The organism is Klebsiella sp. RHBSTW-00215 (genome assembly GCF_014103785.1).
Classification (GTDB): Bacteria; Pseudomonadota; Gammaproteobacteria; order Enterobacterales; family Enterobacteriaceae; genus Klebsiella.
In genome coordinates, this window is the sequence record NZ_JABXQS010000001.1 from 515,925 (window position 1) to 630,387 (window position 114,463).

The window sequence follows — 114,463 nt, forward strand, 5'->3', positions numbered from 1 at the left end:
GTAAAGTGCGCGAGCTGGCCTCGCTGCTGGCTGATTTCGGCCTCGATATTGTCGCGCAAACCGAACTGGGTGTGGATTCAGCCGAGGAAACCGGTCTGACGTTTATTGAAAACGCCATTCTAAAAGCGCGTCATGCCGCGCAGGTCACCGGGTTACCGGCCATTGCCGATGACTCCGGCCTGGCAGTCGATGCGTTAGGCGGCGCACCGGGTATCTATTCCGCCCGCTATTCCGGCGAAGGCGCTACCGACCAGCGCAATCTGGAAAAGCTGCTCGAAACCCTGAAGGACGTTCCAGACGATAAACGTCAGGCACAATTCCACTGCGTACTGGTTTATCTGCGCCATGCAGAAGATCCGACACCGTTGGTCTGCCACGGCAGTTGGCCAGGCCTGATCGCCCGCGAATCCGCAGGTAACGGCGGTTTTGGCTACGACCCGATTTTCTTTGTTCCGACAGAGGGAAAAACAGCAGCAGAGCTGACTCGCGAAGAAAAAAGCGCTATCTCCCACCGTGGACGCGCGCTGAAACTGTTACTGGAAGCCTTACGTAATGGCTAATTTGCCACCCCTGAGCCTCTATATTCATATTCCATGGTGCGTGCAAAAATGCCCGTACTGCGATTTTAACTCGCATGCGCTGAAGGGGGAGGTACCGCACGACGACTACGTTCAACATCTGCTGAACGATTTGCGGGCCGACGCCCCCTATGCACAGGGACGTGAGATTGGGACTATTTTCATCGGTGGCGGTACGCCGAGTCTGCTTTCAGGCCCGGCGATGCAAACTCTGCTCGATGGCGTGCGCGAGTGTCTGCCACTGGCGGCAGATGCAGAGATTACCATGGAAGCCAACCCTGGCACCGTGGAAGCGGATCGTTTCGTCGAGTATCAGCGTGCGGGTATCAACCGCATCTCCATCGGCGTGCAGAGCTTTAGCGAACAGAAGCTCCAGCGCCTTGGACGCATTCATGGCCCACAAGAGGCGAAGCGCGCGGCTAACCTGGCAAGCGGACTGGGGCTGCGCAGTTTTAATCTCGATTTAATGCACGGCCTGCCGGATCAATCTCTGGAAGAGGCGCTGGACGACCTGCGTCAGGCGATTGCTCTCAACCCGCCGCATCTCTCGTGGTATCAGTTGACCATCGAACCTAACACCCTGTTCGGTTCACGTCCTCCTGTGCTGCCGGATGATGACGCGCTGTGGGATATTTACGAGCAGGGACACCGTTTGCTCAGCGCTGCGGGCTATCAGCAATACGAAACCTCCGCCTACGCTAAACCTGGCTATCAGTGTCAGCACAACCTGAACTACTGGCGCTTTGGCGACTACCTTGGCGTTGGCTGCGGTGCGCACGGCAAAGTGACGTTCCCGAACGGGCGCATTCTACGAACGGCGAAAACCCGCCATCCGCGCGGCTATATGGAAGGCCGCTACCTCGAACGTCAGCATGATGTGGAAACCGCCGATAAACCGTTCGAGTTCTTTATGAACCGTTTCCGCCTGCTGGAAGCGGCGCCACGTGATGAATTCAGCCGCTACACAGGCCTTGAGGAACGCTCGATCCGCCCGCAAATCGAGGCGGCGATTGCCCAGGGTTATCTGACGGAGGATGAGCATGACTGGCAAATTACCGAGCACGGTAAGCTGTTTTTAAATTCCCTTCTCGAGTTATTCCTTAGCGAATAAACATCTCAATTCATATCCCGTTATTAAAAGATAACGGGATAATTCATAATTCGCCTTTCCCGAAGTGTTTGCAAGGTTATTTCCGAGCAATCCATTTACCACATTCAAAATAAAAATAAACTCATCTTCATTTATTAAAAATAAACATAACCCAGCGCACAAAATCCCTCATTTCATTATGTCATTGAGAAAAAATGTGAGTCAGACGGCTTAAAGGTGTCGGACAACCAGGATAATATGTCATACAGAAATACGGAATCATTCTCTAGATATTGACCAATTAACCCAAATGCATGGAGCCGACTCATGAAAAAATTCTCTTTTTCTCGTTCTCTGGTGTGTGTATCACTGCTTGCCCTGCTCTCTTCAGGCGCTAGCGCAGCTGAAAAAGTTACGTTAAAACTGGCACATAACCTCGAACGCAGCCACGTTGTTCATCAGGCATTTGAGGAGATGTCGAAAGAGGTTAACCAACTTTCTGGCGGTAATATGAAGATTCGTATTTACCCCAGCAGCCAGATGGGCAGCGCACGTGAAACCATGGAGTTATTACAAAACGGTGCCCTCGATATGACTAAAGGCTCCGCCAGCGATTTGGAGTCATTCGATAACATCTACGCGATATATAATTTGCCGTTCTTATTTAACGATCAGAATCACTTCAATAAAGTCGTCTTTGGTGAAGTGGGTAAAGAAATAATGGAATCCACTAAAGATAAAGGATTCTTTGCGCTTTCTGCTTATGTTGCCGGTACCCGCAGCTTTTATGCCAAGAAACCCATCACTAAGCCGGAAGATTTAAAAGGGCTAAAGATCCGCGTCCAGGCCAGCCCGACCACGCTTAAAATGATTGAATTAATGGGTGGTTCGCCAACGCCGATTTCCTTTGGCGAAGTTTATACCGCCATGCAGCAGGGCGTCGTGGACGGCGCGGAGAATAACGTTCCTTCCTGGGTACAGACCCGTCATATCGAAATCGCTAAGGTTTTCTCTGAAGATGAACATGCTTCAATCCCGGACTTCCTCGTTATCTCCAGCAAAACCTGGGACAAGCTCACGCCGGAACAGCAGCAAATCCTGATCAAGGCCGCTAAAGCGTCCGAAGTTTATCAGCAGAAGCTGTGGGAGAAGATCGACGCCGACACCCGCGCCCAGGCCAAAGCCATGGGTGGCGAAATCGTTAAAGTCGATAAAGCACCGTTCCGCGCCGCCGTACAGCCGCTGTTTGATGACTTCAAAAAAGATCCTAAACAGGCCGCTCTGCTGGCCAAATTCGAAGCCGCTGCTGAATAAATCTCTAGCGGGCCAGCTTCTGGCCCGTTTTTACCAGGAAATTAATGATGATACTTAACCGCATAAAACTGGCGGTGGACCGCGTGATCGCCGCATTCTCCGTCGCCGTGATGGTGGCGCTGGTTGTCTGCGTCGTCTGGCAGGTGTTCAGCCGCTACGTGTTAAACCAGCCAAGTACTCTGACCGACGAACTGGCGCGCTTTTTGATGATCTGGGTTGGCCTGTTGGGTGCGGCTTACACGGTCGGCGCTCAACGTCATCTGGCTATCGATTTACTCGCAATGACGCTGAAACCAAACAAACAGGCGCTTCTCAGCGTCATCATTAACCTGCTGATCTTTATTTTTGCTGGCTCAGTCATTGTTACCGGCGGCGTGAAGCTGATTGAAAAAACGCTGTCGACCGCTCAGGTCTCCGCAGCGATGCAGATCCCAATGGGCTATGTGTACCTCATCCTGCCGCTTACCGGCGTCATTATGATGTTTTACGCGCTGTGCTTTATCAGCAACGGTTTGAAAAACATGAAGCACTCTGAAGCAGGAGCAAACTAATGGAAGGCTATATCGCACTGACGCTATTCGGCTCTTTCTTTATTCTGGTTTTTATTGGCGTACCGATCTCTTTTTCCATTGGTATCGCTACCGTGGGTTCGATGCTGCTGATGTTCCCCTGGGATATCGCAGTGATTACCGTTTCTCAGCGCCTGGCGAACGGCCTGGATAACTTCGCCCTGTTGGCTATTCCGTTCTTTATTTTTGCCGGTACGCTGATGAACAGCGGCGGGATTGCCATACGCTTAATAAACCTGGCGCAGGTCATGGTCGGCCGGGTACCGGGCTCGATGGGCCACGTTAACGTGCTGGCGAACATGATGTTCGGTTCCATTTCTGGTTCCGCGGTCGCCGCTGCCGCAGCGGTAGGCGGAACCTTACACCCTATCCAGACGCAGAAAGGCTACGATCCGGCGTTCTCCACGGCGGTTAACGTCTCCTCCTGTATCACGGGCCTGTTAATTCCGCCATCAAACGTGCTGATTGTCTTTTCTTTAACCGCAGGCGGCGTCTCGGTAGCATCACTGTTTATGGCCGGCTACCTGCCGGGTATCCTGATGGGCCTGTCCATCATGATAGTCTGCGCCATCATCGCTAAACGACGCGGCTACCCGGTTTCTGAACGTCCGACCTGCGCTCAGGCGGCAAAAGCCTTTTTCGACGCGCTGCCCAGCCTGCTGCTGGTCATCATCGTCATGGGCGGGATCCTCGGCGGCATCTTCACCGCCACCGAAGCCTCTGCTATTGCCGTGGTCTACACCTTTATTCTCTCAGTACTGATTTATCGCGAAGTGAAATGGCGGGAGCTGCCGAAGCTAATTCTTGAATCGGTGGTGATGACCTCTATCGTGCTGTTGTTGATTGGCTTCTCTGTTGGCATGTCGTGGGCGATGACCAACGCCGATATTCCTTACATGATTAGCGATACGCTGATGGGAATTTCCGAGAACCCGGTAGTGATTCTGCTGCTGATTAATATCGTGCTGCTGATCGTCGGGATCTTTATGGATATGACCCCTGCGGTGCTGATCTTCACCCCTATCTTCCTGCCGATCGCCGAGGACTTGGGTATGGATCCGGTGCACTTCGGTATCATGATGGTCGCCAACCTGTGTATCGGGCTGTTGACGCCGCCTGTGGGCAGCGCGCTGTTCGTCGGTTGCTCCATCTCCGGCGTTAAGATTCAGCAGCTAATCAAACCGTTGCTGCCGTTCTATGCCGCACTGCTGATCGCGCTGATGATGATTGTCTATATTCCGCAGATCTCGCTGTTTGTTCCGCAGATGCTGGGGCTGATGTGACCGGCTGACAAAGGGAAGATTACGTCACCGCTACCTGCGGGTGCAGGTAGCGGGATAAGACTTATTTTAACGAGCCCACCAGCGCTTTGCGGCTATCCTCAAGGGAAACCACGCGGCTACAGACATCTTTACCAAACTTCTGGAAGTCTGCTTCCTGATTTTTCCATTCATTCTGAATGGCCGTTTGCAGGCCACCGAGGCTGCCGAGAATCCCTTCCAGCGGGTTACCGCCGCCTTTGAGGACCGCTTTCGCCCCCATCTCATTGATGCTGTCCTGCAGGATCCCGCCCATCGCCTGATTCACCAGCTGCTGACCGTCGGCCCGCACCTGATCGATGGCTTTATAGTGGAAAGTCAGCCCATCGTTGCGATGCTCGATAATGCGGGCCATCTGCGTTTTCAGTTGTGCATCAAGCTTAGTCAGGCGGCTATGCATGCTGCTGCTGGCACCCACCTGTTCAGTAATAATTTTATCCAGCGCGGCGCGGCCTTTTTCTACCCGCGTACGTGCGCCTTCATCAATCCACGGCAGGCTACTGCGCAGACCGGCCTGGTAATCCTGGGCCTGCTCGCGCTGTGCGGCGCTCAGGGAATACGCTTTTCCGTTGTAAGTCAGGCTGCCATCCGGCTGAATCACCAGATCGCCGTTTTCGCCCTTCACCTGCACCTGCTGCGGGCTGAGGATGACATCGTCACGCGGCGTGACGCTACACTGGTAATCTGCATGTGCAGACAAAGCGGTGACGGAAAGCGCCACTGCTAACAGCGTTTTGCGCATCATTTAACTCCCTTAAGACAAAACGGGCCGGCAGTTGCCGACCCTTGTCAAACTTAGTCCCACCAGATATCAAAAAGTTCGCTGGTGCGTACATCGGTAAGCCCACGCTCTTCCAGCCATTTACGCACGATGGCCTGGTGCTCCTCGGTGCATTTGCCGATTTCCTGCAAGCAGATCAGGCCTTCCCAGGAGAGATAACCACTGCCGTCAAACGCCAGCTTATTCGGCTCAATCACTTCATTAATCAGATCGTTGACGGTCTGGTCAATCTGCTCTTCGCTGGTTCCTTCCGCAAAACGCCATGCGACGGAAAAACCGACTTCCTGAAATTCGTCGATATGCATTTTTTTACGCAGACGACGGCTACGATTCGTTGCCATTATTTCACCCTCTCGAACATTAAGTCCCATACGCCGTGGCCAAGACGATGACCACGCTGTTCAAATTTGGTTACCGGGCGCGATTCCGGGCGCGGTACATAGTCGTTGCTCTCAGAGCGGTTGCGATACCCTTCAAGGGAAGACATCACTTCCAGCATATGCTCCGCATATTGCTCCCAGTCGGTCGCCATATGGAAGACGCCGCCCAGCTTCAGTTTGCTTTTAACCAGCTCGGCAAAAGGCGCCTGAACGATGCGGCGTTTATTATGCCGTGCTTTATGCCATGGGTCAGGGAAAAATAACTGCACCATATTAAGAGAGTTATCCGGGATCATGGTGTGCAGCACTTCGACCGCATCGTGACACATCACGCGCAGATTTTGCACACCCTCTTCTTCAGCAGAAGCCAGGCAAGCGCCGACGCCGGGAGAGTGCACTTCAATACCGAGGAAATTCTGCTCCGGCTTCTCTTTCGCCATCGCCACCAGCGAAGCGCCCATACCAAAACCGATCTCCAGCGTGACCGGCGCTTCACGGCCAAACAGCGCGGCGAAATCAAGCGGCGCATCGTTGAACTCAACGCCCATCACCGGCCAAATATTATCCAGCGCGTGCTGCTGCCCTTTAGTCAGGCGGCCCTGACGACGGACGAAGCTACGAATACGGCGCAGCGGGCGACCGTTTTCATCGAATTCCGGAGATATGACGTCGTTTTTCATAAAAGTTAAGTCTGCTTGTGAGAGTGTTCGGAAAACGGGCATTATCCAAAGTTACCCGGCGGATGCAAGGGTTTACAGCCTCTCGCCCTTGTGCTGCAATCTGCCACCTTATAATAACTATCCCGGAGCCGTCGCTTTGACTTTTCTCGCCGCGCAATTTTCAGCCCAGGTACTGGACTGGTACGACAAATACGGACGTAAAACCCTGCCCTGGCAAATCGCTAAGACGCCCTACAAAGTATGGCTCTCCGAAGTAATGTTGCAACAAACGCAAGTGGCGACGGTCATCCCCTATTTTGAACGTTTTATGGCGCGCTTCCCAACGGTTACCGACCTGGCGAACGCCCCTCTTGATGAAGTGCTGCACCTGTGGACCGGACTGGGTTATTACGCCCGCGCGCGCAATTTACATAAAGCAGCGCAGCAGGTCGCCTCCCTGCATGGCGGCAAATTCCCGCAAACCTTTGATGAGGTTGCCGCACTGCCGGGCGTGGGTCGCTCCACGGCGGGGGCGATTTTGTCCCTTTCTCTCAGTCAGCATTATCCGATTCTCGACGGCAACGTAAAACGCGTACTCGCGCGCTGCTATGCTGTCAGCGGTTGGCCGGGGAAAAAAGAGGTTGAGAAACGCCTGTGGGATATCAGCGAGGACGTCACGCCAGCAAAAGGTGTGGAGCGTTTCAATCAGGCGATGATGGACCTCGGGGCGATAGTGTGTACGCGCTCAAAGCCAAAATGCGAGCTTTGTCCGTTGAATAACGGCTGCGTGGCTTACGCCAATCATTCATGGACTCAATATCCGGGCAAAAAACCGAAGCAGACGATCCCCGAGCGAACCGGCTACTTCCTGCTGATGCAGCATGGCGACGAGGTGTTTCTTTCCCAGCGTCCGCCGGTGGGTCTGTGGGGAGGATTGTTCTGCTTCCCACAGTTTGAGAATGAAACTGCGCTACGTGAGTGGCTGGCGCAGCGCCAGATTAAGGCAGATAATCTGACGCAATTAACCGCGTTCCGCCACACTTTCAGCCATTTCCATCTGGATATTGTGCCGATGTGGCTTACAGTGCACTCATCCGGCGCATGCATGGATGAAGGCGGCGCACTCTGGTATAACTTAGCGCAGCCGCCGTCCGTTGGCCTGGCGGCCCCCGTGGAGCGCTTGTTGCAACAGCTGAAGGCCGGAGCACCGGTTTAACTTTCAGGCGATTAAAGAGGATTAAGAATGAGCAGAACGATTTTTTGTACTTTCCTGCAGCGTGAAGCAGATGGCCAGGATTTCCAGCTGTATCCTGGCGAGCTGGGCAAACGTATCTATAACGAAATTTCCAAAGACGCCTGGGCCCAGTGGCAGCATAAACAGACGATGCTAATCAACGAGAAAAAACTCAGCATGATGAACCCAGAGCACCGCAAACTGCTGGAGCAGGAGATGGTCCAGTTCCTGTTTGAAGGTAAAGACGTCCATATCGAAGGCTATACGCCGCCAGAAAAACAGTAAGGGCCTGACGGGCCCTTTACCACAACAAACACAACACGCACTCCCGGAATGATGAAAAAATACTTAGCGCTAGCGCTGATTGCGCCTTTGCTCGTTTCGTGTTCCAGCTCTACCAAAAAAGGCGCCGAGTATAACGAGGCGTGGGTGAAGGACACTAACGGCTTTGACATTCTGATGGGCCAGTTCGCCCATAATATAGAGAACATTTGGGGTTATAACGAAGTCCTGCTCGCCGGGCCGAAAGACTACGTTAAATATACCGATCAGTATCAGACCCGCAGCCACATCAACTTTGATGAAGGTACGATTACTGTCGAGACTATTGCCGGGACCGACCCTGCCGGGCGCTTGCGCCAGGCTATTATTAAAACCCTGCTGATGGGCGACGACCCTAACTCCATCGATCTCTATTCCGACGTCGATGACATCCAGATTTCGAAAGAGCCGTTCCTGTACGGCCAGGTCGTCGATAATACCGGTGAATCTATTCGCTGGGAGTGGCGCGCCGCGCGCTTCGCCGACTACCTGCTGCAAACGCGCATGAAAAGCCGCAGCAACGGCCCGCGGATGATCTACAGCATCACCATTAACCTTGTGCCGAACCACCTCGACAAGCGTGCGCATAAATACATTGGCATGGTTCGCCAGGCCTCACGCAAGTATGGCGTTGATGAGTCGCTGATTCTGGCAATTATGCAAACCGAGTCCTCCTTCAACCCCTACGCGGTCAGCCACGCCGACGCACTGGGGCTGATGCAGGTGGTGCAGCACAGCGCCGGGAAAGACGTATTTCGTTCGCAGGGGAAATCTGGCCTGCCAAGCCGTAGCTATCTGTTCGAACCGGCGAATAATATCGATACCGGCACCGCCTACCTGGCGATGCTGAACAACGTCTATCTGTCGGGCATTCAGAACCCAACATCACGTCGCTATGCGGTGATTACCGCCTATAACGGCGGTGCAGGCAGCGTACTGCGGGTGTTCTCCAGCGATAAAATTCAGGCTGCAAATATCATCAACAACATGACGCCGGGCGATGTCTATCAGACCATCACCAGTCGTCATCCATCCGCCGAGTCGCGCCGTTATCTGTACAAAGTTAACACCGCGCAAAAAGGCTACCGCCGCAAGTAATCCTCACCAACGCCCTTGTTTCTTCAAGGGCGTTCTTCTTCTGCTATACCCGTCATACTTCAAGTTGCTTATGTGTTGGCTGCGCTCACTCACCCCAGTCACATAGTTATCTATGCTCCTGGGGACTCACTCCCTTGCCGCCTTTAAGCAACTCGAATTATTTTGGGTATATACCCAATATTGCTGCGCAACTCTTTTGCGATTTTCTGCGGCAGTTAACAAAAGCATCCATCGCATAAATGATAGAATCCAACCAAAATAACGCCATAAATGTTATTTAAAACACATAACAATTCTATATCCGTGAGGATCAACACATGAATCTTAAGCTGCAGCTCAAAATACTGTCGTTCCTGCAGTTCTGTCTCTGGGGAAGCTGGCTGACCACGCTCGGCTCATATATGTTCGTCACCCTGAAGTTCGACGGTGCGGCCATTGGCGCGGTTTATAGTTCGCTCGGTATCGCGGCGGTGTTTATGCCGACGCTGCTCGGTATCGTTGCCGATAAATGGATCAGCGCCAAATGGGTTTATGCCATTTGCCATCTGGTCGGCGCGCTGACGCTGTGGCTTGCCGCTCAGGTCACCACGCCGGGCGAAATGTTCCTGGTCATCCTGCTCAACTCGCTGGCCTATATGCCGACGTTGGGCCTGATTAACACCATTTCGTACTACCGCCTGCAGTCTGCGGACATGGATATCGTGACCGATTTCCCGCCGATTCGTATCTGGGGCACCATCGGTTTTATCTTTGCGATGTGGGGCGTTAGCTTCTCTGGCTTCGAACTGAGCCATATGCAGCTGTATATCGGCGCGGCGCTCTCCGTCGTGCTGGTGCTGTTCACCTTCACCCTGCCGCATATTCCGGTGGCTAATCAGCAGAAGAATCAGAGCTGGACCTCAATGCTGGGCCTTGATGCCTTCGCGCTGTTTAAAAACAAGCGTATGGCGATCTTCTTCATTTTCTCAATGATGCTGGGTGCCGAGCTGCAAATTACCAATATGTTCGGCAATACCTTCCTGCACAGCTTTGATAAAGATCCGCTGTTCGCCAGCAGCTTTATCGTGCAGCACGCCTCGGTAATGATGTCGATTTCGCAGATCTCGGAAACTCTGTTTATCCTGACTATTCCGTTCTTCCTCAGCCGCTATGGCATCAAGAACGTGATGCTTATCAGTATCGTGGCGTGGATGCTGCGCTTCGGCCTGTTCGCCTACGGCGACCCGACCCCGTTCGGCACCGTGCTGCTGGTACTGTCGATGATCGTTTATGGTTGCGCCTTCGACTTCTTCAACATCTCTGGTTCGGTATTTGTGGAAAAAGAGGTTCGCCCGGAAATCCGCGCCAGCGCTCAGGGGATGTTCCTGATGATGACCAACGGTTTTGGCTGCATTCTTGGCGGGATGGTGAGCGGCAAAGTCGTAGAGCACTTCACCGTCGAAGGGATTACCGACTGGCAGAGCGTATGGCTAATTTTCGCTGGCTACTCGCTGGTGCTGGCCTTCGCGTTCGTTGCACTGTTTAAGTACAAACACGTCAGACAGCCTGCTGCCGCACAGCAGAACGCCTGATAGTCATTGCCCGTGGCGGCTGGCGCCTTACCGGACCTACAGAATTTGTAGGCCGGATAAGGCACCAGCCGCCATCCGGCAAAAATACGCGCACAATGCCTGGTCCCGGTTTATGCTTTCAGCACATATCCGTACAACCGCTTAATACCATCAGGGTCCGTTTCGCTATAAACCCCCTGCAGCTCCGGTGAGAAGCCTGGCAGCATATTGACGCCCTCTTCCAGCGCCAGGAAATAACGCAACACCGCGCCGCCCCAGATTTCGCCAGGCACCACGCACAGCACGCCCGGCGGATACGGCAGCGCACCTTCCGCAGCAATCCGCCCTTCAGCTTCGCTTAAACGCACCAGTTCCACGTTACCGCGAATAAACTCACGATTGGCATCCTGTGGATTCATCACCGCACGCGGGAAGCTCTGCTTGCGGAACATCTCTTTCTGCAGATCCTTCACGTCAAAACTCACGTACAGATCGTGCATCTCCTGACACAGCTCGCGGATGGTGTAATCCCGGTAGCGCACCGGGTACTTGTTAAAGATGGTCGGCAGCACGTCGGCCAGCGGCGTATCGGATTCGATATGCTGTTCAAACTGCGCCAGCATCGCCACCAACTGCGCCAGCTTCTCCGCGCTTTCGGCGGGCGTCAGCAGGAACAGAATTGAGTTCAGGTCGCACTTCTCCGGCACGATACCGTTCTCACGCAGATAGTGCGCCAGAATGGTCGCCGGAATGCCGAAATCGGTATATTCACCGCTTTCGGCATCAATACCCGGCGTGGTCAGCAACAGCTTGCATGGATCGACGAAATACTGGTCGCTGGCATAGCCCTCAAAACCGTGCCAGCGCGCACCCGGCTCAAAGCTAAAAAAACGGCGCTCGCGGGCGATAGCTTCGGTGGGATGATCCTGCCACGGACGCCCTGCTACCACAGGCGGAATAAACGGCTGGATCATTTTGCAGTTGGCGATAATCGCTTTACGTGCTTCGATGCCCAACGCCACGCACTCGGCCCACAGGCGGCGTCCGCTCTCCCCTTCGTGGATTTTGGCGTTGATATCCAGCGCCGCGAAAAGCGGGTAAAACGGGCTGGTTGAAGCATGCAGCATAAAGGCGTTGTTCAGCCGCTTATGCGGGCAAAAACGGGCCTGGCCGCGAATATGGTTATCTTTTTTGTGGATTTGCGAGGTTTGCGAAAAACCGGCCTGCTGTTTATGCACCGACTGGGTGACAAAAATACCCGGATCGTTTTCGTTAAGATCCAGCAGCAGCGGCGAGGTGTCGGCCATCATGTCGATAAACTGTTCGTAGCCGACCCATGCGGAGTCAAACAGGATGTAGTCGCACAGATGGCCGATTTTATCCACCACTTGACGAGCGTTGTAGATGGTGCCGTCGTAGGTGCCCAACTGGATAATCGCCAGGCGGAACGGACGCGCGTCATCCGCCTTCTGCGGAGCCACTTCGCGGATAAGATCGCGCAGGTAACCATCATCAAAGCAGTGCTCATCAATCCCGCCAATAAAACCAAACGGATTGCGCGATGCCTCAAGATAAACCGGCGTCGCCCCCGCCTGAATCAGCGCGCCGTGATGGTTTGATTTATGGTTATTACGGTCGAACAGCACCAGATCGCCACGGGTCAGCAGCGCATTGGTCACCACCTTATTCGCCGCCGAGGTGCCGTTAAGGACAAAATAGGTTTTATCAGCGTTAAAGACCTTAGCGGCGAACTTCTGCGCGTGTTTGGCAGAACCTTCATGAATCAGCAGATCGCCGAGCTTAACGTCGGCGTTGCACATGTCGGCGCGAAAGACGTTCTCGCCAAAGAAGTCGAAAAACTGCCGTCCTGCCGGATGCTTCTTAAAGAACGCGCCGTGTTGATGGCCGGGACACGCAAAGGTGCTGTTATCCATCTCCACGTACTGGGTCAGGGTATCGAAGAACGGCGGCAGCAGGTTTTCTTCATAACCGCAGGCGGCGGCTTCCAGCTCCAGCCACTCCTGCTCTTTACCGCTAACAATCGCCATCACACCTTGCGGTTTTTCATGGTCAATTTCACTGAAAAGAAAGACCGGCAGGTTAAAGCCCGTGCGTTTCAACAACGAAAGGATGCCGCTGCGGCTGTCCGCTGCGGTAATGACGACTGCCGCCACATTGGTAAAATCAGTACTGTCGAGGGTCACCACGCGACGGTGGGTTGACAGGCGGGATACCAGCTCGTGGCTGGCGGCAATGTGCATTGATTTCATGAGCGCGAATACCCGTTTCCGGAGAGTAAAAGGCTTCAGCCAGGGCATGTACGCTCTGGCCAACGAACTGTCAGGGTCTGACTGGATCCCAGCTCCGACCGCCAGACATCAGTAAAAGCAGACTGCGTCCGCTCTTACTGTTGTCCTGCAGTGAGCATACGTTACGCTCACCGCATGGTGGGCAGGAGATACAAAGTAAGGGTAGCAAGACGAGGCTGTCTGCGCATCTGTACGCAACGGTGATGTCGTGGCAATGTTGTCATCCCGGCAGCCTCATGTCTGGAGAGGAGAAAATTCGCGCAATCATGTCACCTTTATATAGGGTGCGCAAGATGAAATACGTATGCAGTCACCTCACGGATACACAAGCCTTTTAGCCAGTTTCACGTCATAATAATGCAGTCATTAGGGATAATTAACAGGAGTTTTGCTTTGGTTACAGGGCCATTTATTAACGCCAGCGCGGTCCTATTGGGCGGCGTGCTCGGCTCACTCTTAAGTCAGCGATTACCGGAACGGATCCGTACATCGATGACCTCTATTTTTGGTCTCGCGTCATTGGGCATCGGTATTTTGCTGGTAATCAAATGCGCCAACCTGCCGGTGATGGTGCTTTCAACGCTGGTGGGTGCGCTGCTCGGCGAAGTGTGCAATATGGAAAAAGGCATCAATACGCTGGTCAGCAAGCTCCAGCAGCTACTCTCGCCAAAAAAAGGGCAGAAAAAGACTTCGGCGCACGATTCCTATATTCAAAGCTACGTCGCGATTATCGTGCTGTTCTGCGCTAGCGGAACCGGGATTTTCGGCGCAATGCGCGAAGGGATGACCGGCGACAACAGTATTCTTATCGCCAAAGCATTTCTCGACTTCTTTACGGCCACCATTTTTGCCTGCACCCTGGGGCTGGCCGTTTCGGCCATTTGCGTGCCAATGCTGGCAATTCAGCTCGCCCTGGTGGCCGGCGCATCGCTGATTATGCCGCTGACCACGCCGATGATGATGGCGGACTTCAGCGCCGTCGGAGGAATGCTGCTGGTCGCAACCGGTCTACGTATCTGCGGAATTAAAATGTTCGCCGTGGTGAACATGTTGCCCGCACTGGTGCTGGCAATGCCGATTTCCGTAGCCTGGGTGACGTTTTTCGCCTGAAGATGCGTGCTTTTGATTCAATGTGGTGATAGATTGTTCAGTCTGCTACGAAATAGATAAATTTCGTTGACGAGGTGCAGTGAATCAGGTTTAATGCGCCCCGTTGCCCGGATAGCTCAGTCGGTAGAGCAGGGGATTGAAAATCCCCGTGTCCTTGGTTCGATTCCGAGTCCGGGCACCACTAATTCTGCATCAATGCACACTGGTTAAAGGATGAGAACTTTAACGGGTGGTTAATACGGAATCGACTTGTCAAATAGGTGGTTAAGCAACCCTTTACCACTACGACGTTGTAAGTTGAATTCCTCAAGAAGGATGCCTGTGTTCACGCACAGGCGTCCTTTTCTCGATCACTGGTGATATTCACAGCAAATTATGCCTGTGTCAAGCTTTGTAAGCTTCTCGTCGCAGTGATATCCGTATGTAAAACAAGCTCCTGTTCAAGTGCTTTCCCCGCTACTTCCATATCCAATTCGATATATTCCATAGTTGTGCTTACGTTACGGTGGCCCAGCAGATCCTTCACCAGTTTTAGATTTCTGTCCGGGGATTTCATCAGCTCCGTGGCAAGCGTGTGACGAAAACGGTGAGAGGAAATATCGAAGCCACTTTCCCTGGACAAGCGGCGATAAAAGCTACGGAACGACTGCAGAACATTTTTCTCGTCATAGATGTAATGAACATGACGTGAGTTGGTGAATCGTTTGACGTCAAAAAGCAGGTCATGCTGGCTAGCACCGCGCTCTGTTGCACGCATAATGAGCAGCTTTATTCGCTCTCTTAATTGACGAACCAGAGGCACTTTCCACTCTCGATGTGTTTTGCTGCCTTCAAGCCGAAGCTCGATCCAGCCTTGCTCAAGGTTCACATCTCTCAGTCTGATATGGACCATCTGATTGTTACGCATACCGGTATATCGAAATGTGTCCAATACCGTCATCCAGAACCAGGTCGGATAGAGTGCGCACTTTCCACCTTTCACTGGTTTTCTCTCTTTCTCCCTCTGTTCATACTGCTGCATCACGAGGTAAAGACGGGTCAATTGAGACTTCGTCAGTATTCGTTTTTTCTTAGTGTCAGACCGTACGACCGTTCCATTAAAAGGGTTCTCAGTGTGTTGAACCAAAGATTTTTTGATACCCAGGTTAAATATTGCCCGCAGGTGAGCCACCTTATTATTCCAGGTATGTACCGAAAGATTTCTCTCCTTTAGCAGATGCCGGCGCCAAAGCAACACATCCCTTTGCGTCACCATGGCTGGAGTAATTGTTCCCCCCATAAAACGCGTAAACGTTAAGGCTACTTTCCTATAACTCCATTCCGTTGCAGAACGAAGTTGCTTAGTAAAGAAATATTCCTCGAGCAGAAACTCCCACTCGTCGTGCATTTTTTCTTCGGTTTTCATTTTATAACCTCGAATTAGTGTATTTATCCACTCAAAATTTGTCAGTAGTGCCCAACATCTTATGAGCGACTCACTGCATCAAACGACTATGGGATCACGAGAAACTGGCTGTCCTCTGGTGCTCTTGTCCCGCCATATAAACTATTCGCCTTAATCAGGTAACCATTGATACGACGATATGAGCCCACGCCCTCTGGCTTTTGATAAAGATGGCCAATAAAGAATCTCTGCCCCTTACGGATCCGATGTCTACCCAGTTTTTCAAACGCCTTTTGGATTGAATTTCGGTCAACGCCCTCTTCATTATTTTCTTTGATATACAGATGAAAAATATCTGGCACGCAGAGAAATACGAAGCCACTGACAATATGCGCTCTGGAATTCATGGCATTAATTGATATATCCCCTTTCTTGACCCCAAGACTCAACCACTGCAGGAAGGCATTCCCAATATTATTTTCTGCGGTCGAATTATCTACCTCGTTATTTTCTTCTGCCTGTACTTTCTTTGATGAATGTTGAGGCTCCGAAACAACCGTTGTATCTGTGATCTCCGATATAACTGGTTCTATTACGTCTGGTAAATCTTGTCTATCTTCAATTACAGTGGTCAGGTCATGTACCGGTGCCTGGTTTTCTTCGGGAATCGGACTCTCTTTTTGAGGGGCGTCTCCCTTTTCCTGGCAATCCAGGCAAGCCGGTATTGACACCTCAACGGCCATTAATGACAACAGGGCCTGCATATCTTCCTCGATGACGACCTCAGTTTCAGGTGACAGGGCCATCTCGGCCAAAGCCTGATCGTTGACCGACACATCCAGAGCAGAGCTTAGTAATGCCTCCGTCGCTGACGCTGCATTTTCTTCGGTCTGATTTAATGTCTCTGCCGGCAACTGCTCCTCAACACGCGGAGGGTTGGTGCTATTGACTGCACTTTGCAAATCAATTGCGGGTACTGAAGAGGTGGTATTTTCTGTTGTCGGCGCCACCGACGATAAGGCTACTGTTAATGTGTCGGAGATAGCTGCCGGCGAGGACGTGACGGACAGGCTATCGCCGCGCGCCAGCTTGGCCGCCTCCTGGATAATGTCATCTATCACTGGTAAAGCGCTGGGCTGCCGAAAAGCGACCATCATCAACGCGTGTGTAGCCGCCGGCAGCGTTGTTAGCCAATCGATTACCTCTGCAGGCAGCAGACGGGCCGCAATCATCGCACTCTGACTTGTCGTCAATGTCGGGTCTGGCGGGATCGCACTGAAACGAAAGCGGTAAGGTTCACTCGGCACTGTCAGACCGGGTAACCAGGCACGGCCACTTTGGGACTCCCCCTGCAGCTGGCTCAACAGCGGCAGGTAGTGCCAAAGCGCAGCGTAAAACACCACAACATTCCATTGTACATTCTGGGCCGATTGTTCTTCCGGCGCGGCTCCGGGAGGCAGCATGTGCCCTTTGGCCAGGCGCACCGCATACGTCGTCGTCTGCAGGGTGACATCAACCAACCCCCCTTCCCTGGCGTACTCGCCCAATGGCGCTGCCGGCAACACTTGCATCAGCGTGACCAGCTTGTAAAGTGGTTGCAGGTAAAACTGCTCGTACAAATCCTTCGGCAGTGCACTGTTCTCCCACAACTGCTGCAGGCACTGTTTACGTGCTGGCATATCCAACAGTTGCGTGGCGGACTGCGGCATAAAATACCCCGCCGGTCCCGCAGGTGATGAGGGATGGGATAAGGCTTTGCTCTTAGCCGGCACCTCTCGGGTGCCGACCAACAGCGCCTTGATTGCCTTCAGCATGCTGCTGTGCCCCCTTCTCTATCATCCTCGGCTTCGTCGTCGAGAAGCGCCTGCAGCAACGCGTTCGTGACCAGGGTTTTCCGCGCGCGGGTGACGGCCACATACAGCAAATTGGTCTCATCGGTGCGCTCATCCTCTGGCAACAGCGGATCGGTGATATCGGTAAAGTCTTCATTCAGGGCAACTACCGGCCACTCCAGACCTTTACTGCGGTGTGCTGTAGAGACTGTGACCTGGGCCGCACTCTCATCAGTTACTGCATGCTCTCGCATCACCTGCAACTTCTGCGGCAGTGGGAAATACTGATCAAGAAGCCGTAGTCCCTGGTTCATTTCCGGATCTTTGCTCGCTTTGGCTACCGACTCGTATTCCTCAAAATCACGGTATCCTCGTGACAATACCGGCGAGCGCATACGTTCGGGCATATCTGCAGAAAACCAGTACAGGTCCTCCAGCGCCTCAGTCTTGTAGCCCGTAATGTCACCCACCCAGAACACCTTTTTGCCGGCCAGGCTGGCGTCAAGTGCTGTGCCAATCACACCGGCAACAGTACGGCTTAACACCGTGACGTGCTGAGCCTGGGTTTCCTCCGTCAGACAGGACACCACACAGTCCGCTCCGCCATCACCGATAACAGGCAGAGTTTCGCCCTGGCGGGCCAGCAGCATGTTGGCCACTCTGGCTACCGCCGGTCCAAACCGGAAACTGTGGGTTAGGTTCAACCGTTCTGCATCAATCAGTGCCGGTGCATCCAGCGCGTTCTCGGCGCCACGAAAGCGAAATATCTGTTGATGACGGTCGCCGACCAACACCACATTACAGTGCTGCGTCAGCACCAGGGCTTGCGTGACCGGATTAGCGTCCTGCGCCTCATCAAACAGCAGCGTCTGACAGCGGCGTGATAGGTCTGGCTGAGAAAGTTGGTATAGCTTGAGATAGACATCATGCGTGACAGGAAAAGTGCCGTCCTGGCGCGCGGATTCGCGCCAAAGCAGTTGCGCCGCGGCCAGGATTTTCTCCGCAGACAACCCGCATCGGGCGTCCTCATCGGGCAGGTGTTGTGGCCCGAAGTCGTTGTCGGCACTACACAGAAAAGCATTGAAGGTGGTGATGGCGACCCTGGTTAACGGCCAGTGTCGGGTATTGAGCAGACGGGCGACGTCGGTGATCCGCAGATTTCCCGTTAGCCGCTTCTCGTAATGTCGGCCGAAATTTGGCCAGGCCAACTGGTGTGAGGTCATGCACACAACATTAAACGGGAATTTTTGAACCGCCTCATCCCTGACTGCACGGCTATAGGCGAGATAAAGCATCCTGATGTCGGGATTAGCCAGTGCAAAGCGCACCAGTGTGGACGTTTTGCCCGTGCCGGCAAACGCCCTGACGACAAGGCGGTGGCCAGACCAACCGATGACGGCGGCCTGTTCAGGCGTATCAGTATAAGGCATTAGCAGCACTCCGTTGAATCATGACCGGCGCTATGCTGCCCAGGTCAATACGGTACACGCCACAGGAAAATCTTTTCTCAACAGAAAAGGTTTTTACTGAGCTGTCTTACATGCTGCTTGCGTCTGGTAAAAAGATACTATGGAAAGTAAGTTTTTTGAAATTTTTATAGGGATGGCAAATTTACCATTACGACACACCCTCTTATTATGTAGAAAACGTGCCAATTTAGGAAATACGAAAGGATATACGGTACATACGTCGGAAATATGGATTTTCAGCACCGATATAAAAAACGTGGACATCTATGTATCTGTACAGATATCAACACTCGATTTACTATCATCGATTCATTTTACTTTTGCTTGGAAAGCATATTATCTCATACATTACAATCCTTCTAAAACTAAGTGTTGAAAGGTTCCCTGGTGTTACATATTTTCAATACCTTGCCCGTTATTTAAATAAATTCGGCCACAGTAATACCACAAAGCATTATGATAATTATTTATAGTTTTTTAATTAACAACGAGTTGGAGTAGAATAATATTAATTTTGTTAACGTGTCAAAAAGAAGGATTTTAGATCCTATGAGAAGTCATAGGATAAAATCCAGAAACTCACGATAACTATTTGAAAAAAATCTGAAAAGGAAACGTATCCTGATACCCTAGCTTAATGCACTCATCTATAAGCTGAACGCTTGAGGTCACATTGAACTTGACTTTCAGGCTTCTCATGCAGTAGTCATAATTAGCAAGATTAATATTCAAAAGCTCTGATATTTGCTTTCTTTTCAATCCCTTTAAAAGGAAAAACAGTAACTTAGCCTCATTAGCACTTAGTTTTACATCTTTGTATGATGATATTTTCAACACTTTTGACACACCGGTAACATTATGAAAATCAACATGACCATTCATAATAATAGCTGTTGCCGTAGTCCCAGCAGGAAATCCATTCTTGTCATATATAACCTGTTTAGAAGTATGTAAAAATGCATGAACGACGCCTGGGAGGGGTTCAAGAACATTGTAAACCTCACCTGCAAGGATCGCTTTCTCATGATCCCTATAAATATCGCCTCTTTCAGCCCATGGCATGTCTGAGTCATCAAGCGTCGGCAACCTATATGGATCTACGCCAGAGAACCGACTAAACAACAAGTTAGATGCAACAAAGCGGTGATTGAGATCTTTAACAAGGGTAATACCAGCACAAGCAGGTATTACGGGATTGTCCAGATAATACTCAATGGTTGGGGCATTCTTCTCATCCAAAGGTGAAAACTGTCTACTGTCTATCTTGGTCATGGAAGTCCTCCCATGGACTTTCGGTCTTTCACTGTAAAACGAAAGCACAATCCTTCACTTTCACTCTATAAGTAACATATTTCTGCAACCTAAAAACCCTCTCGTTTTACGAATATAATGTAACAATACCTTTCATTATTATTTTACGTATTAAAACTGCACTCCATTATAACTACAGCGCAACTAAAAATAGGATGTTTTATTTCCGTTTCCTGAATGCCAATCTATACTGGGGTAGGTATTTTACAGTCCATGGAGATTCAGGATGTCTAAGAAACAAATCGTCATAATTACTGGTGCGCTTAGCGGCATTGGCGAAGAATGTGCCCGCACGTTCAGCCAAGCGGGATATAATGTAGTAATTTCAGGACGTAATGAGCAAAGAGGTCGGGAATTAGAAACCGAACTACGCCAAGTCAATCCTGAGATTCACTTCTTTTTAGCCGATATCGTATTTGAGAATCAGTTTTCCGAACTAATTAAGTACACGCAACAAATCTTTGGGACTATCGATGTATTGCTTAATGTTGCAGGTACAGAGGGGCAACCTATTTCGCATGACAAAACCACAGTCGAAGACTTCCGCCATGTATTTGATACCAATGTGCTGGGAACTCAGCTTGTGATGAAACATGTTCTGCCGGTTATGTGCAAACAGGAGTCAGGCAGCTTGGTTAATTTCTCATCGCAAGCCGGGCAAGTCGGTATTCCTGGCGGCAGCGTCTATTCAGCAAGTAAACATGCAGTTAACGGATTAACACGCTCCGCCGCACTTGAAGTTGCCGCTGACGGGGTACGGGTTAACGCCATTGCACCTGGGCCAGTAGCAACAGCAATGTTTGACCGGTTTGTGGGGAACGATCCGATAGCGAAGGAAAATTTTCTCAGTAAAATGCCTACTGGTCGTATTGTTACAACCGAGGAGATCGCGGCAACGGCACTTTTCCTGGCTTCGGATAATGCCCGCTCTATCAGGGGTCAGTTTGGATATCGAAAATTATTGTACTATAAGGACTTCCCCGGCATGTCAAAGCCGGTATTTATGGTTTCTGTCTGCTCTTCAGTAAAAATAAAGGGGAGAGACTGCGGTACTATAAACGGCCATGATGAATCGTCATCGATTCGGGCCCTGATGAAAGACGCGCGTGAGGTTCTTGTTCGTTAAGCGGATACGTATATCCTGTACAATAGCCAGATAGGCCTCACGGGGTCTAACCCTTTATCATCAACGAATTGCAGGTCAGATGGTTATACAGCTTCGAGCTTTAGTTGACTGAGTACAGCCGGAAATCATCACCGTAATGTAGTGATGCCCAACACAGCCGCGCATTTTTGGCGGCGATGGCCACAACAGCCCGCCAGTACCCTCTGCGCTCAACCAACATACAAACCCAACGGCTGAATGAGTCAGTCCTTTTCCCGGCGCCAATAAGCACTGAACGAGCCCCCTGAACCAGAAGCGTTCGCAGATACGAATCACCGGCTTTTGTGATCCTGCCGAGTTTCGACTTTCCCCCGCTGCTGTATTGTGATGGCGTCAGCCCCAGCCAGGCTGCCAGTTGACGTCCATTTTTAAAATCATGTGCATTACCGATACTGGCGACCAGTGCACAGGCCGTTGTGGGACCAACGCCCTTTAGCTCCATCAGCCGCTGACTGCGATGATCTGTTTTGGCTATGTGGGACAAAATTCGGTCATATTCAGTGATGTTAGCTTCAATGCGATCAACGTGTTCCATCAAATCATCAACACATTGCTGAACCTGAAGCGGTAAAGAGCTCTTCTGCACAGAAACCATGTGACGCAGGGCATCTGTACTTTGTGGGGCGATGACACCGAATTCAGATATCAATCCTCGCAGACGATTATACGTTGCTGTTTTCTCTTCGATAAAACCCTGACGGGTACGATGTAAACACTGCATGGCCTGCTGGCTTTCGTCTTTCACTGGTACGAACCGCATATGCGGACGACGAACAGCTTCACAGATAGCCTGAGCATCAGCTGCATCATTTTTTCCTGATTTTCCGGCCATACGATAAGGCGATACAAACTTAGCAGCCATCAGACGTGGCTCATGACCATACTGCCGAAACAATCTTGCCCAGTAGTGAGCCCCGGAGCATGCTTCCATCCCGATAACACAGGGAGGCAAACTTGCAATTAACTCAGGAAGTGCAGCACGCGATACTTTAGGCTTAACCAGAACAGTTCTACCATTTTGATCAACACCGTGAACAGCAAACACATTTTTAGCAAGATCGATACCGACAGTCGTGATAGTCATAACGAATTCCTCCGGGACGATGTGTACCCCATGATTGCACAAGAGTTAATCAGGCGCATAATCAGGGGAAGTCCCTTCCATTCGTTAAGGTTATTTTTTGTACCTCTGAGCTATGTGAAGCTTGACCACTTTGACAGGCAGCTTTGAGCGATAAGCAGACATATTCACTGAAATTTTTAGGAAGCATTTTCTTGCCCATACGTGGCTTTATCTGCCGATTTTCAGAAAACGCATTCACCGTTATCGACGCGCTTTTCTGTCGTCAGCGGGATCGTCCCGCCTGAACCATCAGACACACCAAGTACCAGCACCTCTGACTTTTCAGGTCCCATCTTCATGGTACCCAGATTGACGATGCAGATTACCTGCGTTTCCTGCAGGTCTTCTGCTGCATAGTTAGTATACGCACCGCATGACACCCTTGTTCCCAGTTCTGGTCCTAGGTCAATAGTCATGCGCCAGGTGGGCTTTGATGTTTTACTCTCCTCAACCCTGATGATGGTACCGGCACGCATATCGAGAGCCGAAAATGAGTCAAATGACGCTTTATCTTTCATAATTCTTTCCTTTTTGCGATTTCAAAGTTTTCTTTCCGTTGCCGGAACAGACTGAAACGTAACTTTCCAGCCGGAACGGTGATGAGCCCCAGACACGCAACTATCAGTCCGACGCCTGCCCATCCGGAAGGCGGCAGCCTTTCACCGACGAGCACAACGGCCAGCAGTGCGGCTATAACCGGCTCCAGCAGACTGATCGTGGTTGCCATACTGGGGACGTCTCAGAAAACGGAAAATAAAGCACGTTAAGCCCATTGCAGACTCTAGATATTGACGAGTACGTCGGGTTTTCTCTTGTTTGAGTTGCCTCTTGTGGTAAGATAGTAATCAATTACTATCTTACAAGGAGTGCTCGTGGACACCCATCCAAAGCATCTGCCGGCCGATGAACGTCGTGCCGTAACTGTCGAGTCCGTCGTGGCGCTTGCCGGTTCACAAAACCCAAGCGAGATAACCACTGCGGCTATCGCTAAACACATGAACTTGACCCAGGGTGCGCTGTTTCGGCACTTCCCGAACAAGGAAGCCATTTGGCAGGCGGTCATGGAGTGGGTAGCAGAGCGCCTATTAGCCAGAATCGATCGATCCGCACAAGGAATCGAGTCGCCCTTGGCAGCCATGGAGGCGATGTTCATGAGTCATATCGAATTCGTAGCTGAGCACCCAGGCGTGCCAAGAATGATGTTTGGTGAGCTTCAGCGTGCCGAATCGACACCGGCCAAGCGCATGGTGCAAACCTTGATTCAGCGCTACGGCGAACGTTTGCATCGTCTCATCGAGAAAGGCAAGGCCAGCGGCGAGTTGTCTCCCTCGCTTGACAACGAGGCGGCGGCAACGCTGTTCATTGGCACGATCCAGGGCTTGGTCATGCAATCGCTGTTGGCGGGTGATGTGGGACGTATGCACCGCGATGCGCCGCGCGTCTTTGCAATTTATCGGCGTGGCATAAGGAGTGCGCAATGAAAAAGTTACCCTTGCAAGGCCGCACCCTGGCACTGCTTGCCGTCATCATTCCTTTGCTGGTGCTTTTTATTTATGTCGGTCTGCGATCAGGGCCGCTCGCCCCGGTCGCTGTGACGGTGGCAAGCGTGGAATCACGGGCTATCACACCGGCGCTGTTCGGCATCGGCACGGTGGAGGCGCGCTACACCTACAAGATCGGGCCGACGTTTGCCGGGCGCGTCAAACGCCTGGAGGTGCATGTAGGCGACCAGGTCAAGGCCGGACAGGTGCTCGGCGAGATGGAGCCGGTCGACCTTGATGATCGGGTGCGCTCACAGGAGTCTGTATTCAAGCGGGCGGAAGCGGCTTTGCGCGAGGCAGAAGCCCGGCAAGCCTACGCGCAAACCCAGGCGCGCCGCTATGAGCAATTGTTTGCGGTGCGCTCGACCAGCGAGGAAATCGTCACCACCAAGCGGCAGGAACTGCAGATCGCCGATGCCGCCCTATCCGCCGCTCGGGAAGATATTGCCCGGGCACGCTCCGACCGCGAAGCACTCGTCGCGCAGCGGAGCAATCTGCGCCTGATCGCGCCGGTCGACGGTGTAGTCGCCGTGCGCGATGCCGATCCCGGCACGACCATCGTCGCGGGCCAGGCCGTGGTGGAAGTGATCGACCCCAAGAGTTTGTGGATCAATGTGCGCTTCGACCAGATCAGCGCATCGGGGCTGGCTGGGGGGCTGCCGGCTCATATCGTCCTGCGTTCGCGTGGTGGCCAGACCTTGAAAGGTCGCGTGCTGCGGGTGGAACCCAAGGCCGACGCGGTAACCGAGGAAACGCTTGCCAAGGTGACATTCGATAACAAACCAGAACCTTTGCCACCAGTGGGTGAACTGGCCGAAGTCACGGTTGACTTGCCGGCGCTCCCGGCCGCTCCACTGATCCCCAACGCTGCCGTCCAGCGTGAAGGCGATAAAGTTGGTGTCTGGCAAATCGTGGATGGTGATCTGCATTTCTCCCCGGTCAAGCTCGGCACTTCCGACCTCAATGGTTACGTGCAGGTGCGCGAAGGGCTCAAGAATGGGGACCAGGTTGTGACCTATAGCGAAAAGGCACTGACGGCGCGCAGCCGCATCCATGTGGTCGAGCATATCCCGGGAGTTTCACGATGATCAGCCTGGCCGGCCGCGACATTCTCCATGCCTGGGGGAAATTCGTCTTCACCGGCATCGGTCTGGGTCTGCTGATCGGCGTCACCCTAGTCATGGCTGGGGTGTACCGAGGCATGGTGGACGACGGCAAGGCGTTGCTCGACAACAGTGGCGCTGACCTTTGGGTGGTGCAAAAGGATACTCTGGGTCCTTATGCGGAGTCGTCCAGCCTCAACGATGACGTGTATCGCGCCATTCTCGCCATGCCGGGAGTCTCACAGGCAGCGAACGCGACCTACCTGACCATGCAGGTACGCAAGGGCGAGAGTGATGTACGCACCATGGTGGTCGGCATCGCGCCCGGTGCGTTGGGGGCTACACCCGGATGGCCTCCTTATCTCGTCGCTGGACGCCAGATCACGCGCGGTCACTACGAGGCTGTGGCCGACATCGCCACCGGCTTCAAACTGGGAGATCGTCTTGCCATTCGCCGCAATCATTACACCGTCGTGGGGCTGACACGGCGCATGGTGTCGTCCAGCGGCGACCCGATGGTATTCATTCCGCTCAAAGATGCCCAGGAGGCCCAGTTCCTCAAGGACAACGATGCCATCTGGCAAAGCCGGCGTCGCACCGAAGCCAACCCGGTCTTCAATCGACCCGGTGATCCAGGTTTGCTGGATGCCGTGATTGCTTCACAGAGCAGCAACGCGTTCGTCAATGCCGTGCTGGTCACTCTGAAACCTGGTCATGCGCCGGACGAGGTTGCCGAATCCATCCAGCGCTGGAAGCGTTTGACGGTCTACACCCGGGCACAGATGGAAGACATCCTCGTCGGCAAGCTGATCGCCACCTCGGCCAAGCAGATCGGCATGTTCCTTGTGATTCTGGCCATCGTTAGCGCGGCCATCGTTGCCTTCATCATCTATTCGCTGACGATGGACAAAATCCGTGAGATCGCGGTGTTGAAGCTCATCGGCACACGCAACCGAACCATCGCCGCGATGATCATGCAGCAGGCGCTCGCCCTGGGCGTGATTGGCTTCGTGGTCGGCAAGATCACAGCCACCTTTTCAGCACCGGCTTTTCCAAAATATGTCCTGCTCACGCCAATGGATTCTGTCGCCGGTTTTTTTGCCGTGCTCGTGATCTGCGTTCTAGCTAGCCTCGTCGCCATTCGCATGGCACTCAAGGTCGATCCGGCCGAAGCCATTGGAGGTTGAGATGAGTGGCAAAGGGATACACATCGAAAGTTTAAGCAAGCGGTATGGCGATGGTGACACCGCTGTCTTTGCCTTGAGAGACGTGAATATGCATGTTGCGCCTGGTGAAGTGGTGGGACTGATCGGCCCTTCCGGGTCCGGCAAGAGCACGCTGCTCAAGTGTCTGGGTGCGGTGATCGAACCGACCGCCGGTCGCATGACGCTGGGCGATGAAGTGATCTATGCCGATGGCTGGAAAGTCCGCGACCTGCGCGCCTTACGGCGTGACAAGATCGGTTTCGTTTTCCAGGCGCCGTACCTGATTCCGTTTCTCGATGTCACCGACAACGTGGCGCTGCTGCCGATGCTTGCAGGCGTCGCGAATGGAGAGTCGCGCGCGAAGGCACTGGAATTGCTCACAGCGCTTGATGTGCAACACCGAGCTCGCGCAATGCCCTCGCAACTCTCCGGTGGCGAGCAGCAACGGGTCGCCATCGCGCGCGGACTGGTCAATCGTCCGCCGGTGATCCTGGCCGATGAACCCACTGCGCCGCTGGATTCCGAGCGCGCCATGGCTGTAATCCGCATCCTCAACGACATGGCCCGGAAGTTCGAGACCGCCATCATCGTCGTCACCCATGACGAAAAGATCATCCCCACATTCAAGCGCATCTACCACATCCGCGACGGCGTGACCCATGAGGAAGCTGGCGAAGGGCGGGAGTTCGAATGAGAGAACGATTGAATTACAGGAGAATTTCATGACCCACCGCAAACACAGCCACGCATTTGGAACTATCACCCTGACCGTTACGGCCTGCCTGCTTTTATGGGGTTTTCAGTTGCCAGCTTGGGCTGGTGACGCTACCCAGGTTGAGCCACTGGCGCTACGCAAGATCATGCAGGAACTCGGGCGCAACATGCAGGCTATTACCGGTGCGATTTCGCAGGAGGAATGGGTTCAGGTCGTTCAGCTCGCCCCAAAAGTTGCTGCACACCCCGAGCCACCGCTTACTGAAAAAATGCGCATCCTTGCTTACCTCGGCGCTGATGCGACCAAGTTCAGAAACTTTGACGCGCAGACTCACGAGGCGGCGCTGGCCATGAAGCTGGCTGCTGCGAGCAGCGACGGCAAGGCGGTGATCCAATCATTCGCCCACGTGCAGGAAAGCTGCTTGGGCTGCCACCAAGCTTTCCGTAAACCTTTCGTGGAGCATTTTTATGGAGCACGCTAAAACATGCCAGCGCCCCATCAGCCTCGAAAGACGGCTTGCGGCAACTTACCTGGTAGCTGGTCTGGTCACCGCCGGTCTGGCCGGCTGCGCCGCCGGCCCTGATTTTCAGCGTCCCACCGCACCCGATGTGGCTCGCTACACTGCAACACCGGTAGCTGATAGAACCGTGTCCGCTCCCACGCAGTTCGGCGAAACACAACGTCTAGTCGAAGGGCTTCCGATCGAAACGCAATGGTGGCAAAGCTTGGGTTCATCCGCACTCGACGGACTGATAAACGAAGCTTTCCATGTCAGCCCGACGCTGGCGAGCATCAGCGCCAATTTGCGACAGGCGCAGGAGCTTCTTGCCGCACAGGCGGGCTCGACGCAATATCCACAGGTAGATGTCGCACTGGGATCTCAGCGCCAGCAAATGAGTCCCAGTAGCCAAGGGTTGAGCGGAGACGCACGTCAATTCAGCCTCTACAACGCCAGCGTTGGCGTGCATTACAACCTCGATCTGGCTGGCGGCAACCGGCGCGCACTCGAAGCCTTGGCTGCTCGCGCCGACTACCGTCGCTTCGAACTGAATGCTGCGCGCCTGGCCCTTGCCGGCAACATGGCAACCGCTGCCATTACCCGAGCACGCCTCGCCGCGCAACTAGAAGCCACTACTGCCATTTTGCGCGTGCAGGATGAGCAACTGCGCCTAGCCCATGAACGCGTGCGTATCGGTCAGGCCTCACCTGATGAAGCGTTGAGCCTACAAGCTCAGGCGGAGCAAACGCGGGCAGAACTGCCTGCGCTGCGTAAACAACTGCAACAAACCGAACATCTACTGGCGGTGCTAGCCGGTCGTGCCCCAGGCACGGGTGGCATCCCGGCCTTCACTCTGGCCGATTTCACTCTACCCGTCGAGATGCCGCTCGTCGTGCCCTCAGAACTGGTGCGCCGCCGACCGGATATCCAGGCGTCAGAGGCGCTGTTGCATGCGGCCAATGCAGACTATGGTGTGGCTGTCGCCAAGCTCTACCCACAGATCAACCTGAGCGCCAACCTTGGTTCTCAGGCGCTGACCACCGGTGCCCTGTTCGGTGGTGGCTCGGCAGTGTGGGGCCTGGTTGCGCAGCTCACCCAGCCTCTTTTTAATCCAGGGCTACCCGCTGAAAAAAGAGCGGCGCTCGCCGCTTTTGATGCCGCCGTAGCCAATTACCAGAGCGTCGTATTGGAGTCTTTGCGTAACGTCGCCGACACCCTGCGCGCGGTGGAAAGCGATGCACAAACTTTGACTGCCCTCGCTGCCGCTGATATGGCTGCACAGGCCTCCTTGCAGTCGGTCGAGCGGCAATACCGGCTGGGCGCGGCCAGCTACCTGCAACTGCTCATCGCGCAGCAACAGGCACAGTCAATGGCACTGTTGCAAAGTTAGCGATGAGGCAGCCTTTTGTCTTATTCAAAGGCCTTACATTTCAAAAACTCTGCTTACCAGGCGCATTTCGCCCAGGGGATCACCATAATAAAATGCTGAGGCCTGGCCTTTGCGTAGTGCACGCATCACCTCAATACCTTTGATGGTGGCGTAAGCCGTCTTCATGGATTTAAATCCCAGCGTGGCGCCGATTATCCGTTTCAGTTTGCCATGATCGCATTCAATCACGTTGTTCCGGTACTTAATCTGTCGGTGTTCAACGTCAGACGGGCACCGGCCTTCGCGTTTGAGCAGAGCAAGCGCGCGACCATAGGCGGGCGCTTTATCCGTGTTGATGAATCGCGGGATCTGCCACTTCTTCACGTTGTTGAGGATTTTACCCAGAAACCGGTATGCAGCTTTGCTGTTACGACGGGAGGAGAGATAAAAATCGACAGTGCGGCCCCGGCTGTCGACGGCCCGGTACAGATACGCCCAGCGGCCATTGACCTTCACGTAGGTTTCATCCATGTGCCACGGGCAAAGATCGGAAGGGTTACGCCAGTACCAGCGCAGCCGTTTTTCCATTTCAGGCGCATAACGCTGAACCCAGCGGTAAATCGTGGAGTGATCGACATTCACTCCGCGTTCAGCCAGCATCTCCTGCAGCTCACGGTAACTGATGCCGTATTTGCAGTACCAGCGTACGGCCCACAGAATGATGTCACGCTGAAAATGCCGGCCTTTGAATGGGTTCATGTGCAGCTCCATCAGCAAAAGGGGATGATAAGTTTATCACCACCGACTATTTGCAACAGTGCCCCGAAAACAATAAAATAAAACAGCCAACCCTTGAGGTTCTTATGCGCCAGAATTTACCAGTGACGGGTCGAAACTTAGAACTCCCAAAAGATGCCAATATTCTTTCGACTACCTCCCCTCAAAGCCATATCACGTACGTTAATCCTGACTTCATTAAAATCAGTGGTTTCACTGAGGAAGAACTATTAGGCCAGCCTCACAACATCGTAAGACACCCAGATATGCCGCCTGCTGCATTTGAGCATATGTGGAGTACATTAAAATCTGGCCGCTCATGGATGGGGCTAGTAAAAAATCGCTGTAAAAATGGCGACCACTATTGGGTAAGTGCTTATGTAACGCCAATAGCTAAGAATGGTTCGATTGTTGAATACCAGTCTGTAAGGACCAAGCCTGAACCTGAGCAGGTTTTGGCTGCGGAAAAATTATATGCTCAATTGAGAAGCGGGAAGGCCGCGAGGCCGAAATTGGCTGCTAGCTTTTCCGTGAAAATACTCTTGCTCATATGGGGTAGTATTATATCAAGCGCAATGGCTGCCGGCATGCTTACTGATACATCAATAAGCAGCTTATTGTTAGCCACTTTAATGTCAGGAAGCTTAAGCTCTGTTAGTGTTTTGGCTATTCTCTCTCCTCTTGGAAGACTGGTTGAAAGAGCCAGGAATATTTCCAATAACCCATTAAGTCAATCCCTCTACACTGGGCGCACCGATGAGTTTGGCCAAATAGAGTTTGCTTTACGAATGATGCAAGCTGAAACAGGCGCCATAGTAGGTCGCATAGGTGATGCATCAAATCGGCTTAGCGAACACACCCGAGGCCTACTAAAGGATATTGAGTCAAGCAATGTACTTACAGTTGAGCAGCAGGCAGAGACAGATCAAATAGCAACGGCAGTAAACCAAATGGTGGCAAGCATTCAAGAGGTTGCGAGCAATGCACAGCATGCTGCAGATGCGGCCGGAAGAGCAGACACTGAGACGGCATCTGGCCAGCGTCTGGTAGCCCACACAAGCCAGTCAATCACTGCCCTTGAAGGTGAAATTAGGCAAGCCACTCAGGTTATTCATGAGCTTGAAGGTCAAAGTAACGAGATATCAAAAGTTCTTGACGTTATACGAGGGATCGCCGAGCAAACGAATTTGTTGGCACTCAACGCAGCAATTGAGGCCGCGCGTGCTGGTGAGCAGGGGCGTGGTTTTGCTGTTGTCGCCGATGAGGTTCGCAGTCTTGCTGCTCGCACACAGCAATCGACAACGGATATTCAAAGCATGATCAGCGCTCTACAAGAGCGAGCGCAATCCGCTGTTACAGTCATGGAGCAAAGTAGTCGGCAAGCGCACACGAGTGTAGCTCACGCAGAGGAAGCAGCTACAGCTCTTGATGGAATTGGCCAACGCGTTAACGAAATTACCGACATGAACGCGCAAATAGCGACTGCGGTCGAGCAGCAGGGAGCAGTAAGTGAAGACATAAACCGCAGTATTATCAATATACGCGATGCTGCTGATACCAATGTACAGACCGGGCAGAATAATTTGCAAAGTGCGAAATCTGTCGCTCAGTTAACTAGCGCTCTGAGCGAACTGGCAAAACAGTTTTGGGAAAAACGAGGATAACGCTTTTCAGTATCTCGACAGGGATAACTTACTTTACCATCGGTTATCCCTTTTAGCCGCACAAATTTTAGCCATGGCTTTTCAGGAAGTCAGGGCTATCAGAATGGCCTTAGAAAGCCTAGTCAAAGAGCTGTCACGAGAACACCGTTAGCTTAGCGTACGATTTTTTCCGAATTCTGCGGTTCCCCCAAAGAGGCTGCACAGCGGCGATTCTTGCCCTAAAATAGCGTAAAAAACAGCGGCAAAGCGCGATAACAACACCGGGTGTCGCCAGGGCCGTAGCCTGGGTGGTGACGCCTGGTGTGAAAAAATGGTAAGGGGAGAGCGGTGATTCCAATAGAACGACATCAGCGTATTTTAGCCCTGGTGGAGCAGCGTGGGGCGGTAAGCATTAACGAGCTGACGGAGATCCTCGGCGTGTCCCATATGACCATCCGTCGGGACGTCAGTAAACTGGAGGAGCAGGGGCTGCTGGTCAGCGTCTCGGGCGGCGTACGCGCCGTCAGCCGGCTGGCCGCGGAACCCAGTCATCTGGTGAAAAGCACGCTGCAGAGTGAGGAGAAACAGGCGATCGGCGCGCTGGCGGCGAGTCATATCGCTAAAAACAGTTGCATCTATCTGGATGCCGGGACTACCACCCTGGCGCTGGCGCGGGCGATCCTCGACCGGAACGATCTCCAGGTGGTCACCAATGATTTTGAGATAACCCAGCTGCTGATCGATGCCAGCCAGTGCGGCGTGATCCACACCGGCGGCACTCTGTGCCGGGAGAACCGCTCCTGCGTGGGCGAATCGGCGGCGCGTACGTTACGCCACCTGGCTATCGATACGGCCTTTATCTCCGCCAGCGGCTGGGACAGTCGCGGGATATTCACCCCTGATGAGAACAAGGTTACCGTCAAGGAGACCGTCAGCCAGGTCAGCGCGAGAAGCATCCTGCTGTGCGACAGTTCGAAATACAATCAGGTGGCCACGTTTATGGCGTTACCTTTGACCCGGTTCACCACCATCATTACCGACCGGCATCTTTCCGATGCCGCCGCCAGTCATATCGCCCGGCACGCCTGCGAGGTGCTGCGGGCCGGATAACGCGCGCGGCCACCGCCGGGTTAGCGTTGCCAGTGCTCGATCAGCGCCGCGCCGATCCCGGCGATTTGCTGATTTCGCTCGGCCATGCTCGCCGGCGTATCCCGCAGATAAATCACCACAATGCGCTCTGCTTTGTTATTCGGGCCAAGCAGGGCGACAATCCCGCGCGCACCCCGCTTGCTAGCTCCGGTCTTATCGGCGATAAACCAGCCCGCCGGCAGCACGGAGCGGATCAACGGTCCGGCGACCCGATCGTCCACCATCCACTGCAGCAGCTGCCGTTGCGAACGGGCGCTCAGACGCTGGCTGGTCAGCAGCTTGCGCAGGGTCGCGGCCATGCTGGCCGGGGTAGTGGTGTCGCGGGCGTCGCCGGGAAGCGCCTCATTCAGTTCCGTTTCCCAGCGGTCAAGGCGGGTGACGTTGTCGCCGATCTGGCGCAAAAAGGCAGTCAATCCTGCGGGGCCGCCGACGGTGGCCAGCAGCAGATTGGCGGCGCTGTTATCGCTCATGGTAATGGCGGCGGCGCAGAGTTCGCCGACCGTCATGCCGTCGGCAAGGTGTTTTTCGCTGACCGGCGAGTAGTCCACCAGATCCTGCTGGCGATAGTGGATCTTTCGCTCCAGCTGTTCGTCACCGGCATCCACCCGCGCCAGCACTGCGCCGCAGAGCACTACTTTAAAGGTGCTCATCATGGGAAAGCGTTCATCGGCGCGCCAGGCGGTCAGCGTGCGGCCGCTGGCCAGATCCATTTCTATCATGCCTACGCGGCCCGACAGCTGGCTTTCGCTTTGTTTAATTTGCTCAAGCGGCTGCGGGCTGGCGTGTACCGCCAGCGGCAGGGTGGCTAACAGGGAGATAATACACAGGCGAATATAACGCATAACCACAATACATCCTTGAGTGAAGGCCGATAAAGGCGAGTAAAGAAGCGACAAATAAGAATAACCCGGCGTTGGCACTGTTGCAAATAGTCGGTGGTGATAAACTTATCATCCCCTTTTGCTGATGGAGCTGCACATGAACCCATTCAAAGGCCGGCATTTTCAGCGTGACATCATTCTGTGGGCCGTACGCTGGTACTGCAAATACGGCATCAGTTACCGTGAGCTGCAGGAGATGCTGGCTGAACGCGGAGTGAATGTCGATCACTCCACGATTTACCGCTGGGTTCAGCGTTATGCGCCTGAAATGGAAAAACGGCTGCGCTGGTACTGGCGTAACCCTTCCGATCTTTGCCCGTGGCACATGGATGAAACCTACGTGAAGGTCAATGGCCGCTGGGCGTATCTGTACCGGGCCGTCGACAGCCGGGGCCGCACTGTCGATTTTTATCTCTCCTCCCGTCGTAACAGCAAAGCTGCATACCGGTTTCTGGGTAAAATCCTCAACAACGTGAAGAAGTGGCAGATCCCGCGATTCATCAACACGGATAAAGCGCCCGCCTATGGTCGCGCGCTTGCTCTGCTCAAACGCGAAGGCCGGTGCCCGTCTGACGTTGAACACCGACAGATTAAGTACCGGAACAACGTGATTGAATGCGATCATGGCAAACTGAAACGGATAATCGGCGCCACGCTGGGATTTAAATCCATGAAGACGGCTTACGCCACCATCAAAGGTATTGAGGTGATGCGTGCACTACGCAAAGGCCAGGCCTCAGCATTTTATTATGGTGATCCCCTGGGCGAAATGCGCCTGGTAAGCAGAGTTTTTGAAATGTAAGGCCTTTGAATAAGACAAAAGGCTGCCTCATCGCTAACTTTGCAACAGTGCCTGAATTACCGCATAACGCAGTTTGATAATAGCGGACGAGTTGTTGTCGACCGCCTGGCGGATTCCATTTAATTACTAAAAACCCCTCCAGCGGCTAAGAGCCTAATGACATAGGCTCTTAGCTACGCCCCCTCTCCTCAGCGCCTGAAATTCCTTTGACCTGTAACATAAACGCGACACCGTTCTCATTACCATTTTATTGCTGTGGTTAATCTAAACGTGTGTGTCTCCGTACACACGTTTTTCTATCAACAAGGAAGGTACATGTTTCCAGAACACAGAGAGTTGATTTCTCGATTGAAAACCTCGCACTCACGCTTTCAATCGCTATTCGAAAAACATAACGCACTCGATCACGATATTTCCCGGATAGAAGGAGCTGACGGCAAAGGATACAGTCTTGAACTTGTTCATATGAAGAAAGAAAAACTTCTGTTGAAGGATGAGTTACTGAAAATCCTCCAACATGAGAGCCTGAATCAGGCCTGACGCTTCGATTAAGGCCGCCAGATAGCGGCCTTTCTTCTCTCAGCTTCGGGCTACGAACGGATAAACGCCAGCAGATCGGCGTTAATCACATCCGCATGGGTGGTATGCATACCGTGCGGATAGCCGGGGTAAATTTTCAGCTGGCTATCAGACAGTAGTTTATCCTGCAATATCGCCGCGTTCTGATAGGGAACAACCTGATCATCATCCCCCTGCATAACCAGTACCGGTAGCGTAATGGCTTTTAAATCCTCGGTCTGATCGGTTTCAGAAAACGCCTTAATCCCCTCATAGTGTGCCTGCGCACTGCCAATCATGCCCTGCCGCCACCAGTTCTGAATGGTGCCTTGCGACACTTCTGCGCCATCGCGGTTAAAGCCATAAAAAGGCCCGGACGCGACGTCGAGATAAAACTGCGCGCGGTTAGCAGCCAGCGCCTGGCGAAAACCATCAAAAACTTCAACAGGCGTACCGCCTGGATTGCTGTCCGTTTTGACCATCAACGGCGGCACGGCGCTGATAAGCACCGCTTTGGCAACCCGACCCTGCGGTTGGCCATACTGTGCAACATAGCGCGCAACCTGCCCGCCACCGGTAGAATGCCCGATATGCACGGCGTTATGCAGATCCAGATGTTCCGCCACAGCCGAAGCGTCCGCGGCGTAATGATCCATATCATGACCTTCACTCACCTGATCTGAGCGACCATGACCGCGTCGGTCAATAGCAATCACCCGGAAGCCTTCAGCCAGAAAAAACAGCATCTGGTTATCCCAATCATCCGCGCTTAACGGCCAGCCATGGTGAAACACTATGGGCTGCGCATCCCTGGAACCCCAGTCTTTATAGAAAATATTAACGCCGTCTTTGGTTGTCACAAATGCCATGCTACAAACTCCTCTATTGAGAAAACAAGGCTGCTGGCTGACGCCTACAGTAAGTCGGGTATAAAGGTTGAATGTTCTGTCTGGTGGCTATCATGTCTCGTGGGCATGAAAATGGTTTGGCTGAAAAAGTGTAGATGATTTTTGGCACTGTTGCAAATAGTCGGTGGTGATAAACTTATCATCCCCTTTTGCTGATGGAGCTGCACATGAACCCATTCAAAGGCCGGCATTTTCAGCGTGACATCATTCTGTGGGCCGTACGCTGGTACTGCAAATACGGCATCAGTTACCGTGAGCTGCAGGAGATGCTGGCTGAACGCGGAGTGAATGTCGATCACTCCACGATTTACCGCTGGGTTCAGCGTTATGCGCCTGAAATGGAAAAACGGCTGCGCTGGTACTGGCGTAACCCTTCCGATCTTTGCCCGTGGCACATGGATGAAACCTACGTGAAGGTCAATGGCCGCTGGGCGTATCTGTACCGGGCCGTCGACAGCCGGGGCCGCACTGTCGATTTTTATCTCTCCTCCCGTCGTAACAGCAAAGCTGCATACCGGTTTCTGGGTAAAATCCTCAACAACGTGAAGAAGTGGCAGATCCCGCGATTCATCAACACGGATAAAGCGCCCGCCTATGGTCGCGCGCTTGCTCTGCTCAAACGCGAAGGCCGGTGCCCGTCTGACGTTGAACACCGACAGATTAAGTACCGGAACAACGTGATTGAATGCGATCATGGCAAACTGAAACGGATAATCGGCGCCACGCTGGGATTTAAATCCATGAAGACGGCTTACGCCACCATCAAAGGTATTGAGGTGATGCGTGCACTACGCAAAGGCCAGGCCTCAGCATTTTATTATGGTGATCCCCTGGGCGAAATGCGCCTGGTAAGCAGAGTTTTTGAAATGTAAGGCCTTTGAATAAGACAAAAGGCTGCCTCATCGCTAACTTTGCAACAGTGCCGTTTTCGGCATTAAGCCCAATTTCTTGAGCGTTACGATAAAGCTAGCATGGAAACGATAGGTGCAAGCAAGTTAAGGGTTGCATCGCGCATGTCAATCTAGGCTATACCCTAACCTGATGTCAGATGTTGAGCACAAACAACGTCAGAGTAGGGTATTAATATATATTTATTGACACATTCAGCCAAGGGTAATAGATTTCATCCTGACATTTTTACCTTTGGAGGCATCTTGCAAGGTCAACGTATCGGCTACGTTCGCGTCAGCAGCTTCGACCAGAATCCTGATCGACAACTGGAACAAATAGAAGTCGGCAAGGTATTCACCGATAAGGCTTCAGGCAAGGACACACAACGTCCCGAACTTGAAAGGCTGCTGGCCTTCGTCCGCGAGGGCGACACCGTGGTGGTGCATAGCATGGACAGGTTGGCACGCAACCTTGATGACCTGCGCCGCATCGTCCAAGGGCTGACACAACGGGGCGTGCGCATGGAGTTCGTCAAAGAAGGGCTAACGTTCACCGGCGAGGACTCACCGATGGCCAATCTGATGCTGTCGGTCATGGGAGCCTTTGCTGAGTTCGAGCGCGCTCTGATCCGCGAACGTCAGCGCGAGGGAATCGTGCTGGCTAAGCAGCGCGGGGCCTACCGGGGACGAAAGAAATCGCTGAACAGCGAACAAATTGCCGAGTTGAAACGGCGAGTTGCGGCAGGCGACCAGAAAACCTTGGTGGCCCGTGACTTCGGCATCAGCCGCGAAACCTTGTACCAGTACCTGCGGGAAGACTGACCATGCCACGCCGCTCAATCCTGTCCGCCACCGAGCGCGAAAGTCTGCTGACACTGCCAGATGCCAAAGACGAACTGATACGGCACTACACGTTCAACGAAACCGACCTGTCGGTGATCCGTCAGCGTCGCGGCGCCGCGAATCGATTGGGCTTCGCCGTGCAGCTTTGCTACTTGCGATTCCCTGGCATCTTCTTGGGCGTCGATGATCCTCCATTTCTGCCCCTGCTGCGCATGGTGGCCGCACAACTCAAGGTGCCGGTGGAAAGCTGGAACCATTACGGCCAGCGCGAGCAGACACGGCGGGAGCACTTGGTCGAGCTGCAAACGGTGTTTGGATTCAAGCCCTTCACCATGAGTCATTACCGGCAAGCCGTGCATACATTGACCGAACTGGCCTTGCAAACAGACAAAGGCATTGTGCTGGCCAGCACCCTTGTTGAAAACCTGCGGCGGCAGAGCATCATCCTACCCGCCATGAATGCCATCGAGCGCGCAAGCGCCGAGGCCATTACCCGTGCCAACCGAAGCATCCATGCGGCATTGGCCGATTCCTTGATACCTGTCCATCGCCAGCGCCTGGACGAACTGCTCAAGCGCAAGGATGGTAGCAAAATGACGTGGCTAGCGTGGCTGCGCCAATCGCCCGCCAAGCCGAACTCGCGCCACATGCTTGAACACATCGAACGCCTCAAAGCCTGGCAGGCGCTTGACCTACCTGCTGGCATCGAACGGCAGGTACACCAAAACCGCTTGCTCAAGATCGCCCGCGAAGGCGGCCAGATGACGCCCGCCGACCTGGCCAAGTTCGAGTCGCAGCGGCGTTACGCCACCTTGGTAGCACTGGCCATCGAGGGCATGGCCACCGTCACTGATGAAATCATCGACCTTCACGACCGTATCATCGGCAAGCTGTTCAATGCGGCCAAGAACAAGCATCAACAGCAGTTCCAGGCTTCCGGCAAGGCGATCAACGACAAGGTGCGGATGTATGGGCGCATCGAGCGCACGCTGTTCATTCTGGATTGGCTGCAAAGCGTGGAGCTGCGCCGCCGCGTCCATGCGGGGCTGAATAAGGGCGAGGCGCGCAACGCGCTGGCCAGGGCGGTCTTCTTCTACCGATTGGGTGAAATCCGCGACCGCAGTTTTGAGCAGCAGCGCTACCGGGCCAGCGGCCTCAATCTGGTGACGGCGGCCATCGTGTTGTGGAACACGGTCTATCTGGAGCGTGCCACCAGTGCTTTGCGTGCCCACGGCAAGGCGCTGGACGACACGTTGCTGCAATATCTGTCCCCGCTGGGGTGGGAGCATATCAACCTGACCGGCGATTACCTATGGCGCAGCAGTGCCAAGGTCGGTGCGGGGAAGTTCAGGCCATTGCGACCGCTGCCACCGGCTTAGCGTGCTTTATTTAATGAGATGGTCACTCCCTCCTTCCCGGTACTATGCTGAGGATAGGCTTTCATTCGGAGAACTATCATGGAAAACATTGCGCTCATTGGTATCGATCTGGGTAAAAACTCTTTCCATATTCATTGCCAAGATCGTCGCGGCAAGGCTGTTTACCGTAAAAAATTTACACGGCCAAAGTTAATCGAATTTTTGGCGACATGCCCCGCTACAACCATCGCAATGGAAGCCTGTGGTGGCTCTCACTTTATGGCACGCAAGTTGGAAGAGTTGGGGCATTTTCCTAAGCTGATATCACCACAATTTGTCCGTCCATTCGTTAAAAGTAACAAAAACGACTTTGTCGACGCCGAAGCTATTTGTGAAGCTGCATCGCGTCCGTCTATGCGTTTTGTACAGCCCAGAACTGAATCTCAGCAGGCAATGCGTGCGCTGCATCGTGTCCGTGAATCCTTGGTTCAGGATAAGGTAAAAACAACCAATCAGATGCATGCTTTTCTGCTGGAATTTGGCATCAGCGTTCCACGAGGAGCTGCCGTTATTAGCCGACTGAGTACCCTTCTTGAGGACAATAGTTTGCCTCTATACCTCAGCCAGTTATTGCTGAAATTACAACAGCATTATCACTATCTTGTTGAGCAGATTAAAGATTTGGAATCCCAGTTGAAACGAAAGTTGGACGAAGATGAGATTGGACAGCGCTTGCTGAGCATTCCCTGCGTCGGAACACTGACAGCGAGTACTATTTCAACTGAGATTGGCGACGGGAAGCAGTACGCCAGCAGTCGTGACTTTGCGGCGGCAACAGGGCTAGTGCCTCGACAGTACAGCACGGGAGGTCGGACGACATTGCTGGGAATTAGTAAGCGAGGTAACAAAAAGATCCGAACTTTGTTGGTTCAATGTGCCAGGGTATTCATACAAAAACTGGAACACCAGTCTGGCAAATTGGCCGATTGGGTCAGGGATCTACTGTGTAGGAAAAGCAACTTTGTCGTCACTTGTGCTCTGGCAAACAAGCTGGCCAGAATAGCCTGGGCCCTAACGGCACGACAGCAAACTTATGTAGCATAACGGAAGAAATACACCGGTTTAAAGAATCACTGATCTGGTTTTGCGAATACTGATATTGATGATACTAACGGCCCACCGGCCTGTTGAGGAACCTGTAAAACGGAAAGGCTCATTGAAGCCGTATATTTTCTGGAGGTTCATCAGGCGCGGAACTCATCGAGGCGCGGGAATAAAATCCCATTCAGACGCCGGATAGATTCAAGCAAGCCAATTTATCGTCAAAATCGGTGTTGCAAAAACGGGAGTGACCATAGATTCCGTTTTCTGAGACGACCCCCTTATGGCAGCACTTTAAATTGAGTCTCATACAGTATCTGTTTTCTTTCTCTTCATCTCTCATGACCTGCTGCCCACTTACAGACTCCAGGGTAAAGCAAAAATTCTCCACCGGTGAGCAGAGTATATTGCATATGCCAGTTTATGAGTGTATATATAGCATATGCCAATAAGGAGCCTTCATGCCAAGACCCAGAATTCCCCGTAACATCTGTGGCCGCCCTGCGGATACCTGTTTTAAGCCCAATGCGCGACCGATGAGCCAGCTTGAACATGTTCATTTAAAAGAAGATGAGTTTGAAGCGTTACGGCTGGTCGATTTACTGGGCATGCAACAGCAGGAAGCGGCTGTTGCAATGGGGGTTTCAAGGCAGACACTGGCCAATGTCCTGAAAGCAGCCCGTTTTAAGGTTGTGGACTGTCTCACTCAGGGCAAGGCCTTAATAATGCACTCTGAAAGGGAAGGAGTTACACAAGATGATCACAGCCATTCCAGTGAATGACGACCGGGTAGCAAATCATTTTACCAAAGCGAGTCACCTTGTCCTGGTGGATGAGCGCGGTGTGGAGCTCAGCCGGACAGAAAATCCCGCGCTGGGCGCAGATTGTTCAGGTAAACGGAAGCTGGTTGACCTGCTGGTTCAACAGCAAGTCAGCCGCGTTGTGGTCCGTAACATCGGGGAACGGATGCTGGGTAAATTACTGGGGCATCAGATCGCGGTGTACCAGACTGACTGTGGTCGTCGTTTGTTCACTGAACTGTGTGATCCGGATACCCGTGTTCTGACTGAACTGAATAAGCCGGAGCAGGGACGCCAGTCCTTTCATCATGAGGCGAAAGGGAAAAAATGCTGTCACTCTGACGGGAACACAGCAGAAAATGCGTGCCAGGGTGGGCGTCAGCATCATCACGGAAACGGGCGCTGTTGCCATTCATGAGTTTATTTCATCACGGGCGGTGATTTTTATCAGACCCGTATTGTGTATAAACCAGGAGCCGGAATGTGTGGAGGAGGCAGTAATGATGCCGGGGGAGCCCCTCAGCTGACTGAATTCCGGATGCCTCCCGTCAGTACAACCGGACGCTGAGCAGAAACAGATGAATTGTTATCTTGATGCCAGAAAGGCCCATACCTGTTGTATGGTCTGTAGTTCCCGCGACAACAACCCTGATACGGTGAACTTAATGTTTTCAGAGCACCCGGATGGCTCTGTATGTGCGGACTACACGGCCAATCACAGGCATCAGGGGTATACGGGTCTTTTACATGGCGGAATGACGAGTACCCTGCTGGATGCAGCAATGACTCATTGTTTGTTCATGCAGGGTGTGCAAGCCCTGACGGCTGAACTGACGGTAAGATTCATTTCACCCGTTTGTACCGGAGACAAACTGATGGTATGTGCCAGACTGCTTGGGCAACGCAGGGGGATTTACCTGCTTGAAGCATGGCTGACAAAAGGACAGCAGACAGTGGCACGTGCCACGGCGAAATTCATTGTTCCGTCGCAGGATATTGCTCTGGCGCATCGCTAGTGTGACAGACGACAGGTGTACCTGGTTATTATAAAAATTTGAGGCGTGTTTTGCTCAGACCGGAAAGAATAATCGCATATCGTATATTCCACTGAAACCGTGTAAGAGGTAGTTATGAGTAAACAAATCATTGATATTGGTATTGCTGAATCATCCCGGGTGGAGATTGCAGACGGCCTGTCCCGGCTTCTTGCTGACACCTATACCCTGTATATAAAAACACATTACTATCACTGGAATGTAACTGGCCCCATGTTTAACAGCTTACATTTAATGTTTGAAAATCAATACAATGAGCTGGCCACTGCCGTTGATGATATCGCTGAACGTATACGCTCGCTCGGATGCTTCGCGCCCGGCACATATCATGAATTTTCACGTCTAACAGCGGTTAATGAAGATAAGGATATTCCGGCAGCAAAAAACATGATTGAAAATCTTGTCCAGGGCCAAGAGACCGTGGTTAAAACTGCACGCTCCCTGTTCCCGCTCGTTAATAATGCGAATGATGAAGCCACAGCAGATCTGCTTACACAACGTATCCAGTTACATGAGAAAACTGCCTGGATGTTGCGTAGCCTGCTTGAATAATGTCACCACGTGGCAGCAGAAAAAACGGTTTGTCAGCCACAGGCTATTACTGACAGTGCAGAATCATCCGTGTTCCTGTGGCTGTTTTTTCTGACCGTCACAGTATTAAACACCATTGAATCAGTGGGTTAATCAGTGAATGCGTGAACGAGAAATACAGTCCGTGACGGGCATCATCGGCTGGTATATCCGGACCACTGTTGTTTTCCCGTTAAGGTATCGCAGGTTCCGGTCTGGCATTTCACAGCCTGAACAGGGTTAATGATGCACGGATAAAACGGTTTACGGGGAAAGCAGGATCATATTATTCGTTGTTATGGCTTCCTTTACCGGTGCCTGCCTGCGGGCAGTAGAGATCATATAAGGTATTTAACAACGTCATGATACGGTTATCCTCAATACGGTAATATACCATTTTACCTGCCCGTCGGGTCTCGACCAGCTTCAGGCGGCGCATTACACCCAGCTGCTGGGACAGGGTCGGCTGAGTGATACCGACCGCCGCTTCCAGCCCGGCCACATTCGCTTCCCCCAGGCTTAACTGACACATCAACAGCAACCGGTCGCTGTTGGCCAGTCCCCGTAAGACATCTGCTGCCCTCAGGGCCGCATTCTTCATATCTGTCTGACGTTTTGTGTCTTCATTCATGAGCATTGCTGATTTCTCATACTATGTGTTTTTATATAATATAATTTAGTATACTGACGGTATCGTAATTTTGCCATCGTGTTCGTCAGGTCTGCAGCGTCCTGCCGGCCCGGGGAAACGATTATATCTGGCAGGCATTTTTGCCCCGGGTGAACAGAGAGGATGTAATGAAAATAGTGATTGTTGGTGGTGTTGCCGGCGGGGCATCCGCTGCAGCCAGAGCTCGTCGGTTATCAGAGGATGTCAGTATTGTTGTGTTTGAACGGGGAAGCGATGTCTCTTTCGCCAACTGTGGATTACCTTATCATATAGGCGGAAAAATTCCTTTAAGGCAGTCACTGATTCTGAAAACCCCGGAGGATTTTAAATCCCGCTTTAACATAGACGTCCGTATCTGTCATGAAGTGACGTCAGTGGATCCGGTTAATAAAACGGTGACGGTTAAAAATCTGACCTCAGGGGAGGTCTATAGCGAAGAATGGGATCGTCTGCTCCTCAGTACCGGCGCCGCTCCGGTTGTCCCTCCTTTGCCCGGGCTACAGGAAGAGGGTGTCTTTACGCTGCGAAATCTTACTGACATGGATGCTATCCTGGGGTGGATTGAGCAACATCACGTAGCTCACACCACGCTTGTCGGGGGGGGATTTATCGGACTTGAAGTGATGGAGGCTCTGAGCGAACGGGGGATCAGTGTGACCCTGCTGGAGATGGGGGAACAGGTTATGGCTCCGGTTGATCCTGAAATGGCATCTGCCCTGCATCAGGAAATCCGGAGTCATGGCGTGGATCTGCGTCTCAGAACGGCGCTCACCGAGGTACTGCGGACAGAGACGGGATTCCGCGTTGCACTGTCTGAGGGTGGGTTTCTGCAGACCGACATGGTTATTCTCGCCATCGGGGTAAAACCTGAGAACAGCCTTGCCACAGGAGCCGGGCTCGCAGTGGGTAAACGGGGAGGCATAAGCGTCAATGCCTGTATGCAGACCAGTATCCCTGACATCTACGCCGTGGGGGATGCCGTTGAAACCCCAGACTTTGTCTTTCAGGAACCCGCTAATTTTCCTCTGGCAGGGCCCGCCAACCGCCAGGGACGCATTGCTGCTGATAACATGCTAGATCGTCACAGCCTTTACCATGGCAGTCAGGGGACATCCATTTGTAAGGTATTTTCGCTGAGTATTGGCAGCGTCGGTGCGAATGAAAAGCAGCTGAAAGTTCATGGCACCCGATACGAGAAGGTTTACGTCCATGCCGCTGATCATGCCGGTTACTACCCGGGGGCAACGATGATCAGTCTGAAACTGCTGTTCAGCCCCGATACCGGTAAAATTCTCGGGGCTCAGGCATCAGGGAAAAAAGGGGTTGATAAACGCATCGATGTCCTGTCTGTCGCACAGCGCGCGGGGCTTACCGTCAACGATCTCGAACATCTTGAGCTGACTTATGCTCCACCTTTTAACAGTGCAAGGGACGTCGTTAACCAGGCTGGTATGGTGGCGACAAATGTAATGAAAGGAGATACGGTCATATGTCATGTCAGCGATGTGTTACAACGGGAACCGGGCAGTTATTGTTTACTTGATATTCGCTCTCCTGCCGAACTGAAACAATTTGGTGAATATCCTGACGCGCTATCCATCCCTCTTGATTCCCTGCGGGAAAACCTTGGAAAATTGCCTAAAGATAAAGAAATTTTTATAGGATGTCAGAGTGGCCTGCGCGGGCATGTGGCATACCGTATTCTGCAGGCTCACGGCTTCCGGACATATAATCTGAGTGGTGGTTTCATAACCTGGCAGACGGTAACGGAGTCAATGAGTAAATAAGAGATGAAGTGCCATACACACATGGCACTTCATTTCTCCAGATTCGTTGAAAACATATTATATGGAATAGAAAATCTACAAAAATTATTAACGCCTTGAATGGCAGCTATAAGCGCATACCCTGAATCACTTTAAAGTGATTCAGGGTGTGAATGACTATTTTTGGATTTGGCACACAGCGTACTTCCAGGCTGCTAGTCATTAACAAGCCCTAACTATGACGCCTATGCAATGATCGCAATAAACACCGTTATTCCAGCCTTTCAGGAAAATTCATTATTTTTATACAGCGCTTGTATCCGACATACCTGCGAAGCACTGTAACCTGTTGCATCTGCGGTTTCACGAATACTCAATTTCTTAACCTGCCGATAATACAGTACTTTCTGGTGACGCTCCCGATCAGCTTGCTTACCTTGGTATTTACCTAGTGTATGAGCCCGTTCAATCCCCTGTTTTTGCCGCTGGCGGCGGCTCAGCCAGTCCTTATGCGACATCGCGGCCATCAGGTCGATTAGCATGTTATTGATGGCGGTTATTACTGCGCGAGTAATCGGGTCCGCCTGCGAAGGATCTTTATCTGACAGCGCCTGCCATGAGGTGGGCACATCAAGACTGACAATCCGCAGCTCATGTTTTTCTATCTGCTTTTTCAGCGTCAGCCAGTCGCTGTTGCTCAGACGGGTCAGACGGTCTATCTGTTCGACCAGCAAGATATCATTGTGGTGACTGTCCATCAGTAAGCGCCCCAGCTCAGGGCGATCAAGTTTTGTGCCGCTGATATTCTCCCGGTAGTAGCTGGCGATTTTATGTCCCCGCTGCTGAACGAACTGCTCCAGCATCTCTTTTGCCCGGTCAGCGAACTGATCTTCCGTCGATGCCCTTAAATAAGCTCTGATGAACATTTTTCCGCCATAATATCGCATTTAAGTTATTGCATTTAATCTATCGCATATAGGTTATGGCATAAATCGTGTGATGTCACGTTTTGGTTATACCGTCAGGGTGTACCCTTATGCGATACCATTTTTGTTAAAAATTCCGCATCAAATAATTTATGAGGGAAACTATATGGCAAGGAGGCAGATTCTTTCTCTGTCGGAAAGAGAATCATTACTGGCATTACCGGACGATGAGTTAACGCTGACACGAATGGCGTATTTTAGTGAGCATGATCTGGCGCTTATCAGTGCTCACCGTAAACCCGCCAGTCGTTTTGGTTTTGCCGTCCTTCTTTGCTATCTGAAAAATGTCGGCTTTGCACCGGATAAAAAAATCCCACCCTCTGATGCGCTGCTGAAGCATATCGCCAGCAGGCTAAAACTTACCGGGGATCTCTGGCCTGCTTACCTTTCCGGCAGGGAAACCACGCGACGCGAACATTTAACCGAACTGTACCGCTATCTTGGCGTAAAAGCGTTTACCGGAAAAATACAGCAGGACTGTATTACACACCTGCTGCCGATGGCGACGCGCACCGATAAAGGTATTCTCCTGGCCGAAGAACTGCTGGTCTGGCTCCGGAAGAACAACGTGATAATTCCCGCGATTGATGTCGTGGAGCGTACCTGTGCGGAGGCCATGGCTGGCGGCGATAAAATCGTATTTCAGACCCTGAATGCCCCGTTAACTCCGGCTCACAGGGATGCCCTGGATCGTTTACTTGAGTCCTCAGATAATCAGCCTTCCAGGCTGACATGGCTTCTGCAACCGCCGGGTAAAATCAATGGTAAGAACGTGCTGCAACACCTTGATCGGCTCAGTAGCATTTAATCGCTGGCATTACCTGAAGGTATAGATCGTACCATTCACCAGAACCGGTTGCTGAAACTGGCGCGGGAAGGCCGAAAGATGAGTAGCCGGGATTTGACCCGATTTTCAGCAGCCCGCCGTCATGCGATCCTGGTGTGCGTGCTGGAAGAAGCCAGAGCCACACTGACAGATGAAGTGATTGAGCTGCATGAACGCATGCTGAACAGCCTGTTCAGCAAAGCCAAAAGAACACAGGCTGAGCGCCTTCAACAGACCGGAAAGCTAATCCAGTCAAAACTGAGGCAGTACATAGATGTCGGCCAGGCACTGTCTGAAGCTCGTGATTCCGGTGGCGATCCATGGCTCGCAATAGAAAACATACTCCCATGGCCTGAATTTGTCGCCAGTCTGGAGGAAACACGCCATCTTGCCAGAAAAAATAATTTTGACCCGTTACATATTATTACCGAGAAATACAGCACATTACGGAAATATGCCCCGCGCATGTTGTCCGCTTTACAGTTAATCGCAACCCCGGCAGCGCAACCTCTGGCTGATGCGCTGGTTGTGATCAAGGATATGTACCGGAAGCAGTCGCGTAAAGTTCCGGCGACAGCGCCGCTTGAGTTTGTCCCTGAAAGCTGGCGCAAAGTGGTGATTACACCTGCGGGTATTGACCGGCAGTACTATGAATTTTGTGCGCTCAGCGAGCTTAAGGGTGCATTGCGCTCCGGGGACATCTGGGTTAAAGGCTCACGCCGCTACAAAAACTTTGATGATTACCTCATTCCCGAAAAGGACTTTGACAAACTCACACCGGCGCTGCCCCTGCCCGTATCTGCTGATTATCATGAGTACATTACCAGCCGTAAGACTCTGCTTCAGTCCAGACTTGAAGAGGTCAATGCCATGGCTGCCCTTGGTGAGCAGCCCGATGTCGAAATATCTGACAGGGGAGTAAAAGTCTCTCCGCTGGATAACTGCGTCCCGGTACAGGTTTCACCGCTGGCAGAGCTGGTTTACAGCATGCTACCGCGCCCTAAAATCACGGAAATTCTCGATGAGGTAAACAGCTGGACGGCGTTTACCCGACATTTTTCGCATATAAAAAATGACATTACCCGTCCCGATACCCGCCAGCTCCTCACCACCATCCTTGCGGATGGCATCAATCTTGGCCTGACCAAAATGGCGGAAGCCTGCCCCGGAAGCACCAAATCATCACTGGAAGATATCCAGGCATGGTACATCCGCGACGAAACCTATTCAGCCGCCCTCGCAGAGCTGGTAAACGCGCAGGGGAAAAGACCACTGGCGGCATTCTGGGGAGACGGGACAACGTCATCATCAGATGGACAGAATTTCAGAACAGGCAGCTCAGGCCGCTACGCAGGGCAGGTTAACCCGAAATATGGGCAAGAGCCTGGACGTCAGTTTTATACCCATATTTCGGATCAATACAGCCCGTTTTACACCTGCATAATCAGCCGGGTCAGGGATTCAACCCATGTGCTCGATGGCTTGCTGTACCACGAAAGCGACCTGGAAATCAGGGAGCATTACACCGATACCGCTGGTTTCACCGATCATGTCTTTGCCCTGATGCATCTGCTGGGATTTGCGTTCTGTCCGCGGATCAGGGATCTCCACGACAAAAAGCTGTTTATCAAAGGGAAAGCAGACCAATACCCGGCGCTTCAGTCACTGATATCAACGACCAGCCTGAATCTGAAAGAGATCGAAATTCACTGGCGTGAAGTACTTCGTCTGGCCACTTCAATAAAGCAGGGAACCGTGACGGCATCCCTGATGTTGAAAAAGCTTGCCAGCTACCCCAAACAAAACGGACTTGCCAAAGCACTGAGGGAAATTGGTCGTATTGAACGAACTCTGTTTATGCTCGACTGGTTCCGCGATCCGGCACTTCGTCGGCGGGTACAGGCGGGACTGAATAAAGGAGAAGCCCGTAACGCGCTGGCGCGTGCGGTATTCCTACACCGGCTGGGTGAAATCAGGGACAGAAAACCGGAAAATCAGAGCTATCGCGCCAGTGGACTGACGCTGCTGACGGCTGCCATATCCCTGTGGAATACCGTCTATATGGAAAGAGCGGTCGATGCCCTGAAGCGTAAAGGGGTGAAGATCAACGAGCAACTGCTGTCGCATTTGTCCCCGTTAGGCTGGGAACACATCAATCTGACAGGCGATTATATATGGAAAAGCAACCGGATACCGGCTTCCGGTAAGTTTCGTCGGCTGAGACCAGCTAAAGTCGAAAGGTCAAAAAATAGCCTTAACGAATGGAAGGGACTTCCCCTGATTATGCGCCTGATTAACTCTTGTGCAATCATGGGGTACACATCGTCCCGGAGGAATTCGTTATGACTATCACGACTGTCGGTATCGATCTTGCTAAAAATGTGTTTGCTGTTCACGGTGTTGATCAAAATGGTAGAACTGTTCTGGTTAAGCCTAAAGTATCGCGTGCTGCACTTCCTGAGTTAATTGCAAGTTTGCCTCCCTGTGTTATCGGGATGGAAGCATGCTCCGGGGCTCACTACTGGGCAAGATTGTTTCGGCAGTATGGTCATGAGCCACGTCTGATGGCTGCTAAGTTTGTATCGCCTTATCGTATGGCCGGAAAATCAGGAAAAAATGATGCAGCTGATGCTCAGGCTATCTGTGAAGCTGTTCGTCGTCCGCATATGCGGTTCGTACCAGTGAAAGACGAAAGCCAGCAGGCCATGCAGTGTTTACATCGTACCCGTCAGGGTTTTATCGAAGAGAAAACAGCAACGTATAATCGTCTGCGAGGATTGATATCTGAATTCGGTGTCATCGCCCCACAAAGTACAGATGCCCTGCGTCACATGGTTTCTGTGCAGAAGAGCTCTTTACCGCTTCAGGTTCAGCAATGTGTTGATGATTTGATGGAACACGTTGATCGCATTGAAGCTAACATCACTGAATATGACCGAATTTTGTCCCACATAGCCAAAACAGATCATCGCAGTCAGCGGCTGATGGAGCTAAAGGGCGTTGGTCCCACAACGGCCTGTGCACTGGTCGCCAGTATCGGTAATGCACATGATTTTAAAAATGGACGTCAACTGGCAGCCTGGCTGGGGCTGACGCCATCACAATACAGCAGCGGGGGAAAGTCGAAACTCGGCAGGATCACAAAAGCCGGTGATTCGTATCTGCGAACGCTTCTGGTTCAGGGGGCTCGTTCAGTGCTTATTGGCGCCGGGAAAAGGACTGACTCATTCAGCCGTTGGGTTTGTATGTTGGTTGAGCGCAGAGGGTACTGGCGGGCTGTTGTGGCCATCGCCGCCAAAAATGCGCGGCTGTGTTGGGCATCACTACATTACGGTGATGATTTCCGGCTGTACTCAGTCAACTAAAGCTCGAAGCTGTATAACCATCTGACCTGCAATTCGTTGATGATAAAGGGTTAGACCCCGTGAGGCCTATCTGGCTATTGTACAGGATATACGTATCCGCTTAACGAACAAGAACCTCACGCGCGTCTTTCATCAGGGCCCGAATCGATGACGATTCATCATGGCCGTTTATAGTACCGCAGTCTCTCCCCTTTATTTTTACTGAAGAGCAGACAGAAACCATAAATACCGGCTTTGACATGCCGGGGAAGTCCTTATAGTACAATAATTTTCGATATCCAAACTGACCCCTATCATTGGCCAAATTATCACGGTTGACGGTGGTTATTCTGTAGGTTAATACCCGAAGAAACCCACTGAATGAAGTTGCCGATGTTATAACAAGGGCCTCTGAAATGAGACCTTTCTGTTATCTATCGATTTAATAAGCCAATGTTAATGACACGTTTTCCAAACAATTCATCGGTGTACATATCACCAAACGATGTCCACTCATTAAAGCATTTCCCAGCACGATTTATCCACTCGCAGTGGGGGAACTCCCCCACTGGAAAAAAAAGGCCACCGAATATCGGTGGCCTTAGGTTAATGCGTTAACAAAAATCGGTGATTAGCTGGCTGCAGCATTAGGTGACAACGGCACTGAATCCTTGTCAGCGTAAGTGAGTTGGATCACTTCACCGCCCAGGAATTCCGGTACTATTCGACCGCCATCAACATGCTCACCGTTATCATAGCGGTCGTAACCGCTGTGGCCGGCTTCTGTCATATGCCAGCTATGCTCGACCTGGCAGCTAAACTGCGTTGACAAAGTCCCGATAACCTCGCCTGCTGGCGGGTACCACGGGGAATCAAAATGCACCGTCAAGGCATTGATACTGTCACGAACGCAGCCGGCATTATGGCCACATGGCCATTCAACCCCGTACTGACGTCCGTACAGATCGGCTGTCGCCGGCACATCACGTAGCAGCGAACCGCCTGCTCCGTTCAGCTCCGCCGCTAGGCGCGTGGGGATCAACATCAGCATGTCGCAAGGAACGGTATACTCGGGCATGTTCCCCAATCGCTCCCAACAGCTGCCGGCATCTACATTGCTGTCAACGCCCATAACACCGAACCAGTCAGCATATTGACGCTCAATGATATCCGCTATTCGCGCCTGGGCGAGTGGCGGAATGTTCTCCCACTTGACTGACGCTATCCCGGACTGGCTGTAGAGCCGCTCAATCTGCCGGATATTTTCAGCCGTCAGCGGTGCATCCGCTTTCAGCAGCCAGAACCATTGTTCAAAAGCCAGGTTCTGTGCCGACGAAACGCCAGGATGTGCCAATAAACCGGGGTAAGGTACATAAACGCCCGGTTTTACCGTGGCCGGCTTCAATATGCCGGCACAGCCTGCCAGGAACATCCTGCAGCTTTGCTGGATGGCATGGCGGTAGTCAGGCACGACATAGCCATTCACCCACTGCTGCAGCTCGTCGACAAACACGGATTGGCCGGTAACAACTAAACGGTTTTTGCACCAGTTAGACATGGTAGTTCTCCTCTTCTTTCAAGAAAAAAGGAGAGACATCCCCCATTGGGGGAAAGTCTCCCCCAATGGGTTAGGTGTTACATCATGATGGTCAGGACAAGGGTACTGCCCTGCCGTTAGAGTTCATGCTCACCGATCACGCCCAGTTCTTCCTCCTGGCGCAGATAGGGCGATGATGGGGTAAATGGATGGGAGCCCAGGCGTACCAGGTGGTATTTATCCACCAGGTTGTTGATCGCCTCAAACGGCCGCACACCCACTTCCTGCAAAGCCATCACGCACTCTGCTTCACACAGATCGGTATCGTTTAACGTCAGACCAAAGTATTTGGCCAGTAGCCTGCCGGCAATGGTCTGCCAATAGCACTGTTCAATCGTCATCACCTAACTCCTCATGCCGCAACGGCAGGATCTGTTATCACCGGTACCACCAGGGGCTTCAGCAGAAACTCTGACGCCTCACGGGCCTGTTTGGCCGCCCGAAACAGCGCGCGCTTATCCTCACGTAATACCTTAAGCCAATGCTCGAGGTAGCTGTCGTGCCGTACGTCGCCAAAGACGCCAAGCTGTGCGCACATAAATGCACTGCCCAGCTCCGCCACCAGTTCTTCGAACGCGTATACCGGGTCTCCGAACGCGCGGGTGGAAGACGTGATCCCCTCCCGGTTGAGCCGTGTTGCATGACCGGTGCTGTGCACCAGTTCATGCAATAACGTCGACCAGTAATCCACCTCGGTTCGAAATTGCTGAACCTGTGGCAGGACAATCTGGTCGCGGAGCGGGGAGTAAAATGCCCTGTCCTGGTAAACCTGTTCAACCCGAACGCCGCAGGCCTCAACGAGGGTGCTGACCTGAGCCTGTGTTTTCGCATCGACCAACGCCCCCTCCTCTTCCGGCTCCTCTGCCGGCGTAATGCCGACAACGGTTTCCGGGAGGTTGTCGCACTGGGCAACGTTAAACAGGTACAGCGGCTTCAGCATGGGTATTCGCGTTTTCAGCGGGTTCCCCTCTTCGTCAAACAGCTGCCGGCCGTCCGCATCCTCCACCTGCTTGTCCCAGGGTTTGAATACCACGGCCAGGGTCGCGATTTCGCCAGCACGCACATGGCCACCGACGGCTTCCGCCTGCTTGTAGGTGAGCCAGCGATTAGAGTGAAAGCCCCTTTCATCCGCGGCCATCCACAACAGCAGCACATTCACGCCACTGTAGTGGTAACCGGTCGTGCCGTTCTGCGGCATGATGGCCGTCGACGCGCTGCGGGCCTTGTCGGTCCGCCAGGGTTTGCGCCAGGGCAAGGTTCCCGTCTCGATGGCGACAATGATTTTGTCCGTCACCTGCTGATATAAGTCGGGACGTTCTCGACGGGCTTTTGCCGGCCGACGTGATGATGTTTTTTTCATGGAGTGCTCCTCGTAAAAAAGGCGCATTCCTCCCCCGGTGGCGAAGAATACGCCCCAGGGGACAGAAAAATGGTTAGAAAGCGGGGTAACGCAGCGCCCCTTTCGGGTTAACGGAGTCAACACGCTGTTTCAGCCGTTCGAACATGGCCAGATAGTCTTCCCGATCGGCGGGCTTTGCCCGCTTGCAATCGGTATGGCAGGCCGTGGCCAGCAGGTTGATGGCCCGCTCACGCCAGCTTTTAAACTCATCCTGGCTGACACAGACCGAGTAATGGACCTCGGCCAGCTGCAGCATGCGGGCGGTCATACAACGGAAGTCGGCGACGCCAACCCAGTTAACCGCAGCGACGTGCATATAGACCGTCTCGGGTAACAGGTGTATCCAGAGTTCATGCCCTTGTGACAGTATTCGTTCGATACAACTGTCGGTCAGCACCAGCTTCTCGCCAAAGTCATCACCGCCGACAAGCTGCCGGGACGTCTCATACCAGGCATCATCCTTTTGAGGATTACAACCGTCGGCATACGCCAGGTGTTTAATACGGCCAGTGGTGTTTCGCTCACCCACGGCCGGCATCAGATAGACGCCATCGTCTTTGGCCAACACCAGCGCACACTGATTGGCGCGGATTTCAGCAACGACAGCGCGCAGTTCTGCAGGGTCAAAATGCAACATGGTAAGTCTCCTGTGTTCTGGAGACGGACTTCCCCGGAAGGGGAAGGCCCCTCCAGGGAAAATCGGTTAACTCGTTGAAGTCCTGTTGTGCTCAACAAGACCGACGGTGCGTACTACATGGGTGAGATCAGGTTCACTTGTTCCTGTTCAATCTCTGCGTCATTACACCCTTCATCAAAGCAACTCTTCCATACTGCCGGATCGATAGCGGTCCCGAGTGTGTGCAGTACATTGATAAGCGGCTCGCAGGCTGAACGGTCGAAGCGTCCCCCATACCAGGCAAAACCAAAACGGTAGGCGGCATTAGCCACCCCACATTGGTTAAGCGAGTAGGCTTCACCCTCACCCTTTTCATTACCCGTATCGAGACGCATCAGCGCGCGTACGGCCAACAAATGCCCTTCCAGGTTCGCCAGATCGCACAAATCCTGAGTAAGTGACTGAGGCGCTGTTGTTAAAAAGGCTACGTTCATATTCACGATAAATCCTCCGGAAATAATAAAGGGGGATTTATCCCCGAACGGGAATAAATCCCCGTCAGGGTGTGTTACTGCCTATCGCTTACGCCGCCGGCACGCATACCAGGTGTTTTACACCGTAATAGTAACGATGACGCAGACAGACAAACTGCTTTGCAAGCTGTTCAGCTGCACGCAGCGCGGCGACCTGAGAGGGGAAGAGGGTCGTAAAGCATTTATAGTCGTAGGAAAAATCCCCCTTGTGATAACCGTTACGCGAAACGACAGTCGCTCCCCAGCCGCCGGAAGTCATTGGGTAAATAACGGCTTTACAGCTGACATTGCCTGTTTCGTTGGTGAACCACTCGGTATCAATGAGGTCCTCCGCACTTGGCTGGCTCCGTTGTATTCGGTGCCAAAACGCGCGCAGACGGTCTATGAGTTGGAGTTCTGGCTGATAAGGCCATTGTGAAAGTACAGACATGGTGTTTCTCCTGTAAAAAAGGGAAACACCAATCCCAGGGGAAAGGTATTTCCCTGGGGAACTGATGGCTGAAAGCGCAATCAGACGATGGTTAAAGGTGTGGGTTCAACAAATACTGCTTTGCTCCAGATCTACCCTGGCTTCTATGTCATTGCCGTAAGCATCGTCATAACCACTTTGCCAACCACACTGCCACAGTTCCGGGTCGAGTTGGTTGCCCAGCTTAATCGCTTGCCGCAAACCCATTCGCAGGAGCCGCTGATTCACACGGTCATAAAATTGACGGTGTCCCAACGCATGTGCTGCCCAGAACACTGTTTGATCGATAACCAGTTTATCCTCAGAACTCCGTATACTCTGGATATTCCGAGCCGCCTGTTCGAGGTCGACAAGAATACGTTGCAAAAGCAATGCATCCTCTTCCAGTCTGGCCAAGCTGACTCCGACACTCACGTGAGGAAGCAGCTGTTCAGTCTGGTGTTTCACAAATGAAACAACGACACAGAGAAGGTTCGTTCTGTTCATAGTGTCAGTCCTGATAGAAAGACGAATAACACCAGCCCTGACGGGATAGGTTTTCCGTCAGGATAAGTACAGAGGGGGATGGTTATAACAACAGGGACAATTATGCCCTGGAAGGTAAAGCGCAGATGTTAACAGCCTTAATCACCATACGGTGATGTCTACTCTCAAAGGCGGGCAGATGTACTACACCGTAAACGGCGTGCTCCCTTTCAAGCTACGGAAGCGTTCTTTTATCACTACCCGAAGGCGGTCCTCACAAGTGACTGGACCATTGGTGGCTGTCGACTGACAGCTAGGTCACCCGAAGGCGCTCATCACAGACCCACTGAGCATTGGTGGTTGTCCGAAGACAACGAGTAAGCCTGTTTATTTTCAAAGCAAAATGGTGAACTGTCAAGATAGGGGTAGTCCCAATTTTCTCTCGCTTGATCCCGTTTAAATTTCATTTATAGTAGTAAGCGGTTTGCTCAAGCAAACTTCGTGACCTGCGTTGAACACCACCACCTGGTTTTTCTCACCACTGAAGGTGTACACACCGACCATCAAGGAGTAATAAAAACGACCATGCGTATTACGCCACCCTGAGTTCCTCCCTCCTCTGCCGTACTGAGTAATCCTCAGCACGCACTCTATAACATCCCTTTTGCGGATGTGCTTTACCGTATCTAAATTTTTTGCCCTTTACGGGCTGACTGTATTCAAAAATCGAGAAAATACTATGTTGCTGTCCTCGACGCGTAAGGACTGGCTGGGTAACGTCCGTGGAGACGTCCTCGCCGGTATTGTTGTCGCGCTCGCGCTTATTCCAGAAGCGATCGCCTTTTCCATCATCGCCGGCGTTGACCCGCAAGTCGGACTCTACTCCGCGTTCTGTATCCCCCTCGTCATGGCCTTTTTTGGCGGTCGCCCGGCGATGATATCGTCATCTACCGGTGCGATGGCATTGCTGATGGTGACGCTGGTGAAAGACCACGGCCTGCAGTATCTGCTGGCGGCTTCCGTCTTGACTGGCCTGTTCCAACTCTTGGCCGGCTATCTGAAGCTTGGCAGCCTGATGCGCTACGTTTCCCGCTCGGTGGTTACCGGTTTTGTGAACGCCCTGGCGATCCTCATTTTCATGGCGCAGTTGCCGGAGTTGACCAATGTCACCTGGCACGTTTATGCCATGACGGCAGTCGGTCTCGGTATTATTTACCTGTTCCCGTACCTTAATAAAACTATCCCTTCGCCGCTGGTCTGTATCGTCGTGCTGACCGGGATCACCATGTGGATGCATCTGGATATACGCACCGTCGGCGACATGGGCAAGTTACCGGACAGCCTGCCGGTATTCCTGTTACCCGACGTTCCGCTCAATCTCGATACTTTATTGATTATTCTACCTTATTCCGTTGGTCTTGCCGTGGTGGGGCTGCTTGAATCGATGATGACCGCAACCATTGTGGATGACATGACCGATACGTCGAGCGATAAAAATCGGGAATGCAAGGCGCAGGGTATCGCCAACGTCTGCACCTCGTTTATCGGCGGCATGGCAGGGTGCGCGATGATCGGCCAGTCGGTGATCAACGTAAAATCCGGAGGGCGCGGGCGGCTCTCTACCCTAACTGCGGGTGTGGTATTGCTCTGCCTTATTATATTCCTGCGCGACTGGGTCTCTCAGATCCCAATGGCGGCCCTGGTGGCGGTCATGATCATGGTCTCCATCGGCACCTTCTCCTGGCGCTCAATCACCAACTTACGCAGTCATCCGCTGTCAACCAGCGTCGTCATGCTGGCGACCGTTGCGGTGGTGGTGGCGACACACAATCTGGCGTATGGCGTCTTGACCGGCGTGTTGATTGCGTCTCTGAACTTTGCCACCAAAGTGTCCCGTTTTATGGCGGTGTCGTCCGAACTTAAACCGTCAACACGGACCTACACCGTAACCGGCCAGGTGTTTTTCGCCTCTGCCGATCGGTTCATGAACCACTTCGATTTTCGCGAAGCGGTGGAGCACGTAGTCATTGATGTCTCGCATGCTCATTTCTGGGACATCACGTCGGTCAGCGCACTCGACAGAGTGGTAATCAAGTTCCGTCGCGAAGGCACGGACGTGGAAATCCGCGGAATGAATCAGGCTACCCGCACTATTGTTGACCGCTTCGGGGTGCATGACAAACCCGAAGAAGTGGAAAAATTGATGGGCGGCCATTAACAGACAGGAGAACAGAGATGAACAATACCGTTATTGCCTGTGTTGACGGTTCGCCGTCCACCCGACCGGTGTGCGAATACGCGGCCTGGGCCTCCCGCTTGCTGGATGCGCCGCTATCCCTGCTGCACGTACTGGAGAAAGATGCACACCCTGCCGTATCAGATTTGACCGGAAGCATCGGCATTGATAGCCAGGCGTATCTCACCGAAGAGCTGGTGAAAGTTGAAGGAGAGCGTAGTCGGTTATTAATGGCGCAGGGCAAAGCCATACTGGCTAGTTGTGCGGCGTTGCTGAATGATGCCGGTCATGCTGATGTTCAATTACTGCAAAAACATGGCGCGTTGGATGAAATCCTGGCTGATTTAGGGGATGTTCGCCTGATGGTGCTGGGCCGCCGTGGAACGCAGAACCCGGTTGGCAGCCACCTGGAAAGCATTATTCGCCTGCAGAAAAAACCGGTACTTATCGTGCCGGAGGCTTATTCCCCACCGTCCAAGGTTATGTTCGCCTATGATGGCAGCGATGAGAGTCGCAAAAACCTGACGCGCCTGACACTTAGCCCGCTACTCAATGGTCTGGTTTGCCACATCGTGATGGTTAAGGGGGATACACGAACCTTGCAGGAAGCACAGAGTGTGCTGCAAGCGGCTGGCATCGCGACCGAAAACCACATACTGGAAGGCTCATCCGTTACCGAGGCGCTCTGCCGTCACGCCCATGAAAATGCCATTAATCTGATCGTGATGGGTGCCTATGGTCATTCACCGTTGCGGCGATTTTTTATCGGCAGTAATACCACCGCCATGTTGGAAAAAACAAAAATCCCACTCTTAATGCTGAGGTGATTTTTGTCCCCGGAAATAACTCCGGGGACAAATAACTACGTTCTTTGGTGTTAACCCGTAATTATTCTAGGAATGTGCCCGCCCCCACTGCCTCAAGATTGCAAGTGATACACCTTTTCTGAATTCTGTAACATCGAGAGGCGCACTCATTCGATCCGGGGGGATCTGATAACGACTATCAGAATGAGTGCGCCTTTCTGATGCATTAATTCGCGCAGCAGTTCCGCTCTCAAAGGCAGAGAGTCGTCATATCGACCATCCAATAGGCCAGAAGCCACCATTTACTCGGCGTAGCTCAACAAGACAGAATATTCTCACTTCTTATCGACGACCCACTTGTCGATACTAACCCAGTGCAGTATTGTCGTCAATTGACGACAATAACAGCCTCGAACGTCAACAACGAATGGATTCAGTTATCATCTTTCATCCCGCCTTGTGCGGGTTTTTTTTAACTGCTCCCCGGCACCGCCACTGAGTTTTATCTTAAAACCCATCTATTAATATCTACTTGCTTGCCCTTCATCACGAATAATCCTAAGTTGAAATAGTCACTCAGGGTTCGCAATCCCTCATGACCTTTTTGCAATTTTTTGATGTAATTAATGGCTTCTTCAAGCCCACCTCTGTGGGCTTTCATCTCCACTTTCTTGAGGTATTCATTTTCGCATGAATGAAACATTGGCCATAGTCGCCGCGATTGGTGGAGTGTTGTTTTTCCTTTACTTTATTGACGCCCGTTTGATCGTCCAGTCACTGCAACCCTAACACTTTTATCCCGTCACCTATCGCAAAACACCCACGCTATAGCGAGCAATGTTTAATGTTTCCGTTATCTTGCTTCTCATCAGCAAAGTCGTTTCTATACTAAACTAATTGTTAATGGTCGTTTAGCGAGCAACGACAGTGTGGAGCAAACTCGATACGGGCGTCATGTTCGCCGATAGGGGGGCACCATGAGTTATCAGCATATTGTTATTGCCACTGACCTCAGTGATGGGGATATTCGCCTGATAGAAAAAGGGGCTGCATTGGCCAAGGTGACCCGAGCCAAGCTGTCATTAATTCACGTCGATATTCACCATGCCCCTTACTATTCAGCAATGGGTTTACAGACCTACCACTATGACGGTGAAGTTCCCACCAATGTCACAACCCAGCAGGCGCTGGCTGCGCTGGCATTACGCTCCTCTTATCCGATACCGGATGCCATCATGGTGACCGGCGAGTTGGTTCCGGCTTTGCGTCGGGAGATCCTGGCACGCGGGATAGACTTGATAATTTTCGGCCATCATCAGGATCTGTGGAGCAATCTGTTTTCCGCCACTCGCCAGGCCATCAATAACCTTGAGGTTGACGTTCTGGTCATTCCCATGACTGCGGGTACGGAGGAAATATGAGCTATCAACATATTGCGATTGCCACATCCTTGTTGGATGAGGAACGCATGCTTATCGATAAAGGTGTCTCGCTGGCTACAGCATTGTCCGCGAAGTTGTCGCTGATTTATGTAGACGAACACCATAGCTACTATTATTCCGAACTCGGCAGAATGGTGCATAACTTTTCTGAGCAAAAGTTCGAAGCTGCGCTCCGCCAGGAGATGCAGCCCATGATTTCGGCTGCGACCTACCCCATTTCTGAGATCATTATCCGACGTGGTGAGCTGGCGTACGAATTGAACCTCGCAGCCACCGAGAAGGATATCGATCTGTTTATTTTTGGTCATCATCATGACATCTGGAGTAATCTATTTTCAGCGGCCCGAAATGCAATCAATGTATTGAATATAGACGTACTTGTCATACCTCTTCAGGAGTAATTTTTATTATCAATACATAAGTCTATTTCTATGGAATAGGGAAATAGCAACTATGTTTAATATCGACACGCAGAATTAATTAAATAAATCAACATGATACTAGCCAAGAAATTGCGAACCCCTAGAATAAATACAAATTTAAATTAATTCGTCGCAACATTTTAGATCCTAATCATTCACCGAAACACTCTTTCTTTATAGCCCCTCCTTATCAGTTCTCGGAACACTGCTGACATCCTTTGCTGAACAGCGCTCATGTCTATGAAGCAGCATTTGAGCCTGGGCCACCCCATCCGTCTCTGCGAATGTTAGTTTGGAAAGTTGGTTAAACACAGAGTCTGGAATTTTGCTGAACATCCAATGAACTAGGTTTTTTATACGCATATAAACCTCCTATTGCCTACTTAAAGGCTAGTCGTTCAAATTCGATAAATCAAATATGTTATTGACATTATACGAGGCAAGGATAAGATGGTGACAATTGTCAATCAGGGTGTTCTTATGATCTCATTAACCTCACTCCAACTTTTTAAAAACCTTTCTGATGAGACTCGCCTGAAAATCGTGCTGCTGCTGCGAGAGTCAGGTGAACTCTGCGTGTGCGAACTTTCAGCTACGCTTGAGGAATTGCAACCAAAAATCTCCCGCCACCTCTCAATGCTGCGTGAAAGTGGACTTTTGATTGATCGGCGCGATGGTAAATGGATCCACTACCGACTTTCACCGCATATGCCGGCGTGGGCAGCCGCTATCATCGAACAGGCCTATTTGTGCCAGAAAGACGAAATATCTTCATTAGCGAGACGTGTCGCACGCAATAGTGTAACGACTGGCGGGAAAGCTGTTTGCCTCTAACTAATTAAAAAATTTACCTTTTCATATTCGAAAAAACGCATTTGATTGGTGGTGATATGAATATTCTATTTTTGTGCACCGGTAATTCTTGTCGTTCAATCTTGGCCGAAGCGACGTTTAATACTCTTGCCTTGTCAACACACACTGCCATCAGTGCTGGCAGCCAGCCCAAAGGTGAGGTTCACCCGCGGTCACTCGAGTTGCTTCGTAAAGAAGGCATCTCGACTGAAGGGTATTACAGCAAATCCTGGGATGACCTACCGCTAACGCCTGATATCGTGATCACCGTGTGTGGCAATGCTGCTGGTGAGACCTGCCCTGCCTACCTGGCTCCAGCCATCAGAGCACATTGGGGTGTAGAAGATCCCGACAAAGCGATAGGGACTGAGCAAGAAATCGATGCGGCTTTTGAAAAAGCCTATTGCATTCTCAGGCATCGAATAGAAGCCTTTTTGGCGCTACCTCCGTCAACACTCGCCAGTACTGATACCTCACTACAAAAAGAATTGGCGCGCATTGGTGAAACAGTATTTTAAATCAATCAGTAAGGATGAATGATGAAAACATTATCTGTGTATGATCCTGCGCTTTGCTGCAGTTCAGGTGTATGTGGCACCGATGTTGATCAGGCATTGGTTTCATTCTCGGCAGATGTAGCGTGGTTAAAACAGCATGGCATTGCCGTTGAGCGTTTTAATTTGTCGCAGCAGCCGATGGCTTTTGTTCAGAATTTACTTGCAAAATCCTTTCTTGATCGTTCCGGTGCCGAAAGTTTGCCACTAATCCTGTTGGAGGGGGAATTCGTCATGTCGGGTCGCTACCCTACCCGACAAGACTTGGCACGTTGGTTCCAAATCCCGCTTGAAAAAGTGGGCGTCGCTGCTGCTAAAGGTTGCTGTGGTGGCAATACCTCCTGCTGCTGAATTCGTTGATTAAAAGGAGAACGCAATGAAGTATCTCGCGAATGTCCCCACCTTCCTTTTCTTCACCGGTAAAGGTGGCGTAGGTAAAACCTCACTTTCTTGCGCAACCGCAATCAAACTGGCTGATGAAGGGAATCGTGTTCTGTTGGTCAGCACAGATCCTGCATCCAATGTGGGTCAGGTTTTCGGGCAAAAGATTGGTAACACGTTAACGTCAATTGCTACCGTTTCTGGCCTTACCGCACTGGAAATAGACCCACAGGCCGCAGCACAACAATACCGCGATCACATCGTTGCACCGGTAAAGGGCGTGTTGCCGGACGAGATCGTACGTAGCATTGAAGAACAACTCTCTGGGGCATGTACAACAGAGATTGCAGCCGTTGATGAGTTCACAGGGTTGCTGACAGATGAAGCGTTGTTGAGAGATTTTGACCACGTCATTTTTGATACCGCCCCAACCGGCCACACGATCCGCTTGCTTCAGCTTCCAGGTGCCTGGAGTAGTTTTATCGAAAGCAATCCCAATGGTGCCTCCTGTCTGGGACCATTGGCGGGTTTGGAAAAGCAACGAGAGCGTTATTCTCATGCTTTATCGGTGCTGGCTGATGGGGCAAAAACGCGTTTGGTCTTGGTCACTCGCGCCCAACATTCGACGTTAATTGAGGTTGCCCGCACGCATGAAGAATTGCTTCAGGTGGGGTTGAAGCACCAGTGCCTGGTGATCAATGGGGTAATGCCGGCCGAAGAAGCTGCCCACGACGAATTGGCGAACGCGTTATACCAACGTGAACAGCGTATTCTGTCAAACTTGCCTGCGGTACTTGCCGTCCTCCCAAGTGATACGCTCCCCCTGCAACAGGAAAATCTGGTTGGCGTAGTAGCCCTGCGTCGTTTATTGAATCGGGTTCAAGATCCCCAGTCTACTTTTTCAACCACACCACGTCAGATGTTGAAACAACTCCCTTCGCTGGAAGCCTTGGTTGAGGAGATGGCTAAGAATGATCACGGGTTGATCATGCTGATGGGAAAAGGCGGCGTTGGCAAAACGACACTAGCCACTGCCGTCGCCGTGTCGCTGGCCGACAAAGGATTAGATGTCCACCTGACAACTTCGGACCCGGCAGCGCACATCGAAAGCACGCTGCATGGACAGCTCGATAACCTGCAAGTCAGCCGGATCGACCCGCACAGTGAAACTAAACGTTATAGTGAGCATGTGCTCACCACCAAAGGTAAAGACTTGGATGCGCAAGGCCGGGCACTGCTTGAGGAGGATTTACGCTCCCCTTGCACGGAAGAGATCGCGGTATTTCAAGCCTTTTCCCGGGTGATCCGGGAAGCGGGAAAACGTTTTGTCGTGATGGACACGGCTCCCACCGGCCATACCTTACTGCTGCTGGATGCTACCGGTGCTTATCATCGCGAAGTGGCAAAACGGATGGGTGAAAATGGCCATTATCTGACACCTATGATGCAACTGCAGGATCCTGCTCGTACCAAAATAGTGTTAGTCACGTTACCGGAAACGACCCCCGTTCTGGAGGCTGCCAATCTGCAGACTGATCTCCGGCGTGCTGGTATTGAACCTTGGGCCTGGATAATCAATAACTGTCTTAGCGCCGCCGAAACGACATCACCGCTCTTGTTGATGAGGGCTCAGCATGAGTCCACTCAGATAAACAAGGTTCAGAATGAGCTGGCATCTCGGGTAGCGCTCATTCCATTACAGCGAGACGAACCTGTCGGCATAGAACGACTGCGCCGTCTTGCTGGTAAATCGGAATAATAATAAACAAGGGCAGGCCTAAGCTTGCCCAATGGGAGGTTTTATGTGGCTGGCTGCGGCTATTTTTATCCTGACCATCGTGTTGGTCATTTGGCAACCAAAAGGGTTAGGGATCGGTTGGAGCGCGATGCTCGGGGCTGTACTCGCCTTACTTTCAGGAGTTGTCCACCTCGGCGATATCCCCACGGTGTGGCATATCGTCTGGAACGCCACCGCGACCTTTATCGCCGTGATAATCATAAGCTTATTGCTGGATGAGTCTGGGTTCTTTGAATGGGCAGCCCTTCACGTCGCCCGATGGGGCAATGGGCGAGGACGCTGGTTGTTCACCTATATCGTGTTATTAGGGGCGGCAGTCGCGGCATTGTTCGCCAATGATGGCGCGGCATTGATCCTGACACCGATCGTGATTGCCATGCTGTTGGCGCTGGGCTTCAGTAAAGGCACCACGTTAGCGTTTGTGATGGCTGCAGGGTTTATCGCCGACTCAGCCAGCTTGCCACTTATCGTGTCGAATCTGGTTAACATTGTCTCAGCCGATTTCTTTAAGCTGGGGTTCAACGAATACGCTTCGGTTATGGTGCCGGTCGATATCGCCGCGATCATCGCTACGCTGGTAATGCTGCATTTATTTTTCCGCAAAGACATCCCCGCCACCTATGAATTAGCCAAATTGAAAGCGCCAAAAGAGGCAATACGCGATCCCCAAACATTCAAAACAGGCTGGGGCGTTTTGGTGCTATTGCTGGTTGGATTCTTTGGGCTGGAGCCGCTGGGTGTCCCGGTCAGTTTGGTGGCCGCCGTCGGTGCCTTGATCCTGTTTATCGTGGCTAAGAAAGGACATGCCATCAATACCGGCAAAGTGTTACGCGGTGCGCCTTGGCAGATCGTCATTTTTTCACTGGGCATGTACCTGGTGGTCTACGGGCTGCGTAATGCCGGGCTCACCGATTACCTGTCAACGATACTCAATGGTTTCGCCGAGCAGGGACTGTGGGCCGCCACTCTGGGCACCGGTTTCCTCACGGCGTTCCTGTCTTCCATCATGAACAATATGCCAACGGTGTTGGTGGGCGCATTGTCCATAGACGGCAGTGCGGCCACCGGTGTGATTAAAGAAGCGATGATCTACGCCAATGTCATTGGCAGTGATTTGGGCCCTAAAATCACCCCTATCGGCAGCCTGGCTACCTTGCTGTGGTTACACGTATTGGCGCAAAAGGACATCAGAATCACCTGGGGATATTACTTCCGGGTGGGCATTGTCATGACGCTGCCGGTGCTGTTCGTCACTCTGGCGGCGCTGGCATTGCGCTTATCTGTTTAGAAGCCAGCACACTTACTCAGCCAACTGCCCGCGCCAGCAAGCACGGGCTAACCTTAAAAAGAGAGTCATTTATGAGCGTAATTACGATTTACCATAACCCCGCCTGCGGTACCTCGCGTAACACCCTGGAATTGATCCGCAACAGCGGTGTTGAACCTACGGTAATTTTGTACCTTGAGACACCGCCAAGCCGTAATGAACTGCTCAAACTCATTGCCGATATGAACATCGGCGTGCGCGCCCTGTTGCGTAAAAATGTAGAGCCTTATGAGCAGTTAGGGCTGGCAGAGGACAAATGGAGCGATGACCAATTGGTTGATTTTATGCTTCAGCATCCCATATTGATTAACCGCCCTATTGTAGTGACGCCGCTCGGCACCAAACTGTGCCGCCCTTCTGAAGTGGTGTTGGATATTTTACCGGATGCGCAAAAAGGTGAATTTACCAAAGAAGATGGTGAAAAGGTGATCGATGCGCAGGGGCAGCGCGTAACCAAGTAATTCCACCTTGCCAGACAGTGAGATTTCTTCACTGTCTGGCAAGGGAGCATAAACGACCTTCACTCGAGGCTGAAAAGGTGGCTATGATGGGTAAAACATACAATGTTCTTTTCTTATGCACGGGCAATTCTGCCAGAAGCATTTTTGCTGAAGCATTGATGAATCAGCTCGGTGGCGGGATATTCCAGGCATTTAGTGCCGGCAGTCATCCTGCCTCTGCGCCACACCCATTGACGCTCGAGGTGTTAAACAGTCAGGGGATCGACACATCCTATTTATCCAGCAAAAACTTGTTGCAGTATCAGCACGTCGACTCTCCAAAAATGGATTTCATTTTTACGCTGTGTGACAAAATTGCCGGCGAAGGCTGTCCGGTATTTCCGGGACAACCATTGACCGCCCATTGGGGGTTTAAAGATCCCGCACATGCCGAGGGGGGACCAGAAGCTATGTACCATGCGTTTGTGGAAATAGAGAAGCAAATTGCCTCTCGCATCCGGCTGTTTTTAAGCCTGCCCTTTGAGAAACTTGACCGCCTTTCTTTACAACGCCAGTTGGAAGAACTTGGTTAGTAGATCCCACTCCGCTATGTAGTCAAAAAATCAAAAGGTGACGTTGCAGGCGTTTGCTCAATTATTGTCGCCCGATGTTATGTCTGTAGCCCTTGCCAGGATTGAGAATGTTAATGAAAGAAATAAAAGATAACCTGCCCAATATTTTGTCTGAAGCTTTCGACGCCCTCGTCTGCAAGGACAAGCTGGGGCTGGAAGCGTCAGAACATGCGCCACGCATTCTGATGCTGTATGGCTCTGTACGCAAACGCTCATACAGCAGGTTGGCGACCTAAGAGGCCGCTCGTCTGCTTACCGCCATGGGTGCGGACGTCCGCATTTTTAATCCTTCAGGGCTCCCCTTGCCGGATGACGCGCCGGATAGCCATCCCAAAGTTCAGGAGCTTAGGGAGCTGGTTCGTTGGTCGGAGGTATGGCGTGGTGTTCTCCCGAGCGGCATGGCGCCATGACGGGTATCATGAAAACCCAAATAGACTGGATCCCCTTAACGGAAGGCGCGGGGAAAACCCTGGTGGTGATGCAGGTTAGCGGGGCTTCCAGTCTTTTAACGCGGCTAATCAGATGCGCATTTTAGGGCGCTGGATGCGGATGATCACCATTCCCAATCAGTCATCCATCGCCAAAGCTTATATGGAGTTTGAAGAAGACGGACGGATGAAACCCTCGTCATATTACGATCGTATTGTCGATGTGATGGAAGAGTTGATGAAGTTCACTTTGCTTACGCGTGGGCGCTCGGGTTATCTGGTCGATCGCTACCGCGAGCGCAAAGAAAGCGCCGCTGAACTTTCGGCCTGGGTTAACCAGCGCAGTATTTAACCGGGGGAGAATACGTGTCGAATTCTAAGCTTGCAGGCCAGTCAACATGGGAGGTCTTTCTCATTTTTCTCAGGCTTGGCCTGACATCATTCGGCGGCCCCGTGGCCCATTTGGGGTATTTTCATAACGAATTCGTCACGCGCAGAAAATGGATATCCGAAAGCAGCTACGCCGATTTAGTGGCCCTGTGCCAATTTTTGCCTGGTCCGGCAAGCAGCCAAGTTGGGATCGCTATCGGGTTATCGCGGGCTGGTTATATGGGGGCTTTGGCTGCCTGGACCGGTTTTACCCTGCCTTCAGCCATACTTTTGATCTTGTTTGCTTCAGGCCTTACGCATTTTGGTGGCACCCTGTCTGCAGGTGCTTTACATGGGTTGAAAGTGGTGGCCGTTGCCATAGTCGCCCAAGCGGTTTGGGGCATGGCTCGCCAACTGTGCACAGATGCGGCCCGGGTAACGATAATGGTGGCGGCAGCCTGCCTGGCGCTATGGCTGCCTTTCGCGTGGAGTCAGTTGGGGATCATCATACTCGCTGCACTGTTCGGCCTGTTGATTTTTACACCAACACCCGTTAAAGCCACCTCAGATCGGCTGCCAATACCGATTAGCGCCAGGATGGGCGTGGCATGGCTGATGCTGTTCCTGGCACTGTTGTCAGGATTGCCGTTGCTGGCGGGGCTGTTTCCTGGGACTGCGCTGTCAATGGTTGACGTCTTTTATCGAGCGGGCTCGCTGGTTTTCGGCGGTGGGCACGTCGTCTTGCCTCTATTGCAAGCCGAGGTGATACCGGCCGGCTGGTTGAGCAATGACATATTTCTGGCGGGTTACGGTGCCGCTCAGGCAGTTCCCGGGCCTCTGTTTACGTTCGCGGCATTTATTGGCGCGTCAATGAGCGTGGGGCCTTCAGGTGTGATTGGCGGAGCACTCTGCTTGCTGGCGATTTTTATTCCCTCTTTCTTATTGGTTGCGGGGGCGTTGCCTTTTTGGGAGCTGATTCGTCACAATGCCCGCATGCGGGGGGCAATCTTCGGCATCAACGCTGCCGTTGTGGGATTGCTACTGGCGGCGCTTTATAAACCGGTATGGACGAGCACCATTCAAACGCCGCAAGATTTTGGTTTTGCTCTGGTAGCCCTGTTGGCGTTGATATATTGGAAATTTCCCCCTTGGCTGGTTGTGATCTGCTGCGGTATGGCAGGAGGTATATTACACGTCTGGTTTTAAGTGAAATCACTACCGCTATACAGTTTGCTGGATAACAGAAGAACAGAAAATGCGTAAAAATATCCAAATCAATGTAGGCGTTGAAAGCCTTTCAATAAGAGTTGCATTTGACTACATTTCCATTATTCTGGAAATATAGATTAATGGAGGTGTCATGAATATCAATATAGCGGCTGAAGCGTTGAAAGAACTGGGGCACCCGACCCGACTCAGCGTGTTCAAAGAGCTAGTCAAATTCGGGTACGAAGGTCTCCCCGTGGGGGAATTGCAAAAACGTCTGGAGATCCCCGCCTCGACACTCAGCCATCATCTTTCCGCGCTACTGTCGGTGGGGCTCATTCGCCAGGAACGACAGGGGCGGATCCTGTATTGCCAGCCACAATATGCGCTGCTGAGCCAGATCATCAACTTCCTGCTCGAAGAATGCTGCGTGGCCAATACCTCCTGCTCATCTGTTACGACATCAACCCTTGCCAAGACTGAGATCCCATCATGAACAAAATAAAAGACAATCTGCCTAATATCATTCTCGACATTTTCGATGCCCCGGTCAGTGGGGAGAAACTGGGCCTGAGTGCAGCGGAACAAGCGCCACGCATACTGATGCTGTACGGTTCTGTTCGGGAGCGCTCTTACAGCAGGCTGGCGACCGAAGAAGCGGCGCGCTTGCTCACGGCTATGGGTGCGGAGGTCCGCATTTTTAATCCCTCAGGACTTCCCCTTCCGGATGATGCGCCGGAGACACACCCGAAAGTGATGGAGCTGCGCGAATTGGTACGTTGGTCAGAAGGGATGGTATGGTGCTCCCCTGAACGCCACGGTGCCATGACAGGTATCATGAAATCTCAAATAGACTGGATCCCCCTTTCAGAGGGTGCGGTACGTCCTTCCCAGGGAAAAACCTTGGCAGTGATGCAAGTCAGTGGCGGTTCTCAGTCCTTTAATGCGGTCAATCAAATGCGTATTTTGGGGCGCTGGATGAGGATGATCACCATTCCCAATCAGTCTTCCGTCGCCAAAGCTTGGATGGAGTTTGAGGAAGATGGCCGGATGAAACCCTCCGCATATTACGATCGCATCGTCGACGTGATGGAGGAGCTGGGGAAGGTGCGAATAAGCGGGGAAATTCTTCTCGGCTGACTCAGTCATTTCATTTCTTCATGTTTGAGCCGATTTTTTCTCCCGTAAATGCCTTGAATCAGCCTATTTAGACCGTTTCTTCGCCATTTAAGGCGTTATCCCCAGTTTTTAGTGAGATCTCTCCCACTGACGTATCATTTGGTCCGCCCGAAACAGGTTGGCCAGCGTGAATAACATCGCCAGTTGGTTATCGTTTTTCAGCAACCCCTTGTATCTGGCTTTCACGAAGCCGAACTGTCGCTTGATGATGCGAAATGGGTGCTCCACCTTGGCCCGGATGCTGGCTTTCATGTATTCGATGTTGATGGCCGTTTTGTTCTTGCGTGGATGCTGTTTCAAGGTTCTTACCTTGCCGGGGCGCTCGGCGATCAGCCAGTCCACATCCACCTCGGCCAGCTCCTCGCGCTGTGGCGCCCCTTGGTAGCCGGCATCGGCTGAGACAAATTGCTCCTCTCCATGCAGCAGATTACCCAGCTGATTGAGGTCATGCTCGTTGGCCGCGGTGGTGACTAGGCTGTGGGTCAGGCCACTCTTGGCATCGACACCAATGTGGGCCTTCATGCCAAAGTGCCACTGATTGCCTTTCTTGGTCTGATGCATCTCCGGATCGCGTTGCTGCTCTTTGTTCTTGGTCGAGCTGGGTGCCTCAATGATGGTGGCATCGACCAAGGTGCCTTGAGTCATCATGACGCCTGCTTCGGCCAGCCAGCGATTGATGGTCTTGAACAATTGGCGGGCCAGTTGATGCTGCTCCAGCAGGTGGCGGAAATTCATGATGGTGGTGCGGTCAGGCAAGGCGCTATCCAGGGATAACCGGGCAAACCGACGCATGGAGGCGATTTCGTACAGAGCATCTTCCATCGCGCCATCGCTCAGGTTGTACCAATGCTGCATGCAGTGAATGCGTAGCATGGTTTCCAGCGGATAAGGTCGCCGGCCATTACCAGCCTTGGGGTAAAACGGCTCGATGACTTCCACCATGTTTTGCCATGGCAGAATCTGCTCCATACGGGACAAGAAAATCTCTTTTCTGGTCTGACGGCGCTTACTGCTGAATTCACTGTCGGCGAAGGTAAGTTGATGACTCATGATGAACCCTGTTCCATGGCTCCAGATGACAAACATGATCTCATATCAGGGACTTGTTCGCACCTTCCCTAAGTTATTGTACGACTCGCGCTGATGCGATCGCAGAAAATAGCCGAAAGAAAAATAGCTGGTATCAAGTCCATGGTGTAAATCAAATCCGTTTCCAGTTACGTACAGTTTCATGGGCTGGTCATCCTTTCTGTAAGCAAGGGACTTTGCTATTTATTATTACTGCTTTTGCATCTTACCGGATTTTTGCATTGCTGACTCAGTCTTTCTGGCTAGCCTTGACGCTACACTGCTACCCAAGATGACCTATTCCTCATTGATTAAAAAAGCGTGATGTTTGCAACGTCCGCTTCACGCCCTGAGACATTCGACAAGCTTTTTATGGCTTCAGTAAGGGCGACTTTCGCGCTTCCAGTGTCAGCAAATATTTAGCTTCGTCGTAGCGGGTTCTGGTCTTCCAGCAGCGGTAAATGATCCTTATCCATTTAAACGCCAGAGCCCGGATTGCTGATTGATGCGATTTCCCTTTTTCTCGCTGTCTCTGGTAATAAAGTTTGGCCCAGTATGATGAATTAACCGTCTTGGCAGCCCATTCAACAAAGGTCTGCCTGACGAACTTGGCACATTGCCATCGCCAGTGAACCCATGATTTCTGGCCACTTCGTTCGGTCACCGGTGCAATACCTGCATAGTTTTGAATTTCTTCAGCGCTGTTAAACCGATCACGGTTATCACCAAGTGCAGCAAGCATACGTGGGCCCATACACGGCCCCATGCCCGGAAGTGATTTGAACAGCCCAGCATCTGGCAATGTGTCAAACAGCGTTTCGATTCGTTCGTCATAGGTTTTGATGATTTCACTCACGACTTTAATTTGTGTCGCCAGTGCTGTTGCCATCAAAGCATTAGCCTCTATAACACTCAGGTCTGTCGTCAATGGGATCGCGTTATCAATATTCGCAACACGTTGCTCGGTAAGGGCCATTGCGCGGCCACCTTTGGCATTCAGAAAGTTGCGAATCGTGTCGCGCCTGGCTCGTTTCAGTTGTTGCAGACTGGGCCACCGGATAATCAGCTCACACAACAGTAAGCTACCCCGATGTGAGAACCACTCCAGGGGCTGAGGATAATACTGTTTTAGCGTATTGATGAGTCGATTCACAAAGCGGCGTTTGTCCTCAACCAGCAGTCGACGCTGCTCAACTAACTGTTGAAGTAATCGGATATTGCCATTGTCGGGTTCTATGGCTTTTATCTTTTGGGGATAGCGTAGCATTAGCTCTAATGCTAACTCAGCATCCTGTGGATCATCCTTAGCACCGCTTGGCCAGAAGGTCTGCCGATAGCGGGCCAGTGACAACGCGTGCACAGGAAAAACAGTGACAAATGGGTACTTCTGGAGAGCATACACCACCGGGCCTTTCTTCAGCTCAAGGGCGATAGCGATCCTGCCTTTCACCTTTTGGTGCAACTCGTTGAGCCAGATATCAAGTGCTTCCGGAGTGTGTTCAACCACCTGGAATATGCGCTTGCCGTTTTTAAACTGAACGCAGACATCGTGTTTTTTATCCGCCCAGTCCAGACCAACATGAGCAGCAAACTGATTAATCGCAGTCATCACCAGCTCCTTTAAATCGAGGATTGGTATGCATTCCACGCTCTTCGAAAGAAATATAGTCAGCAGTTTTTCTGCATGCCCTGAGTATTCGTTAGCGAACGTGGAGCACTTACTGGCTCGAAAGCAAAGCGGCAATCATCAAACCACATGATTCTGGCACAATATTCGTAACCAGTAAGCGCATACCCTGAATCACTTAAAAGTGTAACTCTCAGGGTGTGAATGACTATATCAGGCAGTAACATTACCTCGATAACTTTTAGCAGCGCCGCTGAAGCCAAAGCGATGATGCAGCAGACCAACGTCTCCTTCGTCAGCGATGCCGGGATGCGCGCGCAGTTCAGCACTCTGTTTAACGATCTGGCCAGCGCCGACGGTGCCGCCCTGTTCCACTGCACCGCAGGCAAAGACCGAACCGGCTGGACCGCCGCCATGCTGCTGAGTATCGCCGGCGTCGACAAGGCAACCATTATGGAAAACTACCTCGCCACCAACGATTACACTCGTCAGCGTATTGAGGCGACCCTGGCGATGATGCCGCCGGCTATGGCGGAGATTTACGAGCCGCTGCTTGGCGTCGATGCCAGCTATCTGCAGGCAGGACTGGATGAGATCACCCGCGAGTACGGCTCCGTCGATAACTATCTGAAGCAAGGGCTTGGGCTATCGCAGGAGACTCTCTACGTACTGCGCGGAAAAATGGTCCATTATGGCCAGCTTCCGGGGCAGAGCGGGCTACGGGGGAATGCAGCACAGGGCGCGGCGCTGCTTAACGCGCTACAAAACAGTGAGCTTTCCGGCCGTTACACCGCTTATAACAACTATCTGCAATCGGCTATTGATGCCGGAACGCTTGGCGGAGTGGAGTCTCAGGTTGGTGGACAAATTCATGCGGATGCCGCGAGTTATCTGCTGCGTAGCGGCTCACGTCTGGATCGTGCGCTGGCACCGAATATCGACAGCCGCCAGCTGCGCGATGGCGAAGGAAAACTGTGGTTAACCGGGCTTAACGGTTATCTGGGTACCGACGGTTCCGCCCGCGCCGCCAGCAGCAATGAGCACACCACCGGTACGCTGCTGGGTTATACCCAGAGGATGAACTCGCAGTTTAGCGGCTACGGCACGCTGGGATATAGCTGGGGTTCACTGGGCAGCGCCAACGCCGACGCGGATGCTAATACCACGTTGTTAGGTTTCGGTGGCCGCTATGCATTCGAGGATCTTAATCACGGTCTCTTTGCCGCAGCCGATCTTAACGCCGGTTGGATTGACTACAGCAGCACCCGCAAGATGGGCGGCGGACTGGGTACCGCCACTGGCGATACCCACGGACAACTGTTCGGCGGTACGCTACGCCTCGGCTACGTGAGCCCGCTCGATTTCGCCAGCGTCGAGTATTCTGTCGGCACCCGATTAACCCATCTGCGCATGGATGCCTTCCATGAGAACGGCAGCGAACTGGCGCTCGATGTCGATCGCGTTAGTGAAAATAATGCCAGCGGCGTTGCCAATATTAATTTCGCCTTTAATCCGCAAAACAGCGGCAACTGGACGATTTCCCCGGCGGTGAATGTCGGCTATGAACATAGCTTCAGTGGCCCCTCGGTGCGCACTCGTGGACAAGTTTATCAATATGAGGTCGTACAAAACTCAGCCTTCAATAGCCGCGATATGTTCAATGCAGGTGCCAACATTGGCGTGACGCGCGGTGCGCTGAGCCTGAACCTGGGCGGCCAGGCGGAAATCGCCAGCGGCGGCGACAGCCACGGCTATAGCGGCAATTTAAGCGTGGCCTACACCTTTTAAAAAACCACAGCAAGCCGTCGTCGCTGGCGGCTTACTATTCCCCACAAAATTGTAAAGGGGTCAATTTTTGACGCCGAAGATTGGCTCATGCTGGAACGCCGTCCGCAAAATGAAACGCTGGCAGGAAAGGTAAAACAGAAATTATGTTTCAATTGGCTATCGGCAGCCGCAATCATCAATCCAACTTATGATTGCCATTACCATAAAAAGTAGTTGATCTGGTATCAACAAGCTCTTATTTTGCTTCTCAGTTTTTAAACGAGATGAAACTGATGCCGACAATTACAGCCTGTAGTATGAAAGAAGCAAAAGAGTTAATTAACTGTGGGAAATATAAGGAAATCGTTCTAAATTTCGACATTGACGCTGATGATTTTTTCACCCTCGCCACCTCCCAACAAGATACTAAAGTCACCATCACGGACAGAAATAATCACTCATCGGTAAAAGCACAAAAATAATAAAACCCCTGAGGCTCTTCTTATGCTGTTAGTTATTAGTACCATTGCTGTCGCTTTTCTCTCCTCATTGATGCTTATTTGGCTTGACGATCGCATTGCTGAGCAGGATTAACAACCAGGGCTGGCGATAAGCCGCCAGAGCGCCCTCCTCTGAGTTTCTCTTGCCCGCAGCCATCTGCTGCGGGCGATTCAATACAGTTTCGTCAATCCCACTTTTCGATCCACTCACTGACCGCTTTCGCCAGTTGTGCAGGCTGTTCCAGCGGCAGCATATGACCACAATCATCGATTATCTGAAGCTCCGCGCCTGTAATACTCGCCTGTAATTCCTGTAATTCATCCAACGAACGAGAGGGATCCTGAGCGGCAGCAATGACCAGCGTTGGACAGGTAATGGGCTGCGTGGTGAGATGGTCGCGAACCAGGCTGGCCTGATGGCGAAAAGCTTCCGCACCAAGTCTCGCACCCATCGCCCTGATTTTTGCTACCAGCGTTTTATCTCCTGCCCGCTGCGGATGCAGGGTTCCAGCTATCGCCGAAGGACTGATTCCATTAAACGACGATGATGCCGACACAGCTGCAATGGCTGCCTGTTTTATTTTTTGCTGTTCAGCGCTGTCTTCACGCAACGAGGTAGCTATCAGCACCAGACCGGCTACCGCCTGCGGATACTGTTCGACGATCGCGCGGGCGACATAGCCACCCAGCGAAAATCCAATGAGGATAAAACGCGGGGGTAGATCATCAACGATGTATCGCGCTATCGCACTGATGCTGTCGCCGTGATTAAGTCCGGCGCGAATAAAAGTTCGCTCCTGTGGAAAAGCAGCCACAAAATCATCCCACAGGGTTTCATCCAGCATAAACCCAGGAACCAACACTATGGGTAATGTTTCGCGATTCATTGAGTTACTCTCGGTTCTTTAAAAGAGAAATATCAGGCAGGAAACTCCGCGCCGCCAGGCGGCGCGAAGCTGGGTGATTACAGTGACTTCGCCAGACGCTCAACGGCGGTCATCAGGCCGTCTGCCGATACCGTAGAGTAGGACAGACGCAGCGTGCGGGTATCGGGGTTGTCGTTATAGAACGCTTCCCCAGGCACATAGACCACGCCGTTTTCCAGCGTTTTCTTCATCCATTCCATGGTATCAAACGGATAGCGGAAGCGGGCCCACAGGAACATACCGCCTTTTGGTCGGCTGAACTCAAGATGCTCACCAAGGCGGGATTCCAGCGCATCGGCCAGCGCCACGCACTTCTTGCGGTAATCTTCGCGGATCAGGGCTATCTGATTTTCCAGACGATTCATACCCAGGTATTCCGTGGTGATCACCTGCGACAGCATATTGGTGTGCAGATCCGCCGCTTGCTTGACGATCACCGTCTGCTGCGCCAGCCAGTCCGGCATCACGATCCAGCCAATGCGCATTCCCGGCGCAAGGATCTTGGAGAACGTGGAGGTGTACACCACCTGATCTTCACAACCCAGCTCAACCGCATGCTGATACAACGGGCGATACACTTCATCTGTGAAGCTGATTTCACCATACGGATCATCTTCGATAATCACGAAATCATGCTGCTTCGCCAGTTCCACAACGCGGCGGCGGCGCGCTTCGCTCAGGGTTTTCCCGCCGGGGTTTCCGAAGGTCGGCACCAGGTAAACGGCTTTGACGCGGGTGGTTTCCAGCAGATCGGCCAACTGTTCAACCAGCATGCCGTCATCGTCGGTATCGACGCTGAGGATATTGGCCTGCGCCAGTTGGAATACCTGCAGCGCCGCCAGATAGGTTGGACGCTCAACGACAATGGCATCGCCCGGATCGAGCAGCGTACGAGCCACCATATCCAGCGACTGCTGTGAGCCGGAGGTGATATAGACATGGCTTGCCGGACAGGCTACGCCGCGCGCATGGCACAGTTCGCTCACCGCCTGACGCAGCGGTGGGTATCCTTCGGTCAAACCGTACTGGAACGCATCGTTAAAGCGCCCGCTCATCACCTGCTGCACCGCCAGGTTCAGACCTTCGGTATCAAAAAGCTCCGGGGCCGGAATGCCGCCGCCCAGAGAGATAACGCCGGGCAGTTTACTGTGCTTGAGAAGTTCGCGGACGGCGGAGGGCTTAAGCTCACCCGCGCGGGCGGCGAGTCGCCGATCGTGCATACTATTTTCCTTTTCTGTCTTGTTGTTGTGATGTTTTATCTATTTTTTTACCGATAATTCCCTGGCCGCGCTACGTTTACCGAGGGCTTAGTGTTCATACCCTGGTAGCCCGGACAGATGCGCAGCATCGCCTCCGGGAAATTCTGCCGCCCCTGCGGACTTACCCGGGGGCGGCGCGATGCGCCTTGCCCGGGCTACAAATGCCGCAGGTAGCGAGAATCGCCGCAATCCGGGGCTAAACTTAACGGCTATCTTTGTCTTTTAGCACGATTAACGGCTCAATATCGCTCTCTTTTTTCACCACCAGCGAATCATCGCCGCGCAGGCAGGTGCCGCCATAGTTACCGCCAACGGTAAAGGTGCAAACCTGGATGTATTTTCCATCCACCTTCGGCAGGCACCACAGCTGTTGGTAAATATTCTTGCGGTCGAAAAACTGACCGCTGGTTTTATCCAGCACTTCGTCCTGCGGGCCAATCAGGTCAATGTTGTTACCACAGCGGCCTGAGATTGGCTTAACCGCATAGCCGGTTTCCGCTAGCTGCTCGTTGACCACAAAATCGGTATCCAGCAGGTAACGATGGTTCGGGAACAGCGACCACAGCACCGGCAGAATCGCCTTGTTGCCGGGGATGACCGTCCACAGCGGCTCAAACACTAAGACTTCAGGACGCAGCAGAACGTCAATCAGACGCACTTCATTATTGGGATGCCCGGTGCGAATCGGCACGGCGGCATACTCGTCGGCGCTGACTTCACGCACCTGCTCAATGGCGGTTTCCCATGCCCAGGTTTTCCAGACGCAGTTGACCAGCCGACCGTCGGCGTCAATAAGCTGCCCGGCGGCATCCCAGTGCAGCTCATCAAGGCCGTACAGGATTTTGCTGTCGAAACCGGCCTGCGTCAGCGAACGCTGGATAAACTGCGCGTGATAGTTCTCCTCCAGATCCTTGTCCTGCATGATATGCACGAAAGGGCGCGCCCGGCTGTGCTTCCACGCCCCGGCCAGCTCATCCAGCAGGTTTTCCGCCGGGTTGTGTCCGGTACCGTAGTAACCCTGTTTCAGCCACTGTTCGAGGATCAGGCCACCTTCGGTATGGCAGGAAGCGGAGTCGGCGTTGTACTCATAAACCTTCAGCCCGCGCTCATCCATACAGAAATCCATACGACCGGTAATCATATGATGCCGACGGCGCTGCCACGAGAGGCGCAGGCGCGGCCAGAGGATTTTCGGAATATCGAACAGCGCCAGCAGGCTGTCATCCTTCATCACCTTATCGGTGGCGTGCAGGTACATCAAATGCAGCTCGTTGGTCGCCTTGATAAGCTCCTGCTCGGCGCTTTCGCTAATGGTGAAATACTGGTAAGGGTCTTTATTGATAACGTGGCCGTTGGCTTCAACGTAGGCTTTTTGCAGCGAATCTTTCTCGTTGAGCCAGTTGCCGCGGAACTGGCCTTTATTCGGCAACCGCGCGCCTTTGATAGCCATCGCGTCACCCGGCAGAACCGGCTGCGGCAGGCTGTGCTCGGTATCAGCGGTTTGGATCATCCAGCCAAGGATTTCGGTATCGGCAAAGGTGTCTTTAATCGTGTAGATGCCGTTTTTAACTTCCAGCGTCAGCTCGCGGGTCCACTGCTGGCCCTGCGGCAGCGGCGCGTGAATCACATTCTGCTCGGCGATCCGCACTTTATTCCCGACCAGTTGAGTAATTACCGCCACGTGTCCGGTGTGTTTAAACTCGCCACCCTTCTGCCAAATCAGTAGAGAACCGGCCATCGGCGGACGGCGGGAGCCGTTAGCGAAAGCCTGCAGCGGTAGAATATTGTCGTTGACCACTTCGCGCAGAAAACGCAGAGAGAAGATTTCGTAGGCCATGCCGACGTCGGTAAACACAAAGCCGTAGGTGAGGAACAGAAAGCGGCGCGCAAACTCTACGCACTGCCATTTGTGCCCCATATACTCATTACCGATATAACTGCGGAACGTGGCGTCATCCGGATAATCTTGTGGATTTAAGCTACTGTAATTCGAAGAATAAATTGCTACGCCGCCCGGCGCGTAGCCTAAAAGTGTACCAAACGGGGCGTCACTGTTTGTCGAACCTTTGCTCATTTAGCCTGACCTCAAATTAATGCAGCCCGGGCAGTTGGCGAAACAAAACTCCCTCTTCTTATCCTGCCGCAGGCACTTACCAGACAGAGGTGAAATGATGATACCACTCATTCGATTCGCTAATCGTGCCCTTAAGGAAAATAAGCCTGCGCCGCCAGGCAAAAGTGATATCGTTATTTGAGATAAAAAAACAATCAGGAGTCGACAATGAGCACACCTTCGCATCTGACTGCCCAACCGCTGGTCTGGGGGCATGGCCCACGCACCTTTGAGGTGTTCCTCGAACCGACCTGCCCTTACTCGGTGCGCGCCTTCAATAAGCTTGATGACCTGCTGGATGAAGTTGGCGCGGATAACATCACCATCAAAATTCGTCTTCAGTCTCAGCCGTGGCATCTGTTCTCCGGCGTCATCGTGCGCTGCATTCTCGCCGCATCCACTCTACCGCACGGTCGCGAGCAGGCGCACAAGGTGCTGAAAGCCGTCGCTGACCACCGTGAGGAGTTCGAGTTTACCGACCACTGTAGCGGGCCAAACATGAACGTCACGCCGCAGCAGATTATTGAGCGAATCGAACGCTATAGCCACGTCTCGCTGGCTGCGGCCTTTGCCCGTCCTGAGCTGCAAAACGAGATCAAATGGCATAGCAAATACGCCCGCCAGAACGGCATTCACGTGTCGCCGACCTTTATGGTTAACGGCCTGGTCCAGGCGGATCTCGGCAGCGGCGATGATATCAGCGTGTGGGCCGCGCGAATTCTGGCTTAGTACGGCTCCGGCGCTATAGCGCCAACTACACTATTTCAACACCTCATGAAAAAGGCAGGCCAGCATGTCAGAGAATAACTACCAACCACCAAAAGTGTGGGAATGGAAGCAAAACAACGGCGGCGCATTCGCCAATATCAACCGTCCCGTCTCCGGCGCAACCCATGACCAGGAGCTGCCGGTGGGCGAACACCCGCTTCAGCTCTATTCGCTGGGGACGCCCAATGGTCAGAAGGTGACCATTATGCTGGAAGAGCTGCTGGCGCTGGGCGTCAGCGGCGCGGAGTATGACGCCTGGCTGATTCGCATCGGCGAAGGCGATCAGTTCTCTAGCGGCTTTATCGAGGTTAACCCGAACTCGAAAATCCCCGCGCTCAGCGACCACTCCACCACGCCGCCGACGCGCGTTTTTGAATCCGGCAGCATCCTGCTCTATCTAGCGGAGAAGTTCGGTTTCTTCCTGCCAAAAGATCCGGCAGGCCGCACCGAAACCCTTAACTGGCTGTTCTGGTTGCAGGGTGCGGCTCCGTTCCTCGGCGGCGGCTTTGGCCACTTCTTCAACTATGCCCCGGTGAAAATCGAATACGCGATCGATCGCTTTACGATGGAAGCCAAGCGCCAGCTTGACGTACTGGATAAGCAGCTTGCCCGCGGTCGTTTTGTGGCAGGAGAAGAGTATACCATTGCCGATATGGCTATCTGGCCGTGGTACGGCAACGTGGTGTTGGGGAATGTTTACAACGCCGCCGAATTCCTTGATGCAGGCAGCTATAAAAACGTGCTGCGCTGGGCGCAGGAGGTCGGAGACCGTCCGGCCGTTCAGCGTGGACGCATGGTTAACCGTACCTTCGGCCCGCTCAATGAGCAGCTCCACGAGCGCCATGCCGCCAGCGATTTCGAGACGCAAATCGAAGATAAGCGCCAAGCCTAATGCACTTGCCCACCGGAGGCTTCAGCCTCCGGTTTTTAGCTTTCCAGCCGATATCCCGCCATAAAATAGCGCATCGACGTGCACGAACTTCCCTCTTTGAAGAAGTCCATCACCATATCCCTGTCCAGGCCATAGCGACGGGTGAGGATCCCCGCTTCCCAGGCGCTAAGCTGGCGGTCGCCGGTTTTTTCAAACATGCGGTGTGAATAGCCGAGCACGAACCCACGTTTATAGTCGGAGCAAAAATTTGCCGCATGCGTGGCGGTGTCTGCATGGGACGCCTGTAGCCCCGCCATTAGGCCTTTACCAAAATGGTTTTCCATCGAACTCCCCCCAATCGTTATATACAAAATTATATAGCGATTTTTTGAGCGAGTGGTAGTGCTATTTCAGCCGATTTCGCTAGCGCAGATACTTCTCGAACCATGCCAGCGTGCGCTGCCAGGCCAGCTCGGCGGCAGCCCGATCGTAGCGCGGCGTGGAGTCATTATGAAAACCGTGGTTAACGCCCTGATAAATATAAGCCTCATAGACCTTATTGTGTTCCTTTAGCGCTTTTTCATAGGCGGGCCAGCCTTCATTGATGCCACTATCCAGTCCGGCATAGTGCAGCAGCAGCGGGGCCTTAATTTTGTCGACTTCGTTCAGCGGCGGCTGGCGACCGTAAAACGGTACCGCGCAGGCCAGCTCAGGGATCGCCACCGCTGCCGCATTGCTGACGCCGCCGCCGTAGCAAAAACCGGTAATCCCGACCTTTCCCGTTGCCCGCGGATGCTTCTCCATAAACGCTACTGCTGCGAAAAAATCATTCATCAGCTTCACAGGATCGACTTTCTGCTGCAGCGCACGGCCTTCATCATCATTGCCGGGATAACCGCCAACGGAGCTCAGGCCATCCGGCGCCAGCGCGATATAGCCCGCTTTCGCCACCCGCCGGGCAACATCCTCAATGTAGGGATTCAGACCACGGTTCTCATGCACCACCACTACGGCAGGCGCTTTGTTAGTGATTTTCGTCGGCGTCACCAGGTACGCCCGCACTTCGCCGTGGCCATCAGGAGAGGGATAGTGAATATATTCCGGACGGATATCCGGGTCGGTAAACGCCACCTGCTCCGCCAGAGCATAGTTAGGCTTCAGCAGATTAAACAACGCTAACGCGGTCATACCGCCGACGGCATATTTTCCCGCCATCTGCAGAAACTCGCGTTTGCTGATTTTGCCGTGAGCATAGTAGTCATAGTACTCCAGCAACTGCTGTGGGAAATCTTTGGCCGTCAGTCGCGTCATCATCCTTCCTCCGTTATTAAGCGCCCTTTAAGCAAAGCAGAAGCTCGGGTATGTGCCAGTAGAGGAGAGTAGAAACCGAGAGAAGGAACGACAGATTTTGTAGGCCGGGTAAGGCGCAAGCCGCCACCCGGCAGAAAAATAAACACAATGCCTAAAACAGGTATGCCATCAGCTTCAGTGTTTAACTTTCGTCAGACGATCGAGATAGCCCATTACAAAGGCCGACAGCACGAACGTCAGGTGGATAATGACGTACCACATTAGCTTATTATCGGGGACATTTTTCGCATCCATAAACACCCGCAGCAGGTGAATGGAAGAGATAGCCACAATGGAGGCAGCAACCTTATTTTTCAGTGAGGTAGCGTCCATTTTACCCAGCCAACTGAGCTTTTCTTTGCCCTCGTTGATATCCAGTTGCGAGACAAAATTTTCATAGCCGGAGAACATGACCATCACCAGCAGACCGCCCACCAGGGTCATATCCACCAGCGACAGCAGGGTCAGAATCATATCCGACTCACTGACGCTGAAAATATGCGGCAGTATGTGGAAGATCTCCTGAAAAAATTTGATCGTCAGCGCAATCAGCCCAAGCGAAAGGCCAAAATAAACCGGTGCCAGCAGCCAGCGCGAGGCATACATAGCGTTTTCCAGAAAGCGTTCCATAAGATCCTGTCAGTTAACATAAACGACCGCCATTATACCGCAACAGAGCAACGTTAATGCAACATCCAGCCGCCCGCATCATTTACGTGCGGCCAGGAACACATCCTTTAAAGGGTCACGTCAAAAGCCGGGAACACGCAGTATCCCTCGCTTCGCAGGCCATCCGTCGCGGCCGCCACCAGGCCAAATTTCGCACCAACCCATTTCCCTTTACCGGCGGCAAAGCTCAACGGAACAGCCAGCCACTCCCCCTCTTCCACGCGCCAGGAGAATTGACACAGCCCACCTTCACCAACGGCAACTTTGAGCTGGCACTCGCCGCTCTCCAGCTCCGCAAGAACCTGGTGCTTTTCCCGCACCACGCCCGCATCGCTCATCCAGCCGTGTCGCCATACCAGCTGATAACCTCCTTGCGTGAACTCCACCAGCAGCGCCGCATAGCGTTCGCCGTAGATCATCAGGCCTCCGACATCCCCGTCCTGAGCGGCATGCAGCACTGCGGTTGTCTGTGCACTGAAGGTCAGCGCTGGAAACTTTTGCAACAACAGTTGCGGCGCCCAATAGAAGGTTCTCTGCCCATCAACTTCCGGCAGAGGGACACAGCGTAAATGCAGTTGCTCTTTCGCAGGCAGCAACCATTCAGGGTTTGGGTTAGCCTGCCACTGCCACTGTCGACCCGGCGCCCCGTGCGCAAAATCGTCGCTGGTTTGCGGCGCGAGCGTTGGTGAAGAGCGTAGCCCCTTCGGGCGAGGCCAGCGTGAAACCGGTTGTCCGGCACCACTGTCGTCAATCTGCTCGCCAATGCGCGGCCAGCCGTCATCGCCCCAGAACATCGGCTGTAAATGCACCACACGGCCATAGAGATGTAAATCCTGGAAGTGAACGAACCAGCATTCGCCCTCTTCACCCTCAACCCAGCCGCCCTGATGCGGGCCATTCACCGCTGTCGCCCCCTGGAACAGCACGTTTTTCGCTTCCCAGGGACCGATCATCTCGCGCGCACGTAGTACCGTTTGCCAGCCGGTTTCCACCCCGCCCGCAGGGGCAAAGATGTAATACCAACCAGCACGTTGATAAACTTTTGGCCCTTCAAGCGTAGGTAAATCGCAACAGCCATCATAGATAATCAGACCTTCTCCCAGCAGCTCGCTAGCGTCCGGGGCCATCGCGAACAGCTGCAGTTTATGCTTAATGCCGCTGCGGCTATGGGCAAAGGCATGTACCAGCCAGGCCTGTCCGTTGTCGTCCCAAAACGGGCAGGGATCGATCCAGCCCTTAGCCTGACGCAGGCAGTGTGGAGCACTCCATTTTCCCCACGGATCGTCGGTATGACAGATAAAAATCCCTTCATCGGGCGTGCTGAAGCAGACCCACAGCTTACCGTCATGCCAGCGAATTGACGGTGCCCAGACGCCCTTACCCGGCTGATAAGCGTCATAGCCCGGCAGCGGCAACTCGTCTAATACGTGGTTGATAATGGTCCAGTTCACCAGGTCCGTTGAATGCAGGATCGGCAAAGCAGGCATATGGTTAAAGCTGGAGGAGACCATAAAGAAGTCATCCCCTACGCGCACGATATCCGGGTCGGAGTAGTCGGCGCACAAAATCGGGTTCTGGTATTCAGAAGTTGTCATTTTTGTGTTTCCTTAGGCTTTCTCTGGGACAGCGTTCGCTGGCAACTGCGGCTCTGGTTGCACCTGCTGCTCACGCATGGACAAATCACGCTGAATGGTCTGCATCATTTTGTCGTCCAGCTTATAGAAACGCGCCAGCCACCACAGGACCAGGTATGAGAGCGATGGGCCGAGCGTTAACAACCCCACGATACCCATCGTCGCCATTGTGGTTTGTTCCGTCACACCGGCCTGATAGCCAAATAGCCCAAGCGAAAAGCCTACGGCTGCACCAGCGACCGCCATCCCCATTTTCAGCGCAAACAGATTGCCAGAATAGGACAGACCGGTGATACGACGGCCAAATTTCCATTCGCCATAGTCAGCGGCGTTCGCCATCATGTTCCATTTAAAGGGCTGGTACATCTGGTGGAAGAAGCCGACCAGGAAATACAGCGGGAAAACCACCGGCAGCCAGGTCGGCGGCACAAAGAACATCACTACCCCAACCAGCACCAGCAGCAGGTTGATGTTTTTAAACAGCGATACCGCACGGTAGCGTTTCGCCAGCCATCCGGCGACGATACTGCCAATAATGGTTCCTACAACGCTGGTCGAAACAAAGGCTGATTTCATCGCCGTTCCCGCGGCAGACTCCACGCCCCCCAGCATCAGATAGGTGGCGTAGTAAAGCGTAGCGGCGCTGCGCATCACCCCCGCCATACTTGAGAAAAAGGTAATAATCGCCACGATGCGCCACTGATCGTTCGCCAGAAGCTGGCGTAAATCCTCACGCACACTTCCCTGCTGCTCAACCGCAGGCGCCACGCGTTCTTTGGTAGAGAAAAAGCAGAACGCCAGCATCACAATAGCAATCGCGCCCATGATCCCCATCGTTGCCTGGAAACCAAACTGCTTGTTTTCTTTACCTAAAAAGTCCACCAGAAACAGCGTGGCGACGGAAACCATCAGACCGGCGAGAGAAGAGATCGTAAAACGATATGACTGGGCTGAAAGTCGTTCTTTTTCATCGCGAGTGATCACCCCGCCCAGCGCGCAGTAGGGAATATTGATAAAGGTGTAGCACAGCATGAGCAAGGTGTAAGTCAGGTAGGCGTAAACCAGTTTACCCGATGCGCCAAATTCCGGCGTGGTGAAAGTCATCACCGCCAGCACGGCGTAAGGTATGGCAAACCAGATAAGCCAGGGGCGAAAATGGCCCCAGCGGGTTTTAACGCGGTCTGCAACAATGCCGGTTAGCGGGTCGGTAATGGCATCAAGGACGCGAGTCACCAGGAACATCACCCCTACTGCCGCAGCGGAGAGTCCATAAATATCCGTATAAAACCAGGTCAAAAACATCGTCACTGAAGAGTAGACGATACCGCAGGCTGCATCCCCCATGCCGTATCCCAGCTTCTCCGCAAATGACAGTTTATTATCGTGATTCACAATATTATCCCTCTCAGATGAAGTGGTCTTCACTCTAGAGGGAGGATAAAAACTATCCTATTGCCATTTTTCGCATCGGGTTTATGTTTTCTGTTAACTGAGAAAGTTGTCACACATCTAGTCGATTGGTCTTACAAGTTTGGCTTTCAGATGTAAAAAAGGCTGGCACGAGGCCAGCCTGGGGGAGATGCACTGGAGAGGGGGGTTATTTTGCTTTTACGGTTTCTTCGCCCACCAGACCAATCTTCAGATAGCCCGCCTGATGCAAAGTATCCATAACTTTCATCATCGTCTCGTAATCCACGGTTTTATCCGCGCGGAAGAAGACCGTCGTGTCCTTCTTGCCTTCAGTCAGAACATCCAGCGACGTAATCATGCTCTCTTCAGTGATCGGGTCATTACCGAGGAACATGGTTTTATCCGCTTTCACCGACAGATAAATAGGCTTTTCAGGACGCGGCTGCGGCTGGCTGGAAGATGCCGGGAGATTCACCTTCACGTCTACGGTAGCGAGCGGAGCCGCCACCATAAAGATGATCAGCAGCACCAGCATGACGTCGATAAACGGCGTCACGTTGATGTCATGCATTTCGCCGTTATCATCGAGGTTTTCGTTAAAATGCATTGCCATAAAGCATCAACCTACGCGTAATTTCTGTGCGGTACGGACCGACTTAACGCCGCTGGCGCTCAGGTCGAGGTCACGGCTTTGCAGCAGCAATATCTGCGCTGCAACATCGCCAAGAGAAGCTTTGTAGCTGGCAATCATACGAGCGAAGATGTTGTAGATAACAACAGCCGGGATCGCGGCGAAGAGGCCTATCGCCGTCGCCAGCAGCGCTTCCGCGATGCCTGGAGCAACAACCGCCAGGTTAGTGGTTTGCGTCTGGGCAATACCGATAAAGCTGTTCATGATGCCCCAGACGGTACCAAACAGGCCGACGAACGGGGAGATTGCACCGATAGTCGCCAGATAACCGTTACCACGCCCCATATAGCGGCCGACCTGCGCCACGCGACGCTCAAGGCGGAAACCGGTACGTTCTTTAATGCCTTCGTTATCTTCCACGCCTGCGGAAAGCTCCAGCTCATTCTGCGCTTCATTGAGCAGTTGCGAAGTCAGGCTTTTAGCATGGAAAGCGCTAGCGATATCGCTGGCCTGGTCGAGAGAGCGTGCTTCAGCAACCTGCTGCTGTTCGCGCTTGAGGCGGCGTTTGCTGGCCAGGATCTCTGCGCCTTTGCCGAAAAAGATAGCCCATGTAACGACCGACGCCAGAATCAGGCCAATCATCACTACCTTAACGACAATATCGGCATGATGATACATACCCCAAACGGAGAGATCCGCCTGCATCAAATTATTACCCACACTGTATCTCCAGGACGTAAATCACAAAATCTGCGCACAATAATATCAAAACGACATCGAATTGATAGTGGTTCTCATTAGTATTTACACTGTGCAGCAAATCACGTTTATTTTCCTTGCGCTTACGCAGTAAAAAAGTTGCTGGCTCCGGCTTTAGGAAAATTTTTACCTGTATCCGTCGATGCCCGGTACACAAATAAGTATTCATGTTAGTTTAGACGTCCAGACGTATAAAAACAGGTTATCTGAACATGACTGATAAACATCTTGATACTGCGCTGGTCCACGCTGGCCGCCGTCAAAAGTATACTCAGGGCTCGGTAAACAGCGTGATTCAGCGCGCGTCATCGCTGGTTTTCGAAACCGTCGAAGCCAAAAAACAGGCCACCCGTAACAGGGCCAAAGGCGAGCTGTTTTACGGTCGTCGCGGCACCCTGACCCACTTTTCCCTGCAAGAAGCGATGTGCGAGCTAGAGGGCGGCGCGGGCTGCGCCCTTTTCCCCTGCGGCGCAGCGGCGGTCGCCAATAGCATCCTGGCTTTTGTCGAGCAGGGCGACCATGTTCTGATGACCAACACCGCCTACGAACCGACCCAGGATTTTTGCACTAAAATCCTCGCTAAACTTGGCGTAAGCACCAGTTGGTTCGCCCCATTAATCGGCGGAGATATCGCTCGTCTGGTGCAGCCCAACACCCGCGTGGTATTTCTGGAATCTCCCGGCTCCATCACCATGGAAATTCATGATGTTCCGGCAATCGTTGCGGCGGTTCGCAGCGTCGCCCCCGAAGCCATCATCATGATCGACAACACCTGGGCGGCGGGCATACTGTTTAAAGCGCTGGATTTCGGCATCGATATTTCCATTCAGGCCGGAACCAAATACCTGATTGGCCATTCCGACGGGATGGTCGGCACTGCGGTATCCAATGAGCGCTGTTGGGCGCAACTGCGCGAAAATGCCTACCTGATGGGGCAAATGCTGGACGCCGATACCGCCTATATGACCAGCCGCGGCCTGCGCACTTTAGGCGTACGCCTGCGTCAGCACCATGAAAGCAGCCTGCACATCGCCGAATGGCTGGCGCAGCACCCGCAGGTGGCGCACGTCAATCACCCGGCGTTGCCCGGCAGCAAAGGGCATGAGTTCTGGAAACGCGACTTCACCGGCAGCAGCGGCCTGTTCTCTTTTGTGCTCAATAAACGCCTGACCGACGCCGAGCTTTCCGCCTATCTGGATCACTTCAGCTTGTTCAGCATGGCCTACTCCTGGGGCGGGTTTGAATCACTGATTTTAGCCAACCAGCCGGAGCAAATCGCCGCGATCCGCCCGGATGCTGAAGTCGATTTCAGCGGCACCCTGATTCGCGTTCACATCGGGTTAGAAAATGTTACCGATCTGCTGGATGATTTAGCGGCGGGCTTTGCGCGTATCGTGTAGAGTGACAGTGAGTGGCAACATTAGCGGACGTTTTTAAGAGAAGCGGCCGCTTGAGTTGCGCCCGGGATCAAGGTGCTCGGGCCTCTTCAGGAGTACACTAGTCAAAAAATACGGTACCACTTAGGAAAGTCCATGGTTGTCATTCAAGAAATTGTCGCCGCGCTGTGGCAACATGATTTTGCCGCATTGGCAAACCCCCACGTTGTGGGCGTTGTATATCTGGTCATGTTCGCAACCCTATTTTTAGAAAACGGTTTGCTACCCGCCTCTTTTTTACCGGGCGATAGCCTGCTGCTGCTCGCCGGGGCGCTGATTGCCAAAGGCGTGATGGGCTTTGTGCCGACTCTTGCCATTTTGACAACGGCAGCCAGCCTTGGCTGCTGGCTGAGCTATATTCAGGGTCGCTGGCTGGGTAATACCGTAACGGTTAAACGCTGGCTCGGGCATCTGCCGGATAAATATCATCAGCGGGCAACCTGCATGTTTGATAAACACGGTCTGCTGGCGCTGCTGGCTGGTCGTTTCCTGGCATTCGTACGGACTCTGCTGCCCACCATGGCGGGGATTTCCGGGCTACCAAGCCGCCGCTTCCAGTTCTTTAACTGGCTGAGCGCGCTGCTGTGGGTTGGCGTGGTTACCGGTCTGGGCTACGCGCTGAGCATGATTCCTTTCGTTAAGCGTCATGAAGATCAGGTGATGACCTGCCTGATGATCCTGCCTATTGTGCTGCTGATTGCCGGTCTGCTTGGAACGGTTATCGTCGTTATCAAAAAGAAATACTGCAGCGCCTGATGCCCAATACAGGGCGGCCTTTTTGCCGCCCTGTAGCCCCTCATTACATCCCCTGAATCGTCCTGATTCGCGCCGCATCTTCCCCCGGCGTAATACCGAAGTAACGCTTAAACTCACGGCTGAACTGCGACGCGCTTTCATATCCTACCCGCATCGCCGCCGCGCTGGCCTTCATGCCGTCGTGGATCATTAGCATGCGCGCTTTGTGCAGGCGATAGGTTTTCAGGTATTGCAGCGGGGAGGTGCTGGTGACCGATTTAAAGTTATGGTGGAACGCTGAGACGCTCATATTGGCTTCCGCCGCCAGCTGATCAACGCTCAGGTTCTCGGTGTACTGACTTTCAATATGCTTCAACACGCGGCTAATCAGGCTGAAATGGGTCTGTCGACTCACCAGCGCCAGCAGCGCCCCACCGCACGGCCCGATCAAGACGTGATAGAGGATTTCGCGGACAATCTGCTTACCAAGAATACGCGCGTCCAGTGGACGCTCCATCACATCCAGCAGGCGTTCCGCCGCGCACAGAATCTCTTCGGACAGCACCGCCGAGTTGATCCCACTTGATGCCATTGACGGCTGAAACTGCTCATCTTCACCAATATCCATCAGCAGTTCTTGCAACTGAAGAATATCGACATTTAGCCTAATCCCCGCCAGCGGCACTTCCGGAGTGGCGAAGGTTTCGCACTCGAACGGCAGCGGCACCGTCAGCAGCAGATATTCATTGGTGTCATAGCGAAAGGTCCGCTCGTTGATGTAGCCAATTTTATGCCCGGAAAAGAGAAAAACGATCCCCGGCTGGTACATGACCGGCGTACGGGTACCCGGCTGCGTGCCATACAACAGGCGAATATCCGGCAGCAGACTAGTGAGTATTTCTTCTTTATCTTTCAGCTGATTAACTTTATTTGTTAATAGCTGGCATATCTCGGCTCGCTTCATTTATCGTGCTTCTCCGAACGTTTTTTTACCTCAGCATTGTGAGTGCTTTTTGGGGATTTCTCCAGCCCTTAAGAGAAATGGGCAAGACAACGGCAGGAATGTGCATTGAGGGAAACGGGCGACAGGACCACAATGTTCGTCATCTGGCAGAGGTATTGTCTCTGTTGGCGGATTTATCTATTTGAGGGCACCAGCCATGAATAATTTCGACCTACATACCCCAACCCGCATTCTGTTCGGCAAAGGCGCGATTGAAAACCTGCGCGATCAAATCCCGGCGGATGCACGCGTGCTTGTCACCTACGGCGGCGGTAGCGTGAAGAAAACCGGCGTGCTTGATCAGGTTCTGAGCGCGCTAAGCGGCATTGACGTCCTGGAATTTGGCGGCATCGAGCCAAACCCATCCTACGAAACGCTGATGAACGCGGTGAAAATCGCACGTGATGAAAAGATCACTTTCCTGCTGGCGGTCGGCGGCGGTTCCGTTCTCGACGGTACCAAATTCATCGCCGCGGCGGCGCACTATGATACCAGTATCGATCCGTGGGAAATCCTCGAAACCTACGGTAGCAAAGTTGCCAGCGCCATCCCGATGGGCTCTGTGCTGACGCTGCCAGCGACCGGTTCCGAATCCAATAAAGGCGCGGTGATTTCACGTAAAACCACTGGTGACAAACGCGCGTTTATGTCTTCTCACGTTCAGCCGGTATTCGCCATCCTTGACCCGGTTTACACCTACACTCTGCCGCCGCGCCAGGTTGCCAACGGCGTGGTTGACGCATTTGTCCATACCGTTGAGCAGTACGTAACTTACCCGGTTGATGGCAAAATTCAGGACCGTTTCGCCGAAGGCATTCTGCTGACGCTGGTGGAAGATGGCCCGAAAGCACTGAAAGAGCCGGAAAACTACGACGTTCGCGCCAATATTATGTGGGCCGCAACCCAGGCGCTGAACGGCCTGATTGGAGCAGGTGTGCCGCAGGACTGGGCAACCCATATGCTGGGCCATGAACTGACCGCAATGCACGGGCTTGATCATGCACAGACGCTGGCTATCGTCCTGCCCGCCCTGTGGAATGAAAAACGCGACGCTAAACGCGCCAAACTGCTGCAGTACGCCTCGCGCGTCTGGAACATCACCGAAGGTTCAGAAGACCAGCGTATCGATGCCGCTATTGCTGCGACGCGTGATTTCTTCGAACAAATGGGCGTTCCGACTCGCCTTTCTGCCTACGGTCTGGATGGCAGTTCTATCCCGGCGCTGCTGGCGAAACTCGAAGAGCACGGTATGACTCAACTGGGTGAAAACCAGGATATTACTCTGGACGTCAGCCGCCGTATTTACGAGGCCGCACGCTAATAAACATCCTCTCTGACGCGTAAACTCACGCAAAGGAGAGGAGTTTAACTACCGTTTTTAGCTATTTCGTCCAGACTTAATGCTACCCCTCGGCGGAATTTATTCCGCCGAGTTCATTAACAGGAGGAAGGCATGACACATCCAACCGTTATAAAACTACACGACGGCAACCTGATGCCCCAGCTGGGGCTCGGCGTGTGGAAAGCAGGCAACGAGGAAGTCGTCTCCGCCATTCACAAGGCGCTGGAAGTCGGTTATCGCTCGTTTGACACCGCCGCCGTGTACCAGAATGAAACCGGCGTCGGTAATGCGCTGAGCAGCGCAGGCGTCGCCCGTGATGAGTTGTTTGTCACCACAAAGTTATGGAATGACGATCAAAAACAGCCCCATGAAGCGCTCCAGGAAAGTCTTAAAAAACTCCAACTCGACTACGTCGATTTATATTTAATTCACTGGCCGGTTCCGGCAACCAACCATTACGTGGACGCCTGGAAAAGCTTAATTGAGCTTCAGCAGCAGGGGCTGGCGAAAAGCATCGGCGTCTGTAATTTCCAGATTCATCATCTACAAAAGCTAATTGATGAAACTGGCGTCGCCCCGGTAATTAACCAGATTGAACTTCACCCTTTGTTGCAACAGCGCCAGCTTCACGCCTGGAACGCCACGCATAAAATCCAGACCGAGTCCTGGAGCCCACTGGCCCAGGGGGGCGAAGGCGTATTCAATCAGAAAATCATCCATCAACTGGCGGATAAATACGGTAAGACACCGGCACAAATCGTTATTCGCTGGCATCTGGACAGCGGTCTGGTGGTGATCCCGAAATCCGTGACACCATCGCGCATCGCCGAGAACTTTAACGTCTGGGACTTCCGTATCGACAAAGATGAATTGAGTGAAATCACCAAACTGGATCAGAACAAACGTCTGGGTCCTGACCCGGATCAGTTCGGCGGTTAATCCTTCCCTCAAGCCCGGTTTCTTCCGGGCTTTTCAGAAATTATTCATACCCCATCGCCAGCGCCATTGTTAACCTCTCTGATAGCCTTTTACCTCAGGAACATTAACGTGAAATTCCGCCCCAAATGGCTATTGTTCAGTGTACTGTGGTGTTTATGCAGTCCTGAGGCATTCGCTGAAGAGACACCGGAAGAGACCGTCAGGCAAATTTATCAACGCTACAACAACGGCTCTAATCCCATCATTTTCGACGATTTAAGCGACAAATCGATTATCTCTGCGCGGATGAAACAGACTCTCGCACTGGATAATCGTTTTACTCTTCCCGGCGACAGCGGCTGGTTGAATGCCGATCCTGTCTGCGACTGTCAGGATTACGAAAACCTGGTGCTGGAAGATGTCACCACTGGCCAGTTGGATGCGACCCACGCCGATGCTGTCGTGCGCTTTCGCCCATTTCAGGAAAGCGAAGAGATAGTCACGCTGACGCTAAAACTGATAGCAGAAAACAAGCGCTGGCTGATTGATGATGTGATTAACGAATCCGGTAGCCTCTATCAGGGGCTGGAGGGTAATAATCTAAAAACCCTTGCCGTACTAAAATCGCTACAAAAAAAACAGCCCCAGGAATTTATCCATGAACTGCTTTCCCGCATGGGAGAATCAACATGGTCGTGGACCGGCGTAGTTTCGGCAGAATTCAGGCAAACCGTAACGGAATATCAACTGACCCGTTTCTCTTTTGCCGATGATGACTATCTCGCTTTGCTTGAAGCCGAGCCAATATGTGATTGTGAAATCACTCAATTCAAAAAAATCGACAGCATCACGGCGATAGAAAACAAAGGCGACACCGCCCGAATACGCGCGCATTTGTCGTTCACCAAAGGTCCAGGGAAAGTGCAGGACTTTCTTCTCCACCTTTCCCACGACCAATGGGTTATTGATGATTTTATTTCGTCAGAACACGGCAGTTTACTTCAGCGGATGCGAGAGGCTATTCGCCGGAATAAACAATGATGGCTGACAGCACCTCAATAAAAACCAAATAAACCAGGAGTCCAACCATGAGCTGTATTTTCTGCCAAATTGTCGAAGGTAAGGCCCCGTGCCATAAGGTGTGGGAAGATGAACACCACCTCGCCTTTCTCTCTATTTTCCCTAATACCGACGGTTTTACTGTCGTGATCCCGAAGAAGCATTACCCCAGTTACGCTTTTGATATGCCACCACAGGCACTGGCCGATCTGGTGCTGGCGACGCAGAAAGTGGCAAAGCTTCTGGATAAGACCTTCGATGACGTGAGCCGTAGCGGAATGTTTTTTGAAGGCTTCGGCGTGGACCATGTCCACAGTAAGCTCAGCCCGATGCACGGCACCGGCGATATGGCCCACTGGCAGCCGATCGAATCCCGCCTGGCGAAGTTTTTTGACCAGTATGAAGGCTATCTCTCTTCACATGATCATGAACGAGCGGACGATGAGAAGCTGGCAGCGCTGGCGGCCAGAATCAGAAAAGCGTAAACACAGAATTGGCTTTGCTGTTTAGCAAAGCCGTCCGTACTCCAGGACCATCAGGCCCGGTAAGCAAATCATACCGGGCATAATACAGAATTAACGACTGACGACCTTACCGCGTTTGGCTGGTTTCTTCGCTGTCGCCCCGCCATTCGAACGCTGATGCACAATTGGCGTATGCTTGGTCAGCGCCGGACGGGTGTTGCGGTTCTGGCGGCGCGCTTCACGCATTTCATCCAGCGTCGGGGCCGGAACCAAACAATCACGACGACTGCCAATCAGGTGCTTTTTACCCATGGTTTCCAGCGCCTGGCGGATCAGCGGCCAGTTGGCCGGATCGTGGTAGCGCAGCAGGGCCTTATGCAGACGACGCTGTTTGTCGCCCTTCGGCACCACCACATCTTCACTCTTATAGCCAATCTTACCCAGCGGGTTCTTGCCGGTGTAATACATGGTGGTGGAGTTCGCCAGCGGCGACGGATAGAAGTTCTGCACCTGATCCAGACGAAAACGATGCTGCTTCAGCCACAGCGCCAGGTTCACCATATCCTCATCGCGCGTACCAGGGTGCGCAGAGATAAAGTACGGAATCAGATACTGCTCTTTGCCGGCCTGTTTCGAATAGGTATCAAACAGCTCTTTGAAGCGGTCGTAGCTGCCCATCCCAGGCTTCATCATCTTCGACAGCGGCCCTTCTTCAGTGTGTTCCGGAGCAATCTTCAGATAGCCGCCAACGTGGTGGGTCGCCAGCTCTTTGATATAACGCGGGTCTTCCACGGCGATGTCATAACGCACGCCAGAAGCGATCAGGATCTTTTTGATCCCCTTAAGGTCACGGGCGCGGCGATAGAGATTGATCGTCGGCTCATGGTTGGTGTCCATATGCGGACAGATATCCGGATACACACAGGACAGGCGGCGACAGGTCTGCTCCGCGCGCGGTGACTTACAGCGCAGCATATACATGTTGGCCGTCGGGCCGCCAAGATCGGAGATAATACCGGTAAAACCGGGAACCGTGTCGCGAATAGCTTCGATTTCATTAATGATCGAATCTTCAGAACGGCTCTGAATAATGCGCCCTTCGTGCTCGGTAATAGAGCAGAATGAACAGCCGCCAAAGCAGCCGCGCATAATGTTAATCGAGAAGCGGATCATCTCGTAGGCCGGGATGCGCGCATCGCCGTAGGCCGGGTGCGGAATACGTTTGTACGGCAGCGCAAACACGCTATCCATCTCTTCGGTAGACAGCGGAATAGCTGGTGGGTTAACCCAAATGTAGCGCTCACCGTGTTTTTGCATCAGCGCGCGGGCGCAGCCAGGGTTGGTTTCATGGTGCAGAATACGCGAGGCGTGGGCATAGAGAATTTTGTCGCCTTTGACTTTCTCAAAGGACGGGAGCAGCACGTAGGTTTTTTCCCACGGCTTAGGACGCGGCGGCTGTACGGTGACGCGTTTGGCTTCTTGCTTCGGCGGCGCAACGGTTTTGTTATCCGCGCACGGCAGGTCTTCACCATACGGATGTGGGATCGGGTCGATTTTGCCCGGCGTATCCAAACGAGTGGAATCCACCCCGCCCCAGCCCGGCAGCGCTTCTTTCACCATGATGGCGGTATTACGCACGTCGCGGATATGTCCGATAGGCTCACCAGCAGCCAGACGGTGCGCCACTTCCACCAGCGGACGTTCGCCGTTGCCGAACATCAGCATGTCGGCTTTAGAATCGACCAGCACCGAGCGGCGCACGGTGTCAGACCAGTAATCGTAATGCGCGGTACGGCGCAGGCTGGCTTCGATGCCGCCGAGGATCACCGGCACATCTTTCCACGCCTCTTTGCAGCGCTGGGTGTAGACCAGCGTGGCGCGATCCGGGCGTTTGCCCGCCACGTTGCCCGCCGTGTAGGCATCGTCATGACGCAGCTTGCGGTCTGCGGTATAACGGTTAATCATCGAGTCCATGTTGCCAGCGGTTACGCCAAAGAACAGGTTCGGTTTGCCCAGACGCATAAAGTCATCTTTATTGTTCCACTCCGGCTGGGAAATAATCCCCACGCGGAAACCCTGTGCTTCCAGCATACGGCCACAAATCGCCATCCCGAAGCTCGGGTGATCGACATAAGCATCGCCGGTCACGAGGATGATGTCGCAGCTATCCCAGCCAAGTTGGTCCATCTCCTCTCGCGACATAGGCAGAAACGGCGCAGGGCCAAAGCAGGCGGCCCAGTACTGCGGCCAGGAGAAAAGGTCACGATCCGGTTGGATCAGGGATATTGCGCTCATATTGCTTCCGGGGAAAATGATAAAAAAATAATCAAAAGGGCGGCGATTATAAGCCGGAACGATGGGAGAAATGAAGGAGGTTTTTCAGACCCCAGCCGGGATACGGTCGGGGCCCAGTAAATTACGGCGCTGGATTCACCAGCATCTGGCCAATTGAGCCACGGTCAGCAAGCTCCAGCGTCTGGCTTAAGTACTGGAACGGGAAATGCGGCCAGGAAGGCTGGGCGTAGTACACCAGCAGCTCCACTTGTCCATCGACCCAGACGGTATCTTTCCAGCCACGGTCTTCCGGGAAAGGCGCGGAGCCGTTGACGTTACGCACCTGGAACATCACCCCTTCAATATGGAAGGATTGCGGTCGGTCGGCACGCACCGTCCAGCGCTCCCAGGTTCCCTGCTGAGCAGTAATGTCGATACGCTGCGGATCCCACAGCTGGCCGTTAATGCCCGGATCGTCGCCCAGGCTAATGTCCCGGCTGCGAATCGGCGCACCGGTCAGGATTTCCGTCGGTAGCAAACGCACCGGCAAACTATCGGTCACCAGCGGCAGCAGGCCTGTCGGGCGCAGGGTCAGGATAAGTGTAGAAATCAGGATACTCGACGGCTCGAAGAAGCCGCGAATACGATCGACGATGCTTGCCGCTTCACCACAGGTAATCGACACTTCATCGCCGTTGGTCATATCGACCAGAATTTCTCGCCGCTCGCCGGGAGCCAGCGACAGCTGCTTGAGCGAAACCGGTGCGGGGAGCAGCCCCTGATCGCCAGAGATAACGTGCAGCAAACGGCCGTCGCTCATCTGTAGCTGATAACGGCGAGAGTTGGAAGCATTCAGCAAGCGCAGTCGTACCCAGCCGCGCGATACCTCAACGAATGGACCTTGCACGCCGTTTACCAACAGCGTATCGCCGACAAAGCCGCCGCTGCCGGGTTCGCTGTATTCCGGCGTACCAAAGTTATCCAGACGCTTGTCCTGGATAATCACCGGGAAATCATCAACGCCATAGTGATTAGGGATCGGCAGGTTTTTACTGACGTCATCTTCCACCAGCCACATCCCGGCGAGGCCGTTGTAGACCTGTTTCGCCATATGATTTGGTGTGTTGGCTTGATACCACAACGTCGCCGCGCTTTGACGAATTGGCAGCACCGGAGCCCAGTCAGCGTTGGCTGACATCATGCGCGCCGCGCCACCGATTAGCGGCCCAGGAACCTGCAGGCCACGGATCGTCATCGCGACGTTTTCCGTTAACCGGTTGCTGTAAATCAGCTTCACGTCGTCGCCATTCCAGACGCGAATGGTCGGCCCCATATAGCGACCGTTGATGCCCCATACCGACGCACGGGTGCCGGGTGTGAACGACCAGTGCGCACGTTGGAGAGTCAAAAACAGCGGCTGACCGCGCCGGGACTCCAGCAGCGGAGGGATCGGCAACGCAGGCTGCTGGCCAGCGGCCTGTGCCTTCAGTGGCGCAGCGCCTGCGCACAGCGCAACGCCTGAAGCCTTAATAAACTGACGCCGACTGAGTGACATATTAACTCCGTGAGATACTGACTAATCAATAAGGGAATTCGTTTCCCGCCAGCAATACGCCTGCTATTCGCGGCGTTTCCTGTGTTATTTCTTTCCTGCTGCTTCGCGCTCAGCAACTTCTTTGTCCAGCTCGGCAATTTTGGCGGCCATCAGCTCACGACAGTGCGTCGCCAGCGCGCGAACGCCATCTTTCCCGTACTGGCTGGTATCAACCGGCGACAGCATTTCTACAATCACCAGACCATTGTTCAGGCGATTGAGGTTAATCTTATTCGATGTATTGGACACGCACACTGGAATAATCGGCACGCCAGCGGCAATCGCCGCATGAAAGGCACCGGTTTTAAAAGGCAGCAGGCCACGACCACGGCTGCGCGTCCCTTCCGGGAACATCCAGAAAGAGACGTTACGTTCTTTAAACGCGTTCACGACTTCCGCAATGGTGCCGTGCGCTTTTGCCCGGTTGTTACGGTCAATCAGCAGATTCCCCGTCAACCAGTAGAGCTGGCCGAAAAACGGGATCCACGCCAGGCTCTTTTTACCCACGGTTACCGTCGGCGGCTGCACGATTTTCGATGCCGTCACCATATCATAATTGTTCTGGTGGTTAGCGATATAGATGGCCTTGCCGTAGCTTTCCGCATCCGCAGGCTTGCGCAGCTCTACCTTCAGGCCGAACACCGGCGATAGCTTGCCAAACAGATGGCCGAAGGTCGCAACATGTTTAGGATTACGCGGACTGAACAGACAGTAAATACAGCCGAATATGGAAACCAGGAGACAATAGATGACAACGATAATTAGTCGAAAAATAAATAGCATAGCTACCTCTAAAACCCAAACCGCTTAGAATTATACACATCATCCTTCAAACTGCCTCTTTGTTGGCGACGCTCGGAAACCCCAGTCACATAGCTGTCTATGCTCCAGGGATTTCCTCACTTGCCGCCTCGATGCATCCTGAATGATTTTGTGTATGACTCGCTGTTTCGCAGATTGCAGGCACCGGAAATCATGGCAAAGCGCATTGAGCATCTTGAATGATTTTGTGGATATTGTTAATCGCAATGCCTGAATAAACAACGATTTTGCGGCAAATATTCGCCTTCCTCACTTAACCGCGAGGAAGGCTCACTTTACTCTACTCTTCACTGTCGCCTGTTGAAGGGCGACGCGGTGAATCGATGTCCACCCGGTCAATTTTCTGCAGTCCGCGCATCAGAGAACCGCGACGACCGCGCTCGCCGGTAACTTTCTGCAGTTCTTCCGGACGCAGTTTAATTTTCCGCTTACCGACATGAATAGTCAGCGTACTTTGCGGCGGCAGAACAAACAGATGCGCCAGGCTATCCTGACCGGAAGCCGCGTCTGCCGACGGAATATTGATAATCTTGTTACCTTTACCTTTCGACAACTGCGGCAAATCGCTGACCGGGAACATCAGCATACGCCCGGCTGCAGTGATGGCCAGCAGCATATCGGATTCATCCTCAATAACCAGCGGCGGCATCACGTGCGCGTTATCCGGAAGGCTAATCAACGTCTTACCGGCGCGGTTGCGAGCGACCAGGTCGTTAAAGGTACAAATGAAGCCGTAGCCTGCATCGGAAGCCATCAGCAGCTTCTGCTCGTCGGACTCCATCAGCATATGTTCAACCGTCGCGCCCGGCGGCAGCGTCAGCTTGCCGGTGAGCGGCTCGCCCTGACCACGAGCGGACGGCAAGGTGATCGGGTCAACCGCATAGCTACGCCCGGTGGTATCAATAAACACCACTGGTTGATTACTTTTGCCTTTCACGGCCGATTTAAAGCTATCACCGGCTTTATAGTTCAGCCCCGGCGCGTCGATATCATGACCTTTGGCGCTACGCACCCAACCGCTCTGCGACAGCACGATAGTCACAGGCTCTGACGGCAGCATGTCGTGCTCGCTCATCGCCTTCGCTTCTTCACGCTCGCGCAGCGGCGAGCGACGCTCGTCACCAAAGGCGTCGGCATCAGCCTGCAGCTCTTTCTTCAGCAGGTTATTCATCTTACGTTCAGAGGCCAGAATAGACTGCAAGTGGTCGCGTTCTTTTTCCAGCTCGTTCTGCTCACCGCGAATCTTCATCTCTTCCAGCTTGGCGAGATGGCGCAGTTTTAACTCCAGAATCGCTTCCGCCTGGGTTTCGCTAATGCCGAAACGCGACATCAGGGCCGGCTTCGGTTCATCTTCGTGGCGGATAATTTCGATAACTTCATCGATATTCAGGAACGCTACCAGCAAACCTTCAAGGATATGCAGGCGCTTGAGGACTTTCTCCAGACGGTAGCTCAGACGACGACGTACGGTATCGCGACGGAAGGTCAGCCATTCAGAAAGAATTTCCAGCAGGTTTTTCACCGCCGGGCGGTTATCCAGACCTATCATATTCAGGTTGATACGATAGCTCTTTTCCAGATCGGTCGTCGCGAACAGGTGGTTCATCACCTGCTCCATATCAACGCGGTTGGAACGCGGGACGATCACCAGACGGGTCGGGTTTTCGTGATCCGATTCGTCGCGCAGGTCATCGACCATCGGCAGCTTCTTATTGCGCATCTGGGCGGCGATTTGCTCCAGCACTTTTGCGCCAGAGACCTGGTGCGGCAGGGCGCTAATCACCACCGCGCCGTCTTCTTTGGTCCACACCGCACGCATGCGCACGGAGCCACGGCCGTTCTGGTAGATTTTGCGGATCTCGGCACGTGGAGTAATGATTTCCGCTTCCGTCGGGTAATCCGGCCCCTGCACGATATCCAGCAGCTCATCCAGCGAGGTCTGTGGTTTTTCAATCAGGGTGATCGCCGCCCTGGCCACTTCGCGCAGGTTATGCGGCGGAATATCCGTCGCCATCCCGACGGCAATGCCGGTGGTGCCGTTCAGCAGAATGTTTGGCAGACGCGCAGGCAGCATTTTCGGCTCCTGCATGGTGCCGTCGAAGTTTGGAACCCAGTCGACGGTGCCCTGCCCCAGTTCGCTCAGCAGCAGCTCAGCATACTTCGACAAACGGGATTCGGTATAACGCATCGCGGCGAAGGATTTCGGATCGTCCGGCGCGCCCCAGTTCCCTTGACCGTCTACCAGCGGGTAGCGGTAAGAAAACGGCTGAGCCATCAGCACCATCGCTTCATAGCATGCGCTATCGCCGTGCGGATGATATTTACCCAACACGTCGCCGACGGTACGGGCGGACTTTTTGAACTTCGCGCTAGCGTTCAGCCCCAGTTCAGACATCGCATAGACGATGCGACGCTGGACCGGCTTCAGGCCATCGCCAATAAACGGCAGCGCCCTGTCCATGATGACGTACATGGAATAGTTCAGGTAGGCGTTTTCCGTAAATTCATGTAGCGCAAGGCGCTCTGCCATATCGCTCATTAATCGTAATTCCTCAACTAAAAGCCAACCATCTAAGGGGCAATATTGCCGCAGATAGTACCTTATCTGGCGCGTCGAGTCACAAGAGTTCGATAGTTTACCGCCGCCGAAAAACACCTGATGGCGGTAAAATCAGTACGCTTTGATGTACAGCTCTTTGCTGTAAACGTAATCCTGCGGATTATGTAATGGGAAACCACCAACATACGGTTTTAGCAGTTTAATCATCGGCTGATAGTAGATAGGGATCAACGGTGCCTGCTGGTTGATGATCATTTCCGCTTGCTGATAAAGCGCATTGCGTCTTTGTGCATCAGCAGTCTTCGCCGCCTGCTCCAGTAGCGCGTCGTACTGCGCATTCTGCCAGCGTCCGACGTTGTCCTCGCTGGTGCTGGTTAAGGTATTGAGAAACGTCGACGCTTCATTCCAGGTCGCATCCCACGACTGGCGCGACAGCATAAAGTCTCCTGCGCGGCGGGCATCGAGGTAGGTTTTCCACTCCATCGAACGCTGCTTCACATCCGCGCCCAGCCACTTTTTCCATTCTGAAGAGAGCGCAATGGCGGTTTTTTCGTGTAAATCGTATTTGTTATAAAACAGCTCAAAACGCAGCGGGTGCGCAGCGTCATAACCCGCTTGCTTGAGCAGCGCCTGGGCCGTTGCGGCTCGTTCGTTCATCGGCTGCTGCAGCTCTGCCAGAACCGGCGCATTAAACCCATCGACCTGTGGTGGCGTTAAGGTGGTTGCTGGCGTGCGTAATCCCAGGACTTTTTGCGCAATTAGCGCACGATCGACCGTCAGATAGAGCGCCCGACGCACGCGTACATCGTCAAACGGCGCTTTGCGAGTATTGAAGTTGTAGTATTCGCTATTGAGCCGTGGAATGATTTGCAGCTCGCCGGGCCGCTCCTTCTGAATGGCCGGGATCTGCTGGGCGGGAACCCAGGTTAAATCGACTTCTCCAGCGCGATAACGGTTGTAGCCGGTGACGGCGTTATCCAGGGCCAGATAATCTACCTGCTGCAATACGGTATGCTGCGCATCCCAATAATGCGGATTTTTACGGGCCACAATTTTTTCATTTACTACCCATTTATCCAGCACAAACGCGCCGTTATAAACCATGTGCTCTGGCTTACTCCAGGCATCACCATATTTTTTAATCACGTGTTGTGGAACGGGAAATAGCGTCGGCCAGGCCAGCATCGTCGTAAACCAGGGCACCGGCTGCGTGAGGGTCACCTCCAGCGTGGTGTCGTCAATCGCCCGAACGCCTAACGCACTGACATCGGCTTTACCTGCCATGATTTGCGCCGCATTTTCAATATGCGCTTGCGCTAAATATCCGGCAAAAGGGCTGGCGGTTTGCGGTGCCACGGCGCGCTGCCACCCGGCGACAAAATCGCCAGCGGTCAACGGCTGCCCATCGGACCATTTGAGATCTTTGCGTAGGTGAAACACATAGCGTTTACCGTCATCAGACACTTGCCAGCTTTGCGCCTGCCCGGGCTGGACGCGGCCATCGCTATCCATCCACACCAGCCCCTCGAACAGATCGATCACAATCTGCGCTGCTGTATTCTCTTCAACTTTTTGCGGGTCAAGCGTGCCGGGATCGCTATGATTGTTGTAACGAAAAACCTGCTTTGCGGCGAGAGATGTATTGGCGGGAACGTCTGCGGCGTACAGAGGAGAAACGCCTACCAGGCTGACCAGCCATAATAATGCATGAGATTTCATGGTATTCCTTACCAGACCAATAATTAGCGCAAACACAATACGCTTACCCCTGCGATGCTCATACACATCGAATGCGATAATGCTCACTGTGGCACAAATTATTCTGCCCTTCTCTCATGCCTGATTATGGCCCTGAGCCATCTGATACGATTGGCTCAGGGAACGGGCTTTACGGCGTGACTTTACGAATCTGCTTCACGTCGATTTCTACCGAGTTCCAGTCTTTATCGACTTCGCCCTGAATCTCTACCGTATCCTGCGGAGTCACGGTCACGCCATTCCAGCGTTTATGGTCGATATCCACGTTGACGGTGCCGGAGCTGTCCTGAAATTTATACAGGTCGTCGGAAATACGCTCGACGATTTTACCGCGCAGGGTCACCCAGGTGTCATCACGCAGAGATTTGGCATTAGCTACCGTCGTTACGCTACCGTTCGGGCCGATAAACCCGCCGTTTTGCGTGGTCGTCTGGCTGGTTTGCGTGGAGCCTGGGCCGGAAAAGCCTCCCTGTTCAGCAGCCAGGACTGGCATAGAAACTAAGGCGATAATAGCGGTCATTGCGGCGAACTTTTTCATCATGTTTTCTCCCTTTGTGTTTATACCGTCACTATTACACAAGGCAAAACTTAACAACTTCTTAAGCGGAAAAAAGAAATTTTATTGCTGTACAGCGCGCGTGACAACGCGCTTTACTGCTTTCATCTCAGTGGGCCACAGGAGCAGGCTAATGCGCATTTTAGTGGTGGAAGACGACAAACTGATTGGCGACGGCATTAAAGTCGGGCTGACAAAAATGGGCTTCAGCATTGACTGGTTTACCCGCGGTGAAGAGGGGAAAGCCGCGCTGTACAACGCCCCTTATGACGCCATTATTCTGGACCTGACGCTTCCCGGCATCGACGGCCTGGATATCCTGCGCGAATGGCGCGACAAAGGCCGCCATGAACCGGTCCTGATCCTCACCGCCCGCGACGCGCTCAGCCAGCGGGTCGAAGGCTTACGGCTCGGTGCCGATGACTATCTTTGCAAACCTTTTGCGTTAATTGAAGTCGCTGCGCGTCTCGAAGCGCTGATACGCCGCGCCCACGGCCAAAGCAGCAGCGAGCTGCGACACGGCAACGTCGTCCTCGACCCAACCCGACTCACCACCACGCTGAATGGCGAAAATCTACCGCTCAAGCCGAAAGAGTTCGCTTTACTGGAACTGTTAATGCGTAACACCGGGCGCGTCCTACCACGCAAACTTATCGAGGAAAAACTCTATAACTGGGATGACGACGTCTCCAGCAATGCGATAGAAGTGCACGTTCATCATCTACGCCGCAAGCTCGGCAGCGAATTTATCCGCACCGTCCACGGTATCGGCTATACCCTGGGTGATGTATGAAACGACTGGGCCGATTGAGTTTGCGCGTCCGTCTGATGCTCCTTTTTCTACTGCTGACCAGCGCCGCATGGGGAATTGCCAGTTTTATCGCCTGGCAACAAACCACCGATAAGCTGGATAAGCTGTTCGATACCCAGCAACTCCTGTTCGCTCGTCGTCTTAGCGCAATGAATTTCGACGAGCTCCATACTCTCACTCCTCAGGTGCGGGCAAAAAAGAAAGTTAAGCATGGGCATCTCGACGACGATGCGCTGGCTTTCGCTATCTTTACTACCGACGGCAAGATGGTGCTCAACGATGGTGAAAACGGCCAGGATATCCCCTGGGGCATGAATCGTGAGGGATTCAGCGACGGCTATTTACGTAACGATGACGATGAGTGGCGCTTCCTGTGGCTCACCACCCGCGACGGTCGCCATCGCATCGTCGTCGGCCAGGAGTGGGATTATCGCCGTGAGATGGCGCTGGATATCGTTACCTCTCAGCTTACGCCCTGGCTGGTTGCGCTACCGCTGATGTTCCTGCTGCTGATTGCGCTGCTGAGCCGCGAGCTGGCCCCGCTAAAAAAATTGGCCAACACCCTACGTGCCCGCGCGCCGGACTCCGCCGAAACGCTCAATACCGATCATGTTCCCAGTGAAGTTCGCCCACTGGTCGACGCGCTGAATCAGCTCTTTATCCGCACGCATGACACCATGACTCGTGAGCGGCGCTTCACCTCCGATGCCGCCCACGAACTGCGCAGCCCGCTGGCGGCACTGAAGGTCCAGACCGAAGTCGCTCAGCTCTCTATGAACGATGCTCAGGGCATGGATAAAGCGCTGACGCAGCTTCATCAGGGTATTGACCGCGCAACCCGGCTGGTCGATCAGCTCCTGACCTTATCACGCCTGGATTCGCTGGCGCAGCTTGATGATGTCCAGACGATCGCTATTGATGAACTGCTTCAATCGGCGGTTATGGAGATGTACCACAGCGCGCAGCAGGCCGGTATTGAGTTGCGTCTGCATCTGAACGCCACCAACATCATGCGAACCGGCCAGCCGCTGTTACTGAGCCTGCTGGTGCGTAATCTTCTGGACAACGCCGTGCGCTATAGCCCCGCTGGCAGCCAGGTCGATATCACGCTGAATGCACGTGAATTTTGCGTACACGACAACGGCCCCGGCATCAGCGCCGAAGCGCTGGCGCGTATTGGCGAGCGCTTTTATCGCCCTCCCGGTCAGGACCAACCCGGTAGCGGTCTGGGGTTGTCCATTGTGCAGCGCATCGCCGTGCTGCACAGCATGACGGCCAGTTTTGCTAACGCCCGAGGCGGCGGCTTCGAGGCACGCGTTAGCTGGTAGCGGTATTATTGCTAAAAAAGCAAAAGACTTTGCACATTTTGCTCATTTTACCGCTTCACCCTGCGGGGTAAAATCAGCGACAAAATTGCAATCTTGAGGATAAAAAATGAGCAACATTCTGATTATCAACGGCGCGAAAAAATTCGCCCACTCTAACGGCCAACTGAATGACACCCTGACCGAGGTCGCGGATGGTTTTCTGCGCGACGCCGGGCATGATGTTAAGGTCGTCCGCGCCGAGAGCGAATACGATATTAAAGAAGAAGTGCAGAATTTTCTCTGGGCCGATGTGGTTATCTGGCAGATGCCTGGCTGGTGGATGGGCGCGCCGTGGACGGTGAAAAAGTACATCGACGACGTGTTTACCGAAGGCCATGGCGCCCTGTACGCCAGCGATGGTCGTACCCGTTCCGACGCCAGCAAGAAATACGGTTCCGGTGGTCTGATTCAGGGCAAAAAGTACATGTTATCCCTGACCTGGAACGCGCCAATGGACGCTTTCACCGATGAAGATCAGTTCTTCCACGGCGTCGGCGTCGACGGCGTTTATCTGCCGTTCCACAAAGCCAACCAGTTCCTTGGGATGAACGCCCTGCCGACCTTCATCGCCAACGATGTGATCAAAATGCCTGATGTTCCGCGTTATACCGCAGAATATCGCAAGCATCTGGCAGAAATTTTTGGTTAACTAGACGCTTACGTTCTAAGTCATTCGGCTTGCTGAGCAGTCAAAAAATCGGCGACCCGAAGTATGATGAGAATACACACAGAAGGAGTTGAGTTAACCATGTTGACAGTAATCGCTGAAATTCGCACTCGTCCGGGCCAACACCATCGTCAGGCGGTACTGGATCAGTTTGCGAAGATTACCCCGGTTGTTCTGCAGGAAGAAGGCTGCCACGGCTATGCGCCGCTGGTGGATCATGCCGCAGGCGTCAGTTTTCAAACCACATCACCGGATTCCATCGTGATGGTTGAGCAGTGGGAAAGCGTCGCACATCTTGAAGCGCACCTGCAAACTCCGCACATGAAAGCTTACGGTGAAGCCGTTAAAGGCGACGTTCTGGAAATGAATATTCGTATTCTGGAATCGGGCATTTAAGCCATCAAAAAATCGGCCGGTTATACCGGCCATTTTACTATTTATTACCCATCCAACTCGGCCAGATCGCCTTTTTCCTGCAACCAGTTACGCCGATCTTCGGAACGCTTCTTGGCCAACAGCATATCCATCATAGCGGTAGTCTGCTGCTCGTCCTCATCGCTGACAATCAACTGCACCAGGCGACGGGTGTTGGGATCCAGCGTGGTCTCGCGCAGCTGTAACGGGTTCATCTCGCCCAGCCCTTTAAAGCGCTGTACGTTCGGTTTACCTTTCTTGCGCTTAAGTTGCTCCAGCACGCCCGCTTTCTCTTCTTCCGTCAGCGCGTAGTAAACCTCTTTACCCAGGTCGATACGGTATAGAGGCGGCAGCGCCACGTAGACGTGACCGTGTTTCACCAGCGTGCGGAAGTGCCTGACAAACAGCGCGCAAAGCAGCGTCGCGATGTGTAAACCATCGGAGTCCGCATCCGCCAGAATACAAATCTTGCCGTAGCGCAGTTGGCTTAAGTCGTCGCTGTCCGGATCGATACCGATGGCGACCGAAATATCATGCACTTCCTGAGACGCCAGAACTTCATCAGAAGAGACTTCCCAGGTATTCAGGATTTTACCTTTCAGCGGCATGATCGCCTGATATTCGCGATCGCGCGCCTGCTTGGCGGAACCGCCTGCGGAGTCACCTTCCACAAGGAAAAGTTCCGTTCGATTCAGATCCTGCGCGGTGCAGTCCGCCAGCTTGCCGGGTAGCGCCGGGCCGCTGGTCAGCTTTTTACGTACGACTTTTTTCGCCGCACGCAGACGACGCTGGGCACTGGAGATAGCCATCTCCGCCAGCAGCTCCGCCGACTGTACGTTCTGGTTTAGCCACAGGCTGAAAGCATCTTTAACCACCCCAGAAACAAACGCCGCACACTGACGCGAAGAAAGACGCTCTTTGGTCTGCCCGGCAAACTGCGGGTCTTGCATCTTCACCGAGAGGACGTAAGCGCAGCGCTCCCAGATATCTTCCGCCGACAGCTTCACGCCGCGCGGCAGAATATTGCGGTATTCGCAAAACTCACGCATCGCGTCCAGCAGCCCCTGACGCAGGCCGTTAACGTGGGTTCCGCCCTGCATGGTCGGGATCAGGTTGACGTAGCTTTCGGTTAGCAGCTCACCGCCTTCCGGCAGCCACAACAGCGCCCAGTCTACCGCTTCAGTATCGCCAGAGAAATTGCCGACGAACGGTTTTTCCGGCAGCAACGGCAGGCCGTTCACGGCTTCACAAAGATAGTCAGTCAGGCCATCGGCATAGCACCAACGCTGCTCGCTATCATTGACCTTGTCACGAAAGACAATTTCGACCCCAGGGCACAGAACCGCTTTGGCTTTTAACAAATGCGATAGACGCGAGACGGAGAAACGCGGGCTATCAAAAAAGCTTTCGTCCGGCCAGAAGTGCACGCTGGTCCCGGTGTTGCGTTTGCCGACGGTGCCGGAAACGTGTAAGTCTTCCACCTTATCGCCGTTTTCAAAGGCGATGCTGTAGATTTGGCCGTCGCGGCGCACGTTAACCTCAACGCGTTTCGACAAGGCGTTGACGACCGAAATACCGACCCCGTGTAAACCACCGGAGAACTGGTAATTCTTATTAGAAAATTTACCGCCCGCGTGCAGACGGCAAAGAATCAGCTCAACAGCCGGAACCCCTTCTTCAGGGTGGATATCCACCGGCATTCCGCGTCCGTCATCGATAACCTCCAGCGATTGATCGGCATGAAGAATGACCTCCACGCGTTTCGCGTGACCAGCCAGTGCTTCATCCACACTGTTATCAATAACTTCCTGACCCATATGGTTAGGGCGTGTCGTGTCGGTGTACATACCAGGGCGGCGGCGAACCGGCTCTAGCCCGGTGAGTACCTCAATGGCATCAGCGTTATAAGAAGATTGCGTCATGGTGTGTATTCGTAGGTCGTTCTGAACCGCTTAACGCAGGCCCAGAAAATCGATAATCTGAGTGAAATGATCTTCAAAGCCAACAAATGCGTGATTACCGCCCTCCTCTACCGTTTGACGGCAGGAGGCGAAATAATCAACGGCCTGGCGGTAATCAAGCACTTCATCACCCGTTTGCTGTAGTAACCAGATTAAATCCGGTGCTTCCAGCGGGTCGATTTGCATGACTTTAAGATCGTAAATATGGCGAGACTCTAGCACATATTGCTGCCCTGTGTACGGATTCTCATTGGGGCCGAGGAAATTGTTCAGTAGCTCAAACGGTCGTATCGCAGGGTTAACCACCACCGCTGGCAGCATAAAACACTGCGATAGCCAGGTTGCGTAATATCCACCCAAAGATGATCCGACAACGCCCAGCGGCTCTCCCCCATGTTCCAGCACCAGAGCTTCCAGATGCTCCGCAGCCTGTGCGGGGTAAACGGGCAATTCCGGTATCACCATGGAGATATCAGGATAAGTCTGCATCAGCCAATTCTTCAACGCCGTCGCTTTTGCCGACCGCGGTGAACTATTAAAACCGTGCAGATAGAGAAGCGTAGACATCAGTATCCTTCTGAAGCGATATCCGGGTGAAATTTAACGCCCTCAAGGCGACAAACTTCAGTGGTCAACGTGCCGTCAGGATGTAATTCCAGCCAGCGCCAGCCTGGAGAGACGATATCCAGCATGAAGTTAGCGCTATGCGGCTTAAACTGCACACAGGTCGATGGCGTTGCCATCATTCGCCGCCCGTTCCAGTCAAGATCCAGTTCCTGATGAATATGACCGCACAGCAGATGCTTAACGCGAGGAAAAGCGGCCAACGCGCAATCAAGCGCCCCGGCGTTACGTAGACTATGTTGATCCAGCCAGCCACAGCCTGACGGCACAGGATGGTGATGTAACAGTAGTAAAGTGTACCGCTCAGGCACCTCGGCTAACTTGTGCTCAAGCCACTCCAGTTGAAAATCACTCAGCTCACCATGCGGGACACCGAAAACCTGGCTGTCCATCAGCAATATTTGCCAATGGTCGCCCAGTAATACGCGTTTAGCCGGGGAGATTCCGGATTCCTGTAGCGTGCTATACATCGCTGGCTGAAAGTCATGATTACCCGGCAGCCAGACGCAGGGTGCAGCAAAACTCGCGATGCCTTCAGCAAAATGCTGATAAGCCGCGGAAGAGTGATCTTGCGCCAGATCGCCCGTTGCAACAATCAGGTCGCATTCACGCTGTGAGGCGTGGATGGCATCCAGCACAGCCTGGTAGCTTTCCCAGGTATTGATGCCTAACAGCGTTTCGTGTTTTTCAGCAAACAGGTGAGTATCAGTAATTTGTAAGATCCTGACTCTGGCCTCACCAGCCAAAGGTAGGTTTAACAGGCTTTCCAAATGGTGTCCTTAGGTTTCACGACGCTAACAAACCGGAATCGCCATCGCTCCATGTGCTAAACAGTAACGCAGCCAGTCGGCCAGAAACTGATTAATTTGATGCTTTTCGTCGCGTTGATGCAACTTTTTATTAGGATAATCATACCGCGCTTTGAAGCGAAAGATCTGCTGACTTGAACACACTTCAGCGACCATCGCGTCGTGATAGAGTCGTACCGTCATTGACGGCAGGCTCCAGTAGCTCACCGACGGCGCCGTCTGCTCAATCGCCACTAATGTAGTGTAGCGGGTCGACTCAACGATCGTTAATCGGTATTGCGCATTGCCCACCTGATAACTCGCCATCTCACCCACCGCATCCGTTCGAGGCAGCAAGCGGCGCAACTGGGCAAAATTGGTTTCACACAGTCGCATCATTTCAGGGAAGTCAGGTGTATAACGCTTCATTTTGTCCACTCATTTCGTAAATTGTGATAATGCAATTGCAGCCATTGCAGCGCGATGACAGAAGCTGCGTTGTCGATCTTCCCCTCTTCCACCCACTGGTAAGCCTGCTCCCGACTCACCACATGTACCCGAATATCCTCATTTTCGTCGGCCAGTCCATGAATTCCTTTTGCCGTCGTCGCATCCACTTCACCGACCAGGATGGATAGTCTTTCGCTGGTGCCGCCGGGGCTCGCCAGATAGCTCAGGACCGGTTTTACTCGCCCAACATCAAGCCCCGCCTCTTCAACCGCTTCACGACGGGCGACATCTTCAGCAGACTCTCCTTCTTCTATCATACCGGCGACCATCTCGAGCAACCACGGGCTCTCGCTAGTATCATACGCGGCAATGCGGATCTGCTCGACAAGCACGACTTCATCACGCACCGGGTCAAAGGGTAGCAAGACTGCGGCGTGCCCGCGCTCAAAAATTTCGCGGGTCACTTCACCGCTCATGCCACCATTAAACAAGCGATGGCGGAAACGGTATAAATCGAGCGAAAAAAAACCACGATAAAGCGTTTCGCGTGCAATAATTTCTACATCGTTTTTAGAGAAGGTAATCCCCTGCTGATTGACGTCGCTCATTTCGATATCCTGTAGAACATGAAGTTATGAATTTATTGGCGGTGTGGCTACCGTTTTATTGCCCGTATGTTAGATTGGTGCAAATTACCGCCCCATGGCACATAACGCCAACTTTTTACGGTAACAGACTCGATACAATCAGTGATTATTTTTAGAATTTGAGTAGCGCTAAATGCTTCACAACAAGGAATGCAAATGAAGAAACTCTTTCCCATCCTTATCGGCCTGGGCCTGACTGGCTTCAGTGCCATGAGCCAGGCAGAAAACCTGATGCAGGTTTATCAGCAGGCGCGTATCAGTAACCCTGATCTGCGTAAATCAGCAGCCGATCGTGATGCCGCATTCGAGAAGATCAACGAAGCGCGTAGCCCATTACTACCACAGCTCGGTCTGGGTGCGGATTACACCTATACTAATGGTTACCGCGACAGTAACGGCATTAACTCCAACGTCACCAGCGGGTCACTACAGTTAACCCAAACTCTGTTTGATATGTCGAAATGGCGCGCGCTGACGCTGCAGGAAAAATCAGCTGGTATTCAGGATGTCACCTATCAGACAGACCAGCAAACGCTGATCCTGAACACCGCAACGGCCTATTTTAAAGTTCTGGCCGCTATCGATACGCTCTCCTATACCGAAGCGCAGAAACAGGCCATCTACCGCCAGTTGGATCAGACTACTCAGCGTTTTAACGTGGGCCTGGTTGCCATCACCGACGTACAAAACGCCCGTTCACAGTATGATTCTGTGCTGGCGAATGAAGTCACCGCGCGTAACGACCTCGATAACGCGGTGGAAGAGCTGCGCCAGGTCACCGGTAACTACTATCCGGAACTGGCCTCGCTGAACGTCGACGGTTTTAAAACCAACAAGCCGTCTGCGGTCAACGCGCTGCTGAAGGAAGCGGAAAACCGCAACCTGTCGCTGCTGCAGGCTCGCTTGAATCAGGATCTGGCACGTGAACAGATTCGCCAGGCGCAGGATGGCCATATGCCAACGCTAAGCTTGTCTGCTTCTACCGGCGTTTCTGATACCTCTTATAGCGGTTCAAAAACCCATAATAGCAATCAATACAACGACAACGATGCCGGGCAGAACAAAATCGGCCTGAGCTTCTCGCTACCGCTTTATCAGGGTGGAATGGTTAACTCCCAGGTTAAACAAGCACAATACAACTTCGTTGGCGCCAGCGAACAGCTGGAAAGCGCCCACCGTAGCGTCGTGCAGACCGTTCGTTCCTCGTTCAACAACGTGAATGCATCGATCAGCAGCATCAACGCTTACAAACAGGCTGTGGTTTCCGCTCAGAGCTCATTGGATGCGATGGAAGCCGGTTATTCGGTTGGTACCCGTACCATCGTTGATGTGCTGGATGCGACCACTACGCTGTACAACGCCAAACAACAGCTCTCCAGCGCGCGTTATAACTATCTAATTAACGAACTGAACATCAAATCTGCACTCGGTACGCTGAACGAGCAGGACCTGGTTGCGCTCAACAATACGCTCGGCAAAGCTATTCCAACCTCACCGGATAGCGTCGCGCCGGAAAACCCGCAGCAGGATGCCAGCGCTGACGGCTATAGCAATACCGTCGCAGCCAAACCTGCCTCAGCGCGCACCACCAGTACTAGCGGCAGCAATCCGTTCCGCCAGTAATCGGTCTTGCGTAGTACGCGCTTCGCTTATCCAGCCGGGTAAGCGAAGCGTTAAACGTAAGGCAACGTAAAGATCTCCTGCTTTCCGCCCCTCTTCGCTTCATTTTCCACCACTCATCCTCTATCCTGAGCGTTAACAAAACGCATACCACTGGGTCCAGGAAGACAAACATGAAACGGACAAAAAATATTAATCACGCCTCCTTCCGCAAAAGCTGGAGCGCACGCCATTTAACGCCGGTCGCCCTTGCCGTTACGGCCGTATTTATGCTCGCCGGTTGTGAACAAAGCGATGAGACGGTTTCTCTGTATCAGAACGCCGACGACTGCTCTGCCGCCAACCCGAGCAAAGCAGCCGAGTGCACCACCGCTTACACAAATGCGGTCAAGGAAGCTGAACGTACCGCACCGAAATACGCAACTCGTGAAGATTGCGTAGCCGAATTTGGCGAAGGCCAGTGCCAGCAGACGCCAGCTCAGGCGGGCATGGCTCCGGAAAACCAGGCGCAGGCGCAAAGCAGCGGCAGCTTCTGGATGCCGCTGATGGCAGGTTACATGATGGGCCGAATGATGGGCGGCGGAATGGGCGCACAGCAGCCTCTGTTTAGCTCGAAAAACCCGGCCAGCCCAGCCTACGGTAAATATACCGATGCAGGCGGTAAGAGCTACGGCGCAGCACAGCCGGGCCGTACGATGAACGTACCCAAAACCGCGATGGCACCGAAACCGGCCACCACCAATACCGTGACGCGCGGCGGCTTCGGCGACTCAGTCGCTAAGCAATCCACCATGCAGCGCAGCTCAGCAAGCTCTTCTTCTTCGCGCTCAATGGGCGGCTAAGCAACATGGAAAGAATCAGCATTACCGAGCGCCCGGACTGGCGTGAAAAGGCAACAGAATATGGCTTTAACTTTCACACCATGTACGGTGAGCCGTACTGGAGCGAAGAAGCCTATTACAAACTAACTCTGGCGCAGGTTGACAAGCTCGAAGACGTTACCGCTGAGCTACATCAGATGTGCTTGCAGGCGGTGGAGAAGGTCATCGCCAGCGATGACCTCATGACCAAATTTCGCATCCCCAAACATACCTGGGGATTCGTGCGCCAGTCGTGGAAAACCAATCAGCCTTCTCTGTACTCGCGTCTCGATCTGGCCTGGGACGGTGTGGGTGAACCGAAGCTGCTGGAGAATAACGCCGATACGCCAACGTCTCTTTACGAAGCCGCTTTCTTCCAGTGGATCTGGATGGAAGACCAGCAGAATGCAGGCATGCTGCCACCAGGCAGCGACCAGTTCAACAGTCTGCAGGAGAAGCTCATCGAGCGATTCAGCGAGCTGCGCGAACAGTTCGGTTTCCAGTATCTGCATATGGCCTGTTGTCGCGATACCATTGAAGATCGCGGCACCGTGCAGTATCTGCAGGACTGTGCCGCAGAAGCGGGTGTAGCGACCGAATTCCTCTATATCGAAGAAATTGGTTTGGGCGAAAAAGGTCAGTTTACCGACCAACAGGACCAGGTAATAGGCAACCTGTTCAAACTCTACCCGTGGGAGTATATGCTGCGCGAAGTGTTCTCTACCAAACTGGAAGATGCTGGCGTTCGCTGGCTGGAACCTGCATGGAAGAGCATCATTTCCAACAAAGCATTGCTGCCGTTGCTGTGGGAGATGTTCCCGAATCATCCCAATCTGCTGGCGGCTTACTTCAGCGAAGATGCTCATCCGGAGATGGAGAAGTACGTCATTAAGCCGATCTTCTCCCGCGAAGGGGCTAACGTCTCTATCGTAGAAAACGGCAAAGTAGTAGAAGCAGTAGAAGGTCCGTACGGTGAAGAAGGCACTATCGTGCAGGAGTTCTACACGCTGCCAAAGTTTGGCGATAGCTACACGCTCATCGGTAGCTGGCTGATTAACGATCAACCTGCGGGGATCGGTATTCGCGAAGACCGGGCATTGATTACCCAGGATCTGTCGCGTTTCTATCCGCACGTTTTCACTGAGTAACACCTAACCCCGACAGCATTACTCTGTCGGGGTTATCACTTCTTTAAGCACCAATCACCACTGACAGCATGCTGAGCGACCCCATCTCAATTCCTTCAACCGGAATAGTAATCGATTCTTCACCATC

The 114,463-nt window shown here is 52.9% G+C and carries 110 protein-coding genes, 1 tRNA gene and 5 pseudogenes (2 of these 116 only partly in view); 65 read left to right on the forward strand and 51 right to left on the reverse strand.

Features of this window, described 5'->3' with window-relative positions:
• From HV127_RS02480 to HV127_RS02500, 5 genes are all read left to right on the forward strand, one after another.
• Window positions 1-560 carry the 3' portion of an XTP/dITP diphosphatase gene (locus tag HV127_RS02480; protein WP_182234918.1) on the forward strand. 34 nt of this gene lie to the left of the window's left edge, so the window shows 560 of its 594 coding nt (coding positions 35-594); its start codon lies beyond the left edge, outside the window; the stop codon is at window positions 558-560.
• Window positions 553-1,689 carry a radical SAM family heme chaperone HemW gene (gene hemW / locus HV127_RS02485; RefSeq protein WP_182234919.1) on the forward strand — a complete coding sequence of 379 codons (1,137 nt, stop codon included), beginning with the start codon at window positions 553-555 and terminating at the stop codon, window positions 1,687-1,689. Before HV127_RS02480 ends, hemW begins: the two co-directional genes overlap by 8 nt.
• Before the next feature lie 306 nt (window positions 1,690-1,995).
• Window positions 1,996-2,982, forward strand: a complete 987-nt coding sequence (locus tag HV127_RS02490) for a TRAP transporter substrate-binding protein (RefSeq protein ID WP_182234920.1) — start codon at window positions 1,996-1,998, stop codon at window positions 2,980-2,982.
• Between the two features lie 47 nt (window positions 2,983-3,029).
• Window positions 3,030-3,533, forward strand: coding sequence for a TRAP transporter small permease (locus HV127_RS02495; RefSeq protein WP_110273076.1), 504 nt, complete (start codon window positions 3,030-3,032; stop codon window positions 3,531-3,533).
• Window positions 3,533-4,834: a TRAP transporter large permease subunit gene (locus HV127_RS02500; protein ID WP_182234921.1), complete on the forward strand. Its 1,302-nt coding sequence runs from the start codon at window positions 3,533-3,535 to the stop codon at window positions 4,832-4,834. The genes HV127_RS02495 and HV127_RS02500 overlap by 1 nt, the downstream gene beginning before the upstream one ends.
• 61 nt (window positions 4,835-4,895) lie before the next feature.
• On the opposite strand, the gene HV127_RS02505 is transcribed toward HV127_RS02500, so the two are convergent.
• From HV127_RS02505 to trmB, 3 genes are read right to left on the reverse strand one after another with little or no spacing between them, the layout of a single operon-like run.
• Complete coding sequence (locus HV127_RS02505) at window positions 4,896-5,615, reverse strand: DUF2884 domain-containing protein (protein ID WP_181484878.1); 720 nt, start codon at window positions 5,613-5,615, stop codon at window positions 4,896-4,898.
• A 50-nt stretch (window positions 5,616-5,665) separates the two neighbouring features.
• A complete protein-coding gene (locus tag HV127_RS02510) occupies window positions 5,666-5,992 on the reverse strand; it encodes a YggL family protein (protein WP_110273073.1) in 327 nt (108 codons plus the stop codon).
• On the reverse strand, window positions 5,992-6,711 hold the full coding sequence (trmB, locus tag HV127_RS02515) for a tRNA (guanosine(46)-N7)-methyltransferase TrmB (RefSeq protein ID WP_110273072.1): 720 nt from the start codon (window positions 6,709-6,711) through the stop codon (window positions 5,992-5,994). The genes HV127_RS02510 and trmB overlap by 1 nt, the downstream gene beginning before the upstream one ends.
• 136 nt (window positions 6,712-6,847) lie before the next feature.
• Between trmB and mutY the strand changes: the two genes are divergently transcribed.
• The 4 genes from mutY to HV127_RS02535 all read left to right on the forward strand — a co-directional run bounded on the left by mutY (window position 6,848) and on the right by HV127_RS02535 (window position 10,914).
• A complete protein-coding gene (gene mutY / locus HV127_RS02520) occupies window positions 6,848-7,906 on the forward strand; it encodes an A/G-specific adenine glycosylase (RefSeq protein WP_182234922.1) in 1,059 nt (352 codons plus the stop codon).
• A gap of 27 nt (window positions 7,907-7,933) precedes the next feature.
• Window positions 7,934-8,209, forward strand: coding sequence for an oxidative damage protection protein (locus HV127_RS02525; RefSeq protein WP_182234923.1), 276 nt, complete (start codon window positions 7,934-7,936; stop codon window positions 8,207-8,209).
• A gap of 48 nt (window positions 8,210-8,257) precedes the next feature.
• Entirely contained in the window at window positions 8,258-9,343 is a 1,086-nt protein-coding gene (gene mltC, locus HV127_RS02530; protein ID WP_167492723.1) for a membrane-bound lytic murein transglycosylase MltC, read from the forward strand.
• 317 nt (window positions 9,344-9,660) lie between these two features.
• On the forward strand, window positions 9,661-10,914 hold the full coding sequence (locus HV127_RS02535; RefSeq protein WP_182234924.1) for a nucleoside permease: 1,254 nt from the start codon (window positions 9,661-9,663) through the stop codon (window positions 10,912-10,914).
• A gap of 110 nt (window positions 10,915-11,024) precedes the next feature.
• On the opposite strand, the gene HV127_RS02540 is transcribed toward HV127_RS02535, so the two are convergent.
• Window positions 11,025-13,163: an ornithine decarboxylase gene (locus HV127_RS02540; protein ID WP_182234925.1), complete on the reverse strand. Its 2,139-nt coding sequence runs from the start codon at window positions 13,161-13,163 to the stop codon at window positions 11,025-11,027.
• A gap of 432 nt (window positions 13,164-13,595) precedes the next feature.
• Between HV127_RS02540 and HV127_RS02545 the strand changes: the two genes are divergently transcribed.
• Both HV127_RS02545 and HV127_RS02550 read left to right on the forward strand, forming a co-directional pair.
• The gene (locus HV127_RS02545; RefSeq protein ID WP_182234926.1) at window positions 13,596-14,312 is read left to right on the forward strand and encodes a DUF554 domain-containing protein; all 717 of its coding nucleotides are present in this window, start codon (window positions 13,596-13,598) and stop codon (window positions 14,310-14,312) included.
• Window positions 14,313-14,417: 105 nt separating this feature from the next.
• Window positions 14,418-14,493: transfer RNA gene (locus tag HV127_RS02550), tRNA-Phe, on the forward strand.
• 192 nt (window positions 14,494-14,685) lie between these two features.
• On the opposite strand, the gene HV127_RS02555 is transcribed toward HV127_RS02550, so the two are convergent.
• The 4 genes from HV127_RS02555 to HV127_RS02570 all read right to left on the reverse strand — a co-directional run bounded on the left by HV127_RS02555 (window position 14,686) and on the right by HV127_RS02570 (window position 20,269).
• Window positions 14,686-15,717, reverse strand: a complete 1,032-nt coding sequence (locus tag HV127_RS02555; RefSeq protein WP_182234927.1) for a site-specific integrase — start codon at window positions 15,715-15,717, stop codon at window positions 14,686-14,688.
• 86 nt (window positions 15,718-15,803) lie between these two features.
• Entirely contained in the window at window positions 15,804-17,510 is a 1,707-nt protein-coding gene (locus HV127_RS02560; protein ID WP_182234928.1) for a TraI domain-containing protein, read from the reverse strand.
• Window positions 17,504-18,958, reverse strand: a complete 1,455-nt coding sequence (locus tag HV127_RS02565) for a UvrD-helicase domain-containing protein (protein ID WP_182234929.1) — start codon at window positions 18,956-18,958, stop codon at window positions 17,504-17,506. Before HV127_RS02565 ends, HV127_RS02560 begins: the two co-directional genes overlap by 7 nt.
• Window positions 18,959-19,585: 627 nt before the next feature.
• Window positions 19,586-20,269, reverse strand: coding sequence for a helix-turn-helix transcriptional regulator (locus HV127_RS02570; RefSeq protein WP_182234930.1), 684 nt, complete (start codon window positions 20,267-20,269; stop codon window positions 19,586-19,588).
• Between the two features lie 265 nt (window positions 20,270-20,534).
• Between HV127_RS02570 and HV127_RS02575 the strand changes: the two genes are divergently transcribed.
• Window positions 20,535-21,434 (forward strand): SDR family oxidoreductase, encoded by a 900-nt coding sequence (locus HV127_RS02575; RefSeq protein WP_228727443.1) that lies wholly within the window; start codon window positions 20,535-20,537, stop codon window positions 21,432-21,434.
• A 100-nt stretch (window positions 21,435-21,534) separates the two neighbouring features.
• Here HV127_RS02575 and HV127_RS02580 read toward each other — a convergent pair whose 3' ends face one another.
• The 3 genes and pseudogenes from HV127_RS02580 to HV127_RS02590 all read right to left on the reverse strand — a co-directional run.
• The gene (locus tag HV127_RS02580) at window positions 21,535-22,557 is read right to left on the reverse strand and encodes an IS110 family transposase (RefSeq protein ID WP_182234931.1); all 1,023 of its coding nucleotides are present in this window, start codon (window positions 22,555-22,557) and stop codon (window positions 21,535-21,537) included.
• Window positions 22,558-22,778: 221 nt separating this feature from the next.
• Window positions 22,779-23,114, reverse strand: a complete 336-nt coding sequence (locus tag HV127_RS02585; protein ID WP_016236507.1) for a hypothetical protein — start codon at window positions 23,112-23,114, stop codon at window positions 22,779-22,781.
• A pseudogene (locus HV127_RS02590) lies at window positions 23,111-23,326 on the reverse strand (EamA family transporter); the annotation flags it as partial. The pseudogene HV127_RS02590 and the gene HV127_RS02585, both read right to left, overlap by 4 nt.
• A gap of 142 nt (window positions 23,327-23,468) precedes the next feature.
• Between HV127_RS02590 and HV127_RS02595 the strand changes: the two are divergent.
• From HV127_RS02595 to HV127_RS02620, 6 genes are read left to right on the forward strand one after another with little or no spacing between them, the layout of a single operon-like run.
• On the forward strand, window positions 23,469-24,077 hold the full coding sequence (locus HV127_RS02595; protein WP_004393990.1) for a TetR/AcrR family transcriptional regulator: 609 nt from the start codon (window positions 23,469-23,471) through the stop codon (window positions 24,075-24,077).
• Window positions 24,074-25,225 (forward strand): efflux RND transporter periplasmic adaptor subunit, encoded by a 1,152-nt coding sequence (locus HV127_RS02600; protein WP_016236501.1) that lies wholly within the window; start codon window positions 24,074-24,076, stop codon window positions 25,223-25,225. Before HV127_RS02595 ends, HV127_RS02600 begins: the two co-directional genes overlap by 4 nt.
• A complete protein-coding gene (locus HV127_RS02605; protein ID WP_004393995.1) occupies window positions 25,222-26,427 on the forward strand; it encodes an ABC transporter permease in 1,206 nt (401 codons plus the stop codon). The genes HV127_RS02600 and HV127_RS02605 overlap by 4 nt, the downstream gene beginning before the upstream one ends.
• A 1-nt stretch (window position 26,428) precedes the next feature.
• Window positions 26,429-27,139: an ABC transporter ATP-binding protein gene (locus tag HV127_RS02610; RefSeq protein ID WP_004393997.1), complete on the forward strand. Its 711-nt coding sequence runs from the start codon at window positions 26,429-26,431 to the stop codon at window positions 27,137-27,139.
• A gap of 28 nt (window positions 27,140-27,167) precedes the next feature.
• Window positions 27,168-27,641, forward strand: a complete 474-nt coding sequence (locus HV127_RS02615; protein WP_003056106.1) for a cytochrome c — start codon at window positions 27,168-27,170, stop codon at window positions 27,639-27,641.
• Window positions 27,628-29,049, forward strand: a complete 1,422-nt coding sequence (locus HV127_RS02620) for an efflux transporter outer membrane subunit (RefSeq protein WP_228727444.1) — start codon at window positions 27,628-27,630, stop codon at window positions 29,047-29,049. The genes HV127_RS02615 and HV127_RS02620 overlap by 14 nt, the downstream gene beginning before the upstream one ends.
• A gap of 33 nt (window positions 29,050-29,082) precedes the next feature.
• Here the strand turns inward: HV127_RS02620 and HV127_RS02625 are convergent, their stop codons facing one another.
• Window positions 29,083-29,787, reverse strand: coding sequence for an IS6-like element IS26 family transposase (locus tag HV127_RS02625; RefSeq protein ID WP_001067855.1), 705 nt, complete (start codon window positions 29,785-29,787; stop codon window positions 29,083-29,085).
• Here HV127_RS02625 and HV127_RS02630 point away from each other — a divergent pair.
• Window positions 29,778-31,469, forward strand: a complete 1,692-nt coding sequence (locus tag HV127_RS02630; RefSeq protein ID WP_228727445.1) for a PAS domain-containing methyl-accepting chemotaxis protein — start codon at window positions 29,778-29,780, stop codon at window positions 31,467-31,469. The genes HV127_RS02625 and HV127_RS02630 overlap by 10 nt on opposite strands.
• A gap of 327 nt (window positions 31,470-31,796) precedes the next feature.
• Window positions 31,797-32,558, forward strand: coding sequence for a DeoR/GlpR family DNA-binding transcription regulator (locus HV127_RS02635; RefSeq protein WP_002210513.1), 762 nt, complete (start codon window positions 31,797-31,799; stop codon window positions 32,556-32,558).
• 20 nt (window positions 32,559-32,578) lie between these two features.
• On the opposite strand, the gene HV127_RS02640 is transcribed toward HV127_RS02635, so the two are convergent.
• Window positions 32,579-33,439: an extended-spectrum class A beta-lactamase SHV-12 gene (locus HV127_RS02640; protein WP_002904004.1), complete on the reverse strand. Its 861-nt coding sequence runs from the start codon at window positions 33,437-33,439 to the stop codon at window positions 32,579-32,581.
• Window positions 33,440-33,575: 136 nt separating this feature from the next.
• On the opposite strand from HV127_RS02640, the gene HV127_RS02645 reads away from it, so the two are divergent.
• Window positions 33,576-34,280 carry an IS6-like element IS26 family transposase gene (locus tag HV127_RS02645; RefSeq protein ID WP_001067855.1) on the forward strand — a complete coding sequence of 235 codons (705 nt, stop codon included), beginning with the start codon at window positions 33,576-33,578 and terminating at the stop codon, window positions 34,278-34,280.
• 315 nt (window positions 34,281-34,595) lie between these two features.
• Window positions 34,596-34,820 (forward strand): YdcH family protein, encoded by a 225-nt coding sequence (locus HV127_RS02650; protein WP_080828775.1) that lies wholly within the window; start codon window positions 34,596-34,598, stop codon window positions 34,818-34,820.
• A gap of 50 nt (window positions 34,821-34,870) precedes the next feature.
• Here HV127_RS02650 and HV127_RS02655 read toward each other — a convergent pair whose 3' ends face one another.
• Window positions 34,871-35,707 (reverse strand): alpha/beta hydrolase, encoded by an 837-nt coding sequence (locus HV127_RS02655; protein ID WP_112214950.1) that lies wholly within the window; start codon window positions 35,705-35,707, stop codon window positions 34,871-34,873.
• Window positions 35,708-35,913: 206 nt separating this feature from the next.
• On the opposite strand from HV127_RS02655, the gene HV127_RS02660 reads away from it, so the two are divergent.
• The 8 genes from HV127_RS02660 to HV127_RS02695 all read left to right on the forward strand — a co-directional run bounded on the left by HV127_RS02660 (window position 35,914) and on the right by HV127_RS02695 (window position 42,345).
• On the forward strand, window positions 35,914-36,618 hold the full coding sequence (locus tag HV127_RS02660) for an IS6-like element IS26 family transposase (RefSeq protein WP_001067855.1): 705 nt from the start codon (window positions 35,914-35,916) through the stop codon (window positions 36,616-36,618).
• A gap of 282 nt (window positions 36,619-36,900) precedes the next feature.
• The gene (locus HV127_RS02665; protein WP_001162010.1) at window positions 36,901-37,458 is read left to right on the forward strand and encodes a recombinase family protein; all 558 of its coding nucleotides are present in this window, start codon (window positions 36,901-36,903) and stop codon (window positions 37,456-37,458) included.
• Window positions 37,459-37,460: 2 nt separating this feature from the next.
• Window positions 37,461-38,858 (forward strand): DUF4158 domain-containing protein, encoded by a 1,398-nt coding sequence (locus HV127_RS02670; protein ID WP_174501489.1) that lies wholly within the window; start codon window positions 37,461-37,463, stop codon window positions 38,856-38,858.
• 78 nt (window positions 38,859-38,936) lie between these two features.
• Window positions 38,937-39,941, forward strand: a complete 1,005-nt coding sequence (locus HV127_RS02675) for an IS110-like element IS4321 family transposase (protein ID WP_000427620.1) — start codon at window positions 38,937-38,939, stop codon at window positions 39,939-39,941.
• A gap of 458 nt (window positions 39,942-40,399) precedes the next feature.
• Window positions 40,400-40,720, forward strand: coding sequence for a DUF134 domain-containing protein (locus HV127_RS02680; protein ID WP_001137910.1), 321 nt, complete (start codon window positions 40,400-40,402; stop codon window positions 40,718-40,720).
• Complete coding sequence (locus tag HV127_RS02685; RefSeq protein WP_000626969.1) at window positions 40,695-41,156, forward strand: NifB/NifX family molybdenum-iron cluster-binding protein; 462 nt, start codon at window positions 40,695-40,697, stop codon at window positions 41,154-41,156. The genes HV127_RS02680 and HV127_RS02685 overlap by 26 nt, the downstream gene beginning before the upstream one ends.
• 160 nt (window positions 41,157-41,316) lie before the next feature.
• On the forward strand, window positions 41,317-41,754 hold the full coding sequence (locus HV127_RS31650; RefSeq protein ID WP_016241611.1) for a PaaI family thioesterase: 438 nt from the start codon (window positions 41,317-41,319) through the stop codon (window positions 41,752-41,754).
• 114 nt (window positions 41,755-41,868) lie between these two features.
• Window positions 41,869-42,345: a Dps family protein gene (locus HV127_RS02695; protein WP_000043177.1), complete on the forward strand. Its 477-nt coding sequence runs from the start codon at window positions 41,869-41,871 to the stop codon at window positions 42,343-42,345.
• 304 nt (window positions 42,346-42,649) lie between these two features.
• Here HV127_RS02695 and HV127_RS02700 read toward each other — a convergent pair whose 3' ends face one another.
• Complete coding sequence (locus HV127_RS02700) at window positions 42,650-43,000, reverse strand: metalloregulator ArsR/SmtB family transcription factor (protein WP_000928911.1); 351 nt, start codon at window positions 42,998-43,000, stop codon at window positions 42,650-42,652.
• Between the two features lie 161 nt (window positions 43,001-43,161).
• On the opposite strand from HV127_RS02700, the gene HV127_RS02705 reads away from it, so the two are divergent.
• The gene (locus HV127_RS02705; RefSeq protein WP_025760366.1) at window positions 43,162-44,820 is read left to right on the forward strand and encodes an FAD-dependent oxidoreductase; all 1,659 of its coding nucleotides are present in this window, start codon (window positions 43,162-43,164) and stop codon (window positions 44,818-44,820) included.
• A 263-nt stretch (window positions 44,821-45,083) separates the two neighbouring features.
• Here HV127_RS02705 and HV127_RS02710 read toward each other — a convergent pair whose 3' ends face one another.
• Window positions 45,084-45,725, reverse strand: coding sequence for a recombinase family protein (locus tag HV127_RS02710; protein WP_182234932.1), 642 nt, complete (start codon window positions 45,723-45,725; stop codon window positions 45,084-45,086).
• Between the two features lie 166 nt (window positions 45,726-45,891).
• On the opposite strand from HV127_RS02710, the pseudogene HV127_RS02715 reads away from it, so the two are divergent.
• Window positions 45,892-48,957: pseudogene (locus tag HV127_RS02715) on the forward strand (Tn3 family transposase).
• Window positions 48,954-49,976 carry an IS110 family transposase gene (locus HV127_RS02720; protein WP_182234931.1) on the forward strand — a complete coding sequence of 341 codons (1,023 nt, stop codon included), beginning with the start codon at window positions 48,954-48,956 and terminating at the stop codon, window positions 49,974-49,976. Before HV127_RS02715 ends, HV127_RS02720 begins: the two are co-directional and overlap by 4 nt.
• Before the next feature lie 610 nt (window positions 49,977-50,586).
• On the opposite strand, the gene HV127_RS02725 is transcribed toward HV127_RS02720, so the two are convergent.
• From HV127_RS02725 to HV127_RS02755, 7 genes are all read right to left on the reverse strand, one after another.
• Entirely contained in the window at window positions 50,587-51,513 is a 927-nt protein-coding gene (locus HV127_RS02725; RefSeq protein WP_182234933.1) for a DUF1281 domain-containing protein, read from the reverse strand.
• A 116-nt stretch (window positions 51,514-51,629) separates the two neighbouring features.
• The gene (locus HV127_RS02730; RefSeq protein ID WP_142105850.1) at window positions 51,630-51,893 is read right to left on the reverse strand and encodes a TA system toxin CbtA family protein; all 264 of its coding nucleotides are present in this window, start codon (window positions 51,891-51,893) and stop codon (window positions 51,630-51,632) included.
• 11 nt (window positions 51,894-51,904) lie between these two features.
• Window positions 51,905-52,912: a zincin-like metallopeptidase domain-containing protein gene (locus tag HV127_RS02735; RefSeq protein WP_182234934.1), complete on the reverse strand. Its 1,008-nt coding sequence runs from the start codon at window positions 52,910-52,912 to the stop codon at window positions 51,905-51,907.
• A 73-nt stretch (window positions 52,913-52,985) separates the two neighbouring features.
• A complete protein-coding gene (locus HV127_RS02740; protein WP_182234935.1) occupies window positions 52,986-53,588 on the reverse strand; it encodes a DUF3085 domain-containing protein in 603 nt (200 codons plus the stop codon).
• Between the two features lie 113 nt (window positions 53,589-53,701).
• Window positions 53,702-54,061: a hypothetical protein gene (locus tag HV127_RS02745; protein ID WP_182240541.1), complete on the reverse strand. Its 360-nt coding sequence runs from the start codon at window positions 54,059-54,061 to the stop codon at window positions 53,702-53,704.
• 88 nt (window positions 54,062-54,149) lie between these two features.
• Entirely contained in the window at window positions 54,150-54,530 is a 381-nt protein-coding gene (locus HV127_RS02750) for a hypothetical protein (protein ID WP_142105856.1), read from the reverse strand.
• Between the two features lie 105 nt (window positions 54,531-54,635).
• Window positions 54,636-55,055 carry a hypothetical protein gene (locus HV127_RS02755; protein WP_182234936.1) on the reverse strand — a complete coding sequence of 140 codons (420 nt, stop codon included), beginning with the start codon at window positions 55,053-55,055 and terminating at the stop codon, window positions 54,636-54,638.
• Window positions 55,056-55,773: 718 nt separating this feature from the next.
• Between HV127_RS02755 and HV127_RS02760 the strand changes: the two genes are divergently transcribed.
• Window positions 55,774-57,252 carry a SulP family inorganic anion transporter gene (locus tag HV127_RS02760; RefSeq protein ID WP_182234937.1) on the forward strand — a complete coding sequence of 493 codons (1,479 nt, stop codon included), beginning with the start codon at window positions 55,774-55,776 and terminating at the stop codon, window positions 57,250-57,252.
• A 17-nt stretch (window positions 57,253-57,269) separates the two neighbouring features.
• A complete protein-coding gene (locus HV127_RS02765) occupies window positions 57,270-58,097 on the forward strand; it encodes a universal stress protein (protein WP_182234938.1) in 828 nt (275 codons plus the stop codon).
• 481 nt (window positions 58,098-58,578) lie between these two features.
• Here the strand turns inward: HV127_RS02765 and HV127_RS02770 are convergent, their stop codons facing one another.
• Window positions 58,579-58,737, reverse strand: a complete 159-nt coding sequence (locus HV127_RS02770; RefSeq protein ID WP_159108337.1) for a hypothetical protein — start codon at window positions 58,735-58,737, stop codon at window positions 58,579-58,581.
• A gap of 316 nt (window positions 58,738-59,053) precedes the next feature.
• Between HV127_RS02770 and HV127_RS02775 the strand changes: the two genes are divergently transcribed.
• The 13 genes and pseudogenes from HV127_RS02775 to arsH (HV127_RS02835) all read left to right on the forward strand — a co-directional run.
• A complete protein-coding gene (locus tag HV127_RS02775; protein WP_049274217.1) occupies window positions 59,054-59,497 on the forward strand; it encodes a universal stress protein in 444 nt (147 codons plus the stop codon).
• Complete coding sequence (locus HV127_RS02780) at window positions 59,494-59,919, forward strand: universal stress protein (RefSeq protein WP_182234939.1); 426 nt, start codon at window positions 59,494-59,496, stop codon at window positions 59,917-59,919. The genes HV127_RS02775 and HV127_RS02780 overlap by 4 nt, the downstream gene beginning before the upstream one ends.
• A 501-nt stretch (window positions 59,920-60,420) precedes the next feature.
• Window positions 60,421-60,774 (forward strand): metalloregulator ArsR/SmtB family transcription factor, encoded by a 354-nt coding sequence (locus tag HV127_RS02785; RefSeq protein ID WP_182234940.1) that lies wholly within the window; start codon window positions 60,421-60,423, stop codon window positions 60,772-60,774.
• Window positions 60,775-60,830: 56 nt separating this feature from the next.
• Window positions 60,831-61,310: an arsenate reductase ArsC gene (locus HV127_RS02790; protein ID WP_182234941.1), complete on the forward strand. Its 480-nt coding sequence runs from the start codon at window positions 60,831-60,833 to the stop codon at window positions 61,308-61,310.
• 21 nt (window positions 61,311-61,331) lie between these two features.
• Window positions 61,332-61,697, forward strand: a complete 366-nt coding sequence (gene arsD, locus HV127_RS02795) for an arsenite efflux transporter metallochaperone ArsD (protein WP_072270384.1) — start codon at window positions 61,332-61,334, stop codon at window positions 61,695-61,697.
• Window positions 61,698-61,722: 25 nt separating this feature from the next.
• Window positions 61,723-63,486, forward strand: a complete 1,764-nt coding sequence (arsA, locus tag HV127_RS02800) for an arsenical pump-driving ATPase (protein WP_182234942.1) — start codon at window positions 61,723-61,725, stop codon at window positions 63,484-63,486.
• 43 nt (window positions 63,487-63,529) lie between these two features.
• Window positions 63,530-64,813: an arsenic transporter gene (locus HV127_RS02805; protein WP_182234943.1), complete on the forward strand. Its 1,284-nt coding sequence runs from the start codon at window positions 63,530-63,532 to the stop codon at window positions 64,811-64,813.
• A gap of 71 nt (window positions 64,814-64,884) precedes the next feature.
• A complete protein-coding gene (arsC, locus tag HV127_RS02810) occupies window positions 64,885-65,313 on the forward strand; it encodes a glutaredoxin-dependent arsenate reductase (RefSeq protein ID WP_049274209.1) in 429 nt (142 codons plus the stop codon).
• 83 nt (window positions 65,314-65,396) lie between these two features.
• The gene (locus HV127_RS02815; protein ID WP_182234944.1) at window positions 65,397-65,885 is read left to right on the forward strand and encodes an arsenate reductase ArsC; all 489 of its coding nucleotides are present in this window, start codon (window positions 65,397-65,399) and stop codon (window positions 65,883-65,885) included.
• Between the two features lie 206 nt (window positions 65,886-66,091).
• Window positions 66,092-66,704, forward strand: a pseudogene (arsH, locus tag HV127_RS02820) (arsenical resistance protein ArsH); the annotation flags it as partial.
• 14 nt (window positions 66,705-66,718) lie between these two features.
• Window positions 66,719-67,927, forward strand: a complete 1,209-nt coding sequence (chrA, locus tag HV127_RS02825; protein ID WP_182234945.1) for a chromate efflux transporter — start codon at window positions 66,719-66,721, stop codon at window positions 67,925-67,927.
• 154 nt (window positions 67,928-68,081) lie between these two features.
• Window positions 68,082-68,423, forward strand: coding sequence for a metalloregulator ArsR/SmtB family transcription factor (locus HV127_RS02830; RefSeq protein ID WP_060422837.1), 342 nt, complete (start codon window positions 68,082-68,084; stop codon window positions 68,421-68,423).
• Window positions 68,420-69,037 (forward strand): annotated as a pseudogene (gene arsH, locus HV127_RS02835) (arsenical resistance protein ArsH); the annotation flags it as partial. The gene HV127_RS02830 and the pseudogene arsH (HV127_RS02835), both read left to right, overlap by 4 nt.
• A 138-nt stretch (window positions 69,038-69,175) precedes the next feature.
• Here arsH (HV127_RS02835) and HV127_RS02840 read toward each other — a convergent pair.
• The 3 genes from HV127_RS02840 to HV127_RS02850 all read right to left on the reverse strand — a co-directional run bounded on the left by HV127_RS02840 (window position 69,176) and on the right by HV127_RS02850 (window position 71,783).
• A complete protein-coding gene (locus HV127_RS02840) occupies window positions 69,176-70,156 on the reverse strand; it encodes an IS5-like element IS5 family transposase (protein ID WP_042934497.1) in 981 nt (326 codons plus the stop codon).
• 45 nt (window positions 70,157-70,201) lie between these two features.
• Entirely contained in the window at window positions 70,202-70,339 is a 138-nt protein-coding gene (locus tag HV127_RS32010) for an AbiH family protein (RefSeq protein WP_228727446.1), read from the reverse strand.
• Window positions 70,340-70,544: 205 nt separating this feature from the next.
• On the reverse strand, window positions 70,545-71,783 hold the full coding sequence (locus HV127_RS02850) for an IS110 family transposase (protein WP_182234946.1): 1,239 nt from the start codon (window positions 71,781-71,783) through the stop codon (window positions 70,545-70,547).
• A gap of 222 nt (window positions 71,784-72,005) precedes the next feature.
• Between HV127_RS02850 and HV127_RS02855 the strand changes: the two genes are divergently transcribed.
• Window positions 72,006-73,589: a tyrosine-protein phosphatase gene (locus tag HV127_RS02855; RefSeq protein WP_228727447.1), complete on the forward strand. Its 1,584-nt coding sequence runs from the start codon at window positions 72,006-72,008 to the stop codon at window positions 73,587-73,589.
• A 272-nt stretch (window positions 73,590-73,861) separates the two neighbouring features.
• Window positions 73,862-74,050 carry a hypothetical protein gene (locus HV127_RS02860; protein WP_110273060.1) on the forward strand — a complete coding sequence of 63 codons (189 nt, stop codon included), beginning with the start codon at window positions 73,862-73,864 and terminating at the stop codon, window positions 74,048-74,050.
• 203 nt (window positions 74,051-74,253) lie between these two features.
• On the opposite strand, the gene HV127_RS02865 is transcribed toward HV127_RS02860, so the two are convergent.
• From HV127_RS02865 to HV127_RS32080, 4 genes are all read right to left on the reverse strand, one after another.
• The gene (locus HV127_RS02865; RefSeq protein WP_182234947.1) at window positions 74,254-74,955 is read right to left on the reverse strand and encodes an alpha/beta hydrolase; all 702 of its coding nucleotides are present in this window, start codon (window positions 74,953-74,955) and stop codon (window positions 74,254-74,256) included.
• 77 nt (window positions 74,956-75,032) lie between these two features.
• A complete protein-coding gene (locus tag HV127_RS02870) occupies window positions 75,033-76,214 on the reverse strand; it encodes a PLP-dependent aminotransferase family protein (RefSeq protein WP_182234948.1) in 1,182 nt (393 codons plus the stop codon).
• 241 nt (window positions 76,215-76,455) lie between these two features.
• Window positions 76,456-78,327 carry a bifunctional glutathionylspermidine amidase/synthase gene (gene gss, locus HV127_RS02875; protein WP_182234949.1) on the reverse strand — a complete coding sequence of 624 codons (1,872 nt, stop codon included), beginning with the start codon at window positions 78,325-78,327 and terminating at the stop codon, window positions 76,456-76,458.
• A gap of 76 nt (window positions 78,328-78,403) precedes the next feature.
• Window positions 78,404-78,535 carry a hypothetical protein gene (locus tag HV127_RS32080; protein WP_309146792.1) on the reverse strand — a complete coding sequence of 44 codons (132 nt, stop codon included), beginning with the start codon at window positions 78,533-78,535 and terminating at the stop codon, window positions 78,404-78,406.
• Between HV127_RS32080 and HV127_RS02880 the strand changes: the two genes are divergently transcribed.
• Entirely contained in the window at window positions 78,535-79,095 is a 561-nt protein-coding gene (locus tag HV127_RS02880) for a thioredoxin domain-containing protein (protein WP_182234950.1), read from the forward strand. The genes HV127_RS32080 and HV127_RS02880 overlap by 1 nt on opposite strands.
• Before the next feature lie 64 nt (window positions 79,096-79,159).
• A complete protein-coding gene (gene yghU / locus HV127_RS02885; protein WP_182234951.1) occupies window positions 79,160-80,026 on the forward strand; it encodes a glutathione-dependent disulfide-bond oxidoreductase in 867 nt (288 codons plus the stop codon).
• Window positions 80,027-80,061: 35 nt separating this feature from the next.
• Here the strand turns inward: yghU and HV127_RS02890 are convergent, their stop codons facing one another.
• From HV127_RS02890 to exbB, 7 genes are all read right to left on the reverse strand, one after another.
• Entirely contained in the window at window positions 80,062-80,349 is a 288-nt protein-coding gene (locus HV127_RS02890; RefSeq protein ID WP_110273054.1) for a DUF2623 domain-containing protein, read from the reverse strand.
• Between the two features lie 79 nt (window positions 80,350-80,428).
• Window positions 80,429-81,316 carry a YghX family hydrolase gene (gene yghX / locus HV127_RS02895; RefSeq protein ID WP_182240543.1) on the reverse strand — a complete coding sequence of 296 codons (888 nt, stop codon included), beginning with the start codon at window positions 81,314-81,316 and terminating at the stop codon, window positions 80,429-80,431.
• Between the two features lie 174 nt (window positions 81,317-81,490).
• The gene (locus HV127_RS02900; protein ID WP_004105804.1) at window positions 81,491-81,985 is read right to left on the reverse strand and encodes a TIGR00645 family protein; all 495 of its coding nucleotides are present in this window, start codon (window positions 81,983-81,985) and stop codon (window positions 81,491-81,493) included.
• Between the two features lie 107 nt (window positions 81,986-82,092).
• Window positions 82,093-83,619 carry a glycoside hydrolase 43 family protein gene (locus HV127_RS02905; protein ID WP_182234952.1) on the reverse strand — a complete coding sequence of 509 codons (1,527 nt, stop codon included), beginning with the start codon at window positions 83,617-83,619 and terminating at the stop codon, window positions 82,093-82,095.
• Between the two features lie 12 nt (window positions 83,620-83,631).
• Complete coding sequence (locus HV127_RS02910; RefSeq protein ID WP_182234953.1) at window positions 83,632-85,050, reverse strand: MFS transporter; 1,419 nt, start codon at window positions 85,048-85,050, stop codon at window positions 83,632-83,634.
• A gap of 205 nt (window positions 85,051-85,255) precedes the next feature.
• Complete coding sequence (exbD, locus tag HV127_RS02915; protein ID WP_112213736.1) at window positions 85,256-85,681, reverse strand: TonB system transport protein ExbD; 426 nt, start codon at window positions 85,679-85,681, stop codon at window positions 85,256-85,258.
• A 6-nt stretch (window positions 85,682-85,687) separates the two neighbouring features.
• Window positions 85,688-86,419, reverse strand: coding sequence for a tol-pal system-associated acyl-CoA thioesterase (gene exbB, locus HV127_RS02920; RefSeq protein ID WP_182234954.1), 732 nt, complete (start codon window positions 86,417-86,419; stop codon window positions 85,688-85,690).
• Window positions 86,420-86,670: 251 nt separating this feature from the next.
• On the opposite strand from exbB, the gene metC reads away from it, so the two are divergent.
• The gene (metC, locus tag HV127_RS02925) at window positions 86,671-87,858 is read left to right on the forward strand and encodes a cystathionine beta-lyase (protein ID WP_182234955.1); all 1,188 of its coding nucleotides are present in this window, start codon (window positions 86,671-86,673) and stop codon (window positions 87,856-87,858) included.
• Between the two features lie 132 nt (window positions 87,859-87,990).
• Window positions 87,991-88,650 carry a DedA family general envelope maintenance protein YghB gene (yghB, locus tag HV127_RS02930; RefSeq protein ID WP_110273049.1) on the forward strand — a complete coding sequence of 220 codons (660 nt, stop codon included), beginning with the start codon at window positions 87,991-87,993 and terminating at the stop codon, window positions 88,648-88,650.
• A gap of 43 nt (window positions 88,651-88,693) precedes the next feature.
• Here the strand turns inward: yghB and HV127_RS02935 are convergent, their stop codons facing one another.
• On the reverse strand, window positions 88,694-89,593 hold the full coding sequence (locus HV127_RS02935) for an AraC family transcriptional regulator (protein WP_182234956.1): 900 nt from the start codon (window positions 89,591-89,593) through the stop codon (window positions 88,694-88,696).
• 196 nt (window positions 89,594-89,789) lie between these two features.
• On the opposite strand from HV127_RS02935, the gene yqhD reads away from it, so the two are divergent.
• From yqhD to HV127_RS02955, 4 genes are all read left to right on the forward strand, one after another.
• The gene (yqhD, locus tag HV127_RS02940) at window positions 89,790-90,953 is read left to right on the forward strand and encodes an alcohol dehydrogenase (protein WP_182234957.1); all 1,164 of its coding nucleotides are present in this window, start codon (window positions 89,790-89,792) and stop codon (window positions 90,951-90,953) included.
• Between the two features lie 132 nt (window positions 90,954-91,085).
• Complete coding sequence (gene dkgA / locus HV127_RS02945; protein ID WP_182234958.1) at window positions 91,086-91,913, forward strand: 2,5-didehydrogluconate reductase DkgA; 828 nt, start codon at window positions 91,086-91,088, stop codon at window positions 91,911-91,913.
• Window positions 91,914-92,021: 108 nt separating this feature from the next.
• A complete protein-coding gene (locus HV127_RS02950; protein WP_182234959.1) occupies window positions 92,022-92,933 on the forward strand; it encodes a DUF3828 domain-containing protein in 912 nt (303 codons plus the stop codon).
• 47 nt (window positions 92,934-92,980) lie between these two features.
• Window positions 92,981-93,436 carry an HIT family protein gene (locus HV127_RS02955; RefSeq protein ID WP_182234960.1) on the forward strand — a complete coding sequence of 152 codons (456 nt, stop codon included), beginning with the start codon at window positions 92,981-92,983 and terminating at the stop codon, window positions 93,434-93,436.
• A 150-nt stretch (window positions 93,437-93,586) separates the two neighbouring features.
• Here HV127_RS02955 and HV127_RS02960 read toward each other — a convergent pair.
• The 6 genes and pseudogenes from HV127_RS02960 to HV127_RS02985 all read right to left on the reverse strand — a co-directional run.
• Window positions 93,587-95,782: pseudogene (locus HV127_RS02960) on the reverse strand (YgiQ family radical SAM protein); the annotation flags it as partial.
• Window positions 95,783-95,831: 49 nt separating this feature from the next.
• Window positions 95,832-97,244, reverse strand: a complete 1,413-nt coding sequence (ftsP, locus tag HV127_RS02965; protein ID WP_182234962.1) for a cell division protein FtsP — start codon at window positions 97,242-97,244, stop codon at window positions 95,832-95,834.
• An 84-nt stretch (window positions 97,245-97,328) separates the two neighbouring features.
• Window positions 97,329-98,066 carry a 1-acylglycerol-3-phosphate O-acyltransferase gene (gene plsC / locus HV127_RS02970; RefSeq protein WP_182234963.1) on the reverse strand — a complete coding sequence of 246 codons (738 nt, stop codon included), beginning with the start codon at window positions 98,064-98,066 and terminating at the stop codon, window positions 97,329-97,331.
• Between the two features lie 319 nt (window positions 98,067-98,385).
• Window positions 98,386-100,644: a DNA topoisomerase IV subunit A gene (parC, locus tag HV127_RS02975; protein WP_182234964.1), complete on the reverse strand. Its 2,259-nt coding sequence runs from the start codon at window positions 100,642-100,644 to the stop codon at window positions 98,386-98,388.
• Window positions 100,645-100,776: 132 nt separating this feature from the next.
• Window positions 100,777-102,384, reverse strand: a complete 1,608-nt coding sequence (locus tag HV127_RS02980; RefSeq protein WP_182234965.1) for an ABC transporter substrate-binding protein — start codon at window positions 102,382-102,384, stop codon at window positions 100,777-100,779.
• 169 nt (window positions 102,385-102,553) lie between these two features.
• A complete protein-coding gene (locus HV127_RS02985; protein WP_110273108.1) occupies window positions 102,554-102,961 on the reverse strand; it encodes a YgiW/YdeI family stress tolerance OB fold protein in 408 nt (135 codons plus the stop codon).
• 151 nt (window positions 102,962-103,112) lie between these two features.
• Between HV127_RS02985 and qseB the strand changes: the two genes are divergently transcribed.
• The 4 genes from qseB (at window position 103,113) to HV127_RS03005 (ending at window position 106,220) form a co-directional block, all read left to right on the forward strand.
• Window positions 103,113-103,772: a quorum sensing response regulator transcription factor QseB gene (gene qseB, locus HV127_RS02990; RefSeq protein ID WP_142514373.1), complete on the forward strand. Its 660-nt coding sequence runs from the start codon at window positions 103,113-103,115 to the stop codon at window positions 103,770-103,772.
• Window positions 103,769-105,118, forward strand: coding sequence for a quorum sensing histidine kinase QseC (qseC, locus tag HV127_RS02995; RefSeq protein WP_182234966.1), 1,350 nt, complete (start codon window positions 103,769-103,771; stop codon window positions 105,116-105,118). The genes qseB and qseC overlap by 4 nt, the downstream gene beginning before the upstream one ends.
• Before the next feature lie 106 nt (window positions 105,119-105,224).
• Window positions 105,225-105,806 carry an NAD(P)H-dependent oxidoreductase gene (locus HV127_RS03000; RefSeq protein ID WP_181484840.1) on the forward strand — a complete coding sequence of 194 codons (582 nt, stop codon included), beginning with the start codon at window positions 105,225-105,227 and terminating at the stop codon, window positions 105,804-105,806.
• Window positions 105,807-105,905: 99 nt separating this feature from the next.
• Window positions 105,906-106,220, forward strand: coding sequence for a putative quinol monooxygenase (locus tag HV127_RS03005; RefSeq protein ID WP_110273036.1), 315 nt, complete (start codon window positions 105,906-105,908; stop codon window positions 106,218-106,220).
• A 44-nt stretch (window positions 106,221-106,264) separates the two neighbouring features.
• On the opposite strand, the gene parE is transcribed toward HV127_RS03005, so the two are convergent.
• The 5 genes from parE to nudF are packed head-to-tail and all read right to left on the reverse strand — an operon-like array spanning window position 106,265 to window position 110,669.
• The gene (parE, locus tag HV127_RS03010; RefSeq protein WP_110273035.1) at window positions 106,265-108,160 is read right to left on the reverse strand and encodes a DNA topoisomerase IV subunit B; all 1,896 of its coding nucleotides are present in this window, start codon (window positions 108,158-108,160) and stop codon (window positions 106,265-106,267) included.
• A 30-nt stretch (window positions 108,161-108,190) separates the two neighbouring features.
• Complete coding sequence (yqiA, locus tag HV127_RS03015) at window positions 108,191-108,766, reverse strand: esterase YqiA (protein ID WP_110273034.1); 576 nt, start codon at window positions 108,764-108,766, stop codon at window positions 108,191-108,193.
• Window positions 108,766-109,593 carry a 3',5'-cyclic-AMP phosphodiesterase gene (gene cpdA / locus HV127_RS03020; RefSeq protein WP_181484838.1) on the reverse strand — a complete coding sequence of 276 codons (828 nt, stop codon included), beginning with the start codon at window positions 109,591-109,593 and terminating at the stop codon, window positions 108,766-108,768. Before cpdA ends, yqiA begins: the two co-directional genes overlap by 1 nt.
• Before the next feature lie 24 nt (window positions 109,594-109,617).
• Window positions 109,618-110,040 (reverse strand): DUF1249 family protein, encoded by a 423-nt coding sequence (locus HV127_RS03025; protein ID WP_110273032.1) that lies wholly within the window; start codon window positions 110,038-110,040, stop codon window positions 109,618-109,620.
• A complete protein-coding gene (gene nudF / locus HV127_RS03030) occupies window positions 110,037-110,669 on the reverse strand; it encodes an ADP-ribose diphosphatase (protein WP_110273031.1) in 633 nt (210 codons plus the stop codon). Before nudF ends, HV127_RS03025 begins: the two co-directional genes overlap by 4 nt.
• A gap of 195 nt (window positions 110,670-110,864) precedes the next feature.
• Here nudF and tolC point away from each other — a divergent pair, with 195 nt between their 5' ends.
• From tolC to HV127_RS03045, 3 genes are all read left to right on the forward strand, one after another.
• Window positions 110,865-112,331, forward strand: a complete 1,467-nt coding sequence (tolC, locus tag HV127_RS03035) for an outer membrane channel protein TolC (RefSeq protein WP_182234967.1) — start codon at window positions 110,865-110,867, stop codon at window positions 112,329-112,331.
• Between the two features lie 170 nt (window positions 112,332-112,501).
• Window positions 112,502-113,170 (forward strand): DUF1190 family protein, encoded by a 669-nt coding sequence (locus tag HV127_RS03040; protein ID WP_110273029.1) that lies wholly within the window; start codon window positions 112,502-112,504, stop codon window positions 113,168-113,170.
• 5 nt (window positions 113,171-113,175) lie between these two features.
• Window positions 113,176-114,336 carry a glutathionylspermidine synthase family protein gene (locus HV127_RS03045; protein WP_182234968.1) on the forward strand — a complete coding sequence of 387 codons (1,161 nt, stop codon included), beginning with the start codon at window positions 113,176-113,178 and terminating at the stop codon, window positions 114,334-114,336.
• A 43-nt stretch (window positions 114,337-114,379) separates the two neighbouring features.
• Here HV127_RS03045 and ygiD read toward each other — a convergent pair whose 3' ends face one another.
• Window positions 114,380-114,463 carry the 3' portion of a 4,5-DOPA dioxygenase extradiol gene (ygiD, locus tag HV127_RS03050; RefSeq protein WP_182234969.1) on the reverse strand. Its footprint extends 708 nt past the window's final position, so 84 of the gene's 792 nt are visible here — the last part of the coding sequence; the start codon falls outside the window, past its right edge; the stop codon is at window positions 114,380-114,382.

What these genes read in the sequence shown, in the direction of transcription:
- qseB (WP_142514373.1), top strand. Translation starts at nt 103,113, where the DNA reads ATGCGCATTTTAGTGGTGGAAGACGACAAACTGATTGGCGACGGCATT.
- HV127_RS02780 (WP_182234939.1), top strand. Translation starts at nt 59,494, where the DNA reads ATGAGCTATCAACATATTGCGATTGCCACATCCTTGTTGGATGAGGAA.
- HV127_RS02735 (WP_182234934.1), bottom strand. Translation starts at nt 52,912, where the DNA reads ATGAAAAAAACATCATCACGTCGGCCGGCAAAAGCCCGTCGAGAACGT.
- HV127_RS02830 (WP_060422837.1), top strand. Translation starts at nt 68,082, where the DNA reads ATGAATATCAATATAGCGGCTGAAGCGTTGAAAGAACTGGGGCACCCG.
- HV127_RS02890 (WP_110273054.1), bottom strand. Translation starts at nt 80,349, where the DNA reads ATGGAAAACCATTTTGGTAAAGGCCTAATGGCGGGGCTACAGGCGTCC.
- HV127_RS02705 (WP_025760366.1), top strand. Translation starts at nt 43,162, where the DNA reads ATGAAAATAGTGATTGTTGGTGGTGTTGCCGGCGGGGCATCCGCTGCA.
- HV127_RS02840 (WP_042934497.1), bottom strand. Translation starts at nt 70,156, where the DNA reads ATGAGTCATCAACTTACCTTCGCCGACAGTGAATTCAGCAGTAAGCGC.
- HV127_RS02905 (WP_182234952.1), bottom strand. Translation starts at nt 83,619, where the DNA reads ATGACAACTTCTGAATACCAGAACCCGATTTTGTGCGCCGACTACTCC.
- HV127_RS02575 (WP_228727443.1), top strand. Translation starts at nt 20,535, where the DNA reads ATGTCTAAGAAACAAATCGTCATAATTACTGGTGCGCTTAGCGGCATT.
- HV127_RS02985 (WP_110273108.1), bottom strand. Translation starts at nt 102,961, where the DNA reads ATGAAAAAGTTCGCCGCAATGACCGCTATTATCGCCTTAGTTTCTATG.
- HV127_RS03005 (WP_110273036.1), top strand. Translation starts at nt 105,906, where the DNA reads ATGTTGACAGTAATCGCTGAAATTCGCACTCGTCCGGGCCAACACCAT.
- nudF (WP_110273031.1), bottom strand. Translation starts at nt 110,669, where the DNA reads ATGAGCGACGTCAATCAGCAGGGGATTACCTTCTCTAAAAACGATGTA.
- HV127_RS02535 (WP_182234924.1), top strand. Translation starts at nt 9,661, where the DNA reads ATGAATCTTAAGCTGCAGCTCAAAATACTGTCGTTCCTGCAGTTCTGT.
- gss (WP_182234949.1), bottom strand. Translation starts at nt 78,327, where the DNA reads ATGAGCAAAGGTTCGACAAACAGTGACGCCCCGTTTGGTACACTTTTA.
- arsD (WP_072270384.1), top strand. Translation starts at nt 61,332, where the DNA reads ATGAAAACATTATCTGTGTATGATCCTGCGCTTTGCTGCAGTTCAGGT.
- hemW (WP_182234919.1), top strand. Translation starts at nt 553, where the DNA reads ATGGCTAATTTGCCACCCCTGAGCCTCTATATTCATATTCCATGGTGC.
- dkgA (WP_182234958.1), top strand. Translation starts at nt 91,086, where the DNA reads ATGACACATCCAACCGTTATAAAACTACACGACGGCAACCTGATGCCC.
- HV127_RS02695 (WP_000043177.1), top strand. Translation starts at nt 41,869, where the DNA reads ATGAGTAAACAAATCATTGATATTGGTATTGCTGAATCATCCCGGGTG.
- HV127_RS02620 (WP_228727444.1), top strand. Translation starts at nt 27,628, where the DNA reads ATGGAGCACGCTAAAACATGCCAGCGCCCCATCAGCCTCGAAAGACGG.
- HV127_RS02605 (WP_004393995.1), top strand. Translation starts at nt 25,222, where the DNA reads ATGATCAGCCTGGCCGGCCGCGACATTCTCCATGCCTGGGGGAAATTC.
- HV127_RS02565 (WP_182234929.1), bottom strand. Translation starts at nt 18,958, where the DNA reads ATGCCTTATACTGATACGCCTGAACAGGCCGCCGTCATCGGTTGGTCT.
- HV127_RS02640 (WP_002904004.1), bottom strand. Translation starts at nt 33,439, where the DNA reads ATGCGTTATATTCGCCTGTGTATTATCTCCCTGTTAGCCACCCTGCCG.
- HV127_RS02700 (WP_000928911.1), bottom strand. Translation starts at nt 43,000, where the DNA reads ATGCTCATGAATGAAGACACAAAACGTCAGACAGATATGAAGAATGCG.
- HV127_RS02935 (WP_182234956.1), bottom strand. Translation starts at nt 89,593, where the DNA reads ATGAAGCGAGCCGAGATATGCCAGCTATTAACAAATAAAGTTAATCAG.
- HV127_RS02980 (WP_182234965.1), bottom strand. Translation starts at nt 102,384, where the DNA reads ATGAAATCTCATGCATTATTATGGCTGGTCAGCCTGGTAGGCGTTTCT.
- HV127_RS02615 (WP_003056106.1), top strand. Translation starts at nt 27,168, where the DNA reads ATGACCCACCGCAAACACAGCCACGCATTTGGAACTATCACCCTGACC.
- mltC (WP_167492723.1), top strand. Translation starts at nt 8,258, where the DNA reads ATGATGAAAAAATACTTAGCGCTAGCGCTGATTGCGCCTTTGCTCGTT.
- HV127_RS02725 (WP_182234933.1), bottom strand. Translation starts at nt 51,513, where the DNA reads ATGTCTAACTGGTGCAAAAACCGTTTAGTTGTTACCGGCCAATCCGTG.
- HV127_RS02600 (WP_016236501.1), top strand. Translation starts at nt 24,074, where the DNA reads ATGAAAAAGTTACCCTTGCAAGGCCGCACCCTGGCACTGCTTGCCGTC.
- yqiA (WP_110273034.1), bottom strand. Translation starts at nt 108,766, where the DNA reads ATGTCTACGCTTCTCTATCTGCACGGTTTTAATAGTTCACCGCGGTCG.
- HV127_RS02670 (WP_174501489.1), top strand. Translation starts at nt 37,461, where the DNA reads ATGCCACGCCGCTCAATCCTGTCCGCCACCGAGCGCGAAAGTCTGCTG.
- HV127_RS02815 (WP_182234944.1), top strand. Translation starts at nt 65,397, where the DNA reads ATGATGGGTAAAACATACAATGTTCTTTTCTTATGCACGGGCAATTCT.
- qseC (WP_182234966.1), top strand. Translation starts at nt 103,769, where the DNA reads ATGAAACGACTGGGCCGATTGAGTTTGCGCGTCCGTCTGATGCTCCTT.
- HV127_RS32010 (WP_228727446.1), bottom strand. Translation starts at nt 70,339, where the DNA reads ATGAAACTGTACGTAACTGGAAACGGATTTGATTTACACCATGGACTT.
- HV127_RS02720 (WP_182234931.1), top strand. Translation starts at nt 48,954, where the DNA reads ATGACTATCACGACTGTCGGTATCGATCTTGCTAAAAATGTGTTTGCT.
- yghU (WP_182234951.1), top strand. Translation starts at nt 79,160, where the DNA reads ATGTCAGAGAATAACTACCAACCACCAAAAGTGTGGGAATGGAAGCAA.
- HV127_RS02740 (WP_182234935.1), bottom strand. Translation starts at nt 53,588, where the DNA reads ATGTTGCATTTTGACCCTGCAGAACTGCGCGCTGTCGTTGCTGAAATC.
- HV127_RS02660 (WP_001067855.1), top strand. Translation starts at nt 35,914, where the DNA reads ATGAACCCATTCAAAGGCCGGCATTTTCAGCGTGACATCATTCTGTGG.
- HV127_RS02865 (WP_182234947.1), bottom strand. Translation starts at nt 74,955, where the DNA reads ATGAATCGCGAAACATTACCCATAGTGTTGGTTCCTGGGTTTATGCTG.
- HV127_RS02555 (WP_182234927.1), bottom strand. Translation starts at nt 15,717, where the DNA reads ATGAAAACCGAAGAAAAAATGCACGACGAGTGGGAGTTTCTGCTCGAG.
- HV127_RS02900 (WP_004105804.1), bottom strand. Translation starts at nt 81,985, where the DNA reads ATGGAACGCTTTCTGGAAAACGCTATGTATGCCTCGCGCTGGCTGCTG.
- HV127_RS02870 (WP_182234948.1), bottom strand. Translation starts at nt 76,214, where the DNA reads ATGCACGATCGGCGACTCGCCGCCCGCGCGGGTGAGCTTAAGCCCTCC.
- HV127_RS02540 (WP_182234925.1), bottom strand. Translation starts at nt 13,163, where the DNA reads ATGAAATCAATGCACATTGCCGCCAGCCACGAGCTGGTATCCCGCCTG.
- HV127_RS02525 (WP_182234923.1), top strand. Translation starts at nt 7,934, where the DNA reads ATGAGCAGAACGATTTTTTGTACTTTCCTGCAGCGTGAAGCAGATGGC.
- HV127_RS02580 (WP_182234931.1), bottom strand. Translation starts at nt 22,557, where the DNA reads ATGACTATCACGACTGTCGGTATCGATCTTGCTAAAAATGTGTTTGCT.
- HV127_RS02645 (WP_001067855.1), top strand. Translation starts at nt 33,576, where the DNA reads ATGAACCCATTCAAAGGCCGGCATTTTCAGCGTGACATCATTCTGTGG.
- HV127_RS02790 (WP_182234941.1), top strand. Translation starts at nt 60,831, where the DNA reads ATGAATATTCTATTTTTGTGCACCGGTAATTCTTGTCGTTCAATCTTG.
- metC (WP_182234955.1), top strand. Translation starts at nt 86,671, where the DNA reads ATGACTGATAAACATCTTGATACTGCGCTGGTCCACGCTGGCCGCCGT.
- HV127_RS02505 (WP_181484878.1), bottom strand. Translation starts at nt 5,615, where the DNA reads ATGATGCGCAAAACGCTGTTAGCAGTGGCGCTTTCCGTCACCGCTTTG.
- HV127_RS02560 (WP_182234928.1), bottom strand. Translation starts at nt 17,510, where the DNA reads ATGCTGAAGGCAATCAAGGCGCTGTTGGTCGGCACCCGAGAGGTGCCG.
- HV127_RS02710 (WP_182234932.1), bottom strand. Translation starts at nt 45,725, where the DNA reads ATGTTCATCAGAGCTTATTTAAGGGCATCGACGGAAGATCAGTTCGCT.
- yqhD (WP_182234957.1), top strand. Translation starts at nt 89,790, where the DNA reads ATGAATAATTTCGACCTACATACCCCAACCCGCATTCTGTTCGGCAAA.
- HV127_RS03000 (WP_181484840.1), top strand. Translation starts at nt 105,225, where the DNA reads ATGAGCAACATTCTGATTATCAACGGCGCGAAAAAATTCGCCCACTCT.
- tolC (WP_182234967.1), top strand. Translation starts at nt 110,865, where the DNA reads ATGAAGAAACTCTTTCCCATCCTTATCGGCCTGGGCCTGACTGGCTTC.
- HV127_RS02770 (WP_159108337.1), bottom strand. Translation starts at nt 58,737, where the DNA reads ATGAAAGCCCACAGAGGTGGGCTTGAAGAAGCCATTAATTACATCAAA.
- HV127_RS02650 (WP_080828775.1), top strand. Translation starts at nt 34,596, where the DNA reads ATGTTTCCAGAACACAGAGAGTTGATTTCTCGATTGAAAACCTCGCAC.
- HV127_RS02850 (WP_182234946.1), bottom strand. Translation starts at nt 71,783, where the DNA reads ATGACTGCGATTAATCAGTTTGCTGCTCATGTTGGTCTGGACTGGGCG.
- HV127_RS02570 (WP_182234930.1), bottom strand. Translation starts at nt 20,269, where the DNA reads ATGACCAAGATAGACAGTAGACAGTTTTCACCTTTGGATGAGAAGAAT.
- HV127_RS02730 (WP_142105850.1), bottom strand. Translation starts at nt 51,893, where the DNA reads ATGACGATTGAACAGTGCTATTGGCAGACCATTGCCGGCAGGCTACTG.
- HV127_RS03045 (WP_182234968.1), top strand. Translation starts at nt 113,176, where the DNA reads ATGGAAAGAATCAGCATTACCGAGCGCCCGGACTGGCGTGAAAAGGCA.
- arsC (WP_049274209.1), top strand. Translation starts at nt 64,885, where the DNA reads ATGAGCGTAATTACGATTTACCATAACCCCGCCTGCGGTACCTCGCGT.
- HV127_RS02805 (WP_182234943.1), top strand. Translation starts at nt 63,530, where the DNA reads ATGTGGCTGGCTGCGGCTATTTTTATCCTGACCATCGTGTTGGTCATT.
- HV127_RS02630 (WP_228727445.1), top strand. Translation starts at nt 29,778, where the DNA reads ATGGGTTCATGTGCAGCTCCATCAGCAAAAGGGGATGATAAGTTTATC.
- HV127_RS02745 (WP_182240541.1), bottom strand. Translation starts at nt 54,061, where the DNA reads ATGAACGTAGCCTTTTTAACAACAGCGCCTCAGTCACTTACTCAGGAT.
- HV127_RS02765 (WP_182234938.1), top strand. Translation starts at nt 57,270, where the DNA reads ATGAACAATACCGTTATTGCCTGTGTTGACGGTTCGCCGTCCACCCGA.
- HV127_RS02855 (WP_228727447.1), top strand. Translation starts at nt 72,006, where the DNA reads ATGACTATATCAGGCAGTAACATTACCTCGATAACTTTTAGCAGCGCC.
- HV127_RS02610 (WP_004393997.1), top strand. Translation starts at nt 26,429, where the DNA reads ATGAGTGGCAAAGGGATACACATCGAAAGTTTAAGCAAGCGGTATGGC.
- yghX (WP_182240543.1), bottom strand. Translation starts at nt 81,316, where the DNA reads ATGACGCGACTGACGGCCAAAGATTTCCCACAGCAGTTGCTGGAGTAC.
- HV127_RS31650 (WP_016241611.1), top strand. Translation starts at nt 41,317, where the DNA reads ATGAATTGTTATCTTGATGCCAGAAAGGCCCATACCTGTTGTATGGTC.
- plsC (WP_182234963.1), bottom strand. Translation starts at nt 98,066, where the DNA reads ATGCTATTTATTTTTCGACTAATTATCGTTGTCATCTATTGTCTCCTG.
- HV127_RS02955 (WP_182234960.1), top strand. Translation starts at nt 92,981, where the DNA reads ATGAGCTGTATTTTCTGCCAAATTGTCGAAGGTAAGGCCCCGTGCCAT.
- exbD (WP_112213736.1), bottom strand. Translation starts at nt 85,681, where the DNA reads ATGGCAATGCATTTTAACGAAAACCTCGATGATAACGGCGAAATGCAT.
- HV127_RS02785 (WP_182234940.1), top strand. Translation starts at nt 60,421, where the DNA reads ATGATCTCATTAACCTCACTCCAACTTTTTAAAAACCTTTCTGATGAG.
- HV127_RS02500 (WP_182234921.1), top strand. Translation starts at nt 3,533, where the DNA reads ATGGAAGGCTATATCGCACTGACGCTATTCGGCTCTTTCTTTATTCTG.
- ftsP (WP_182234962.1), bottom strand. Translation starts at nt 97,244, where the DNA reads ATGTCACTCAGTCGGCGTCAGTTTATTAAGGCTTCAGGCGTTGCGCTG.
- HV127_RS02680 (WP_001137910.1), top strand. Translation starts at nt 40,400, where the DNA reads ATGCCAAGACCCAGAATTCCCCGTAACATCTGTGGCCGCCCTGCGGAT.
- HV127_RS03025 (WP_110273032.1), bottom strand. Translation starts at nt 110,040, where the DNA reads ATGAAGCGTTATACACCTGACTTCCCTGAAATGATGCGACTGTGTGAA.
- HV127_RS02625 (WP_001067855.1), bottom strand. Translation starts at nt 29,787, where the DNA reads ATGAACCCATTCAAAGGCCGGCATTTTCAGCGTGACATCATTCTGTGG.
- HV127_RS03040 (WP_110273029.1), top strand. Translation starts at nt 112,502, where the DNA reads ATGAAACGGACAAAAAATATTAATCACGCCTCCTTCCGCAAAAGCTGG.
- HV127_RS02490 (WP_182234920.1), top strand. Translation starts at nt 1,996, where the DNA reads ATGAAAAAATTCTCTTTTTCTCGTTCTCTGGTGTGTGTATCACTGCTT.
- HV127_RS02495 (WP_110273076.1), top strand. Translation starts at nt 3,030, where the DNA reads ATGATACTTAACCGCATAAAACTGGCGGTGGACCGCGTGATCGCCGCA.
- parC (WP_182234964.1), bottom strand. Translation starts at nt 100,644, where the DNA reads ATGAGCGATATGGCAGAGCGCCTTGCGCTACATGAATTTACGGAAAAC.
- HV127_RS02860 (WP_110273060.1), top strand. Translation starts at nt 73,862, where the DNA reads ATGCCGACAATTACAGCCTGTAGTATGAAAGAAGCAAAAGAGTTAATT.
- HV127_RS02675 (WP_000427620.1), top strand. Translation starts at nt 38,937, where the DNA reads ATGGAAAACATTGCGCTCATTGGTATCGATCTGGGTAAAAACTCTTTC.
- HV127_RS02760 (WP_182234937.1), top strand. Translation starts at nt 55,774, where the DNA reads ATGTTGCTGTCCTCGACGCGTAAGGACTGGCTGGGTAACGTCCGTGGA.
- arsA (WP_182234942.1), top strand. Translation starts at nt 61,723, where the DNA reads ATGAAGTATCTCGCGAATGTCCCCACCTTCCTTTTCTTCACCGGTAAA.
- parE (WP_110273035.1), bottom strand. Translation starts at nt 108,160, where the DNA reads ATGACGCAATCTTCTTATAACGCTGATGCCATTGAGGTACTCACCGGG.
- HV127_RS02750 (WP_142105856.1), bottom strand. Translation starts at nt 54,530, where the DNA reads ATGTCTGTACTTTCACAATGGCCTTATCAGCCAGAACTCCAACTCATA.
- HV127_RS02655 (WP_112214950.1), bottom strand. Translation starts at nt 35,707, where the DNA reads ATGGCATTTGTGACAACCAAAGACGGCGTTAATATTTTCTATAAAGAC.
- HV127_RS02585 (WP_016236507.1), bottom strand. Translation starts at nt 23,114, where the DNA reads ATGAAAGATAAAGCGTCATTTGACTCATTTTCGGCTCTCGATATGCGT.
- trmB (WP_110273072.1), bottom strand. Translation starts at nt 6,711, where the DNA reads ATGAAAAACGACGTCATATCTCCGGAATTCGATGAAAACGGTCGCCCG.
- HV127_RS02775 (WP_049274217.1), top strand. Translation starts at nt 59,054, where the DNA reads ATGAGTTATCAGCATATTGTTATTGCCACTGACCTCAGTGATGGGGAT.
- HV127_RS02685 (WP_000626969.1), top strand. Translation starts at nt 40,695, where the DNA reads ATGATCACAGCCATTCCAGTGAATGACGACCGGGTAGCAAATCATTTT.
- HV127_RS02880 (WP_182234950.1), top strand. Translation starts at nt 78,535, where the DNA reads ATGAGCACACCTTCGCATCTGACTGCCCAACCGCTGGTCTGGGGGCAT.
- HV127_RS02755 (WP_182234936.1), bottom strand. Translation starts at nt 55,055, where the DNA reads ATGAACAGAACGAACCTTCTCTGTGTCGTTGTTTCATTTGTGAAACAC.
- HV127_RS02510 (WP_110273073.1), bottom strand. Translation starts at nt 5,992, where the DNA reads ATGGCAACGAATCGTAGCCGTCGTCTGCGTAAAAAAATGCATATCGAC.
- yghB (WP_110273049.1), top strand. Translation starts at nt 87,991, where the DNA reads ATGGTTGTCATTCAAGAAATTGTCGCCGCGCTGTGGCAACATGATTTT.